92 protein-coding genes, 1 tRNA gene and 1 pseudogene are annotated in these 108,488 nt (G+C 45.8%); 18 read left to right on the plus strand and 76 right to left on the minus strand.

What is annotated here, in order from left to right; genetic code table 11:
• A pseudogene (locus V7M78_RS12805) lies at positions 1-521 on the plus strand (hypothetical protein); the annotation flags it as partial.
• A 152-nt stretch (positions 522-673) separates the two neighbouring features.
• On the opposite strand, the gene V7M78_RS12810 reads toward V7M78_RS12805, so the two are convergent.
• Genes V7M78_RS12810 through V7M78_RS12825 form a run of 4 tightly spaced genes read right to left on the minus strand, consistent with a single transcriptional unit; the run spans position 674 to position 5,340 of the window.
• Positions 674-2,158 carry a lactate racemase domain-containing protein gene (locus V7M78_RS12810; RefSeq protein ID WP_333650113.1) on the minus strand — a complete coding sequence of 495 codons (1,485 nt, stop codon included), beginning with the start codon at positions 2,156-2,158 and terminating at the stop codon, positions 674-676.
• The gene (locus V7M78_RS12815) at positions 2,155-3,000 is read right to left on the minus strand and encodes a triose-phosphate isomerase family protein (RefSeq protein ID WP_333650115.1); all 846 of its coding nucleotides are present in this window, start codon (positions 2,998-3,000) and stop codon (positions 2,155-2,157) included. The genes V7M78_RS12810 and V7M78_RS12815 overlap by 4 nt, the downstream gene beginning before the upstream one ends.
• Entirely contained in the window at positions 2,997-4,193 is a 1,197-nt protein-coding gene (locus tag V7M78_RS12820; RefSeq protein WP_333650117.1) for a diphosphate--fructose-6-phosphate 1-phosphotransferase, read from the minus strand. The genes V7M78_RS12815 and V7M78_RS12820 overlap by 4 nt, the downstream gene beginning before the upstream one ends.
• A gap of 1 nt (position 4,194) precedes the next feature.
• Positions 4,195-5,340, minus strand: coding sequence for a class II fructose-bisphosphate aldolase (locus tag V7M78_RS12825; protein ID WP_333650119.1), 1,146 nt, complete (start codon positions 5,338-5,340; stop codon positions 4,195-4,197).
• Between the two features lie 224 nt (positions 5,341-5,564).
• Between V7M78_RS12825 and V7M78_RS12830 the strand changes: the two genes are divergently transcribed.
• Positions 5,565-6,581, plus strand: coding sequence for a LacI family DNA-binding transcriptional regulator (locus V7M78_RS12830; RefSeq protein ID WP_333650121.1), 1,017 nt, complete (start codon positions 5,565-5,567; stop codon positions 6,579-6,581).
• A 158-nt stretch (positions 6,582-6,739) separates the two neighbouring features.
• On the opposite strand, the gene V7M78_RS12835 is transcribed toward V7M78_RS12830, so the two are convergent.
• The 13 genes from V7M78_RS12835 to V7M78_RS12895 all read right to left on the minus strand — a co-directional run bounded on the left by V7M78_RS12835 (position 6,740) and on the right by V7M78_RS12895 (position 20,234).
• A complete protein-coding gene (locus V7M78_RS12835) occupies positions 6,740-7,423 on the minus strand; it encodes a response regulator transcription factor (RefSeq protein ID WP_333650123.1) in 684 nt (227 codons plus the stop codon).
• A gap of 58 nt (positions 7,424-7,481) precedes the next feature.
• Positions 7,482-8,975 (minus strand): sensor histidine kinase, encoded by a 1,494-nt coding sequence (locus tag V7M78_RS12840; RefSeq protein ID WP_333650125.1) that lies wholly within the window; start codon positions 8,973-8,975, stop codon positions 7,482-7,484.
• A gap of 67 nt (positions 8,976-9,042) precedes the next feature.
• On the minus strand, positions 9,043-10,191 hold the full coding sequence (gene nagA, locus V7M78_RS12845; RefSeq protein WP_333650126.1) for an N-acetylglucosamine-6-phosphate deacetylase: 1,149 nt from the start codon (positions 10,189-10,191) through the stop codon (positions 9,043-9,045).
• A gap of 10 nt (positions 10,192-10,201) precedes the next feature.
• A complete protein-coding gene (locus V7M78_RS12850; protein ID WP_333650128.1) occupies positions 10,202-11,023 on the minus strand; it encodes a glucosamine-6-phosphate isomerase in 822 nt (273 codons plus the stop codon).
• A gap of 123 nt (positions 11,024-11,146) precedes the next feature.
• On the minus strand, positions 11,147-12,226 hold the full coding sequence (locus V7M78_RS12855; RefSeq protein ID WP_333650130.1) for an ABC transporter substrate-binding protein: 1,080 nt from the start codon (positions 12,224-12,226) through the stop codon (positions 11,147-11,149).
• A 103-nt stretch (positions 12,227-12,329) separates the two neighbouring features.
• Complete coding sequence (locus tag V7M78_RS12860; RefSeq protein WP_333650132.1) at positions 12,330-13,121, minus strand: ABC transporter ATP-binding protein; 792 nt, start codon at positions 13,119-13,121, stop codon at positions 12,330-12,332.
• Positions 13,097-13,876 carry an ABC transporter permease gene (locus V7M78_RS12865; RefSeq protein ID WP_333650133.1) on the minus strand — a complete coding sequence of 260 codons (780 nt, stop codon included), beginning with the start codon at positions 13,874-13,876 and terminating at the stop codon, positions 13,097-13,099. The genes V7M78_RS12860 and V7M78_RS12865 overlap by 25 nt, the downstream gene beginning before the upstream one ends.
• Before the next feature lie 220 nt (positions 13,877-14,096).
• Positions 14,097-14,894: a sulfite exporter TauE/SafE family protein gene (locus V7M78_RS12870; RefSeq protein WP_333650135.1), complete on the minus strand. Its 798-nt coding sequence runs from the start codon at positions 14,892-14,894 to the stop codon at positions 14,097-14,099.
• A gap of 214 nt (positions 14,895-15,108) precedes the next feature.
• Complete coding sequence (locus V7M78_RS12875) at positions 15,109-15,567, minus strand: substrate-binding domain-containing protein (RefSeq protein ID WP_333650137.1); 459 nt, start codon at positions 15,565-15,567, stop codon at positions 15,109-15,111.
• A 168-nt stretch (positions 15,568-15,735) separates the two neighbouring features.
• Entirely contained in the window at positions 15,736-16,269 is a 534-nt protein-coding gene (locus V7M78_RS12880; protein WP_333650139.1) for a VanZ family protein, read from the minus strand.
• A gap of 600 nt (positions 16,270-16,869) precedes the next feature.
• A complete protein-coding gene (locus V7M78_RS12885) occupies positions 16,870-18,477 on the minus strand; it encodes a sulfatase-like hydrolase/transferase (RefSeq protein ID WP_333650141.1) in 1,608 nt (535 codons plus the stop codon).
• 20 nt (positions 18,478-18,497) lie between these two features.
• Entirely contained in the window at positions 18,498-18,986 is a 489-nt protein-coding gene (locus V7M78_RS12890) for a hypothetical protein (protein ID WP_333650143.1), read from the minus strand.
• 15 nt (positions 18,987-19,001) lie between these two features.
• Entirely contained in the window at positions 19,002-20,234 is a 1,233-nt protein-coding gene (locus V7M78_RS12895) for an ROK family transcriptional regulator (RefSeq protein WP_333650145.1), read from the minus strand.
• 235 nt (positions 20,235-20,469) lie between these two features.
• Between V7M78_RS12895 and V7M78_RS12900 the strand changes: the two genes are divergently transcribed.
• The 4 genes from V7M78_RS12900 (at position 20,470) to V7M78_RS12915 (ending at position 24,536) form a co-directional block, all read left to right on the plus strand.
• Entirely contained in the window at positions 20,470-21,384 is a 915-nt protein-coding gene (locus tag V7M78_RS12900) for a sugar phosphate isomerase/epimerase family protein (RefSeq protein WP_333650147.1), read from the plus strand.
• A gap of 113 nt (positions 21,385-21,497) precedes the next feature.
• Positions 21,498-22,601 carry a Gfo/Idh/MocA family protein gene (locus V7M78_RS12905; RefSeq protein WP_333650149.1) on the plus strand — a complete coding sequence of 368 codons (1,104 nt, stop codon included), beginning with the start codon at positions 21,498-21,500 and terminating at the stop codon, positions 22,599-22,601.
• Positions 22,602-22,615: 14 nt separating this feature from the next.
• Positions 22,616-23,491 carry a sugar phosphate isomerase/epimerase family protein gene (locus V7M78_RS12910; protein ID WP_333650151.1) on the plus strand — a complete coding sequence of 292 codons (876 nt, stop codon included), beginning with the start codon at positions 22,616-22,618 and terminating at the stop codon, positions 23,489-23,491.
• Positions 23,492-23,495: 4 nt separating this feature from the next.
• Positions 23,496-24,536, plus strand: coding sequence for a Gfo/Idh/MocA family protein (locus V7M78_RS12915; protein WP_333650153.1), 1,041 nt, complete (start codon positions 23,496-23,498; stop codon positions 24,534-24,536).
• Positions 24,537-24,599: 63 nt separating this feature from the next.
• On the opposite strand, the gene V7M78_RS12920 is transcribed toward V7M78_RS12915, so the two are convergent.
• The 12 genes from V7M78_RS12920 to V7M78_RS12975 form a co-directional block, all read right to left on the minus strand.
• Positions 24,600-26,078 (minus strand): sulfatase-like hydrolase/transferase, encoded by a 1,479-nt coding sequence (locus V7M78_RS12920; RefSeq protein ID WP_333650155.1) that lies wholly within the window; start codon positions 26,076-26,078, stop codon positions 24,600-24,602.
• Positions 26,079-26,101: 23 nt separating this feature from the next.
• On the minus strand, positions 26,102-27,376 hold the full coding sequence (locus tag V7M78_RS12925; RefSeq protein WP_333650157.1) for a glucose-6-phosphate isomerase: 1,275 nt from the start codon (positions 27,374-27,376) through the stop codon (positions 26,102-26,104).
• A gap of 59 nt (positions 27,377-27,435) precedes the next feature.
• Entirely contained in the window at positions 27,436-28,386 is a 951-nt protein-coding gene (locus tag V7M78_RS12930; RefSeq protein WP_333650159.1) for an ABC transporter ATP-binding protein, read from the minus strand.
• 1 nt (position 28,387) lies between these two features.
• Positions 28,388-29,374, minus strand: a complete 987-nt coding sequence (locus V7M78_RS12935) for an ABC transporter ATP-binding protein (protein WP_333650161.1) — start codon at positions 29,372-29,374, stop codon at positions 28,388-28,390.
• Positions 29,375-29,387: 13 nt separating this feature from the next.
• Positions 29,388-30,260, minus strand: coding sequence for an ABC transporter permease (locus tag V7M78_RS12940; RefSeq protein WP_333650163.1), 873 nt, complete (start codon positions 30,258-30,260; stop codon positions 29,388-29,390).
• Complete coding sequence (locus V7M78_RS12945) at positions 30,253-31,233, minus strand: ABC transporter permease (protein ID WP_333650165.1); 981 nt, start codon at positions 31,231-31,233, stop codon at positions 30,253-30,255. Before V7M78_RS12945 ends, V7M78_RS12940 begins: the two co-directional genes overlap by 8 nt.
• Positions 31,234-31,255: 22 nt before the next feature.
• Positions 31,256-32,872 (minus strand): ABC transporter substrate-binding protein, encoded by a 1,617-nt coding sequence (locus V7M78_RS12950; protein WP_333650167.1) that lies wholly within the window; start codon positions 32,870-32,872, stop codon positions 31,256-31,258.
• A 387-nt stretch (positions 32,873-33,259) separates the two neighbouring features.
• Positions 33,260-33,883: an undecaprenyl diphosphate synthase family protein gene (locus tag V7M78_RS12955; protein WP_333650169.1), complete on the minus strand. Its 624-nt coding sequence runs from the start codon at positions 33,881-33,883 to the stop codon at positions 33,260-33,262.
• Between the two features lie 166 nt (positions 33,884-34,049).
• On the minus strand, positions 34,050-35,960 hold the full coding sequence (gene cooS / locus V7M78_RS12960) for an anaerobic carbon-monoxide dehydrogenase catalytic subunit (RefSeq protein WP_333650171.1): 1,911 nt from the start codon (positions 35,958-35,960) through the stop codon (positions 34,050-34,052).
• An 83-nt stretch (positions 35,961-36,043) separates the two neighbouring features.
• On the minus strand, positions 36,044-37,756 hold the full coding sequence (locus V7M78_RS12965; protein WP_333650173.1) for a GMC family oxidoreductase: 1,713 nt from the start codon (positions 37,754-37,756) through the stop codon (positions 36,044-36,046).
• Positions 37,757-37,810: 54 nt separating this feature from the next.
• Complete coding sequence (locus V7M78_RS12970) at positions 37,811-38,425, minus strand: hypothetical protein (protein WP_333650175.1); 615 nt, start codon at positions 38,423-38,425, stop codon at positions 37,811-37,813.
• A 190-nt stretch (positions 38,426-38,615) separates the two neighbouring features.
• A complete protein-coding gene (locus V7M78_RS12975; RefSeq protein WP_333650177.1) occupies positions 38,616-40,904 on the minus strand; it encodes a hydratase in 2,289 nt (762 codons plus the stop codon).
• 138 nt (positions 40,905-41,042) lie between these two features.
• Between V7M78_RS12975 and V7M78_RS12980 the strand changes: the two genes are divergently transcribed.
• Positions 41,043-41,966, plus strand: a complete 924-nt coding sequence (locus tag V7M78_RS12980; protein ID WP_333650179.1) for a LysR family transcriptional regulator — start codon at positions 41,043-41,045, stop codon at positions 41,964-41,966.
• A gap of 51 nt (positions 41,967-42,017) precedes the next feature.
• Here the strand turns inward: V7M78_RS12980 and ppdK are convergent, their stop codons facing one another.
• Complete coding sequence (ppdK, locus tag V7M78_RS12985) at positions 42,018-44,645, minus strand: pyruvate, phosphate dikinase (RefSeq protein WP_333650181.1); 2,628 nt, start codon at positions 44,643-44,645, stop codon at positions 42,018-42,020.
• A gap of 491 nt (positions 44,646-45,136) precedes the next feature.
• On the opposite strand from ppdK, the gene V7M78_RS12990 reads away from it, so the two are divergent.
• The 4 genes from V7M78_RS12990 to V7M78_RS13005 all read left to right on the plus strand — a co-directional run bounded on the left by V7M78_RS12990 (position 45,137) and on the right by V7M78_RS13005 (position 49,971).
• Positions 45,137-46,276 (plus strand): BMP family lipoprotein, encoded by a 1,140-nt coding sequence (locus V7M78_RS12990; RefSeq protein WP_442914656.1) that lies wholly within the window; start codon positions 45,137-45,139, stop codon positions 46,274-46,276.
• 136 nt (positions 46,277-46,412) lie between these two features.
• Positions 46,413-47,948, plus strand: coding sequence for an ABC transporter ATP-binding protein (locus V7M78_RS12995; protein WP_333650185.1), 1,536 nt, complete (start codon positions 46,413-46,415; stop codon positions 47,946-47,948).
• Positions 47,945-49,021 (plus strand): ABC transporter permease, encoded by a 1,077-nt coding sequence (locus tag V7M78_RS13000; protein ID WP_333650187.1) that lies wholly within the window; start codon positions 47,945-47,947, stop codon positions 49,019-49,021. The genes V7M78_RS12995 and V7M78_RS13000 overlap by 4 nt, the downstream gene beginning before the upstream one ends.
• The gene (locus V7M78_RS13005) at positions 49,018-49,971 is read left to right on the plus strand and encodes an ABC transporter permease (protein WP_333650189.1); all 954 of its coding nucleotides are present in this window, start codon (positions 49,018-49,020) and stop codon (positions 49,969-49,971) included. The genes V7M78_RS13000 and V7M78_RS13005 overlap by 4 nt, the downstream gene beginning before the upstream one ends.
• A gap of 68 nt (positions 49,972-50,039) precedes the next feature.
• Here the strand turns inward: V7M78_RS13005 and V7M78_RS13010 are convergent, their stop codons facing one another.
• The 15 genes from V7M78_RS13010 to mtaB form a co-directional block, all read right to left on the minus strand.
• Positions 50,040-51,428, minus strand: a complete 1,389-nt coding sequence (locus V7M78_RS13010; protein WP_333650191.1) for a glycine--tRNA ligase — start codon at positions 51,426-51,428, stop codon at positions 50,040-50,042.
• A gap of 15 nt (positions 51,429-51,443) precedes the next feature.
• Positions 51,444-52,073 carry a hypothetical protein gene (locus V7M78_RS13015; protein ID WP_333650193.1) on the minus strand — a complete coding sequence of 210 codons (630 nt, stop codon included), beginning with the start codon at positions 52,071-52,073 and terminating at the stop codon, positions 51,444-51,446.
• 196 nt (positions 52,074-52,269) lie between these two features.
• Positions 52,270-52,932, minus strand: coding sequence for a DNA repair protein RecO (gene recO / locus V7M78_RS13020; protein WP_333650195.1), 663 nt, complete (start codon positions 52,930-52,932; stop codon positions 52,270-52,272).
• 15 nt (positions 52,933-52,947) lie between these two features.
• Positions 52,948-53,853: a GTPase Era gene (gene era / locus V7M78_RS13025; RefSeq protein WP_333650197.1), complete on the minus strand. Its 906-nt coding sequence runs from the start codon at positions 53,851-53,853 to the stop codon at positions 52,948-52,950.
• Between the two features lie 17 nt (positions 53,854-53,870).
• Positions 53,871-56,795, minus strand: a complete 2,925-nt coding sequence (locus tag V7M78_RS13030) for an insulinase family protein (protein ID WP_333650199.1) — start codon at positions 56,793-56,795, stop codon at positions 53,871-53,873.
• Between the two features lie 37 nt (positions 56,796-56,832).
• Positions 56,833-57,657, minus strand: a complete 825-nt coding sequence (locus V7M78_RS13035) for a YdcF family protein (protein ID WP_333650201.1) — start codon at positions 57,655-57,657, stop codon at positions 56,833-56,835.
• Between the two features lie 169 nt (positions 57,658-57,826).
• Positions 57,827-59,890 (minus strand): methyl-accepting chemotaxis protein, encoded by a 2,064-nt coding sequence (locus V7M78_RS13040; RefSeq protein WP_333650203.1) that lies wholly within the window; start codon positions 59,888-59,890, stop codon positions 57,827-57,829.
• Between the two features lie 172 nt (positions 59,891-60,062).
• The gene (locus V7M78_RS13045) at positions 60,063-61,298 is read right to left on the minus strand and encodes a peptidase U32 family protein (RefSeq protein WP_333650205.1); all 1,236 of its coding nucleotides are present in this window, start codon (positions 61,296-61,298) and stop codon (positions 60,063-60,065) included.
• A 21-nt stretch (positions 61,299-61,319) separates the two neighbouring features.
• Positions 61,320-61,970, minus strand: a complete 651-nt coding sequence (locus tag V7M78_RS13050) for an O-methyltransferase (RefSeq protein WP_333650207.1) — start codon at positions 61,968-61,970, stop codon at positions 61,320-61,322.
• Complete coding sequence (locus V7M78_RS13055) at positions 61,967-62,362, minus strand: aminodeoxychorismate lyase (protein ID WP_333650209.1); 396 nt, start codon at positions 62,360-62,362, stop codon at positions 61,967-61,969. The genes V7M78_RS13050 and V7M78_RS13055 overlap by 4 nt, the downstream gene beginning before the upstream one ends.
• Before the next feature lie 24 nt (positions 62,363-62,386).
• Positions 62,387-64,054, minus strand: a complete 1,668-nt coding sequence (locus tag V7M78_RS13060; RefSeq protein WP_333650211.1) for a ribonuclease J — start codon at positions 64,052-64,054, stop codon at positions 62,387-62,389.
• A 96-nt stretch (positions 64,055-64,150) separates the two neighbouring features.
• Positions 64,151-64,432 carry a DUF1292 domain-containing protein gene (locus V7M78_RS13065; protein ID WP_333650213.1) on the minus strand — a complete coding sequence of 94 codons (282 nt, stop codon included), beginning with the start codon at positions 64,430-64,432 and terminating at the stop codon, positions 64,151-64,153.
• A gap of 28 nt (positions 64,433-64,460) precedes the next feature.
• Positions 64,461-64,886, minus strand: coding sequence for a Holliday junction resolvase RuvX (gene ruvX / locus V7M78_RS13070; RefSeq protein ID WP_333650215.1), 426 nt, complete (start codon positions 64,884-64,886; stop codon positions 64,461-64,463).
• 351 nt (positions 64,887-65,237) lie between these two features.
• A complete protein-coding gene (locus V7M78_RS13075; RefSeq protein WP_333650217.1) occupies positions 65,238-65,498 on the minus strand; it encodes an IreB family regulatory phosphoprotein in 261 nt (86 codons plus the stop codon).
• An 80-nt stretch (positions 65,499-65,578) separates the two neighbouring features.
• Positions 65,579-66,901 (minus strand): tRNA (N(6)-L-threonylcarbamoyladenosine(37)-C(2))-methylthiotransferase MtaB, encoded by a 1,323-nt coding sequence (mtaB, locus tag V7M78_RS13080; RefSeq protein WP_333650219.1) that lies wholly within the window; start codon positions 66,899-66,901, stop codon positions 65,579-65,581.
• A 135-nt stretch (positions 66,902-67,036) separates the two neighbouring features.
• Between mtaB and V7M78_RS13085 the strand changes: the two genes are divergently transcribed.
• A complete protein-coding gene (locus V7M78_RS13085; protein ID WP_333650221.1) occupies positions 67,037-67,270 on the plus strand; it encodes an HPr family phosphocarrier protein in 234 nt (77 codons plus the stop codon).
• A 62-nt stretch (positions 67,271-67,332) separates the two neighbouring features.
• On the opposite strand, the gene thiI is transcribed toward V7M78_RS13085, so the two are convergent.
• The 9 genes from thiI to hrcA form a co-directional block, all read right to left on the minus strand.
• Positions 67,333-68,511 carry a tRNA uracil 4-sulfurtransferase ThiI gene (gene thiI / locus V7M78_RS13090; RefSeq protein WP_333650223.1) on the minus strand — a complete coding sequence of 393 codons (1,179 nt, stop codon included), beginning with the start codon at positions 68,509-68,511 and terminating at the stop codon, positions 67,333-67,335.
• Positions 68,512-68,519: 8 nt separating this feature from the next.
• Positions 68,520-69,674, minus strand: a complete 1,155-nt coding sequence (locus tag V7M78_RS13095; protein WP_333650225.1) for a cysteine desulfurase family protein — start codon at positions 69,672-69,674, stop codon at positions 68,520-68,522.
• A gap of 14 nt (positions 69,675-69,688) precedes the next feature.
• Positions 69,689-70,441, minus strand: coding sequence for a 16S rRNA (uracil(1498)-N(3))-methyltransferase (locus tag V7M78_RS13100; protein WP_333650227.1), 753 nt, complete (start codon positions 70,439-70,441; stop codon positions 69,689-69,691).
• 13 nt (positions 70,442-70,454) lie between these two features.
• On the minus strand, positions 70,455-71,417 hold the full coding sequence (prmA, locus tag V7M78_RS13105) for a 50S ribosomal protein L11 methyltransferase (RefSeq protein ID WP_333650229.1): 963 nt from the start codon (positions 71,415-71,417) through the stop codon (positions 70,455-70,457).
• 9 nt (positions 71,418-71,426) lie between these two features.
• Positions 71,427-72,173, minus strand: a complete 747-nt coding sequence (locus tag V7M78_RS13110) for a sulfite exporter TauE/SafE family protein (protein ID WP_333650231.1) — start codon at positions 72,171-72,173, stop codon at positions 71,427-71,429.
• 405 nt (positions 72,174-72,578) lie between these two features.
• Positions 72,579-73,718: a molecular chaperone DnaJ gene (gene dnaJ, locus V7M78_RS13115; protein ID WP_333650233.1), complete on the minus strand. Its 1,140-nt coding sequence runs from the start codon at positions 73,716-73,718 to the stop codon at positions 72,579-72,581.
• Between the two features lie 98 nt (positions 73,719-73,816).
• Complete coding sequence (dnaK, locus tag V7M78_RS13120; RefSeq protein ID WP_333650235.1) at positions 73,817-75,673, minus strand: molecular chaperone DnaK; 1,857 nt, start codon at positions 75,671-75,673, stop codon at positions 73,817-73,819.
• 55 nt (positions 75,674-75,728) lie between these two features.
• Complete coding sequence (gene grpE / locus V7M78_RS13125; RefSeq protein WP_333650237.1) at positions 75,729-76,298, minus strand: nucleotide exchange factor GrpE; 570 nt, start codon at positions 76,296-76,298, stop codon at positions 75,729-75,731.
• Between the two features lie 17 nt (positions 76,299-76,315).
• Complete coding sequence (hrcA, locus tag V7M78_RS13130; protein ID WP_333650239.1) at positions 76,316-77,365, minus strand: heat-inducible transcriptional repressor HrcA; 1,050 nt, start codon at positions 77,363-77,365, stop codon at positions 76,316-76,318.
• 269 nt (positions 77,366-77,634) lie between these two features.
• Between hrcA and V7M78_RS13135 the strand changes: the two genes are divergently transcribed.
• Together V7M78_RS13135 and V7M78_RS13140 are read left to right on the plus strand one after the other, a co-directional pair.
• On the plus strand, positions 77,635-78,177 hold the full coding sequence (locus tag V7M78_RS13135; protein ID WP_333650242.1) for a 3D domain-containing protein: 543 nt from the start codon (positions 77,635-77,637) through the stop codon (positions 78,175-78,177).
• A 202-nt stretch (positions 78,178-78,379) separates the two neighbouring features.
• Positions 78,380-79,087 carry a 3D domain-containing protein gene (locus V7M78_RS13140; RefSeq protein ID WP_333650244.1) on the plus strand — a complete coding sequence of 236 codons (708 nt, stop codon included), beginning with the start codon at positions 78,380-78,382 and terminating at the stop codon, positions 79,085-79,087.
• A 65-nt stretch (positions 79,088-79,152) separates the two neighbouring features.
• On the opposite strand, the gene hemW is transcribed toward V7M78_RS13140, so the two are convergent.
• From hemW to gpr, 4 genes are all read right to left on the minus strand, one after another.
• A complete protein-coding gene (gene hemW, locus V7M78_RS13145; RefSeq protein ID WP_333650245.1) occupies positions 79,153-80,367 on the minus strand; it encodes a radical SAM family heme chaperone HemW in 1,215 nt (404 codons plus the stop codon).
• Positions 80,357-82,171 carry a translation elongation factor 4 gene (lepA, locus tag V7M78_RS13150; protein WP_333650246.1) on the minus strand — a complete coding sequence of 605 codons (1,815 nt, stop codon included), beginning with the start codon at positions 82,169-82,171 and terminating at the stop codon, positions 80,357-80,359. The genes hemW and lepA overlap by 11 nt, the downstream gene beginning before the upstream one ends.
• A 51-nt stretch (positions 82,172-82,222) precedes the next feature.
• Positions 82,223-83,512 (minus strand): stage II sporulation protein P, encoded by a 1,290-nt coding sequence (locus tag V7M78_RS13155; RefSeq protein ID WP_333650247.1) that lies wholly within the window; start codon positions 83,510-83,512, stop codon positions 82,223-82,225.
• 76 nt (positions 83,513-83,588) lie between these two features.
• Complete coding sequence (gene gpr / locus V7M78_RS13160) at positions 83,589-84,566, minus strand: GPR endopeptidase (RefSeq protein ID WP_333650248.1); 978 nt, start codon at positions 84,564-84,566, stop codon at positions 83,589-83,591.
• 198 nt (positions 84,567-84,764) lie between these two features.
• On the opposite strand from gpr, the gene rpsT reads away from it, so the two are divergent.
• The gene (rpsT, locus tag V7M78_RS13165; RefSeq protein ID WP_333650249.1) at positions 84,765-85,028 is read left to right on the plus strand and encodes a 30S ribosomal protein S20; all 264 of its coding nucleotides are present in this window, start codon (positions 84,765-84,767) and stop codon (positions 85,026-85,028) included.
• Between the two features lie 124 nt (positions 85,029-85,152).
• Here rpsT and V7M78_RS13170 read toward each other — a convergent pair whose 3' ends face one another.
• Positions 85,153-87,885 carry an HD domain-containing phosphohydrolase gene (locus V7M78_RS13170; protein ID WP_333650251.1) on the minus strand — a complete coding sequence of 911 codons (2,733 nt, stop codon included), beginning with the start codon at positions 87,883-87,885 and terminating at the stop codon, positions 85,153-85,155.
• Positions 87,886-88,177: 292 nt separating this feature from the next.
• Between V7M78_RS13170 and V7M78_RS13175 the strand changes: the two genes are divergently transcribed.
• Entirely contained in the window at positions 88,178-89,140 is a 963-nt protein-coding gene (locus V7M78_RS13175; RefSeq protein ID WP_333650253.1) for a DUF5688 family protein, read from the plus strand.
• Here V7M78_RS13175 and V7M78_RS13180 read toward each other — a convergent pair.
• From V7M78_RS13180 to uvrB, 5 genes are all read right to left on the minus strand, one after another.
• Complete coding sequence (locus tag V7M78_RS13180) at positions 89,103-89,522, minus strand: threonine/serine exporter family protein (protein ID WP_333650255.1); 420 nt, start codon at positions 89,520-89,522, stop codon at positions 89,103-89,105. The genes V7M78_RS13175 and V7M78_RS13180 overlap by 38 nt on opposite strands.
• Positions 89,516-90,295 carry a threonine/serine ThrE exporter family protein gene (locus V7M78_RS13185; RefSeq protein ID WP_333650257.1) on the minus strand — a complete coding sequence of 260 codons (780 nt, stop codon included), beginning with the start codon at positions 90,293-90,295 and terminating at the stop codon, positions 89,516-89,518. The genes V7M78_RS13180 and V7M78_RS13185 overlap by 7 nt, the downstream gene beginning before the upstream one ends.
• A 21-nt stretch (positions 90,296-90,316) precedes the next feature.
• Positions 90,317-92,314, minus strand: a complete 1,998-nt coding sequence (gene feoB, locus V7M78_RS13190; RefSeq protein WP_333650259.1) for a ferrous iron transport protein B — start codon at positions 92,312-92,314, stop codon at positions 90,317-90,319.
• Positions 92,307-92,540 carry a FeoA family protein gene (locus tag V7M78_RS13195; RefSeq protein ID WP_333650261.1) on the minus strand — a complete coding sequence of 78 codons (234 nt, stop codon included), beginning with the start codon at positions 92,538-92,540 and terminating at the stop codon, positions 92,307-92,309. Before V7M78_RS13195 ends, feoB begins: the two co-directional genes overlap by 8 nt.
• Positions 92,541-92,648: 108 nt before the next feature.
• On the minus strand, positions 92,649-94,637 hold the full coding sequence (uvrB, locus tag V7M78_RS13200) for an excinuclease ABC subunit UvrB (protein WP_333650263.1): 1,989 nt from the start codon (positions 94,635-94,637) through the stop codon (positions 92,649-92,651).
• A 252-nt stretch (positions 94,638-94,889) separates the two neighbouring features.
• Between uvrB and V7M78_RS13205 the strand changes: the two genes are divergently transcribed.
• Entirely contained in the window at positions 94,890-95,912 is a 1,023-nt protein-coding gene (locus tag V7M78_RS13205; protein ID WP_333650265.1) for a threonine aldolase family protein, read from the plus strand.
• Positions 95,913-96,002: 90 nt separating this feature from the next.
• Here the strand turns inward: V7M78_RS13205 and V7M78_RS13210 are convergent, their stop codons facing one another.
• Genes V7M78_RS13210 through V7M78_RS13220 form a run of 3 tightly spaced genes read right to left on the minus strand, consistent with a single transcriptional unit; the run spans position 96,003 to position 98,816 of the window.
• Positions 96,003-96,458, minus strand: coding sequence for a YhcH/YjgK/YiaL family protein (locus tag V7M78_RS13210; protein WP_333650267.1), 456 nt, complete (start codon positions 96,456-96,458; stop codon positions 96,003-96,005).
• 55 nt (positions 96,459-96,513) lie between these two features.
• Positions 96,514-97,494 carry a hydroxyacid dehydrogenase gene (locus tag V7M78_RS13215; RefSeq protein WP_333650269.1) on the minus strand — a complete coding sequence of 327 codons (981 nt, stop codon included), beginning with the start codon at positions 97,492-97,494 and terminating at the stop codon, positions 96,514-96,516.
• Positions 97,491-98,816, minus strand: coding sequence for a lactate racemase domain-containing protein (locus tag V7M78_RS13220; RefSeq protein ID WP_333650271.1), 1,326 nt, complete (start codon positions 98,814-98,816; stop codon positions 97,491-97,493). Before V7M78_RS13220 ends, V7M78_RS13215 begins: the two co-directional genes overlap by 4 nt.
• A gap of 123 nt (positions 98,817-98,939) precedes the next feature.
• Between V7M78_RS13220 and V7M78_RS13225 the strand changes: the two genes are divergently transcribed.
• Complete coding sequence (locus tag V7M78_RS13225) at positions 98,940-99,791, plus strand: helix-turn-helix transcriptional regulator (protein ID WP_333650273.1); 852 nt, start codon at positions 98,940-98,942, stop codon at positions 99,789-99,791.
• 166 nt (positions 99,792-99,957) lie between these two features.
• Here the strand turns inward: V7M78_RS13225 and V7M78_RS13230 are convergent, their stop codons facing one another.
• The 9 genes from V7M78_RS13230 to V7M78_RS13270 form a co-directional block, all read right to left on the minus strand.
• Positions 99,958-101,256 carry a S41 family peptidase gene (locus V7M78_RS13230; protein WP_333650275.1) on the minus strand — a complete coding sequence of 433 codons (1,299 nt, stop codon included), beginning with the start codon at positions 101,254-101,256 and terminating at the stop codon, positions 99,958-99,960.
• Between the two features lie 133 nt (positions 101,257-101,389).
• Positions 101,390-102,298, minus strand: coding sequence for a permease-like cell division protein FtsX (ftsX, locus tag V7M78_RS13235; RefSeq protein ID WP_333650277.1), 909 nt, complete (start codon positions 102,296-102,298; stop codon positions 101,390-101,392).
• Positions 102,288-102,974 (minus strand): cell division ATP-binding protein FtsE, encoded by a 687-nt coding sequence (ftsE, locus tag V7M78_RS13240; protein ID WP_333650279.1) that lies wholly within the window; start codon positions 102,972-102,974, stop codon positions 102,288-102,290. The genes ftsX and ftsE overlap by 11 nt, the downstream gene beginning before the upstream one ends.
• 230 nt (positions 102,975-103,204) lie before the next feature.
• Positions 103,205-104,293, minus strand: coding sequence for a PucR family transcriptional regulator (locus V7M78_RS13245; protein WP_333650281.1), 1,089 nt, complete (start codon positions 104,291-104,293; stop codon positions 103,205-103,207).
• A 194-nt stretch (positions 104,294-104,487) separates the two neighbouring features.
• Positions 104,488-105,600 carry an ABC transporter ATP-binding protein gene (locus V7M78_RS13250; RefSeq protein WP_333650283.1) on the minus strand — a complete coding sequence of 371 codons (1,113 nt, stop codon included), beginning with the start codon at positions 105,598-105,600 and terminating at the stop codon, positions 104,488-104,490.
• Positions 105,601-105,922: 322 nt separating this feature from the next.
• Positions 105,923-106,507 carry a class I SAM-dependent methyltransferase gene (locus tag V7M78_RS13255; protein ID WP_333650285.1) on the minus strand — a complete coding sequence of 195 codons (585 nt, stop codon included), beginning with the start codon at positions 106,505-106,507 and terminating at the stop codon, positions 105,923-105,925.
• 28 nt (positions 106,508-106,535) lie between these two features.
• A complete protein-coding gene (locus tag V7M78_RS13260; protein ID WP_333650287.1) occupies positions 106,536-107,375 on the minus strand; it encodes a CvfB family protein in 840 nt (279 codons plus the stop codon).
• Between the two features lies 1 nt (position 107,376).
• A complete protein-coding gene (locus V7M78_RS13265) occupies positions 107,377-108,102 on the minus strand; it encodes an acyl-[acyl-carrier-protein] thioesterase (protein ID WP_333650289.1) in 726 nt (241 codons plus the stop codon).
• Between the two features lie 143 nt (positions 108,103-108,245).
• Positions 108,246-108,317 (minus strand) — tRNA-Gln (locus V7M78_RS13270).
• Between the last annotated feature and the right edge of the window lie 171 nt (positions 108,318-108,488).

Consider the following 108,488-nt stretch of genomic DNA (forward strand, 5'->3'; position numbering starts at 1 on the left):
ATTCCATGATAGACAGCGAATTCCTGCAAAAGGGGAAAGATTATGATGAACTGCCAGATGTACATATCATCTATATAAGTGAGACAGACCTATGGAAGGCAGGGAGGACAACCTATTCTGTTAAGAAGTTTTTTGAAGGTACGGATACCGTATATGAAGACGGAGTAACTATATTATATGTGAATGCAGCAATCGACGATGGCACAGAGACCGCCCGGATGATGAAGTATTTTAAAGAAACAGATCCTGAAGACACCAGCCAGGGTATGCTGTCAAAACGGGTACATTTTTTGAAGTGCGAGGAAGGAGGCCATGATACTATGTGTGAAGTAATGGAGCAATTTATAGAATTAGGCAGAGAAGAAGGATTGGAAATCGGACGGGAACAAGGAATTCTTAACCTGGTTGATGCGTTCAGGGAAGTCGGAATATCTGATCAGATTATATTGCAAAAAATGCAGGATAAATTCAAACTGACGAGAGAAGAAGCCGAAGCATACCTAAAAAACAAGAAAATTTAATGTGAGAAAGGAAAACTGTATCCCGATTGTATGACGCAGATTTTAAGGAAGCAGAATCTTGAGCTTGTCTTTCAATAAAGCCAGCACCAATAATCCAGTAAGCTGTATCTGGTTTATTGGTGCTGGCCTCTTTATATCAGCTTTCTATTCCATTATCCCATACAGGGATGATGACCATATGCATCCATATTATTTTTAGAAGGATCTTTCATGCACATATGAATGGCTGATTTTTTAAATGTCATAGGAAGGGCAAGGATATTTGGAGTCTCTCCCACAAACTTTTTCTTGGCGTCTTCCAAAGCTTCTTCAAAGGTTTCCCTTGTTTTAAGCCCCATTCCTCTTGCGTATCCCGGCTCCTGTGCACCTACAATGTATATGGCGCTGGTGTTCATTTCTGCAATATGGGCACATGACATCATGGAAAATCCATGGAAGGGATGAAATGCATTGGTAAACCGGTATTTGCGGATATACTCCTCATTAGCGGCAAAATACTCCCCAAGCCGGTTCATATCCGGCAGCGTATTCATATGATCGTGCTGGAATAAATCATACAATTCCCTGAGATAAGGCCACAGTTCATCATGGAAATAGCCGTTGCAGGTAGAAGCACATATAATCACGCATTTATCGCTCAGCACTCTCTTATAACGGAGAACCTGAGCACTTAAAGCCTGCATCATCATAATCGGATTGGTTCCCATTCCATCTCCATAGTGGAACTTCTGAGGCATACCGAACACAACCACATCATATTTCTTCTCCGCCCAATGGACATACGTCCTTTTATCTGCGATCTTCCAGCTCTCCGCCATCATTTCCTTTGCATAACCGGAGAAAATGGCAATCTGCCTGGAATTGGTATCCAGAACCGCATCACAGCAGAAGAAGGGGTGTCCCATAGCCTTTTCCATATGCATGCTGATTTCATCAAATTTATTTCGCATCAGACTTCCTGCATTGACCGGAGTGAAATCCTTTCTGTGCATAACAGAAGGAACATGGTGGCTGGCTATGCTTCTCCAATTGGTAATTCCCGTGGCGCTGTGTTTATAACCGCCGGAGTATCCTCCATAGGGATTGCCCTGCACATGGCCGATGAGGATGGGAATATCACTGTCAAATACAAACTTGTTCATTACAACAGGATCACCTCTGTCTGTAAAGCCCAAATCCATCATATTCTCCTGGTCTTCGCTGTCATGGCTGATGATCTGGCCTGTATGCCAGAACTCATCAAACAATTCCTTTCCAAAAATGGCTTTCGCATCGGACTCTTTGCTTCTGGGATGAAGGCCGTTGGAAATGATGAACATAACATCCTTTTTCTCCACCCCTGCTGCATATAATTCCTTTAACATGCACTTGATGCTGACTTTTCTATGACTCGTCTCCTGCTCTCCGCCTTTTACCCTGTCCGGAATAACAAAAGTCACTGTGCTTCCCTTGCGGGCAAGTTCTGTCAGCGTGGGCATTCCAATCGGATGAGCAAGGCTTTCCTCATAAGCTTTGATCAGCTCGCCTTCCGGAATGTAATCAGGGTCTTTTACCGTCTCTCCAGGGATAAAAACATCCGTGTTATCAGGCAGCTCTGCTGCAAGAGTGCCATGCCCGTATTCAAATTCTAATTTCATGATTTTCCCTCCCCGCCTAAATATAAGTCTACAATTTCCAGATACTCTTCCGGATAAAATCCGATCTCTCCCTGAAATCTGGTCAGGGCAATCAAGCCGCCGTCAATGCTGGAGACAGATGCAAGCATTTCTGCATTTTCTTTCTTAAGTCCGCCTCCGTAAACCACCTGTATGCCGGCAACTTTCTCTTTTACAAAGCTGGCTATTTTTTCAATATATTCTTTTCCGGCAGGTGTCTTCCCCGGTCCAATGGACCAGATGGGCTCATAAGCAATCACAACCTTTGAGGTATCCACATCACAAAGCCCGATGGTAAGCTGTTCCTCCAATACCTCCTGCCAGTTTTCCAACTCACTTTCCTTTTCTCCGATGCAGTATAATACCTTCATGTCCTGTCCGATTGCCGCCTGAACCTCTTTATTTAAAAGTCGGTTCACTGCCGCGGAATCGGTAACACCTGCTTCAGCCAGCACCTGAGAAAGCTGCTGCCTTTCTTCACAATGCCCGATCAGCACTTGGGAACATCCTGCTGCCTTTGCCGCCGCTGCCGGAAGGGAAGTGGTTAAAGCTCCAAAGTTTGCGCCCTTTTTCACATCCGTTCTGCCCACTCCCTGACAGCCTATTTCCGGCTGCTCTTCGCCTGCAGTTTCCTTAAGAGCACTGAGAATGTGCATTTCCGGCATGAAAAAAGTGAATTCTGCCTTATGTCCGTATTTTTTAATGCCGTCTTTTACGTTTTTTAAAATATAACTTCCCCAGTCCTGGATATCCGCAATGCCGTTGACACCGTCAAAGCTTCTGGGAACATCAAATCGTTTTAGGTTAACATAAATCTTTTTCATATCTGCTTCTCCCGTCTGCTGTCTTTGATATTAATAAAGCTTTGCAGCTTCTCTCCCACCAGGGGCCTGCACCACTTTGAAAATGCTTCTGTCACGTCATTGCCTCTCTCATTGATGTATTCAGCCGGAAGGGTCTTTTCATACATCATAACCTGATCAATGGGAATCTCAATGAATCTGGTTTCATAGGACTGATCCGGTGTTTCCACTCTCTCGATTCCAACCATGATCCCGCTTTTCCCCTGAACTGCCAGCCTGAGAGCCATTTCACCGGTTTCCCTGGCTTCCTCACGGTCAACCTCTGACTGCCATGCAATAGAAGACCGGCCTGCCAGTCCCGGCTTCTCGCTCCTGGCTTTAATCCCCAGCTCCTTCACAACCAAATTGGCAAGATGTGTGCTGACATCTCCGTAATACACGGCTCGTTCTGTTTTAAAAATGGGTTCCACAATGGGGTTACCATCTTTCCCTTTTAAGCCTTCACTGGCGACTACCACAACTCCGCCCAATTCATCATACAGCTTTTTCACATCCTCCAGAAATTCTTCCTGGCAGAAAGGCCTCTCCGGCGTGTAAATGAGATGAGGAGCATCGCCTGCCTTTTCTCTTGCCAGAACCGAAGACGCTGCAATCCAGCCTGAATTTCTTCCAAGGGATTCAATGACGCACACATGAATAGGCAGGGATTTTACATCCTCTGCAATTTCCCTCACAGTGCCTGCCATATATCTTGCCGCACTTCCAAAGCCGGGAGTATGGTCTGTAATAGCAATGTCATTGTCAATTGTTTTGGGAATCCCCACCACCTTTACATCTGTATTTCCAAGGGCCACACATGCCCTGTTAATCCGCCCGCAGGTATCCATGGTTCCATTTCCCCCGTTGGGCAGAAGGTAGCTGATTCCGTATTTTCCGATGATCTTAGCCATTTCTTCATACTGTTCCTCTGTCAGCGGAAATCTGGAAGAACCGATAGCAGAGCCGGGAGTGGAAAGCAGTTTTTTCAATTCGTTTTCGTCAATGGTCATAAGGTCAACAAGGTCTTCTTTTAAAATCCCTTCCATGCCTCCCATTGCTCCGTATACTGCACCAATATCGCCATGTCTCTTAGCTTCCTGGACCACACCGTACAGAGATGCATTCATGACCGGAGTAGGCCCTCCGCCATGTACTACCAATACATTCTTTTTCATGTTATTTATATAACTCCTTCATTTCCTCAAGACTTTTGCATTCTACAAGGGACGCTTTTCCGTAAGACCCAAACTGGACAATCAGGGTTCCAACCACTTCCTTCACCCCTTTTTCCATTGCAGTCACGATTTTTTCCACATCCCCGTCAGGAATGTTTCCATACATGACCGTATCCATAATCGGAGTGACAAATACTCTGGGATCAAATGCTTCCTTTTTCTCCTCCAGCAGCCGGTATATGGCTCCCACAGAAGGGCTGGTTTTCAGGCTCTCTTCTCTGTGGAATAATTCTCTGAAATTTCTGGTAACGGCAAGCCGGATATCGGAATCCACATTGATTTTATTAATTCCGCACTGGATAGCCTCTAAAAGCTGTTCAATGGCAATTCCATTAGCATTGCCGATCTGCCCACCTAAACCGTTGATTTCATTGACAATATATTCCGGCACCGTGGAAGAGCCGTGTGATACAAGACCTCCTTCAATGCCTTCGTGCCTCATGCATTCCCGGATTGCCAGGGGAATTTCTTTTCTCAATCTCACATTGGCTCCCTTTGATGCACCATGCATGGTTCCGTATGAGATCGCCAGAGCATCCACCTGTGTTTTCTTGAAAAACTCAACTGCTTTTAAGGGATTGGTATATGTGGATTCTTTGGAAAATACGTGGTCTTCCACACCCGCCAGAACCCCCAGTTCTCCTTCTACGCTCACCCCTCTTGCATGGGCATATTTCACCACTTCCCTTGTAAGCTCCACGTTCCGGTCAAAATCCAGGGAAGAACCGTCGATCATAACAGACGTATATCCTCCGTCAATAGCGGCTTTGCAGGAGTCAAAATCCCTTCCGTGGTCCAGATGCAGTACAATAGGAATCGATGCATGCTCTCCATACTTTCTGACCGCATCACCGATCAGTTTCGCACCTCTTTTTTTGTCTTCCAGGGTTGCCTTGGCAAAATCCGTGCAGCCTCCCATAAATCCATTGGCCAGATCGGCTCCCTGGAGAATTGCCGGGGAACGGAACATCTCATGGACTTCAATCACTGCTTTGGCCTGTGCCACCGCATTGACATTAAAAGCTCCCTGTCCGTAATGATATTTGTCACTTGCGTCTATCAGCGGTTTTAACGGAATTAATGGCATTTTTCATTTCTCCTCCTGATTGGTATATTTCTTGCACTATTTGATAATAAAATCTTAGCATTTTGCCCAACAACATTCAAGGTTTTTTTACTCAAACGTTTGCACAAGCAAAAATGTGTGATATAATTAATTAGTAAAGCATCAAACTTACAAAAAGGAAGCAGTGAAACATCTATATAAAAACTGTTGATTTTAATAATTTCATACGAAAAGGGGGAATTTCAATGACATTAAAAGACATTGCCCAAGAGGCTGGCGTTTCCATATCAACTGTCTCACGGGTTATCAACGATACCAACTCAAAAGCGGCCAGCAAAGAGGTCCGGGAACGGATCTGGAACATTGTAAGGCGGACCGGATACATGCCCAACATGTCCGCTAAAAATTTAAAGCAGGGAACTGATGTAAAAAAAGCAAAGTCCCGTTCACTCTCATGCTTGTTTGCCCGGACTCCCGACCCCAATGATCCCTTTTTTTCCACAATCGCCAGAAGCGTTGAGGTGGAGGCATATAAACACGATTACATCATGAAGCTTTCCTTTACCTCCATCGATATCACAAAGCCGGAAACATGCCGGTTGATTTTAAATAATGACGTGAGCGGGGTCGTTATCCTGGGAAGGTGCGATAAGGCCACATTAAAATTCTTAAGAACCCATTTTAACCATGTGGTATACACCGGATTGAATGAAATTGACGCAAATTTTGACCAAATTTTGTGCAGCGGTTACCAGGCCAGTTTGTGTGCCATGGACCATCTGATCAGCCTGGGACATAAGCATATCGGATATTTAGGAGAAACCGCTTCAGAAAACCGCTATCTGGGATATAAGGCTGCACTGGAGACACACGGGCTGCCTTACGATAAAAACTACGTCTTATCTGCGGAGCTGACTTCCAGCAGCGGCTATAGCGGAGCAAAAAAACTTTTGGAGCAGCAGCCCGGTTTAACTGCCATATTCTGCGGCAATGATATGACTGCCATCGGAGCCATGCGTGCCATCAGGGACTGCGGTTTAAAAATACCAAGAGATATTTCCGTGATAGGAATCGACGATATTGATACAGCTCAGTATTTATCCCCCATGCTGACCACTGTTCATATTCCAATAGAAGAAATGGGCCAGTATGCTGCGAAAACTATCATAGACCGGATCAACGGCGGGCATACGATTCCCATTAAAATAAATTTCCCATGCTATTTGGCAAAGCGGGATAGCTGCGCGACGCCTTCAAGGTAATGTCTCATGTAAAAGGGGCTTAATTCCTGCTGGTCAGCGCCTCAGAGGACAAGAAACTTTCTTGTGAAAAGAAATCCTCAGCCTGAATTTCAATGGGATGACTTAGGGGAAAAGCAGGTGTTTGACACTGCACAATATAAATTCAGAATCCATGGTTATCATTCAGATAAAAACAAATATTCTATGTTCAGCTCATGTATTATCTGAATGACTTCTTTGGTACGGGTGCAGCCAAACTTATTTAAAAGCCCCTTCACCTGTGTCTTTATTGTGCTGTCCTCCACATTTCGAATTCCAGCAATTTGATTCACCTTACACCCCTGTAACAACAGCCTTATCAACTCCCTCTCCGTTGGAGTCAATTTCGAAACACTGTTAATGAAAAACAGGAGACTTCTTTCGCTTTTTTGAAGCCTTACAAACTCCTGCAGGATAGTTTCATGAATGTTTTCCTGCATAACCGGACGGCCTTCATATGAACGGCGTATATGATAAAGCATTTCCTGATTTTCACATCCCTTTATCAGATAATCCGATGCCCCCGTCCCCATTGCGGCCACTATGACTTCCTTTGTTTCATGTGCTGTTAGAAAAATAATATTTGCTTCCGGATTCTTTTTTCTGATTTTTTGTGTGGCAATGATGCCCGCGTTCATTGCTTCCATTTCAATATCCATCAAAATAAGATCATAACTGATATTTTCTGCCAGATAGATGATTTCTTTTGCACTGGAGGCTTCTCCCACAACTTCCATATCAGGCTGGCTGTTGATGAGTTCACTCATGTCTTCGCGCAATAACGAAAAGTCCTCAGCAATCAAAATTTTTATTTTCCTGCTCAAAACAATTCCCTCCCCTTTTACATTTTATTTTTGCATTGTACTGTATCAGGCAAATTAATTACTGGTACTTAGGCAATAAGATGTAAAAGCTGCTTCCTTTTCCCTTCCTGCTCTCCACTCTTAAGGAACCAAAATGGCTTTTTACGATCTCTCTTACATAATACAATCCCATTCCCCAGTTATAATTGGAATTTTTACTGGAGTAAAAGGGCTCGAATATTTTTTTTGTATGACTTTTATCCATACCACATCCATTATCCCTTATTTCAATAACCGTATATAATCTCTCATTATGGCATAGCAGTGCTACTTCTCCTTCTTCCTTCCTTTCCGAACTTAATACAGCTTCCTGTGCATTAATCAGTAAATTATATAAAGCCTCACATAAATGAACCTTATCAGCCAGAATTACCGTTTCAGCCCCTGCATCAATATGCACGCAGGCATCCGGATATTTCTTCCGAAAAAGTTCCAGGGTATATTCCATAATTTCTTTCACGCTGACAGGTACCATATAAATTGCATTTGACTTTGCACACCGGTACAATTCTTCCATCCTGCCCAGCATCAGGTTATTGACCTCTTCCAATGTGGTTATATATTCTCTTAACTTCTGTACATCTACCTCTGGCTGTCCATATAACTGGTCGATACGTTTATATACCACCTTGTTGGATAACAACTGATTCTTCATACTGTGTACAAACACAGATACTCCGACTTTTACAGAATCAAATTTACGCTCCATCACCACATCTTCTTTATTATCCATGTAAGTTCTTCTGGTGAAACGAAACAAACTGTAAAAGCCAAGAATGCAGCAGATTACACTGATAATCACCAAGGTCAAATAGCTAAGCAGAGATGGATTTACCTGCATGTACCCGATTCCCTTACTCCAGGAATATGTATACCAGTAAAAACGATACACTTGTCCCGGGTCCTGTCTATAGTACAGATAATATATTCCGGACAGGGCAAACAGACATATCATAATTTGGCTGAATTGCTTTTTACAGAACTTCATTGTAATTGATTTGAATTCATAAAGCAGAAGAAAGGCAGCTATGAGTAGATATGATGTCATCCAGAACAATGTCCCATTCACAAGGATGATCTGAACCGTGGGGCTGTCCGATGTAATAAACCGATATATCCCGGGATAATAAAGGATCAGAGTTATGACAGGCAATACAGAAACGCCCCTGGTTATCCACTGCTTTCTTCTAATAACAGGAATCATGGAATAATTCATGGCAAGCTTTATTAAAAAATAAGGAAACAGGGTTCTCCCCAATGCAATCAGGTATCCCATCTGGTTTAATGTTATTAGGAAATATTGTATTTCGTTTTTTATTCTCCTGGAGAAGTAAAACAGGCTTATTATTTCCGGCGAAATACCGCCTTTCTTTGCTATGAATAACATAACTCCGCAAATTTCCAGCATCAGACTTAAACACAATCCGAAAAGATACATGGATTCCTTACTTTTCTTCAAAAACAAAATTAACATGGAGGCTATCACAAGACCGACCGCAAGTATAATTAACACTTCCAGATTCCTCACTTTCCATGATTTATGATTTCTTCATTTTACCACACCGGCAGAAGAATATATATTACCTTTGGATTTTTCTTCCCTGAACAAACACTTCAAATATGTCATTCTTTTCATCCAGAACAACAATATCTGCATCTTTGCCATCTTCCAAAGATCCTTTTTTATCGTATACATCTACCAGTTTTGCCGGATTTTCAGTCAAAAGAGGAAGTACCTCCTCCAGCGGCCTTCCGGTAAAAGCAAGTAAATTTTTTAAAGCAACATTCTGTGTTAATGTACTTCCAGCACGGGTTCCGTCTTCCAGCCTGGCATCCCCATCTTTAACAATGACATGATTTACCCCTAACCGGTACTGTCCGTCAGGCAGCCCTGCTGCCATAATGGAATCCGTAACTGCAATAACCTTATCCAGCCCCTTAGTCTTAATCAATAAACGCACAACTCCCGGATGTAAATGTCTTCCATCACAAATTGCTTCGCAATAAATATCTGATTCCAATACAGCTCCCATAATGGCTGGAAAATGCTGGTGCATCAATTTCATCGCATTAAAGGTGTGGGTACATGCAGACACACCATTGTGAATGGCCCTCCAGCTGGTGTCATAATCTGCACCGGAATGCCCTATAGCCACTGCCATTCCAAGCTTTATCATCTCAGGAATATCATCCACAATGCCTTTTACTTCCGGTGATATGGTAATGTATTTAATATCTCCCCCGGCTCGTCTCTGATATTCTCTCAACAGAGGCATATTGGGCATCTGCAGCAAATGTTCCGGCATGGCCCCCTTATACATGCTGCACAAAAATGGTCCTTCCAAATGGATTCCTAATAAGTCAGCTCCTTTATGTTCCATATTTTTATGCTTTTTAAATTCATCAATGAATCGTTTCGTTTGTTCCTCCGTATCCGTAAGTACAGAAGCCAGCCAGGAAGTTGTTCCGCACCGCGCCACAGCTTTGCATATTGTTTCCAACCCTTCTGCCGCCGCCCCATTGACATCCACCCCTGCCGCTCCATGAGAGTGTATGTCAATAAAACCCGGTACCACCTTTTTACCCGAAACATCAATTATTCCGGCCCCTTCGGGAAGCTTTTTATCTGCCGGAAACAATCTTATCTTCCCATTATAGACTCCGACTGTCATTTCTACAAAGGTATGATTGATATAAACTTTTCCGTTTTTTAAATAGTAATCAAACATAAGCTTCTCCTTATTCCGGAAGGTCTGCTACAAATTCCGTAAGCTGGATATTAATATTCTTATGGTCCTGTAACAGACTTACCGGAAAATGCGCACTTTTTTCCCCATAAGCAGCATGTCTTACAACAGCCCTATGCCAGTCTCTAAAACATCCCAGCCGGATTTTTCTTGCCTGTGAAATTTCGCTGAACCCAACCGTAATGCAGTATTGAGGCATGTCATCCAGAGCTCCATTTAAAGCACCAATTGAATTGACTGCTCTTGTTTCTTTTGCAATTTTAAGTACTCTCGTTTTCAGTTTTAAAAATTCTTCAGGACTTAATTCATCCGAAGCTTCATTAAATGCCACATGACCATTAATACCTATTCCTCCAAAGCATATATCCACGCCGCCCAGAGCCTCAATTAATTCCGGTATACGGGCAATATTATCCGGATCCGGAAAAACACGCTGAGCTTCCGGCATCACCAATTCCCCGCTTATTTTAGAATACACCATACGGTCCATAAAACCACGAAAACTAAGCCGATGTTCCTTGGGAATCCACTGTCTGTCATCAGTTAAATATTCATCCATATTAATAAACCAAACGTTCTTTAAACTGACTTTTTCCTTATTAACCAGTTCTATAAAATACGTATACTGTCCCACTGGTCCTACAGGGCATATAAATACGGTCTTCTCTCCCCTCATATTTTTTTCTTTGATCTCTGCCAGCATTTCTTCGGCCATTGCCTTGAATACAGCTTCATTATTTTCTCTGACAATAAGAGGAATCTTTGGACTTTTCAACAGCTCTTCCTTGTTATAATAATAGTAATTATGATACATATTCTCTCCTTTGCTTCATAGCTTTCATGGTTTCATCAACTGTTTTTATAGTAGGAATAGAGCTGCCTTTCAGCAACCCTATCCCCCGCATAACTGCCGTTTTTTATCAAAAACTTCCAGACTTTAATATTCTCCGGCTTCGGTCATAACATCTAACATAACATAATCTGAAACAGCCGGATTTTTTCCTACAGCTCCTGATTCAACAAAATTGGCTTTCTGTAATTCATAGTATTTTTCCACTTCACCATTGGCTGCTCCCCCGGCAACCACTTTTCCGGTTAACCATTCCGCATCACCGCGCTGCTCATACACTGTTTTTACATCCTGCGCTGTCTGCTTTGCAATTAATTCAGAAGTTTCCTCATAGTGATCATTTGCCGCATAATCCATTGCTTTGAATAGTGCACGTGTAAACCTTACTAATACATCTCTGTTTTCTTTTGCATAACCAGGCATTGCAATCCAGCTTGCCAGTGATACTGTCTTGTCGGAAAATGTAAGGTTATCTGTTAACTTTGTTGCCTTAGGCATTTCTTCCAAAATCTTCAGACTGTTAGGTGACCAGGTGGCACATGCGTCAACACCTCCGGATAACATTGCCGTAACAATTGCAGAAGCATCCATATCCACCGCTTCAATGTCATCCATAGTCATGCCCGCCTTTTTCAATGAATTGAGAAGAATATCCTCACTGGAGCTTCCGGATGAATATGCCACCTTTTTTCCTTTCAGGTCTTCAACAGAAAGAATGCCTTCTCCGCCGATCAGGGCATCGCCATTAGAAATATGGGATAAAGCAAAAATGGTTGCCTGTCCTTCAATACAAAGCCTATGGGCTCCCTGTCCAATATAACCAATATCAATGCTTCCCGATTCCATAGCCGCTATAATTGTTGGTCCATCCTGGAATTCCGTTAACTTAACTGTAATTCCCTCTTCTTCCATATAGCCCTGTGCTATAGCATTTTCAATTGCCCAAAGACTCCCATAATTAGGCATATACGCAACAGAGACCGTGACCGGCTTCTGAACTTCTGCTGATTCCTGGGCTTCTTTTTCTGCTGCCGTTCCTTCATTCTTTGTCTGTGAAATCTCTGCTGAAGTCACTTCAGGGGCAGCCTCCTTCTTACCTCCGCAGCCAATCAATGCGCCTGCTGCCAATGATGTTACCAATAACAACCCCAATACCTTTTTCCTCATACCAATCCTTCCTCCTTCATATTATTTTGCAGTATTTTGTTTCCCCAGGCCTTTTACAGCCCAGTGTTCCATGCCTTATTTTAATATTCCTTCAGGTGTATCCTTACTTTCTTACCTCCAGATATTCCTGATACACCTGACTCCAGATATAATTTTTTAACTCCAGAAACTTTGGTGCCATTTTTACTTCCTGATTACGCGGATAGGGAATATCAACATCCACAATTTCCTTAATACAGCCGGGTCTTGCACTCATGATGATCACCTTTCCTCCCAGGATGATGGCCTCATCTACATCATGTGTAATAAAGAAACATGTCTTTTTTTCCTTTTCCCAGGTCTCGAGAAGTTCCTGTTGAAGCTGTGTTCTTGTCTGGGCATCCAATGCCCCGAAAGGTTCATCCATTAAAAGGATGGAGGGATTCACCGCATATGCTCTTGCTATGGCAACTCTTTGTTTCATGCCGCCGGACAGTTCCTTGGGATAGTGGTTCGCAAAATCCTCCAACTGTACCATCTTGATATACTTCATGGCAATATCTTCTGCTTCTTTCCCTTTGATTCCCTTTATTTTCAGTCCAAACATAACATTCTTCTTGACAGTCAGCCACGGAAATAAGGCGTACTGCTGGAATACAACTCCCCGTTCCGTTCCTGTTCCGTGTATCTCTTTTCCATCGCACAGAACGCGGCCAGAGGTTGGTTCTGATAGCCCTGCAATAATGTTCAGCAGCGTCGATTTACCGCATCCGGAAGGTCCCACCACAGAAATAAATTCATTTTCTTTAATATCGAGGCTCACACCGTTTAAGGCAATCATTTCCCCGTTTCTGGTATTAAAAACCTTCCTGACATTGTCAATTCTGACTTTTACACTTCCCTCTTCTCCTGCCATCCGGTAAACCTCCTCTCCAGAAACTTAACTAATTTTTCTATTAACATTCCAATGATGCCAATGGTTATAATATATAAAAGCATGGGAGCAGATTCAAAACTGTTATTCAGCGAACGGATCCTCATCCCCAGGCCCGCTACAGCGCCCGTAGATTCCGCTGCAATCAGTGTGGTCAGTGCAGTGGAGCTTCCCAGCCTGATGGCTGTTATAATAAACGGCAGTGTGGCCGGTGCAATTACCTTAAAGAAAATATGTCTGTCACTGGCCCCCAGTACCCTGGCTGCTTTTATTAATGTTTCATCCACATTGACAACACCCTGGTAAATTGTAATTGCCATAATAAGAAATGTGGCAATTGTAATAACAATAATCTGAGGTTTCCGTCCTACACCCGCCGATATTACAACCAGCGGCACATATGCCAGAGGCGGAATATTACGGACAAACTGGATCCATGGTTCGATTATATTTCTGACAGGCGCATACCAGGCCATTAAAACGGCAACAGGCAGGGACAATACAAATCCAATTCCAAAGCCGGCCATTACTGAAATCAGACTGCTTCCCATATCTGCCCAAAATACCCCTCGTGAAATCATGGTTTCCAGGGACTGAAACGTAAGAATTATATTAGGAAAACTTCGTGCGGTCTTTGGATTCAATGACAAGAGATACCATAAAATCATCGCCGTCATAAATGATATCAACAGCCAGGCTATTTTAGGAATTTTGTCGGTCTTTTTCCTATTATTCATAATTCTCTCCTTATCTTTTCATTCTCTTTGTGATAAGGCTATTTTAACATGTTAATCAGAATTAATAAGGTTGATCTTTTTTCATACTTTTTCTTAGATATAAATAAAAGGAATTTAACAGAAAATAAAAAAGGCACTTTAATATGTGCCTTTTGGATATACAAGGAATAAGCAGAATAAGGAAGGGGATCATCTTTATAAACAGGCAATAATCCCTGGGTCAAATTGCCGAGAATTTAACAATATTATAAATATTAATTCCTATAATTACCACCAACAACCCAATAAATAATTTAGTTACTGCTTTTTCATCGATTCTCTTATTGATAATACTTCCAATATTTCCACCTAATATACCGCCTCCTACCATTAGCAGGGCATATATCATGTTCACTTCCGGCATGGTTCCTGTAAGAGAAACCTGAATTAAGCTGGCAATCTGTGAAAACATAATGATGTAAAGGGAATTAAATGCAGCTTCTTTTGTCCTCATGGAAAAGAAGTATTCCAGAGCGATCAGGTTCATAGGACCTCCGCCTATACCCAGAAAGCTGGACATAATACCCAGGATCAATCCTACGGAAACCAGCACTCCTCTGCTCTTATACTGCTTTGTCTTAATTCTTGATTTCAGCAGAGTATAAATCAGGGTTGATGCTGTAATGACCAGCAAAACAGCTGCCTGTACCATCCCGATCAGTGTCTCATTGCCTGCATAATCCTTCAGCATCTGAAAGCCGATCTTCCCTGTCACTCCTCCGGCTACCGCACCAAGAGCCAGCAAAGAAGACATTTTAATATCCAGTCTGGTATTTCCTGACTTAATATTTTTAAATACCGAAACCACTGCCATGGAAAGAACTGTGCAGCCTGAAAGGAAACTGATGGCCGACACACTCATAATTCCCGTTGCATCTAAAACCGGTTTTATAATCACACCTCCTCCAATGCCGCAAATGGCTCCAACAGCGGAAGAAAGCAGACTGACTGCAAATACGATAATCATTAATCCATACATGAAAAATCCCTCCATTTGGTATTATACCTTATATGGAGGAATAAGGCATTAACTTTTTGCTCAAACGTTTTCTAAGATTATTGGCGGCAGTGAAAACTACATAAAATATCTATTTTAAAAATCATAAACATTTACGAGCGTTCGGAGAATAAAACTACTACCTTCATTAATTTTTTTATGATAGATCAGTAGTCAAAAAAGTATCAAAATACGATTATTTTGGTGCCGATAAAGTGTCGACGGTCAGCAGGGTGATGTTCAGCGGGTCAAGTATTTTATTTTTCGGGTCGTCAAACTTAATCTCGGCACCGTTAGCCAAATCGACACAGGTGTCCAGCATCTTCTTAATGAAGAGGGTGTTGTTCTGAGCGGTAGTCGCTTTCATTTTTCCGTTTTGTATGTTCTTCCGTCCGATCATTTTGCCGTCAACACCCAGCACAATCATATCCGGGTAATCGTCACCCAGCGCCGTGATTGCCGCGTCAGCCAGTGCGTCGTTCATACACGCGATTACGTTCATGTCGTTAATCAATCCGCTGGAAATCCAGTTTTCGACAATATTTTGAGCTTCGGTGGCAGACCAGTTGTCAGCTAAGGCATAGCCTTCCTCGCTGTCGGCAACAAACTTAGCGGAGGGGCAAGTCTCCGAATGGCGTTTAATTAGAATATACATTCAGTTTCCTCCCAATGAATAGGTATTTGTGTTCACTATGGTTCTCATTATGGCAAACCAATCTGTAGTTTCCCTGCAGCCAACCTGAAGTTTGTCTGTAGCGGCGAAACAAAAAAGACCGGCAGGGATACCCCTGTCGATCAAAGCGATTAAGTAAGGTTACTAATATCAACCGGGCGGATGCCCCATAACAAAATGACTAAGGTAAAACAGATAGGCAAAACGCAATACTACGCAAACAGTTAATACTAATGCAAGCATATTTACAATCTTAACAGTGTGGTTTTTGAAAATCTTGAATATTACGGCGCTCATACCAATGCCGATTATCCCTCCAAGTGTGTTATCAAGCAAATCAGTTACATCGGTTCTTCCTATTGCAAAAATGAATTGTATGAGTTCAAATGATAAGGATAAACCCATAATCGGAAGCACTTTTTTCATAAAAGACCATTCGTATTTTATCATATAGATATAGATGCCCAAAGGGATAAAAATGAGTATGTTCTGGATGATTTCGCGCAAGAGTATAACTCCGTTTTCGTCGAAAGACCCCTGAAATGGAATCAAGTTAATTACTCGTATCCCGTCTGATATCTTCTCAGAATAAAATGGCAGCTTGAAAAGAATTACTCCTGTCAGCAGCAGTATATATACTATGAACAATACGATTGTAAGGGTATTTCGCTCTTTGCTTTTCATTGTTAATTTTCTCCTTGTGGTTGCTTACGCTTTCGGCTCCGCGAGGCGCATGATTGGTTTGGTCATCTGCCGCGCAAAGACAAAAGCGCAGACGGGGCAGGCAGGCATCCTATATCCTGCCTCTGATAGAAAGGCTTTGACTGTATTACAGATATGCTCATCGTCCTCAAATATCCCTCCGTAAAAAGGATAACACAGCAATCTGTATTTTTCCTGTAGTTCTAAGACTTTTTCGTTAGGATTTCAGCAGCCTGTCAACCTGTTCAATGATTTCTACGCCAAGGACACCAGCCAGATCGCCAAACAGTTGAAAGCGGAACAAATTCTTACGCCCACCCAAACAGATGGACACGCCTGTGGAGCAATCCTGTGAAACAGAAGCAGTACCTGAGGAATACGAGCTTATGGATTTCTCAGAAACGCACCTGGCAGCATAGGCAAAAAAGCAGGGCGGACAGCCAAAACTGTCCGCCCCATCACAGGAATTTATACTCGGTTCACTTTTTGTCCCTATGATACCCCGCCTAATAGCAGCGCTCCTTTTTTTGCACTAAATACCGAAACGTTTTCTATCCGTTATGACGGTGACCTTCATCCATATTAAGCATATTCTTTCAATGCCGCCTGTATCATGGCCGGGCCTGCACCATCTTGTATCATGGCCTTTATGGATTCCTCTGCCTCTGGCGGACACTTCTTTTTAAAACGTTTCCACATAGCTTCCGCCGACATCCTCCTATCATAGGACCTGGGAACCACATCGCAGGTCTCCTGGTACCAGTCTAACATTCGCAGCCGCATCTGCATAATAATATCCCGGTAATCCGGATCTTCATATTGGTTCATTTCTTCCCTGGGGTCTTTTTCCAGATCATAAAATTCATGTTTTCCCCCAAAGCGGTGTACATACTTATAATCCCCCATCCGGATCATGGTCCCCTTTGCATGTGCCAGATCATCCTTCTGGGCGGTCTGACGGGGCCAGTACATGCTTCCTTCCGGAATCTCTCCATTGAGTCCTGATGCCGCATGGTACTCATCACACTGGTATTCATAGGGCATACGGCCTCCTTCGCAGAAAACCGCTGTTCTTATCACTGCACTTCTGTCAGCAAGAACCTGAGCCAGACTTTTGCCAAACTGATCCCGCCCGGGAACAACACCGGCAAAATCCATGGCTGTAGCATAAAAATCAACCAGCTCGGCAAAAGAATCTGTAATTCCAGGATCTGTTTTAAAACCTTTGGGAGGCTTAATGAGAAACGGAACCCTTGTCAGACAGTCTTCAAAGGTATTCTGTGCCTTCTCCACAAGATCATAGTCTCCTGTATAATCCCCGTGGTCACTGAAGAAAAAGATGGCAGAATTATCATATTCCCCAATCTCCTTTAGAGCCTCACAGAGCCGTCGGAACTGATCATCTACCTTTCTGCACATACCAAGGTAGCAGGTCCGTACCCGATCGTAGTCCTCTTCTGTGTAATCCTGCATTCCCATAAGTTCTCTCAGCCGTTCCTGCATCAGTGCCTTCCCCTGTCCCTTTGATGCCCTTGGGGGCAGTTTATGGGAATCGATCATGGAAAAGTAGGGTTCTTCCACCCCATAAGGAGTATGGGGATACATCAATCCGAGAAACATGCAGATGGGCCTGTCATCTACCGGATTTTTCAGTCTCTCAATGGCTGCATTTACCGAAAGGTCATCATCAGAAATATACCTGCCGTCCCTATCTGTTTCCAGCCGGCCTTCATAATGGGAATAATAATTTTTATCCCCAGGCTTTCCCCGGAAGTCCTTATTAACAGGTCCGGCGCCCTCAGACTGACCGGTGGCAAAAAAGATTTCGTCACTGTGCTGATGTTCCAGTCCGGAGGCCTGTCCGGCAAGCAGATCATTTCTGTCATTCATCCACACATAATACCCTGCCTCCTTTAATTCAGAAAACAGCGTTGAATCCTCTTCATGAAGCAGATACTGCATGGTCCGGTGTCCGGATACGTGAGGGTAGAGTCCGGTAAAAAAGCTGCATCTGCTGGGTACACAGACCGGATTCTGACAGTAAGCATTTCGAAATGATACTGCATCAGTATTGGAAAACTCATCCAGAAACGTTGTTGAAGAAGCAGGGTTTCCCAGGTGTGCCAGTGCATCTGCACGCATCTGATCCGGGTTAAAGATAATTATATTGGGTCTTTTTTCATTACGCATCTCTTTATGTATCCTCCTGACTAAAAAAATATATCTCCCGCATGATAAGAAGATATCTCATTGTCCCAAATGGCCTGGATCCGGTCCACCCTCTCTCTGGTGTAAAGCAGATATATCATTTTTCCGGGCGGCCACTTCATAGCCAGCCGGAACCGCTCATTCTCATCCATTGGTTCCGTGGAAAAATAAATGTAACGGCTGCCGGTGTACTTTCCCTTTTCTGCCCTGAAAATATTTGTTCCTACCACCCCAACCTCTTTGATTTCATTCCAGGTGTTCTTTCTTATGGGTATTCCCCAAAAACTCATTCGGATTTCATCTCTGTCAATGGTGATCACAGCCCCATACAGTACCGCTATCCAGGCAAACAGACAGGCCACCAACAGGAACATGACCACTCCGCGCCACTCGTGAAGATAAAACATCAGAACCGCCATTCCCAGAGATACCGCTGATGTCCCGGCTGCTATCAGATATTTAAACGTGTGGATCCGAAATTTACTCGTCATAACACCTTACCTCATTTACCCTTTGATAAAAAACCGTTCAATGCATTTTGCCGCTGCCCCCACTGCTCCGCCATACTCTCCCAGGTCTATAAAGGAAACTTCCAGCTTCTCATCACTGGCCCGGAATGCATGGTTCATAAGGGAAGACTGGGCCACCTCAAAGTTCTGATAGTTCCGGAAAACACCTCCCCCAAGGAAAATCCGATGGGGATTGATGACTCCGACCATATTAGCCAGTGCAATTCCGAGGAATTTCATTGCATTGTCCATAATTTTGCAGACTGCCCTGTCTCCCCTGTTCTGAGCCGCCAGAATATCCTCAAGCTCCAGTTTTTCCGGATCCTGACAGATTTTAAGCAGTTCTTCACACGTTCCTTCTGCCATGGCCTGTCTGCACAGCTCTAAAATGCCCCGGAGACTGGAGGTTGACTCTAAGCTTCCTGGCTTTCCGCAATGAGGAACTTTCACACCGTTAGGATCTAAAATCATCTTTCCAATCTCACCTGTTGCAAAATCATTGCCCATCAGGGAGTGATTCCGCAGGATAATGGGGCATGCAATCCCCCATGCAACATGGCAAAGCGCAAAGGTGGTATCACCGTCTAAAAGCTCCGGCCGGAACAGGGATATAATGGATGCCCTGGCCTGAACATTATTTTCCAGCATAGCGGGCAGCCCTGCCATCTGACTGATCTCATCTGCCAGAAAACGTCCGTTCCAGCTTACTCGTTCTGTCTCCAGATTGTTCAGGATACCTCTTTCTGAATCCACAATTCCCGGAGTCGAAACTCCGATTCCAAGCAGCTTTTCCCATTCCGCAGGATATCTGCTCCTGACCGTATGCAGAAGGTTCTTCATCTGTTCCAGCATGGTCTCATAATCATCAGATACCACATCCGTCTTTTCAAGAATATGGGCTTCTCCTCTGAGATTTGTAATACAGTAATGAGTCACATCTCTTCCCAGGGAAATTCCCAGAGCCAGCCTTGATTCTGCAACCAGATCAATGTTAATGGGCTTCCGGCCAACTCCCTTTACTGTCTGCTTTTTCTGATCTCCCTTCAGCTCCTGTACGACTCCCTGCTGAATCAGCTCCAGCACAATATTGGTGATCGTAGGCGGAGTCAGTTCCAGCCGTTCCGCTATCTCAGCCCTGGAAATAGGTGCACTCTGATAAAGCACCCTTTTAATGGACTCCATATTCTGCTGCTTTATTTTCATTAGATTTTTTCCCTGTAATACAGGCATACTGTTTCCCCCTTGAATTTTCATCTTCTATTTATTAATTATATAAATTATATTTTATAAATCCATCATATCACACTTTTTTGAATTTGTAAAAAAAATATTAAAAATACTAATATATGTTGATTTTATGCCTGTTCTTCTATATAATGACTATAGGTATTTCTTAATCAATTTAATTTATTAAATATATTTTTTACATGTTTCACACTATATCATATCAGGAGATTAACATAATATGAAAATCGGATTCATAACAAATGCACTTGTGGAACAGGCAGGGCGGAGTTTCGGGAATCAGTTTCAAACTCTGGAGGAAGTGGCCGACTGGGGGGCAGCACACGGATTTACTGACTTGGAATGCGGCCCCATGCTCCCCCTGGATCGGAATTCCTATGAAAAAGTCCTGTCTGACGGCAGAATATCCATTTCAACACTGATCTACTGCCGCAATTATCTAAGCACAGATAAGGAAGAAGCCGGAACACATCTGGCCGAATTAAAGAAACGGATTGAATTTGCCGGTGCCCTTGGAATTCCAAAGGTGGTGACTTCTACGGGAATTAACAAGAGTATTGAGGAAGGCATTTATGACCGTGACCCTTCCGTAAAAGACAGGGGAAACATGATCCGGCGCATCCCTGTCCGGAGTCTTGATCAGGTGGTGGATGTATTGGGTCCCATGGTAGAACTGGCAGAAAAAAACAATGTGAAACTCTGCTTTGAAAATTGTCCTCTCATGGGCAATATTGCCATCTCCCCTGTAATGTGGACCCAGATTTTTGACCGTCTGGGAAGTGATCTGGCAGGACTTGCCTATGACCCCAGTCACCTTGTCTGGGAGATGATAGACCCTTATGCACCGGTCAGCGAATTTAAGGACCGGATTTTTCACGTTCATGCAAAAGACGCTGCCATTGACCGGGAACAACTGGCGCGCACCGGTATCTTAACAGATTTCAGCTGGTGGAGCTACCGCATTCCCGGAAGAGGCGAACTGGACTGGAAAAAACTCATCGGTCTGCTGAAAGAAAACGGCTACGACGGGACCATCAGCTTAGAGCATGAGGATGCAGCTTACGAAGGAAGTCTTGATGCTGTAGAAAACGGATTAATTGAGGGGAAAGCGTATCTGGAAAACCTCATTCTATAATATAAATTTAACAGTCCAGTACGGAGGAATAATGGGGTTAAAATCAGTGTCATGCAAGAAAATCCCCGTCCTGAACAGTTACATATAAACAATAAAAAGGCGGAGGTATTAACATGGTTAGAATCGGTATTATCGGAAGCGGAAACACCATCGGCATCGCGCAGAATCACATTAAGGCATATCAGTGCTGTGAGGATGCAGTCATTACGGCAGTCTATGATATTGCAAAAGGACGTGCCCAGGGTTACATCGAAAAGCTGGAAATGAAGGATGCAAAAGCATGCAGCAGTCTTGAAGAGCTCTTTTCCCTCTGCGATGCGGTCAGCATATGTACACCAAATTCAACCCACGTGGAATTGTCTGTGACTGCTTTAAAAGCAGGAAAACACGTTCTGTGTGAAAAACCGTTTGCTCCTGTTCCAGAAGATTGCGACGAGGCATTAAAGTATGCAAAGGAAACCGGAAAGGTTGCCATGATCGGCCTGTGCTACCGGGATATTCCAGGGTTTGTATACATGAAGCAGCTTCTCGATGAGGGAGTCATGGGACGAATTTTCTTTGTCCGGGAAGAACAAGGTGGTGACCGCATTGCCGACCCGGAAGTCAAATTGGAATGGCGCATGCAGAAGGAGCTTTCCGGTCCAGGTGCTTTAGCCGACTTTGGCAGCCATATGATGGACATCTGCGACTATCTCCTCCGCGATATCTGTGGCCCCATCTGCGACATCACCGCAATGCAGGACACATGCATTAAGGAAAGAGAGATCATAGAAAAGCCCGGCGAAATGGGAACTGTGACCAATGATGATGTGGCCTGCTGGATCTGCCGCACTACCGGAGGAACCCTTTATAATTTTACAGCAAGCCGGGTAGGTGCAACCTTTATGCTGGAAATTGTGGGAGAAGGCGGAAAAATGACCTTCCACGGAAACCGGCCATTTGAACTGACACTCCAGTTAAAGGATAAAAACGGCGGCTATTCCAAACAGCCGGAAGTGGTTCCTGTTCCGGAGTCATGCTACGGCGGAGACAAAAACGCTCCCCGGGTTCCCTTTGCCATTAACTTCTACTACGAAATCCGCCAGTTCCTGGATGCCATTCAAAAAGGAAGTGACACACTTCTCACCTTTGAACGGGGAAAATATATCCAGACTCTCATCCAGTATGCCCAGGATTCCGCTGACCGTCAGGAAATTGTACACATAAACGAAAATTAAGGGGGAAATCAATTATGAAATTAGGTGCTCATTGTGTCCTTTACGGAGCTGAAATTGCATCGGATACAGAAGCCGTAATCAAACGGCTGGCAGATTCCGGCGCCGAAGGCTGTGAACTGGGGGAGCGTTTTTTCGGAGTCGAGGACCGGGAAAAGCTGACCGCTGTATTGGATAAATACCATGTAGCTCTGGCCGGAATGCACGCCAACAATGTAAAGCTTTTAGATCTTCTCCATGATCCTGGCACAGCCCGGACTGCCATGGAAAAAGTTGCCCGGTTTGTTTCTGTGCTTCCCGATAAAAATATCATTGTCACCGGCGGAGTTCCGGACATGGAGCAGCTTAAAACCTGTACCCTGGCCAAAGGTGTTCCCCACAAGGACCTTCACGATCCTGAAAATGTCCGGATCATGGCTGAAAACTTCAATGCCATTGCCGGGGATATCTACAAAGAATACGGTGTCCGTGTCAATTACCACAACCACAGTTGGGAATTTGCCGATGACGGCCTGATCTGGTTTGCCCTTGCGGACTACGCTCCCGAAGTTCATTTTGCCCTGGATACCGGCTGGGCTGCCGTATCCGGCTTTGATCCGGCAGAACTTTTAAAACAGTATCCCGGCAGATTCCATTATGTTCATTTAAGAGACTACAAGAAATCAGATAACCCCATGGCCTTAAATTTCAATGAGGTTCATGCCGGATACGTTGACCTTGGCACCGGAGATATGGACTATCCCCGTCTCATGAGACAGTTGAACCAGAATCTTGATGAAAATGATTGGGCAATTGTGGAGTACGAACTTGGAAACTTTGATCAGTCCAGCTACCAAAAGGCTCTCAGCTATCTTCATGGAATCCGTGACATGCTCCAGACAGAAGGGAGATGATCGTATGTCTAAACTTCGTGCAGCCGTTATTGGCTGCGGAAGAATCACCTCTGCCTATGTTCCTGCACTGCAAAACATCGGCTCAGAAACTGTGGAAGTGGTGCTGGCTATGGACAAGCACCTTGACCGTGCAGAGAAATTTGCGGAAAACTTCCCCGGCTGCGCTGCCTCTGATACGGTAGACTTAATAAGCTTTAAAAACCTGCTCAGGGAACATCACCCCGATATCCTTCACCTCCTTCTGCCCCACCATCTCCACTGCGAATATGCGGTGGCAGCCCTGGAATCAGGTGTCAACGTGCTGACGGAAAAACCCATCGGAATCTCTTTAAAGGACGCTGATGAGATGATCGACGCCAGTAAAAGAAGCCAAAAACAGTTGGGTGTCATCTTCCAGAACCGCTATATCGACGGTGTGGAACGGGTCCGTTCCCTGATTCAGGATGGAACTCTTGGAGCCGTGAAAGGCGCATTTTCTATACTGGCATGGCACCGTCCTCCCAGTTATTATGAATGTGACTGGAAGGGAAGCTGGCAGACCGAAGGCGGCGGTGTGATTATCGACCAGGCAATCCATTCCATTGACCTGGTCCGGTATATGACCAACATGGACGCTGTCAAGGTTCAGGGTCACATCGCCCGCAGAGTCCTGGAAACAATTGAGGTGGAAGATGTGGCAGATGCAGCCATTACTCTGGAAAACGGTGCCGTATACAGCTTTTTTGCCTGCAACTATTACACCAAAAACAGCCCCATACGCATAGAAATTCATTGTGAAAACGGAACTGCCCTTCTGACCGCAGATCAGATGGACATCTCCTGGGAAAACGGAGAAAGGGAGACCATTCTTCCCAGCCTTGACTCCAGTACAGCAGGCGGCGAAAGTTACTGGGGTGTTTTCCACGAAAAGCAGATAAGAAGCTGCTATGAGGCTCTCATTCATGGAGAGCCCATGGCCTGGAGTCCTGAGGATGCAAAGAAAACCCTGGAAATTGTTTTGGGCATCTATCTCTCCGCCCGGATTTCTGACACAGTAACCATATAAAACAGCAATAAAATAGAGGTGAACGCCAAATCATGGCCACCTCTATTTTTATGTTCTTATATCCTACTGAAGCTTCTTTCTCATGGCTGCTGCCCAAGGAGTCGGTTCGAAAGGTGCCTTTCTTTGAACCGGATTCTCCACCATAGGGATTTCCGGACAGGGCCACCTTTCCTCCTGATCATCATAATTGCATTTTGTAAGGATTCTAAGCTGATTCATCAGCCAGTTTTCATGAATCATAATCGTATCATAATCCTTATATTCCTCAGTTTTTGCCTTCAAACGTCCGGCAATCTCCGGATACTCTCCAATAACGTTACAGCGTTCATGAGGATCGGCTTTACAGTCGAAAAGCTGGTCCTTTCCTTCAAACCCGGAATAGGTGGTGAATTTCCAGTTCTGATACCGCACCATACGCCCCAGGCAGGTATCCCCATTTGGCAGATACATGTATTGTTCACTTACCACCATGCGTTCCTCATCCACTGCTTCACCTGCTATGACAGGCACAAGACTCTTTCCGTCTCCCGGAAGAATTTCTGCTCCCGCCAGTTCACAGATGGTAGGCCCCATGTCCATAATGCTGACCGGAGTATCAATCACCTTTCCCTTGGGAATTCCGTCTCCCTCAATCAGGAAAGGAATGTGTACCGAAGGATCATAAAACACCTGTTTTCCATAATAACCCCGGTCACCGTTCATATCTCCATGGTCTGAAACATAGATAAAGATTCCTTCGTGTCCGTTCCTCTCCACGTATTCCCGGAAGGCCTTGTAAACCGTCTCTATATGATAATCCGTAGTCTCCACCAGTCCGTAGTATGCCGCTCTCGCCGCTCTTACCACATCAGGGTCCGTCTCACAAAGCTTACCGTCCAGTACCGGATGCTCACCCGCAATCTTCTCTGCTCCCTCTAAGGAAACCTTATCATAATAATAATCATACAGCCCCTTCGGTGCCACATAGGGGAAATGGGGCCCATATGCACCTACCGTGATAAACTGCGGTTTTTCATAATTCCCGGCCAGATACTCCAATGCTCTGGCTGTCACATAGCGGTCATAAGCAAGGACCGGTGAATCGCCTCCGCCCATATAATATACAGAGCTGTTTTCATCGAAGCCCCTGATCTGGGTTCCTCCTTTCATTCCCTGATTCGGCACCCCATTATGAAATACCGGAGTTCTGTCGCCCGCAATACGTTTTGCATAGCCATGTCTCTGATCCGGTCCTACAAAATGCATCCGTCCGCAGAGCACCGTATCATAGCCGGATACAGTCAGGCTGTGCAGAAAAGTAGCCTGGTCTGAGCTGATAGAATTAAAATTGAACAGCACTCCATTATTGCTGGGAAGAAGTCCGGAAATCATGGAAGCCCTGGCCGGAACACATAACGGACAGGAAGTCATGGCATTAGTCATGACCGTTGCCTGCTTTGCCAGTTTATCCAGCGTAGGCGTGCGGACAACCGGATTGCCTGCATAGCCCTGCAAATTATATGAGTGCTGATCAGACATATATAACAGAATATCTCTAACCATAGTTCCTCCTTTGGAATCCCAGTCTAATCCTCAACACATTTTCCTAAACTTTTGAACATGTAGTTTTTGTATGCTTCCACTCCCGGCTGATTAAACGGATCCACACCCAGAATCTTTGCAGAAAGATAGCACATGAACTGATAAAAATAATAAAGCTGTCCAAAGGTTTCCTCATCAATGGCCGGTATAGAAAGTATGAGACAGGGAAATTTCTCACTGTGGGCTGCCACAGTAGCCTCAAATGCAACCCGGTTGATCTCATCAAAATCCATTCCATCCAGAACAGAAAACCCATCCTCTACATCATCGCCGTAAATCACATAGGAAGCTCCGGTGTCCTCAACCTTAAGGAAGGTTTCAAACATAATCGTATCTCCATCCTGGATATACTGGCCAATGGAATGAAGGTCTTCCGAAAAGGTTCCAAATACGGGATACAATGCCTTATTGTCCTTTCCTTCACTTTCACCAAACAACTGCATCCACCATTTTGCAAAACGAAACATTCTTGGCTCAAAACAGGAGAGCATCTCCAGCTTCAGTCCTTTTTCATACAGCATATTCCGCACAACTGCATATTCAAGTGCTATGTTCTCAGCCGCATCTTCCTTTTGAAGCCTCCGGCTCATGTGCCTGGCACCTTCCACCATAGCACGGATATCCAGTCCTGCTGCTGCCAGCGGGAAAAGTCCGATGGGTGTCAGGCTGGTATACCGCCCTCCCACATCCTCGGGAAAGGGCAGGAAATAATATCCCTTTTCCCTGGCTATTTCTTCGAACTTTGTACCGCATGTTCCGGTACAGATCACTCTTTTTGAGTATTCAGCCCCATATTGATCCTTCAGAAATGCCCGAAGTGCCCGGAATCCGATGCCCGGTTCCAAGGTTTCAAAATTCTTTGCAATTACATTTATGTATACACTTTTTCCTTTTATCTCTTCCAGTACATTACAAATACTGTCCGCTGAAATACTGTTTCCGGCATATACGATCTTTACATGATTTTTTGAACCAATTGCGTCTACCACAGCTCTTGCCGACTGATTGGATCCGCCGATTCCGATGACAACTAAAACATCGCCATCCTTTTGAACTGCCTTTGCAAGCTCTTCATACTTCAAGATCCAGTCTTCTCCGGCCCAACGGTCCACATCGAGCCAGCCCAGACTATCCTTATACTGCTCTTCTCCTTTTTTTACCGCATCAAGGAGAAGGGCATATTTATCTTTCATCACCTGGATTTCTTCCTGTACAAGCCATCCGGCTTGATCAATGATTTCTAATTTAAGTTCATTCATAGCATCCTCCTTAAAAACAGAGACAAATCCCAATATGAATTTGCCTCTCTTTTTGATATTTAGCCTAATTCCTTAATCCGACAGCAGGACACAAAATGACCTGTAGATACTTCCTCCTGAACCTGAGGCTGGCTGCAGACTTCCTTTGCAAACTTGCAGCGTGCTGCAAAACGGCAGCCAGGCTTCGGATTGATGGGAGATGTAATTTCTCCATGAAGAATTTCTCTTTTCATAGGTTTATGAATATTAGTCGAGGGAATTGCAGAAAGCAGTGCTTTTGTGTAAGGATGCAAGGGGTTGCGAAATAGTTCCTTTGATCCACATTTTTCTACTACCTGGCCAAGATACATAACACAAATATCATCGGAAATATGTTTTACAACTGACATATCATGAGTGACAAACATATAGGTCAATCCCTTACTTTCCTGTAAGAGCTTAAGAAGATTCAGCACCTGTGCCTGAATGGAAACGTCCAGAGCAGATACCGGTTCATCGCAGACAATGAACTTAGGGTCCAAGGCCAGTGCACGGGCTATTCCCACACGCTGGCGGCGTCCTCCGTCCAGCTCATGAGGATAGGCCAATCTCAGCCGCTGGTCAATTCCAACCAGCTCCATGAGATCATCTGCCTTTCTCTCGATCTCTGCCTTTGACATCTTGCCGGACACCTTCAGCGGTTCTGTAATCGTGCTTCGGATTGTCTTTCTTGGGTCCAGAGAGGAATAAGGATCCTGAAAAATAATCTGCATTTTTTCTCTGGCCTCTCTCAGCGTTTTTCCGCTTAATTTGGTGACATCCTGGCCTTCCAGGCTTATCTTCCCATCTGTGGCTTCATGGAGATGGATAATGGTACGTCCAAGAGTTGACTTTCCGCATCCGGACTCCCCTACCACACCAAGGGTTTTTCCTTTTTCAATAGTAAAGCTTACATCATCTACGGCATGCAGCATTCCGCGCGGAGTAGAGAAATATTTTTTTAAATGTTCTACTTGAATTACCGGTTCCATCCTATTCCTCCTCCCTTGCAATTTCATCCAAACGGCAGCAACGGCAATCGTGGCCGTCTGCTGTTTTTGCAATCCCTATGGGCCCCTTTAAACAGACCTCACCGGCATGATTGCAGCGTGGTGCAAAAGCACATCCCGGGGGAAGGTTGGTAGGATCCGGAGGAAGCCCTTCAATGGGATGAAGCCACTCCTCATCCTCGTTCATATCCGGAATTGCACCAAAGAGTCCCTTCGTATAAGGATGGGATGGATGGTCAAAAATCTGTTCCTTTGTTCCGTATTCAATAATATTACCTGCATAGATCACTGCAACACTGTCACACACCTGGGCTACAACACCCAGGTCATGAGTGATCAGCAGCATAGAGGTATTATATTTCTTTCTTAAATCTCCGATCAGATCCAGTACCTGAGCCTGAATCGTAACATCAAGAGCAGTTGTCGGCTCATCTGCCAGGAGAAGATCCGGATTACAGGCCAAAGCTATGGCTATGACCACTCTCTGCTTCATGCCTCCGGAAAACTGATGGGGATATTCATAATATCGTTCAGCCGGGATTCCTACAATCTCCAGCATCTCCTTGGCACGCTTCTCCGGATTGATATGTTCATCATTATGAAGCTTTACAACCTCAGCAATCTGTTCGCCTATGCGCTGTACAGGATTTAAAGCCGTCATAGGATCCTGAAAAATCATGGAAATCTTATTTCCGCGGATCTTTCGCATGTCATTTTCATGCAGCTTCAAAAGATCCTCGCCTTCCAGACAAACCTCTCCTCCCCGGATTTTACATCCTACGTCCGGAAGAATTCTTAAAATCGCTTTTGCAATTGTTGTTTTTCCCGCTCCTGTTTCACCTACAAGACCCAGAGTTTCCCCCCGTTCCAGTTCCATAGAAACGCCGTTTACTGCATGTACAATCTCACCATCAGAAGCGAACTCTACAACCAGGTCTTTCACTGAGAGGAACTTTGTTTCCTTATTCATATTCGCTCCTCCTTTAATTCTTCAATTTGGGGTCCAATGCATCACGAAGTCCGTCACCCATCAGATTCAGGGCAAGTACAGTGATTGCGATTGCAAGACCGGGGAAAAAAATCAAATGGGGGGCCTGACGGATAAACTGGCGTGCACCGGAAAGCATAGCTCCCCACTCCGGAGTCGGAGGCTGAATGCCCAATCCAATAAAGCTTAAGCCGGCTGCCAGCGTGATTGCCTGAGCCACACCCATGGTTGCCTGTACAATAATAGGGGACATACAGTTGGGAATCAAATGGCTCACAATGATCCGGAACTCGCTGCAGTTGATGGAATGGGCTGCTTCTATGTACTCATTTCCCCGTTCCTTCAGCATCTGAGCCCGCAGCATTCTAGCCATGCCAGGAACATAGCCAAAGGCCATGGCAATAATTGTATTGATAAATCCAGGTCCAAGAATAGCAGCAATGACAATATTCATCAAAAGGCCCGGAACCGCCTGTATGATATCCAGAAAACGCATTAACAAATTATCGATCCAGCCTCCGTAGAAGCCTGCGATTGCACCCACAGTACATCCAACCACAGTCGCTATGGCAATAGAAAGAACACCCATGGAAATGGAAAATCTTGCACCGTAAAGGACACGGCTGAAAATATCCCGTCCCATATCATCGCATCCAAATAAATGCTTCAGTGATGGTGTTGCAAAAGCAGAGGCCATATCCATAGTTGTATAATCATATGGAATGATGTAGGGTGCAAGAATGGCAACAATGACTTCAATCACAATGATGATCAATCCTACTACTGCCAGTCGGTTTTTAGACAGCTGACGCAGGATGCGCATCAGCTCGCTGTTTTTTTTGGCTCTGACTGCCTGCGCATTATCCATTCTGCCCGTCCTCCTTAGCTGCTTTTTTCTTCTTTTTATTTGATGCATACTGTGCTTTAATCCGCGGATCTACAGCTGCATAGAGGAGATCCACTGCCAGCATACAAAGACTGAAAGAGATTGCCAGGAAAATAGTACCGCCCTGAACAATCGGATAATCCCTGTTATTTACTGCACCAATGATATAAGTTCCCATTCCCGGAATAGAAAAAACGGTTTCAATAATCATCATACCGCCCAGAAGGGCTCCAAAGGTTGTTCCAAACATGGTAATAATAGGAATCAACGCATTTTTCAGTGCATGCTTCAATATAACCATGCGTTCCGTTACCCCCTTGGAGCGGGCCGTTGTTATGTAGTCTGCCCGGATCACATCCAGCATGGAAGATCTTGTCTGCCGGGCACAGGTAGCCAATGCTCCCATACACCCGGAAATTGCCGGAAGAATATAGGATTTCAGACCTTGGTCAATCCCCATAGGAGGAAGCCAGCCCAAGTTCACCGAAAATGCCAGCACCAGCATCAGAGCCAGCCAGAAATTAGGGATTGCCACACCGCACAGGGCAAGAAACATCGATGCAGAATCCTGCCAGCGGTTTTGATGGGTAGCCGCCATAATGCCAAGAGGAATCCCGATACCAAAAGAAATCAAAAGTGTAATCAGTGTTAAAACCAGGGTTCGCGGAAGTCTCTCCATAATGGTTGATACAATATCAATTTTTGTAATCCAGGACGCACCCAGATCATGGCGGACAAACACATCTGCCATATAAGTGCCCAGGCGAACCAGGAATGGGCTGTTTAAGCCCAATTCCTCTGTCTTCGCCATAAGATCTGCCTCTGTGGCAGTGGAACCCAATATAATTTCTGCCGGATTTCCTGGACAGAACGTCATCATTGTAAAAATCAGGATTGTAACTCCCAGTACAATAGGCACCATCCAAATGATTCTGTTGATAACATACTTAAGCATTTATCTCCTCCTGTGTCGCCTGTTACTTCATAGGGAATGCCTCATAGGTTGAGGAAGCCGGTGCAATATATCCATTTTTTTCCTTCACTTCATTCTGAAGGCCAATGTCATTTCTCCAGATTATCATATTCTGAGGATTTACCATACCGTAAGCAATGGCATTGTCCCTTAAATAAACATGAACCTCATCAATATTTTCCTCTGTCCAGCCATCTGGTGTCCATGTCTTATAAAGAAGCTCTGCCAGATCATAATCGTGGCGGCTGGTTCCGTCTCCTGTTGAATAGGCTGCCGGATCATAGCGGATTGCCCACGCATCGGAAAGATATACTCCGCCTATGGTATTTATGAACATATCATATTTTGTTCCATCCAAACGGATTGCTGTCATTTGAGCCGGGTCCACCAGATTCAGTTCCACTTTTAAACCGGCGGCCAAAAGATAATTCTGTACCATCTGTGCCAATCGGGATGAAAAGCTTGCGGTACCACAGAGAATTGTAAGAGTACGTCCATCATATCCTGACTCTGCCACTAACTGTTTTGCTTTTTCCACATCATAGGTGTAATATTCTTCACTTTTCCATTTTTCATTGGCTCCGATGTGAAGCGGACTGTGGGCATCGTACATGGGGGTACCATAGCCTGCACAAAGGCCGGTGACCAGCCCCTGGGCATCAATTGCATAGCTGACAGCCTGACGAAGTTTTACGTTTTCAGCCATAGGGCTTGTATCTGCTCCGGAGAAGAATATGGTCCAGCCCTGAGGGCCATCAGCCAGTTCCATGGTGTATGACGGATTATCCTTGAATTGAGCGCCTGTTGAGTTATCAATCCGGATTGCCATATCTATGGTGCCTGTTTCCACCGCAATGCCAAGCTGGGAAGCTTCTGGAATGGCGTGCCAGCAAACCACCGGAACATTTGGCCGAACTGATTCCGGCATATTGGAATAATCCTGCCAGTAATCATCTCTCAGTTCCATCTTCATAATGGAGTTTGCTGTAAATTCTGTAATTTTGTAAGGTGAGGTGCTGACCAGGCTTGTACCAAACTCATCAGAGCTTGCTTCAAATGCCTTCTGGCTCACTACATATGTATCTGTCAGAAAAGTCTCAAAGGTTCCGACAATATTGCTTACAAGCTTTACCTTAAATGTGTAATCTCCAGTCTGTTCTACACTTTCAAGCTTTCCCCAAATAGGCTTTAATGCCATCTCTTTTGACTTATTCATAAACCATACAATATCAGCCGCAGTAATTTGATTTCCCTCGGAATCCGTCACACCCTGGTTAATCTCCACTTCATAGGTAAAACCGTTATCCCCGGTAGACCAGCTTTTGGCTACCCATGGCTCTAACTTATTATCAACACTAAAAATTGCCAACTGCTCGGTAACCGATGGCCAGTATGGTGCATCACGATTGGTATTGGCACGGAAAACAGTTAAGGTATCCGGTGTCTGTGAATATCCTACATCCAGAATTCCATCGCTGGCCAGTTTGGCAGAGGCTGTCGTTTCCTTTGCGCTCTCTGCTGTGCCGGCAGAAGAACCTCCGCCGCATCCTGACAAAGAAAGGGCCATAACTAATCCCAGACTCACAACTTTAGCTACACTTTTGTGAAGTAACTTTCTCATAATAATCCTCCTAAATACATTAGTGTTAATCAAAATTCATACCTTCGATATTCATCGATGCATTCATTTAATTATTTAATTAATTATATCTGTTTTTAAAAACAATGGGAAGTGGTAATAGTTCTATATTTTTATTACTTTTTTGTGCATTTTAAACAATTTTAGTTATAAATTTATCAGCAATAGTTGATAATAATTGCTTTTTTATAAAAGCATTAATTTTTCTTTTAATTCAATAAATATTTAATTTATTTATCTAATTAATTAAGCATTTCTAAATAAATGATCTGTATTCCATTATCAGATGCCGCCAGCTTAAACCTCACTCCCAGGGAGTACAGGGAGCATCACATATTTAGAGCAGAGGGATCATAAAATCCCCTCTGCTCACCCTCCCAAAGTCACATCCTGCCTGGAATACCATTCAATCGCATCATACACATGCTGGGGCTTAAAATCAGGCCAGTAATCCTCAACCACATACATATCGGAATAAACGGACTGCACCGGCAAAAAACCGGAAAGCCTTCTGCGGCCTCCCCACCGGATCACCAGATCGATTCTGGAGACATCGGCAGTCTTTAATGCAGGCCCTATAGCCCCGTCGTGAAGCCCCAGATCCCATTCCCAGCTGTAATTCACCAGAAAGTTGATCTTCATCCCTCCTGCTCCGAACCTGCTCCTGCTGGTATAAGGCTTTAACGCTTCCGGAAACATGGCTGAGGTTGTCTTTCCCAGCACCAGCAGCTCTGCATCCTCTTTTGCCAGCTCATCCACCGCCTTAACGCAGGCATTTGAAAAGGCTTCTCTCTGGACAGAAGGGCGTTTCGTATTGTCCACGGTAAAGCCATAAAATGTCATTTCATTGATCCCCATTTCCCTGCAAAGATGGTAAAGGGTCATGCCGGGGGATATACCGCTGTCATACCCCTCCTCTTTTCCCATACCCTTTCCCACTGCCCAGCGCCGGTTTCCATCGGGTATGATTCCTATATGTTTCGGTATTCTCATATACTGCCTCCATGCTTCATAATATAATTGGAAATATATGAAAAGTATGTCCACTTTTTTCGATTCCATAATTTTCCTCATGCCATCTGATGAAAAAATGCAGAAAGGGCATGATTCCCTGTATTTCTGCACGGAATCATGCCCTTAAATTCATATAAAATGATTATTAAAGTCCCATTTTCTTTCTCTTCTTCATAATGTGGTCTTCAATGTCCTTAGCTACCTGCACCGGATCATCTCCCAGGGCCACCTTGCCTCCGGTTAAGCCCTCTACATCCTCTGTGAGCAGCTTCACAAGCCTTGGGGCTCCTGTAACAAAGGGAGTGGGGGAAAGATGAGTATAGGCTCCGTAAGCAATTGCAAACAGACCGTCTATGGTCGCCTTCTGCTCCATCCATTCCGGCGCTGTGACTGCAATGGGAAGATCAGAAACATCCGCATCCAGATGGTCGGCCAAAGCCGTCACAAGCATGGAGACCCGCCCCGTATCCGTACATGTTCCGAAGCTTAATACCGGAGGAATTCCTAAGGCCCTGCACACTCCCTGTAAGCCTTCTCCTGCCTGATCAATGGCATCTAAGTTACACATTCCTGCAACTTCCAGACCGTGGTTTCCGCATCCTCCTGCAACCACAAGAATATCTCTCTTAATCAGCTCTTTTGTCAGATTGACCGTATTCCAGTCCTGAGGACCGTTTCTTAAAGTGGAACAGTTAGCCAGGGCCACAATTCCCTTTAACTGGCCTTTTGCAATTACATCCACCAGATTATTTAAATCATTTCCAATGGCACCCAGAACGGCTTCCGTAGAAAATCCGGCAATGGCTTTCTGTTTGTATTTAGGAACCATTGGTTTGATCTGCTTATGTCTCTTCTTAAAGTTCTCAATGGCAACGTTGATGCATGTCTCAGCCATCTCATCTGCCTTTTTGGGATAATAAGGCATCTTGTGTTCTGTTCCGGGAACGCCGATAATGGTACTGACACTGACCAGGGCAACCTGATATTTTTCCGCATATACATCAATATCCGGCGGAGAACAGTTCTCCTCCATAACAAATGCATCCACGGTTCCTGTCGCTAAAAATGGTTCAATAGACAACCAGTTTCCCATAAGTCCCACAAACACATCATCCACTTCAAAACGCTGCAGCATTTCCTGTCCTGTCTCAATGGAACCTACGATGTGGATTCCCTTTGCTCCTGCTGCCCTTGCCATTTCCTGATATTCTTCCAGCTTCGCCTTTTGTAAGGTAGCCACTCCAATCCATGGCTGGTGTCCGTTAAATGCAATATTCACATAATCAGGATCCATAATTCCCAAGTCCACATCCACCTCATGAGGCATGGGAGTTCCAAATAAAATGTCCTGGACCATTTCCAGGCCGATCTGGGCCGTATAAATGGTGGACAGACCTAAACGCAATGCTTTTGTTGCCAGGGAAACGTAATCGCCATCCACATTGGTAAGACAGCTTGCAATGCAGTTTTGCACCTCATGCTCCACACCGGTAGGATAAATATTAAAATCCTTCCAGATTTTTTTCCGCTTCTTCGGTGAAAAGGCCTCTACCATCACACTTTCTTCATCGGGATTCACTTTCATTTCCTTATCCAGAAATTCCGCCAGACAGACAGCCATCTGGTTCACATCCTGATTGGTATCGATTCCAGTCTTTTCACACATCCATTTTAACTTTTCAACATCCGTAATCTTAAAAACCGTATTTCCTTTTCCCGTTTCCTTTAAGGTGCGGAAAGCTTCATATGCATGATGAGCATAAGTAGCAGCTCCCATAATATTCTGCATAAGAAGGTTTCTCATTGCCATAGCATCAGGGCCGATTCCACAGACTCCCTTGTCCGGTCCCTTCTGTTCGTTGATTCTGCAGGGGCCGTTGGTGCACAACTGGCAGCTCAGCCCCTGCAGGCAAAATTTACACCGTATCTTCTCCTGTTCATCCCATCTGGAAAACACGCTTGATAAGCCGTCATCTCTAATTCTAACCAGCATTTCTTCTACAGAATCATGGTAGCTTACGCGCCCCTCTGTCTTTTCTAAAACCGCTTCTGACATAGTTACCTCCAAAATAAAGTATGATTTTATGGGTAGTATGCCAGATTTTAGGAATCATATTCTATGAATTGTCAGATCACAGTTTAGCTGAAATATTTTTCTATAATCTTTTCCGATGTCCTTGTTGCAAGAGCCTGTGTTGTCATAGTGGGATTGGGACCTCCTATGCCATTGGATAAAACGCTGTTATCTGCAATAAACAGACGTTTTACATCATAAGCCTCACAATTGGCATCAGTCACATATCCCATGCGCATAGTGCTCATGATATGCAGATAAATATCGGAGGGCCAGTTTGCACGGGTAATGATTTCTGCTCCTGCCAGTCTCATGGACTGAGCTGCGATCCGGGCCAGACTGTCTCTTCTTTCTTTGTCTTTCTCACTCATGTTGTATGTAACAATTGGAAGAAATCCATTTTCATCCCTTAAAACCGGGTCAAGAGTAATGGAGTTTTGCTCATTTACGTCATCATCTGTAAATATGGCAATGCAAAGGGTTCTTTGATAATTTCTCATAAACTCCTTTAGCAGTTCTCCCACAACCATCCCCTCTAAGTCCCAAGGTTCTGTCTCGTCTGGATCGTTTTGAAAATAATAGCCCTTCTGGCTAAGTCCATAATTGATAATAGAATATATTCCGGGACTCATTCCAAAAGGTTCCATTACACCCAATCCCGGATAGTCAAACCTGGCCGCAGATGTCTGACCTACATATGGCTTTATGTCGGACATTCCTATGGCATTCATCAGGCTTTCTTCTGAAAAGATGCCGGATATGCAATCAAAGGCATGGTTCGTCAAGCCTCTCCCCACCCATTCATTTGCGGGAAGTTCAGAATTGAGCCAAAGCCGCGGAGTTTCTATAGAACCTCCTGCCATGACAATGACCTTTGCCCTCAGCTCTCCTGTCTCTCCTGTCCAGGTATTTCTCCATGTAATACCTGCCGCATACACCCCCTCTGTCTGATTTTCCTCCGTATGAATCCGGGTCACAAAGGAATTTGGACGTACCTCTACATTTCCAGTTGCAAGGGCTAAAGGGATGTAGCTTACCAAAGTGGACCGCTTGGCAACACTATCCACAGTTGGGCCGGTCTTACATCCGTTTATACAGTGCCCTCTTAAGGTGCAGCCGACAGAATTGTTGTTTTGCAGGTCAAAATCAGGATCATTTAAAAGCGGGTTAATGCGAAGTATGGCATTTGGCTGAGGCCGGTATCCCGGCTCCGTCAAATCCTTAGCATCGGTATAATTCCAGCCTGCCTTTTTCAGTCCATAATAAAATATGTCTTCCTTGGAGGTTCCTGTCGCCGGATGAACGGGCAGGGTACTTTCCACCTTTTCATAATAGGGAATCAGTTCTTCATAGGAAATGGGCCAATCCTGTTCAAAGGCCCTGGGATAAGCCCTGGGAGAATTGGCAAAGTAGGAAAGGGTTGTTCCTCCCACCCCTGCATTTTGCCACGTATAACCTCCCTCCGGATGAACTCTCACCCAGGGGCTCTGGTTCCTGTCAGCCGGACCCCAGCGAAATTTTCCCGTAACGGTATCATTCATGTCATCTTCAAGATCCGTAAAACTTTTCTTTAACAAATCAATATCCAGATCCTCATAGCTGGAGCTTCCTGTCCCTCCCGGTTCCCGGTTGGGCTCCGGCCACTGCTTATTGCCATACCAGGGACCGGCCTCCAGCACCAGCACCTTAAGACCCTTTTCTCCCAGCTCCTTGGCCGCAACAGCGCCGCCTCCGCCTGCACCTATGATAATTACATCTGCATCATATCCGTTGCTCATGCTTTTCTCCAATCCTCATTCTATTTTCCTTTCCGTCAGGCAAATGAAACCTTCTTATGTGTAGTTGTATGCTCCTGCCAGACGGTAACCCGGGGAAGGGCCGGGATATCCCACCTGCTCCCAGCTTTCAGGGTAATACTCCAGTGTTCTCTGTTCAGGCGGGTTCTGGCGGGTGGTGCCATACCCTGCCCATTCAGAATAATATCCCATCATGGATAATCTGATCAGGAAAGGGAGGACGAGAAACACCTCTTCCTGGCTGGTCTGGTCCAGGGCCGGAAAGTAGGCGATACCCTCCGGCTGAAACAGCATACCGGTGACCTGAAGCCGTTCTATTGGAGAAAGGCTTAAAAAAGCAGAGGAGCCCGGAAATTCCTCTCCCGCTTTTCTCTCCTCACTCTCTCTGTAGAGAAACTGCTCCGCAGCCGTATTTAAAGTATCTGCTACAGGCAATGCCATAGGAACCGCCAGGCTGTTAAGAGATAAAATAATAAAATCACCTGTATACTGATCCAGTGCACCGTAATACTGTATTCTGCCGTACTGCTGCGCCAACTCCGGAGAGCGGGGGATGATGGCATCAGCAAAAGCCTTAAAGGTATCTGCCAGATATTCATAGGTTTCTTCATACAATTCTCTGTCATTTGAATTATAATATGTCCATTCCATTTATCTACCTGCCTTTTACTGTCACTGGTCACGTGTCCCTGAACTGTATTGATTACAGGAACATGCTTTCTGTTCTTATATTATGATAACTCTGGGAAATCTATCACGTATATTGAAATTATTTCTCACTGAACTTTCTTCTCATCAAAAAAATCCCCCAACACCTGATTCATGGTATTGGGGGAACCGCTTATCTGTTTCGATTGTAGTTAATCAGGCATCCTGCCTTGACAATTTCCTTTTCTTCCGGGGTCATATCAGCAATAAAAAGACTGATTTCTTTCACCTGGCCACCGATGACATAAGCTTTGATTGCTTTCATATCGCCGTTAAAAACGCTCCTGATTCCCGGCACATAAATATAATCGCCAACCTCAAACTCTGCATCTTCTTTCATCTGGAATGGAATCATACCCCAGTTCATAACATTGGAACGGTAACGCTTGGTGGCATACTCCTTGCAGATATTGGCAAGGCCGCCCAGCACCCGCTGACAGCTGGCTGCCTGTTCTCTGGCTGAACCATCGCCTGGTTTTACAGCATAAATCATGCTGCCGATTTCTGTCTCTAGTGGCTGAACATCTTCATTTCCTGGAATGGTCCTGATTTTATCAAATATCTGCTTCAATTCCGGCTCGGCCTGGGCCGGAGAGGTTCCGGCTATTCTGGCCTTTTCAAGCTTATCTGCCACCTTACTTCTGCCAACGTACTGGGGATCTCTCCGGGAAAGAGTAAACTCAGCCAGTCCCAATGGGTTGGAACGGTAAGAAGAGGTCTCACCGGAAGGAATCAGCTCATCAGTGGTGGTCACAGGGTCCAGAATCTTGGAACAAACCTTTAAGAGAATGTTATCCGTCAAAGGACTCATCTCCGGCCAGTCTTTAATATTGGGGCCATAAACCAGCTCAGCCTGGTCATCTCCTGCCTGATATCCCTGGTAAATACGGTTTTGGTATACGGAATTATCGAACTCATATGAAGGAACAAGATAATCGTCTGCAAAGGCTTCTGCTGACGTGAGAATTCCGCCATTTGCTGCAGTTGCCGCAATAGAACGTGCATCCATGAGAGCTACTGCCGACATCTGTCCGACTCCTGGTTTTGAGCCTTCCCGGTTGGGGAAGTTTCTGGTGGTATGGCGGATACTGAAGCCATTATTAGCCGGTGTGTCTCCAGCGCCAAAACAAGGTCCGCAAAAAGCTGTTTTTAAAACTGCACCCGCTGCCATCAGTTCCGATACAGCACCTTTCTTAACCAAGTCCATATAAACCGGCTGGGAAGAGGGATATACAGAAAGAGAAAATTCCTCCACACCGCAGGACTTTCCTTTTAAAATATGGGCAGCTTCCATTACATTGGTATAATTACCGCCTGCACATCCGGCAATGATTCCCTGAGTGACTTTAAGACCGCCATTTACAATCTTATCCGTTAACAAAAATGGAGTCTCCAGGCTGCCTGTAATCTTTTCCGCTTCCACCTCCACGGTCCTCAGTATGTCGCTGAGATTTGCATTTAATTCATCAATCTCGTATACATTGCTTGGATGGAAAGGCAATGCGATCATTGGCTTCACTGTGCTTAAATCCACATATACAACTCCGTCATAATAAGCCACGTCAGCCGGATTCAATTCTTTATAGTCGCCTGCCCGGCCATGGAGGGCCAGATACTCTCTGGTATCCTCATCGGTTCTCCATATGGAGGAGAGACAGGTAGTTTCCGTTGTCATAACATCAATGCCATTCCGGTAATCCGTAGTCATGGAGGAAATACCGGGGCCTACAAATTCCATAACTTTATTTTTTACATAGCCGCACTGGAATACTGCACCGATAATTGCCAGGGCAATATCCTGGGGTCCCACACCCGGTCCCGGCTTGCCGTCTAAGTACACTGCCACTACGCCCGGATATTGAACATCATATGTATCACGAAGAAGCTGCTTTACCAATTCTCCTCCGCCTTCGCCAATGGCCATGGTTCCCAAGGCGCCATAGCGGGTGTGGCTGTCAGAACCGAGAATCATCTTACCGCCGCCGGCCATCATCTCTCTCATATACTGGTGAATGACTGCAATATGAGGAGGAACGAAAATTCCGCCATATTTCTTACATGCTGACAATCCAAATACGTGATCGTCTTCGTTAATTGTTCCGCCTACCGCACACAGGGAATTGTGGCAGTTTGTCAGGACATAGGGTACCGGAAAGTGATCCATTCCGGAAGCCTTGGCCGTCTGAACAATCCCCACAAAGGTGATATCGTGGGAAGTCATGGCATCAAAACGAAGCTTTAAAGCCTTCATATCTTCTGATGTATTGTGAGCCTCTAAAATAGAATAAGCAATTGTTCCTTTCTTTGCGTCTTCCTGATGCACTTCTTTTCCTGCCATTGCAGTAACCTGGGCTGCATCCTTCTCCGGAATCAGGTGCGTACCATTGACCAGATAAGCGCCGCCATCATACAATGTGACCATGTGAATTCCTCCTCAAAAAATCCTTTATCTTTATTTGTTTTTATTGTACAATGAGATTATGCAATAGGCAAATACTATGATTCTAATAACATATATAGGGTTATACCTATACCCCGACAATAGCAGAAAGGAGTTCTTATGACACAAAGGGAATTGCTTTATGTAAAAACAGTTTCCGATACAAAAAGCATATCAAAAGCCGCCCGCCTTCTTTTTATCTCCCAGCCCTCCCTGAGCCAGTCCATTCAGCGGATTGAAGACGGTTTGGGAACCCCCCTGTTTAACCGTACCACCGGAGGCTTGACCTTGACCTTTGCCGGAGAACGTTATTACCATATGGCTTCACAGATCTTAAAGATGTATGAGGATTTTGAAATTGAGATCAGCGATATTAATAATTTGAAAACAGGACGCATTCATCTGGGCATCACAAATCATCTGGGCACCCTGACCCTGCCTTCCATCCTTCCTAAATTCCGGGAGATATGCCCTTATATAGAGCTTACCATAACGGAAGAAAACTCGGCAGAACTGGAACAGAGCCTCCTTGACGGACGCCTGGATTTTTCGATTATGCACGCCCCAAAGGACAATTACCATCCCCAGCTCAGCTATGACATCCTGACCCGGGACCCGTTTGTGATCGCACTGTCTCCCGACCATCCGCTGTTAAAGTGTGCAATTAAAAAAACCGGATACGAATTCCCGGTTTTAGATGTTGCTTTATTAAAAGACGAACCCCTTCTTATGCTTCACAGCAAACAGAGAATCCGGCAGGTGACAGACAGTATTTTAGCCAAAGCGGGTATTCTCCGCCCAAATATTCTGATGACATTAAGAAGCTTTGAAACAGTACAGTTATTGGCTGCCCAAAACCTTGGCATCACCTTGGTTCCAAGACAATATACCAGACTTCCTACTAATAAAAAATCGCCGGCTTTTTGTTCTATTGACGAAAAATACGATGCTTGCTGGGATATGTGCATTGCTTCCTTAAAGGACAGCTTTCTTTCCAAAGCAGATCTGCTGTTTATGCGAATGGCTAAAGAATTATTTTCATAAAAAGAAACTCTTATATCAGTATTTTTCACCGATATAAGAGTTTCTGACGTTTTATTTATCGTTCAGTGCTGCCTGTGCTGCTGCCAGTTTTGCAATCGGCACACGGAATGGAGAACAGGACACGTAATCCAGACCGATCTTATGGCAGAACTCTACGGAAGAAGGATCTCCGCCGTGCTCGCCGCAGATGCCTACATGCATGTCCGGACGAACGCTCTTGCCTAACTGAATAGCTGTTTCCATAAGCTTGCCCACACCAACCTGATCCAGTTTTGCAAATGGGTCATTCTCAAAGATCTTGGTGTCATAGTAAGCGTTTAAGAACTTACCGGCATCGTCACGGGAGAAGCCATAAGTCATCTGAGTTAAATCGTTGGTTCCGAAGCAGAAGAATTCTGCATCTTTTGCAATCACGTCAGCGGTGATACAAGCTCTCGGAATCTCAATCATAGTACCTACTTCGTACTTTAAGTCAATTCCTGCTGCTGCGATCTCTGCGTCAGCGGTTTCAACAACGATTTTCTTTACAAATTTCAATTCCTTATCATCACTGATCAGAGGGATCATGATTTCCGGGCAAACCTTCCAGTCTGCGTGTGCCTTCTGTACATTGATAGCAGCACGGATAACTGCCCTTGTCTGCATTCTTGCAATCTCTGGGTAAGTAACCGCCAGACGGCAGCCTCTATGTCCCATCATTGGGTTGAATTCATGTAAGGACGCAATAATGTTCTTGATCTGCTCAACAGTTTTGCCCTGTGTGTCAGCCAGTTTCTTAATATCATCTTCGTCAGTAGGAACGAACTCATGAAGAGGCGGATCTAAGAAGCGAATGGTAACTGGGTTTCCTTCCAGAGCTTCGTAAAGCTTCTCGAAGTCTCCCTGCTGTACCGGAAGAATCTTCTCCAGAGCAGCTTCTCTCTCTTCTACTGTATCAGAGCAGATCATCTCGCGGAATGCATCAATTCTGTCGCCTTCAAAGAACATATGCTCAGTACGGCAAAGGCCGATTCCTTCTGCACCCAGTTCTCTTGCTTTTCTTGCATCTTCCGGAGTATCCGCATTGGTTCTTACTTTCAGTCTTCTATATTTGTCAGTCCATGCCATGATTCTTCCGAATTCTCCTACAATGGCAGCGTCCACAGTCGGGATAATGCCGTCATAGATCTTTCCGGTAGATCCATCTAAGGATAACCAGTCACCTTCATGGTATTCTTTTCCTGACAGAACAAACTTCTTGTTCTCTTCGTCCATGGCAATTTCAGCGCAGCCGGATACACAGCAGGTTCCCATACCGCGGGCAACTACTGCTGCATGAGAGGTCATACCGCCTCTTACAGTCAGGATACCCTGTGCAGCCTTCATTCCCTCGATATCTTCCGGAGAAGTCTCAAGACGAACCAGAACTACCTTCTCGCCTCTTTCATGCCATTCCTTTGCATCGTCAGCTGTAAATACGATCTTACCGCATGCAGCGCCCGGAGAAGCTGCCAGAGCTTTTCCAACCGGCTCTGTGTTCTTTAAAGCTTCTGCATCAAACTGAGGATGAAGTAAGGTGTCCAAGTTTCTCGGATCAATCATCCGGACTGCCTTTTCCTCTGTGATCATACCTTCGTCAACTAAATCGCAGGCAATGGTTAAAGCAGCCTTAGCGGTTCTCTTTCCGTTACGGGTCTGAAGCATGTAAAGCTTTTTATCCTGAATGGTAAACTCCATGTCCTGCATGTCTCTGTAGTGATTTTCCAGAGTGTTGCAAACGCCTAAGAACTGCTCGTATACTTCAGGCATAACTTCTTTTAACTGTTCGATCTTCTGAGGTGTACGGATACCTGCAACTACGTCCTCGCCCTGAGCATTGATCAGGAACTCACCCATAAGGTGCTTCTCGCCGGTTGCCGGATCACGGGTAAACGCAACGCCTGTACCGGAGGTATCGCCCAGGTTTCCAAATGCCATCATCTGTACGTTAACAGCAGTTCCCCAGGAATATGGGATATCGTTGTCGCGGCGGTATACATTGGCTCTTGGGTTGTCCCAGGAACGGAAAACAGCTTTGACAGATTCCATTAACTGAACCTTGGGATCAGATGGGAAATCCTCGCCCAGCTTTGCCTTGTACGCAGCCTTAAACTGGTTTGCAAGCTCCTTTAAATCCTCTGCAGTTAAATCAACATCCTCTGTAATGCCTTTTTCTTCTTTTATCTTGTCAATGAGCTCTTCAAAATACTTCTTGCCCACTTCCATAACTACATCGGAGAACATCTGGATAAATCTTCTGTAACAATCCCAAGCCCAGCGGGGATTGCCTGACTTGGCAGCCAATACTTCCACAACGTCTTCATTCAGACCCAGGTTTAAGATGGTATCCATCATACCAGGCATGGACGCTCTGGAACCGGAACGAACGGAAACCAGAAGAGGATTTTCCTTATCACCGAACTTCATTCCGGTAATTTCTTCCATCTTAGTGATATATTCCATGATCTGTTCCATGATCTCATCGTTAATTACCTTGCCGTCCTCGTAATACTGGGTACAAGCCTCGGTCGTTATAGTAAAGCCCTGGGGAACCGGGAGACCTAAATTAGTCATTTCTGCCAGATTTGCGCCTTTGCCACCTAACAGGTTTTTCATTTCTGCACTGCCTTCAGTAAATAGATAAACCCATTTTTTTGCCATAAGTCAATTTCCTCCTAAAATGTGTTAATTATTCTGCTTTTCCTCCGTTCTGTCTGATGGAAAAGCCCTGCGAATATTATAGCATAATTCAAGTTCTAGTAAAGACCTTTTTTACAATTATTTGTATAAACCTCCTCTTTTTTCCTTACAATTATTTTGAAAGTACTTCCATATTCAGTTATTTTCTCATATGCGATTTTTAATCGTATATACGAATACGATCAGAATTTTTTTTATATCTTTTTAATATAGAAGGAATTCAGAAAATACACTTTTTTTCTTATTTTCTCTGCAAAATTCCTCTGATTATGACAAAATCAGCCATTGACTATTTATTATAATTTGTTCTAAAATTTTATAATATTTTTGTAATATATCACCAGATTTAGATTGTCTATTATCTGAAAATGTGGTACATTAGAGGTATCCAAATAATCAATTCATAACAGGAGGACACGAAAATTATGAAAAAAAGAGCATTGGCACTAGCTATGGCAGTTCTTATGGCCGCATCCTTAAGCGCATGCGGTTCTTCAGGCTCCGGAACCGGAGGCACAGGAACTTCTGCAGCGGAAACTACAGCTTCCTCAGGAGCGGCAGCAGAATCCACTGAAGCCAAATCTGATTCCGCAGGCGGCTATGAGCTGGCCCTTGTTACCGACTTAGGAACCATTGATGACAAATCCTTTAACCAGGGTGCATGGGAAGGCTTGAAAAAGTATGCCGAGGAAAATGGCGTTTCCTACAAGTATTACCAGCCTCAGGAAGGCACCACTGACTCCTACTTAGAGACTATCGGCCTTGCAGTAGAGGGCGGGGCAAAATTAGTGGTATGCCCCGGATTTTTATTTGAAGAGCCCATATTCCTTGCCCAGGATGAGTATAAGGATATTCATTTCATCCTTTTGGATGGAGTTCCCCACAGCGGCGATTACTCTGAACAGAGAACAGAAGCCAATGTTATGCCAATCCTTTTCCAGGAAGATGAACCCGGCTTTTTAGCAGGCTATGCAGCTGTTAAAGACGGAAACACAAAGCTTGGCTTCTTAGGCGGCATGGCTGTTCCGGCTGTTATCCGTTTCGGATACGGATTTGCAGAAGGCGCTGACTACGCAGCAAAAGAGTTGGGCATTGACGGCATTGAAATCATGTATAATTACACCGGCGCATTTGCCGCCACACCAGAGGCACAGTCCATGGCAGCTTCCTGGTATCAGAACGGAACCGAAGTAATCTTCGGCTGCGGCGGAGCCGTAGGAAACTCAGTTATGGCAGCAGCAGAGGAAAAAGGCAAAAAGTTCATCGGCGTTGACGTTGACCAGAGCTTTGAATCTGAAACTGTTATGACCTCCGCTATGAAACAGCTTTCTGTTTCCGTATACGACGGAGTAAAGGCATTCTACGACGGCAATTTCCCAGGCGGCGAGACCAGCATTTTCTCTGCCAAGAACAACGGAATCGGCCTTCCTATGGAAACCTCCAGATTCACTACCTTTACCCAGGAAGACTATGACAAGATTTACGCAGAGTTAAAGGAAGGCAAGATCGAGCTTGTACAGCCTTCCGAGGATAACAACAATCCTACAGTGGACTTAAAACTTGAAAAGACAAAAATTAACTTCGTAGAATAAGAAGAATAAGCAGGAGGGAGATGCCGTTTGATTCACCAGTCAGATCTGGTCTCTTACGGCATCTCCTCTTTTTTTATAAAAACCAGAAAAATGCCAAGGCACATTTAATAAACCGGGCAAAAGTAAGGGGGATTTTATGGACTATATTATTGAGATGCTTCATATCACAAAAGAATTTCCCGGTATCATCGCTAATGACGACATCACTCTCCAGTTAAAAAAGGGGGAAATCCATGCCCTGCTGGGAGAGAACGGCGCCGGAAAATCCACTCTCATGAGCGTCTTATTCGGCCTATATCAGCCGGAAAAAGGTGTTATTAAGGTCAGAAACAAAGAACAAAAGATCACTGGTCCTTTGGATGCCAATGGTCTGGGTATTGGTATGGTTCATCAGCATTTTAAGCTGGTGGAAAATTTCACGGTGCTCCAGAACATCGTTTTGGGCATGGAAACCACAAAGCGGGGATTTTTACAGATGAAAGAAGCCCGCAAAAAGGTGATGGAATTAAGCGAAAAGTATAAATTACTGGTGGACCCCGATGCTCTCATTTCAGACATCACCGTGGGAATGCAGCAAAGGGCCGAGATTTTAAAAATGCTTTACCGTGATAACGAAATCATGATTTTCGATGAACCGACTGCGGTTTTAACTCCCCAGGAAATCGAGGAACTGATGCAGATTATGAAAGACCTTGTTAAAGAAGGAAAATCCATTCTGTTCATCACCCACAAGCTCAATGAAATCAAGGCGGTAGCGGACCGCTGCTCTGTCCTGCGCCGCGGGAAATATATAGGAACCGTTGAAGTGGCAGAGACCACACCTCAGGAAATGTCGGAAATGATGGTAGGACGCAAAGTGAACCTGACCATCGAAAAGAAGCCCTCTGAGCCCAAAGAAGTAGTTCTGGAGGTGAAAGACCTGACTGTGGAAGCCAAAAAGGAAGGCCACACCAAGAAGCTGGTTCAAAACGCTTCCTTCCAGGTGAGGCGGGGAGAAATCGTCTGTATCGCCGGAATCGATGGAAACGGCCAGACCGAGCTGGTACATGCCATCACCGGACTTTCCGATATGAGTGCAGGCACTGTCACCATAAACGGGGAAGATATGACGAAAAGGCCCATCCGTTACCGCAACACCCACGGGCTGTCCCACATCCCGGAGGACCGCCATAAGCACGGCCTTGTGCTGGAATACAACCTGGCCTATAATCTGGTTCTTCAGCAGTATTTTGAAGAAGACTTCCAAAGCAGCCGCTTTTTAAAGAATGACAAGATCTACGAATACGCCGAAAAGCTGATTCAGGACTATGACATCAGAAGCAGTGAAGGGCCCTTTACCATCACCCGCAGCATGTCGGGAGGCAACCAGCAAAAGGCCATCGTGGCAAGGGAAATTTCAAAATCCCCGGACATACTGTTAGCCGTTCAGCCCACCAGAGGCTTGGATGTGGGGGCCATTGAATACATTCACAGACAGCTTGTAAAACAGAGGGATGCAGGGGCCGCCATTCTTTTGGTTTCACTGGAGCTTGACGAGGTTATGAATTTAAGTGACCGGATACTGGTCATGTTTGAAGGAGAAATCGTGGCTGACTTAGATCCAAAAGCCATTACAGTCCAGGAGCTTGGCCTTTATATGGCAGGAGCAAAGAAAGGAGGGAATCAATCATGAAAAAGACAAGAGATTACACAGGCATTCTCTCTTCCGTCTTTGCCATTGTTCTGGGTCTGATCGTAGGTTTGATCATCCTGTTTCTCTCTAATTCCAGACAGGCTATTCCCGGATTTATCACTATTTTAACAGGAGCCTTTACCCATGGAGCCAAGGGCGTGGGACAGGTGTTTTACTATGCCACTCCCATTATTTTAACCGGACTTTCAGTGGGCTTTGCCTTTAAAACAGGGCTTTTTAACATCGGAACTCCGGGACAGTTTATTATGGGCGGCTTCGGCGCCGTTTACGTAGGCATTCTCTGGACCTCTTTGGGCCCGGCCCACTGGGTTACGGCTCTGGTTGCCAGCGCAGTCATGGGTGCAATGTGGGGACTGGTTCCCGGAATTTTAAAGGCTTTCTTTAATGTAAATGAGGTTATTGCCTCCATTATGATGAATTATATCGGCATGTATCTGGTAAACTGGGTGGTAAAAAGCTATAAGCCCCTGTTTAACAACCTGCGCAATGAGTCCCGTAATGTGGCTGCAACGGCTAATATTCCCAAAATGGGTCTGGATAAAATATTTCCCGGCTCCAGTGTCAACGGCGGAATCCTCATTGCAATCTTAGTTGTCCTGGTAATCTGGGTGCTGCTTAATAAGACCACCTTCGGATATGAGCTGAGAGCTGTGGGCTTTAACCGGGATGCCAGCAAATACGCAGGTATCAATGAGAAAAAGAGTATCATCCTGTCCATGATGATCGCAGGAGCCATTGCAGGCCTGGCAGGAGGGCTTTTGTACCTGGCCGGAACCGGAAAGCACATAGAAGTCAAGGATGTTCTGGCATCAGAAGGATTTACCGGAATTTCCGTTGCCCTGTTAGGCTTAAGCAACCCCATTGGCATTCTGTTTTCCGGAATCTTTATCGCATATTTGACAGCCGGAGGCTTTTACTTGCAGTTGTTTGAATTTTCAACGGAAATCATTGATATCATCGTTGCAGTTATCATCTATTTCAGCGCTTTTGCCCTTATGGTCAAGACCTTTATCGCCAAGGTTCAAAAACAGAAAGGAGGAAACAAGTCATGAGTGTCGTTTACTTCATTTTCCAGCAGACCATGTATTTCATGATTCCTCTTATGATTGTGGCCTTAGGTGCCATGTTCTCTGAACGAAGCGGCATTGTCAACATCGCCCTGGAGGGCATTATGACTATGGGCGCTTTTACGGGAATCCTGTTTATTTATTTTACAGGCTCTTCTATGAGAGGACAGACCCAGCTCCTTCTTGCCGTACTGATTTCCATGGGAACAGGAATGGTGTTTTCCTTATTCCATGCTTATGCTTCCATTAACATGAAGTCCAACCAGGTCATCAGCGGTACGGCATTAAATATGTTTGCTCCTGCATTTGCCATTTTTATCGCCAGGGTCATTCAGGGCGTACAGCAGGTGCCTTTCAGCAATACATTCCGTATTGTTTCCGTTCCTGTGCTGGGAAGGATTCCTTTTTTCGGGCCTCTCCTGTTTCAGAACGCTTATATTACCACCTACATCGGCATTGCCATCTTCCTCATTTCAGCCGTGGTTCTTTATAAAACCCGGTTCGGATTGAGACTCCGCTCCTGCGGGGAGCATCCCCAGGCCGCTGATGCAGCGGGAATCAACGTATACCACATGCAGTATGCCGGTGTTATGATTTCAGGGGCTTTAGGCGGGCTTGGAGGGCTGGTTTTTGTAGTTCCCACCTCCACCAACTTTAATGCGGATGTGGCCGGATACGGATTCCTGGCTCTTGCAGTTCTGATCTTCGGCCAGTGGAAGCCGGTAAACATCATGCTGGCCTCTCTGTTCTTCGGACTGATGAAGGCTGTGGCATCGGCCTATTCCGGAATCCCGTTCTTAAGCGCAATCGGCATTCCAAGCTATTTTTACAAGATGGTGCCCTATATCATCACATTGATCGTATTAATCTTCACCTCCAAAAACTCCCAAGCTCCAAAGGCAGAGGGAATCCCTTACGATAAAGGGCAGAGGTAGATGCAAAAAAGCGGTAAAGGCAGAATTTACTTTCTGTCCTTACCGCTTTTTCATATGCTTTTTATGCTTTAGAAACGGAACTTATCCTCAAAATATCTTCTCAGCTCTGCAATGGGAACTCTCACCTGCTCCATGGTGTCACGGTCACGTACGGTCACGGCCAGATCTTCCTCTGAATCAAAGTCATAGGTGATACAGAACGGAGTTCCGATCTCATCCTGTCTTCTGTAACGCTTTCCGATATTGCCTCTGTCATCAAATTCGCAGTTATAGTATTTGCAAAGCTCCTGGTATACCTTTTCTGCCCCTTCATTCAGCTTCTTGGAAAGAGGAAGAACACCGATCTTGACAGGCGCAATGGCAGGATGGAAACGAAGCACAGTACGTACATCTCCTTCTGCAATCTCTTCTTCATCGTATGCGGCGCAGAGGAATGCAAGGGTCACACGGTCTGCTCCCAGAGATGGCTCCACAACATAAGGGATATAACGCTCTTTCTTTTCATCGTCAAAATAGGTCAGATCCTGTCCTGATGTATTCTGGTGCTGGGTTAAGTCATAGTCGGTTCTGTCCGCAATTCCCCACAATTCTCCCCAGCCGAATGGGAAGAGGAATTCAATATCCGTGGTTGCCTTGCTGTAGAAGGAAAGCTCCTCTGCCTCATGGTCTCTGACACGCATTTCTTCTTCCTTGATACCCAGGGTCTTTAACCAGTTGATGCAGAATTCCTTCCAGTATGCAAACCACTCCAGATCAGTATCAGGCTCACAGAAAAATTCCAGCTCCATCTGCTCAAATTCTCTGGTACGGAAAGTAAAGTTTCCGGGAGTGATCTCGTTACGGAAGGATTTTCCTACCTGGCCGATTCCAAACGGAATTTTTTTGCGGGAGGTTCTCTGAACGTTCTTGAAGTTTACAAAAATACCCTGAGCTGTTTCAGGTCTTAAGTATACGGTATTTTTTGCATCCTCAGTAACGCCCTGGAAGGTCTTGAACATCAGGTTAAACTGGCGGATGTCTGTAAAGTCATGCTTTCCGCAGCTTGGGCAGCATATGTTTTTCTCGTCAATGAAGGTTTTCATATCTTCCTGGGACCAGGCGTCTACGGAGCCTTCTATGGCGATCTTATTCTCAGATAAATAGTCTTCAATCAGCTTATCTGCACGGAAACGCTCCTTGCAGGCCTTACAGTCCATCAGAGGATCAGAAAAGCCGCCTAAATGGCCGGAAGCCACCCAGGTCTGGGAATTCATCAGAATAGCGCAGTCCACGCCTACATTGTAAGGACTTTCCTGAATAAATTTCTGCCACCATGCTTTTTTTACGTTATTCTTTAACTCCACACCCAGATTGCCGTAATCCCAGGTATTTGCAAGGCCGCCGTAAATTTCAGAGCCAGGATATACAAATCCTCTTGACTTTGCGAGTCCTACAATCTTTTCCATTGTCTTTTCCATGATCTTAACCTCTCTTTATTTAAATATGATGTAATTTTTTCCCTGCGCTGTCTGAACTGTGTGGCTGTCCTTCACAACTGCCTGATCAGAAACGAATAAAATCCTTTTCTGGGTCTGTATGGTCACAGGCTCCGGACTTTCTACCACAATGGCATAAGCTTCTTTTCTTTTTGACAGGGCTTTTTCATCTGCCGCTTTGTTGTCAGATGCTTTTACTAAAACAACCCCTTCCGACTGGATATCCCCTAAAACAAGACCAAGGGTGGTCACGTCAATGGAATCCACCTGGTTTTCCTTGTCTTCATATTCTGAGGTAAAGCCAACCAGATCCCTTCCTGAGCCATAGGTGAAAACCATCTGGGCCTTTCCTTTTTCCAGAGTGCAGGAATCCAGGGTAACTGCGCCCGGGCTTGCCTCCTCATTGTAAGATGCCGCTGCCTCTTCTAAGTAAAGTTTCAACTCTTCCGGGTTGTAATAGTCCTGGTCATCATAGGCTTCTACGGTTGAGGTCTGAAAGATTCCTTCCGACGTTACAAAGATTCTGCTGCTTTCGCCATTTAAGGCACTGTTTCCGCCTCTTCCCAGACATCCGGTCAGCAATCCGGCAGCAATGAGGGCTGTGAGAACCATTCTTTTCTTTTTCATTCATTTCCCTCCTGAACAACTTGATGAAGCCGCAGTGTGGAGCCAGTGAACCCTTTGGATTCACTGGCTCGCGGGCATTCGCCCTATAAAACAGAATACAAAAAAATTTTCTTACGTGCGAGCACGACGAAAACTTTTTCGTATCCTGTTTTGCACTGCTCATGGCTATCGCGAATATTATACCAAATCCCCACCCTCATTTCAATAGTTTCCCTGTCATGGCTTCTAAAATCTCAAGGGAGTGGAATTGACGGTCAACGAAACGTTTTTTATTGATTTCCACACACCTTCCGAATTCCTCCAATACCGGTTCTGTCAGGGTAAAGGTATAAAGGTGCTCCACTGGGGAGGCAATCACATATTCCCATGTATAGTTGGCGGAATCACTGACAGGGCGGGGAGGCATTTCCGTATATTCCCCTCCAAGCACCATGGCCTTCAGCTCAAAGATTCTCTGAACCAGCTCCTTTTTCAAAGCCGGCTTTAAGAGGGCCCGCATGGATTGGTAGAGGAGCTTTAAAAACTCTGTACTCTCCATGTTTTCCCTGGCATAATAATCAGCCAGCTCCAGGAAATAGGAACCATAGCAGGTACCCTCCATGTCCAAAGCCAGCTCCTCAAAGTAATTGGTGATCTCCGCCGACTTAAGGGTGTAGGCATCCCTTCCTTCGTATAAGGAAAACTGACCGAATACAAAGGGGCGGCTGGCTCCCATCAGAAGACTTCCGGGCCTTCTGGCACCTCTTGCAAAGGCAGTGATCTTGCCCCTCTCCCTGGTGAGAATCACAAGCCGCTTATCTGTTTCCCCCACCGGGGAGACTTTCAAGACCATTCCTGTCAGCTTTTCAACTTCCCTCAATTTCTATCACCGCTTTTAGATATCTTTTTTATTATATCCATAATTTTTCATATACAGCTCACTGTCACGCCATTCCTTGCGTACCTTGACCCAAAGCTGTAAGTTTACTTTTGCATCCATCAGAGCCTCAATTTCTCTCCGGGCCGAGGTTCCGATCTTCTTTAACATGGCTCCGCCTTTTCCAATAACAATTCCCTTATGGGATTCCCGTTCGCAGACAATGTTTGCTTCTATATCTATCATCCCATTGTCCCGTTCTTTCATCTTTTCTACAGTCACCGCTATTCCATGGGGAATTTCATCATTTAAAAGACGAAGGGCCTTTTCCCGGATCAGCTCTGCAGAAATCTGGCGCATGGGCTGGTCTGTTACTGTGTCTTCATCATAATACTGGGGACCCTGAGGAAGATACTTATAAATCAACTCCAGCATCAAATCTGTATTTTTAGCCTTTAAAGCAGAAACCGGCACGATTTCTGCAAACTGGCAGATGTCCTTATAGGTATCGATAAATGTTAATATCTCATCCTGGTTCTTTACTGTGTCAATTTTGTTGATGACCAGAATAATCGGCGTCTTCACTTTGCTTAACTGCTCTGCAATATACTGCTCCCCTGCTCCGATATAAGTGGTAGGTTCCACCAGCCACAAGACCACATCCACTTCTTTTAAGGTGTGCTCCGCCACGCTGACCATATATTCGCCCAGCTTGTTCTTCGCCTTGTGGATTCCGGGGGTATCCAGAAATATGATCTGCCCTCTTTCATCGGTATACACAGTCTGAATCCGGTTTCTGGTGGTCTGAGGCTTATCAGAGGTTATGGCAATCTTCTGGCCGATCAGACAGTTCATCAAGGTAGACTTTCCCACATTGGGGCGTCCGATCAGGGTAACAAAGCCTGATTTATAATTGTTTTCCATATAGGTTCTCCTTCGTGTTATAAATGGAACAGATTCTTGGTCTCTCCAAACAGTTCCTTTTCTGCTCCTATCTTATCTTCATTGCCCACCACGCAGAAGCTTCCTGTACCCAGAACTGCTTTCACCAGTGGAGCCAGTTTCCGGATGTCCTCCTGAGAGGCATTTAACACCTCTTCCCGCTCTTTTATCATCATATCCCGGTCAACGCCTGACAGATAAGCGGAAAGGCCCCTGCTGCCCTTTGTGGACGGCGGGTAGGGCACATCCATATCGCTGATGGCGCCGATGACATATTTGGTCATATCCCGGTCCTCCACCTGGAAGCTTTCCAGATAATCCACCACCTGATCGTAAACCCGGTTGGTCTCTTTCAAATTAGGATCGCGGTAAGAGGCAAAATACCCTTCTCCGGAACGTCCGAAGCCGCTCATACAGCCGTAAGCACCGCCCTTGACCCTTAAATTGAGCCACAGATAATCGTAGCTTAATATTACCTTTAAGATTTTAAGAGCTCCTGTATATTCAAAGCCGCTCTTTGTAAAACTGCCGCATCTTGCCACATAGTTGACCTGGGAAGCGGTACAGAAACCTTCATTCCGGTTTTCCGGGGAAAATTCAAAGGGATGCTTCTTTCCGTCTCCTTCAGGAAGTTCAGCCGTCAGCTTCTTTACTGCATCAGGAAGAAGCTCATATCCCGCCTCATCAGACGTATAGCTGACCATCATGTTTTTGGTGGTAAACAGCTTTTCCACAACAGCTTTCAGCCTGGCAATGATCTTCTGTTTGTTTTCCGGATACTCTGTTTCCAGCTTTTCTAAAAATTCATAATATCCGATTCCTCCGGTCATATCGTTAAAATAAGAGTTAGGAGAAAAATAGGAAACTGCCCTGGTCACTGCCGCTGAATGACTGGAGCCCTCAAGCCTCATTCTGGCTCTGGACCGGGTCTCGCTGATCACCTCTGCCACACGTTTTTCATCGTCCAGAATGGATCTGGTCAAAATTTCAGACAGGATGGAAAAGCCGAAGTCCACCTTGTCATACAGCACTCTGACACTTGCCAGGAAAAATCCCTTAAACTCGCCCTCATTCCTTAAATCAGGATAAGAGGTGACGCTGAAGCTGACGCCTCCGCTGTTTAAATGAATTTCACTGGTCAGGTCACTATAAGTGAAATGCTCCGTATTGACATAGCCAAGCAGAGATTTTAAAAATCCTGCATAGGGGATATCTTCCATGGGCAGGACGGAAATATCAAATAAAACCTTCAGATATCCGATCCCCGAGGTAAACATATTGTGATGGAGAACAGGAATGCCGTGAGCTTCCTTTTTCTCCCATATAATTTCCTCAGGCTCCCTGCTGATATCTTCTCTTTTAAGCATAGGAATCTTTTCCATATCTGCCTGCGGAGACGGAGTTTCCTGGTATTCCTTTAAGGCTTTGGTCTGCTCTGCCAAAGTTTTGATCTCTTCTTCGGAAAGGGATTTCTTATAAGCTGCCAGTTTCTTTGCAACCTCTTCCTCTACCTTTGCTGTCAGGTTCTTCTTCGGGCTGACGGTGATAACGGCCTCAAAAGGATTATCCAGAAGATAATCCCGGATCAACTGTTCAAAATACCCTTCATCCACCACTTTTTTCAAATAGTCAAAGGTTTCCTGGTATTCCAGATGCATCATAGGATCTCCGCCGTAAAGCCAGCTGTCCATACACTGAAGTCCGTACATCAGCCCCTTTGGCGCAGAGCCGTAATCCGCCTCTCTGTAACGGAATTCATAATAGTTCATTCCTGCTTTCAGGCTTTTCTTGTTGATTCCCTCGTCTGCCAGTTTTCTTAAAACTCCCTTTACAACCGCAAGGAACTCGCCCTTCTGGTCCTTTTCTGCATTTTTTGCAATGACGGAAAAGTAAGGCTGTAAAATACCGCTTTCATATCCGCCCAGCACATCCTGGCCGATTCCCGCATCAATGAGAGCCTGCTTCAAAGGCGCTCCCGGCGCATCCAAAAGGGTGTATTCCAGAATCTGGAATGCCACGTATAGCCTTGGGTCCAAATCCGAATCCACCACCGTATGAATGGATAGGTAGGTGGCGTGGTCTTCTGACTGTCCCTCTGTAATAGAATAGGAGGTTTCCTCTGTAACGGGATTTTCAAAAGGCTTCTGCCTGCCAATGGCGGAAGTCAACGCAATTTCCTCATAATGGCTCAAATACTCTTTATCAAGCCATGTCAGTTTTTCCTCCATATCCATATCCCCGTAGAGATAAATATAACTGTTGGAAGGATGGTAATACTTCTTATGGAAATTCAGAAAATCCTCGTAGGTCAAATCCGGAATAAAGGCAGGATCTCCTCCTGATTCATGTCCATAGCAGTTATCCGGGAATAAAACCTTTCTGGTACAGCGGTCTAATACCTCTTCCGGAGAGGAAAAAGCCCCCTTCATCTCATTATATACCACACCATTGTAAATCAGATCAGATTCAGGAGTTTCCAGCTCATAATGCCAGCCCTCCTGCATAAAAATCTTAGGCTCCCGGTAAATATTGGGATGAAGCACCGCATCCATATACACATTCATTAAATTCTGAAAATCTTTTTCATTGCAGCTTGCCACCGGATAAACGGTTTTATCGGGATAGGTCATTGCATTTAAAAAAGTATTTAAAGACCCCTTTACCAACTCCACAAACGGATCCTTGATGGGAAACTTCTCCGAGCCGCACAAAACGCTGTGCTCCAGAATATGAGCCACACCTGTGCTGTCTGCCGGAGGGGTGCGAAACCCAATGGAAAATACTTTGTTTTCATCTTCACAGGATATGATAAAAATCCTGGCTCCGCTCTTTTTGTGGCGGAGCACACATCCGTCTCCGTTGATTTCTTTGATTCTTTTTTCTTCCACAACCTCATAGGCTGCAAGATTTTTTAATTGATTCATCCTATATGATTTCCTCCTGCTGATTGTTAGGTATTATTTACATATTACCCACTAATTTGTCTTTTAATATAGCCGCGCACTCTCTTATGCAAAAGTGAACGAAAAGAATGGGGTCTGAGCTGCAGGCAATGCCGGAAGCATCTGGAATTCCCCATTTTTTTGCAATCTGCTGTGCACGGAACACATGAAAATCGCTGGTCAGAATGCCAATCCTCACCGGCTTATCAGGCACCTCGGCAAAGGTCCCCGGTTCCATGAAAATAGGATTTCTCCTGCGGTGCTCTTTCCGCTTCTCCAAGTCCTCTTCAATGGCCACCCTGCTGTAAGCAATATTTTCAACCGTACTGGTGGAACGGGTCTCTAAAACCAACTGTTCCTCCCTGATTCCGTTATATACCAGATAATCCCTCATAGCTGATGCTTCGCTGACAGGCTCATCAGCTCCCTGGCCTCCTGAAAGAACCAGAATCACATCAGGATTTTCTTCCACATACTCAATGGCCTTATCCAGGCGGTTTTTTAAGGATTTGCTCAGTCCTGTTTCCTTCACCCTGGCTCCCAGCACAATAACATAGTCCAGATTGGCGGCATCCCGGGCCGTCACTCCCGTAAAGATCAGAACTTCCACCGTCACAAATACCAGAATCCCGGTACAGCACATGGTAATAACCGATACCGGAAGCCATAGAGGAACCCTGTCCTTATGCCTCATATAGGCTTCCCAGCCCACTGCCAAAGCCATGCTAAGAGCCGCAAATACAAGCCATATGAAGGACATGGTGGTGGTCAGGCCCGAATATGCTGTGATCACAGCATAATAAATAACGCAGATGACAGCAGCCAGCCATAATATCCATGTCATATTCCATCCTCCGTTTTGCACGTTCTAAACCCGGAAAGCTTCCGGGTATAACCTTTTATAGCATACCACAATATGGCAATTTCTACAACATGGAGTAACATAAGAGAAAAAAGGGCTGCTGCAAAAAGAAAATCAGTATCTGATCTGCTTTTTACAACAGCCTTTTGCCTTAACGATTTTTAAGCCTGAATCTTCTCACTTCCTCCTTCAGAATCTGGGACTGTGCGGCCAGTTCCTCACCGGCAGCCGAGCTTTCCTCGGCAGTGGCTGCATTAGTCTGCACCACGGAGGACACTTGTGACAGCCCCATATTGATCTGGTCTATGGCCTCTGCCTGCTGGAAGGAAGCCTGCCTGATCTCGCCGATCATCTGATCCGCCAGTCTGGATTTTTCTGAAACATCAGCTAAAATCTTTGATGTTTCATCCGCCAGCCGTTCCCCTTCAGACACGGAGGCTGTGGATTTTTGGATTAAATCAGCGGTCTGCTTGGCAGCTTCCGCAGACTTTGCTGCAAGAGATCTCACTTCATCTGCCACCACTGCAAAGCCCTTTCCTGCCTCTCCTGCCCGGGCTGCCTCTACAGCCGCATTTAAAGCCAGAATATTGGTCTGGAAGGCAATGTCCTCCACAAGCTTTGTGATTTTTGATATCTCCTGAGAGGATTCTCCGATTTCCTTCATGGCCTGGTTAAGACGCTCCATGAATTCATTGCCCGCCGATACACCTTTTCCGGCCTCTTCCACATATTCCATAGCCTTGGTAACGCTCCCGGCATTCTCCTCTGACTGCCGGGATATGTTGGCAACAGAGGCGCTTAATTCTTCCATGGTTGCCGCCTGCTCTGAGGCACCTGCTGCAAGGGCCTGGGCTCCGTCGGAAACCTGGGCAGCCCCGGTATTCACCTGATCGGAAGATACCCGGATGGCAGATAAGGTGGCTGTCATGGACTCCCGGATATGCTCCAGGGAGGTCTTTAGCTTTTCAAATTCTCCCACATAATGAAGGTGGAGCTCATAATCCAGATTTCCAACTGAAATCTGATTCAAAACACCGGAAAGCTCATCGATGTAATCCACGTAATCGTGAAGCCGCTCCGTGGTCCTTTTGACGGAGTCAAAGACTACCCCGATTTCATTTTTCAGCCTGTGCTCGATGTTGACGGAAAGATCGCCGTCTGCAATGCTCCTCGTCACATCTGCAAGGTGTTTTAAGGGCCTGACAACCCGTTTATGTATGGAGTAAGTAAGGATTATGCTGACCAACAGGGCCAGGACAATACAGAGAATGACCAGGGCCTCAGCCAGCGCATCCACGCTTCCGAATAAATGGTCTTCCGTTCCAGCAAATGCCAGAATCCAGCCGGATTCCGGAACCTGGGTATACCACACCAGATATTTCTGTCCGTTTTCTTCAAAGGTTCCTCTTCCGCTTTTATTGGCAAGGATGGTATTTCCAAGGGCAGCCAGGGACCCGTTGCCCTCCTGGGTGATGTTTACTTTAAGAAGCTTGGAGCTGTCGTCATCTGCGATATACGTTCCGCTGGTATCCAGAAGAAAAACCTGTTCCTCTTCTTGGGACTGCAGACCGAGAATCATCTTCTGCATATCTGTCAAATCAATGTCAGCCGTGGCAACTCCCTTAAACTTTCCGGAATTATCATAAAAGGGGGAGGAGGCCGTTACCATGGAAATCTTGGCAAATTCATCGTAGTAGGGAGCGCTCCAGACGGTTTTCTCAGCGGTGTTTACCACATTGGTGTACCAGTCCTGGTCCGTATAATAAACTCCGTCTCCCAGAGAATAGTTGTCCACGTAGCTGATACTTCCGTTTTCCCGCATACAGTAGGGAGAAAAATACTGCTCCCTGGGATTGTGGGCATAGGGCTCAAACCACACGCCGCCTCCAAAGGTTTCATCATTTGATCCTACCATGGAAGGAAGAAGCTTGCGGTAGTTTGCTGCATCCATGTCCTCATTGGCCTCCACTGCCCGCGCCAGCCCTTCTGCAACCATACGGTTCTGGGAAAGAGATTTTTCAATGACTGCCACAGCGGAAGAAAGATTCAGTTCCATCTCTCTGTCGGTTTTGTCCTGGATGACCTGTCTGGCGGTATTGTAGCCTAAAAATGACAGAAGAACCATTCCGGCCAGCACAATGGGAAGCAGAACCCGCAAAACCTGGTAACGAATTGACTTCACTCCTGAAACACGATCCTTTTCGATTCTCTTCATATGTATTCCCCTTTTTCATGATGTTTTTTCACAATATAGCAGGAACTCTTTTCTTCATTATACCCCAGAGGTATAAAATGTCAAACCGATTTTCCCCTTTATAATCAAAGGAAATTTATTAAAAAAAATGCCTGAATCCAGGTTACTTACCGGAATTCAGGCATTGCTGTTTTTAATTTTCTTCCACTTCACTGCGGCGCAGAATATCATACTGCTCCATCTCCGCCTCTAAATCCACGTAAAGAATCTGTCTGGAATGGGGTGCGCTTTCCTGAAGCGCTCCTTCCTCATTGTAAATGGCCTTTACAACAGCCGCCAGATTCCGTCCGTCAGGCTTCATGACTTCAATGGTCTCACCGATGGAAAACTTATTTTTCTGCTCAATCAGGGCAAAGCCTCTTTCATCGATCCGCTCCACAGTTCCCAGATAAGTATAGTTTTTTACATAAGTATTGTTGTCATAAATCTGGGCAGAGGAATCGGCCTTACCAAAATAAAAGCCTGTGGTAAATTCCCGGTAGGTACACTTGCCGATTTCTGACCGGTACCACTCCATGTTGGCCTTATAGATTTCCGGATCCTTATTGTAGTCATCAATTGCTTTCCGATAGGTTCTGGCTACGGTAGCCACATACAAGGCAGTTTTCATCCGCCCCTCTATCTTAAAGCTGTCGATTCCGGCATCCATCATTTCCGGGATATATTCAATCATGCATAAATCCTTGGAATTAAAGATATAAGTTCCCCGCTCATTTTCATAAACAGGCATGTATTCGCCGGGCCTCTTTTCCTCCACAATGGAGTATTTCCAGCGGCAGGGATGGGTGCAGGCCCCCTGGTTGGCATCCTTTCCTGTCATAAAGTTACTCAGCAGACAGCGGCCTGAATAAGACATGCACATGGCTCCGTGAATAAAGCTTTCAATTTCCATATCCTCAGGAATTTGGCTGCGGATTTCCTTGATTTCCGCCAGGGAAAGCTCTCTGGCAGAAACCACCCGTCTGGCCCCAAGCTGGTGCCAGAACAGATAAGTTCCGTAGTTGGTGTTGTTGGCCTGGGTGCTGATGTGAAGCTCCATATCAGGAAGAATCCGCTTTGCAATGGCAAAAACGCCTGGATCGGAAATGATCAGGGCATCAGGATTTATTTCTTTTAATTCTTTAAAATATTCCTCAACTCCGGGCAGGTCGTCATTATGAGCCAGAATGTTGGCCGTAATATAGACCTTCACCCCTCTTTCATGGGCAAAATCAATACCTTCCCGGATCTCTTCATTTGTAAAATTCTTGGCCTTGGCCCGGAGGCCAAAGGCTTCTCCTCCGATGTAGACAGCGTCAGCACCGTAAATCACTGCTGTTTTTAATACCTCTAAGCTGCCTGCTGGAATCAAAAGTTCGGTCTTTCTCATGTAAATCCTTTCTTGCTTTTATCAATCAGATGGTATCAGAATGCTGACTGCAATGCCGTCTCCGATGGGAACGATGGAGGTCATAAGACGTTCTGAGTGTTTCAGCTCATATAAGTACTCCCTCATCCTGGTGTGAATGGTCCTGTTTCGGCGTTCCACCCCATACCGGGACTCAATAATATCCCCATCCTGAAGCACATTGTCAGAAATCAGCATTCCTCCCGGCCTCATAAGCTCCAAAAGCCGGGGAAGCCAGATCAGATACTGCCCCTTAGCCGCGTCTAAAAAGACAAGGTCAAAGGGGCCGGTAAGCCCCTCCAGGATTTCCTGGGCATCGCCCTCTAGCAAGGTGATCCGGTCTGTCTCCCCGGCCTTTTCAAAGTTTCTTCTGGCTTCGGGAATCCTTTTTTCATATTTTTCTATGGTGGTGATGTGACAGTCACAAGGCATTACCTCTGCCATCAAAAGGGCCGAATAGCCCACTGCCGTCCCCACTTCTAAAATGGCTTTCGGCCTGACTGAGACTGTCATGGTCTGTAAAAAAGCCGCTGTTTCCTCTCTTATGACCGGAACTTTGTTCTGTCTGGCTGCCTTTCCGATTTCTCCCAGAAGGGGACTCCTGTCCCTTTCCAAAGACCGGATATAATCCGTAATCCTGTCATTTACAATCATTTCTTCTCTTCCTCTTCCCCTTTGTTTTCATTCATTTCCTGAAGGATCTCCTTGGGAGTCATGGAAGTGTTCAAGGTGTAATTTCCTGGATTTACCTTATATCCGAAAAACTCAGCCTGTATGACAAAGGAATATTCGTTGTCAATGAGGCCGTTTTCTTTTAATATCTTTGCAGCCTGAAATGCGGAAATGCCGCCGTTTACGGTCACGTTCTTATCCCGTCCCGGCGCCGCCTCCGCAGAAGAGGCGTAAAATATATCATGTCCAAAAGCATATCCCCTGACAGCGCCTTCATACAGCAGAACCGCCACCAGGGCCAGGAGAATGAGCCGGCTTGAAATGGCGATAACCACTCCCACTATTTTGTTGATCTCTTTCGTTCTCCGGCTCATATCCTTTTCCCCCATTGCTGGTCTTTATACTTCCATAATTATCGGCAGAATCATAGGATTGCGCTTCATGCGCTTCCATAAAAAGTCGCTTAAGCTGTCTCTGATGATGTTCTTGATCTTGCCCCAGTCATTGACGTGGCGTTCCAGGCAGTCATTGACAGCGTCATTGACCACATTTCTGGCCTCCTCCATCAGATCCTCTGACTCACGGACATAGACAAATCCTCTGGATACAATATCCGGTCCTGCCAAAAGCTGGTTGGAGTATTTTTCCAGAGTCAGAACCACCACGATAATTCCGTTCTGTGCTAAATTCTGTCTGTCTCTTAAAACGATATTTCCTACATCTCCGACACCCAGGCCATCCACCAGAATTCCGCCTGACTGAACGTGGTCCACGGTCTTCCAGGACTCCTGTCCCAGCTCTACCACGTCTCCTGAGGACATGACGATCACATTTTCCTTGGCAAATCCCATGGCCTGAACCAAATTTTTCTGAGCCATGATGTGACGGTACTCTCCGTGAACAGGAATGGCGTATTTCGGACGAACCAGAGCATACATCAGCTTGATTTCTTCCTGACAGGCATGTCCTGATACGTGGGTGTCCTCACAGATCACCTCTGCACCCTTCCTGGAAAGCTCGTTGATAACCTTGGAAACGGCTTTTTCATTTCCGGGAATGGGGTGAGAGCTTAAAATAATCACGTCGGTTGGCTTAATGGAAACCTTTTTGTGGGTGCTTCCCGCCATACGGGAAAGGGCTGCCATGGATTCTCCCTGGCTTCCGGTTGTGATGAGCACAGTCTGCTCATCGGGATAATTTTTCAACTGGTCGATTTCAATTAAGGTTCCATCGGGAATATTGATGTAGCCCAGTTCACTTGCCGTACCGATGACATTGACCATGCTTCGGCCTTCCACTACCACCTTGCGGCCGTACTTGGCGGCTGAGTTAATAACCTGCTGCACCCGGTCCACGTTGGAAGCAAAGGTAGCCACAATAATCCGGTTGTTCTTATGCTCTGCAAAAATGTTGTCAAAGGTCTTTCCCACCGTCTTTTCCGAAGGTGTAAATCCGGCTCTGGTGGCATTGGTACTGTCACACATCATAGCCAGAACGCCTTTTTTACCCAGTTCTGCAAACCGCTCCAAATCAGCCGGCTCTCCGAATACAGGAGTATAGTCGATCTTAAAGTCGCCTGTATGAAGGATTACGCCTGCCGGTGAGAAGATGGCAAGGGCGGAAGCATCGGCAATACTGTGGTTTGTTTTGATGAACTCAATGCGGAAGCAGCCTAAGTTAATGGACTGTCCGTGCTTGATCACCTTTCTCTTTGTATTTTTCAGTAAGCCGTGCTCTTTTAATTTATTTTCAATCAGGGCAATGGTCAGTTTTGTTCCGTATACCGGCACATTGATTTCCTTTAAAATATAAGGAAGAGCGCCGATGTGATCCTCGTGCCCATGGGTGATGACAAAGCCCTTTACCTTGTGGATGTTCTGTTTTAAGTAAGATACGTCCGGTATGACTAAGTCAATTCCAAGCATGTCATCGGTGGGGAATGCCAGTCCGCAGTCCACCACGATTATGCTGTCTTCCGATTCAAAAGCAGTGATATTCATACCAATCTGCTCCATTCCTCCTAAAGGAATGATTTTAACTTTTGCGTTACTGTCTTGTTTTTTCAATATTTTACCTCCATGTTGTAATTTTCCGTCCTGCTCCTCTCCATTGTTTCATGGTATTTCCTGTTCCATTTAACAGTCTCTTGTCACTTACCATAATCACTTTTCAATTCCCACGTCCGCACCGTCAAGCAGTTCAGAAAATATCTTAAATAAATAATCTATCTCGTTATCATCCTCTACAAATTCATACAAAGCTTCAGAATCCTCCTGCTTTGACAAATCTTTCAAGATGTAACATTCTCCATCTTCGTCTTCATCTGCCGCATCTGTTACCAGCAGATAGTTCATGTTGCTGATTCTGGTCTCTTCCAGAACGTAAAAATCCACAGCTTCCCCGTCTTCTGTTGTCAGGGTGATTTTCTTCTCTTCACTGCTCATTTGATTTCTCCTGTTATGGGCAAGCCTTCTAGCTCCGCCCTAAGCTGTCTAAGTAGCCCTGCAGAATCAAACCTGCTGCCACTTTGTCAATGACTGCCTTCCTGTTTTCGCGCCTCACACCGCTTTCCTGCAGAATTCGTTCTGAGGCTATGGTGGTCAGTCTTTCATCCCAAAGTACTACCGGAAGCTTTGTGCGCCGCTCCAGCATTTCCTTAAACTGTTCCGTTTTTTCTGCCCGGTCACCTGCCGAGTTATTCATATTCTTAGGATAACCCAAAACAATGGTTTCAATCTCATATTCCTGAATCAGTTCTTCGATTCTGGCGCAGGTTTTTCTCAGTTTGTTTTCATCTTCTCGTGTAATGGTTTCCACTCCCTGGGCCGTTATTCCCAATAGGTCGGAAACTGCAACTCCCACAGTTTTAGAACCGAAATCCAGTCCCATGATTCTCATAAATGTCCTCCGGTTGTGCGTGTTTGTTCATGTTTGTCCGTGTTTTTCCGTGTTTGCGCAGCAAAATAAAGTTGGTTTGGAACCAACTAGTTAGAACACGGCATTTCAGTGTAATGGATGGAGCCAGCTTTTTGTTGTTGGCATCCGTCCGACATGCCATTGATAATTTGGCGTAGCCAAATTATCAATGACGGGCATTCGCCCTATAGAAATATTTGTATGATTTCAGCTTTGTGAGCAAGCTCACACACTGAAATCCCACAAACATTTCTGCATGTCTAATTAAAGACAAACTGCCAGACTCCGTCTCTTCACTTTGTCTGACAGCTAGACCTAAGATTATCCACAATCTTACTTTAACATCGTATCGATATATACCCCCATAAGCTCCTCTAAAATCTCATCCCGTTCTACTTTCATGATAAGACTTCTGGCATTCTTATGGCTGGTAATATAAGTAGGATCTCCTGACATAATATAACCCACGATCTGATTAACAGGATTATACCCCTTCTCCGTGAGGGCAATATATACCTGCTCCAGAACCTGGCTTACGTCCATCTTATTTTCCTGTACTGCTTTGAAAAATTGTGTATTATGAATATCACTCATGTTTCTCACGTCCTTTAACTGTTCTCCTATATTCTAAACCAAAATTGCAAATTCGGCAAGACTAAAATAAATTTTGTCCATTAAGGTTTTAAAAACAGGACTTCATCATTAAGCATTTCCGTCACAATTCCCTTTACCATCCGGCCCTTTAAGCCCTCTTCAAAAGGAACTGCCGCCTTTACATATTCCATGGTGTGACCGATCATATAACTCTTTCCAGCCCACTGGAATTCCTCTTCCATAAGCACCTCGGCTTCTGTACCTAAAAAGGATTTCCTATATTCTAAGGACATTTCCTTTTCCAGTCCCAGAAGTATATTGCTGCGTTCTGCCTTGACAGACTCCTCAACCTGATCCGGCATATCTGCCGCCTTGGTTCCATTTCTTCTGGAATATTTAAAAACATGCATTTCGTAAAAACAGATGCTCTCCAAGTATTTTCTGGTTTCTTCAAATTCTTCTTTTGTCTCTCCCGGAAATCCCACGATCACATCTGTGGTAATGGCCGGGTTGTGAAATGCCCTGCGCAGTACGCGGCAGCATTCCAAATACTCCTCTGTATTATAACGGCGGTTCATCCGCTTTAAAGTGGCATCACATCCGCTCTGAAGGGATAGATGAAAGTGAGGGCACATCTTTGGAAGCTGTGCAAGAGCCTGGGCGAATTCCTCAGTCACGATTCTGGGCTCCAAAGACCCTAAACGAATCCTCTTTAACCCTTCCACCTCATGAATGGCCTGAATCAAGTCCAAAAGGGAAAGCCTTTCTCCCTCCGGAAAATCCTTTCCATAGGAGCTTAAGTGGATTCCCGTAAGAACCACCTCTTGAAAACCGGATGCAGTAAGACGCTTAATTTCCTCCACTACCTCACCGGGCTTCCGGCTTCTCACCCGGCCTCTTGTATAAGGAATGATGCAGTAACTGCAAAACTGGTTACAGCCGTCCTGAACCTTGATAAATGCCCTGGTATGGTCTGCAATCCGGTCAATGGAAAGATTTTCATACTCTCTCGTATCATTGATATCAATGACGGTTTCCAGTTCCTCCATTTCCCCTGTGCAGGCAAAATACTCCTCTAAAATAGAAACCAGCTCCGTCTTTTTGTTGTTGCCTACTACCAGATCCACTGCCTCATCTTTTTTCAGTTCTTCCCCTGCTGCCTGGACATAGCACCCTGCTGCAACCACTACTGCATTGGGGTTCATTTTCTTTGCCCTGTGAAGCATCTGTCTGGACTTCCGGTCCGCAATATTGGTTACGGAACAGGTGTTGATGATATAAACATCAGCCCCTTCTGTAAAGGGAACAATTTCATATCCGGCATTTTCCAGAAGCTGCTGCATGGCCTCTGTCTCGTATGAATTCACCTTGCATCCAAGATTATGCAGAGCTGCCTTTCTCATTGTATATCTCCTATCTGAATAATTGTTTATTTTCATGTAAAATTACCATTGACTTTTGCCCAATATCTCAGTAGTATAGAGGAAATAAGGGGCGGTTCCCTGACTAAAATAAGTTCACCTAAGGAGGGTTTTTACATGAAAACAATTCGTATCTCTTTAAATTCCATCGACAAAGTTAAATCCTTTGTTAATGACTTGACAAAATTCGACGCTGACTTTGATCTGGTTTCCGGAAGATATGTGATTGATGCAAAGTCCATTATGGGCATCTTCAGCTTAGATTTATCCAAGCCCATTGATTTAAACATTCACTCTGAGAACAATGCTGATGAGATCATCAGTGTATTGTCTCCATACATCGTAGACTAAAGCTTCCTTACGTGTTTTCCGGGGCCCGGCGTTTGAAAGCGCCGAGCCCCTTTTTTTATTTCTTAACACCAGACCTTTTCTACAGTAGCTATGGCTGTCTCCACCAATTCGTCGATCTTTTCCTGTAAACTTTCCTCAGAACGCTCAATCATCTTAATATTCGGCTTTGTAACCGGATGCTTTGCCACGAAGATGGTACAGCAGTCCTCAAAAGGTAGAACAGAGGTTTCATAAGTGCCGATCTTTTCCGACAAATCCACAATCTCCTGCTTATCAAATCCAATAACCGGACGGAATACAGGCATGGTGCAGGCTGCATCGGTAGCTGCCAGAGACTGCATGGTCTGGGAAGCCACCTGTCCGATGCTCTCTCCCGTAATCAGAGCCATGGCTCCGCTGTCCTGAGAAAGACGCTCTGCAATCCGCATCATGTATCTTCTCATAATGATAGTGAGCTCCTCATGAGGGCATTTATCGTAAATATACAACTGAATATCCGTAAAGTTAACAATATGAAGATGAATGGGGCCGGAATACCTGGAAACCAGCTTTGCTAAGTCCACTACCTTCTGCTTTGCCCTGTCACTGGTATAAGGCGGTGCATGGAAGTAAACAGCGTCAATCTTAACGCCTCTCTTTGCAATCATATATCCTGCCACCGGGCTGTCAATTCCGCCGGACAGCAAAAGCATGGCCTTTCCGTTAGTTCCCACCGGCATACCGCCCGGACCTGGGATAATGCGGGAATAAATATTGATTTTGTTTCTGACTTCCACGTGAAGCATTACCTCTGGCTTATGAACATCTACCTTTGTCTCAGGAAAACGGTTTAAAATCACCTCTCCCAAGTCCCGGTTGATCTGTTCTGAATTCACCGGATACCTTTTATTTCCCCTTCTGGCGTTGACCTTAAAGGTAAAGTTCTTATCCTCATAAACTTCATCAACATAAGCTAAAACCTGTTCCTTTAAATCCTCATATCCATTATCCTCCACCTGAACCATGGGACAGATGGCGGCAATGCCGAACACACACTGCAGGGCTTCAATAACCTCGTCGAAATCATAATCTGACTCTGCCGAAGCATAAATACGTCCTGACTCCTTGGAAACCACAAAGTCCCCATCCACCTTCTTTAAAGAATGGCGGATCTGGGCCACCAAAGCATCCTCAAACAGATACCGGTTCTTTCCCTTGACACCGATCTCCGCATACTTAATTAAAAATGATTTATATTGCATGAGTAATCCTATCCTCTCTGATACCTCCGTAAAACCGGAAGAAGTTCTTTTAACATATCAATACAGTAATCAATCTCTTCTTTTGTATTACTAATTCCAAAACTAAACCGCAGGGTAGAGTCCAAAAGTTCCGGTTTGACCCCGATTCCCTTTAAGGTTCCGCTGACAGCCGGGTGATTGGAGGAGCAGGCAGAGCCTGAAGACACATAAACTCCCTTGTCTTCCAGAGCATGCAAAAGCACCTCGCTTCTGGCCCCCGCAAAGCTGGCACTGACGATCTGAGGCGCCGACTGATGGCCGGGAAGGCTGTTCACCGTCACCCCGTCAATTTCCGAAAGCCTGTCAATCATATAATCTTTTAAGGAAGCAAGAGCCTTTATCTTTTGCCCGTGATCCGTATATATGATTTTAGCCGCTTCTCCCATAGCTGCAATGCCGGGAACATTTTCCGTACCGGAACGCAGTCCTCTTTGCTGGCCTCCTCCGTAAATCAAAGGCTTGATTTTCACCCTCTGGTCAATGTATAAAAAGCCCACCCCTTTGGGTCCATGAAACTTATGGGCACTGGCAGACAAAAGGTCGATTCCCTGGCGCTTTGGCCGGATGGCCAGCTTTCCATAAGCCTGAATGGCATCCACATGAAACAGGATGGCCGGATTCTTCTTTTTTATTACTTTTGCAATGGCCTCTACCGGTTCTATGGCTCCGATCTCGTTATTTACATACATGATGGAAACCAGAATAGTCTCAGGCCTTATGGCCGCCTCCAGCTCTTCCAGACTGATATGGCCTTTTTCATCCACGGTCAGATAGGTAACGGAAAAGCCCTGTTCTTCTAAAAATGCCAGCGGATTATAAACGGAAGCGTGTTCAATCCCTGTGCTGATGATGTGATTTCCGGCTCTTTTATTAGCCATGGCCGTTTCAATCAGGGCCATATTGTTGGATTCCGAACCTCCTGAGGTAAAAAGGATTTCCTTTGGAGCCACCTTTAAGGTTCCGGCTATGATCTCCGCCGCTTCCTTTATATACTGCTCCGCCTCCATGCCCTTTTTATGCTTGGCCGAAGGATTGCCGTAATCCTCCATCATCACCTTTACCATCAAGTCCCTGACCGGCTCCAGCACTCTGGTAGTGGCCGAATTATCAAAATAAACTTCCATATCTGACCTCTCTTTTATTCCGTCTCAGACGGCTCCAGCTGAAAAGACAGAACAGACAGCAGGGCAAGTCCCGCTGTTTCCGTCCTCAATATCCGTTTTCCTAATGTAATGGGCTTTGCACCATGAGCCTTTGCAAGCTCCACCTCAGAATCCTCAAACCCGCCTTCCGGCCCAATGAAGATTCCGGCGCTCATTCCCGGTTCAATTTCCTTTAAAATCTCCCTGGTTGCCCTCATGTTGCCCGCATGTTCAAATGGAATCACAGTCCTGTCCAGTTCCTTCTCAGAAAACTCCAGAGCCTGACGGAAAGTCATGACGCCTGATACCTTTGGAATGATCAGCCGTTTCGACTGCTTGGCAGCACTTTCCGAAACAGCCTGCCACCGCTTAAGCTTTGACTCTTCCTTCTTTTTATCCAGCTTCACCACAGTCCGCTTTGTCTCCACGGGAATGATCTCATATACTCCAAGCTCCACTGCCTTCTGGATGATCAGTTCCATTTTATCGCTTTTAGGAAGTCCCTGGAATAAATAAAGCCTGGCGGGAAGTTCTGTGCCTCCCTCTGTAACCGAAAGAATCTTTGCCAGCACCTCTTCTGAAGAAACGGACACGGTTTCACATAAATAATCCTTGTCCACCCCATTGCTGACTAAAATTTCTTCCCCTGCGCCCATGCGCAGTACATTTTTCATGTGGTTCACATCCGGTCCGGTGATGGATATGGTTTCCTCTCCCACCTGATCCTGGTTCACAAAAAAGTGGTACATGTTCTGCCTCTTCCTATTTTTTTCTTACAGTGACTGAGACCCATTCCCCCTGATAGGTGACTTCTACCAGTTCAAAGGCTTCATTTTCCGCAAAAGCCTTTCTCACCGCCTCTTCCTTCATATTGATAATGCCGGAGGTGATGAAAATAGCTCCCTTTTTCATATGAACTGGGATCTCCTTTTGAAGCATGATGATGATATCAGCAAGAATATTGGCAACCACCACATCGTATGCCTCAAATCCCACTTCCTCCTGAACAGCCTGATCATCAATGATATTGCCCTGGAGAACTTTGAATTTATCAGAAGAAATCCCATTTGCCTCCAGATTCTCTCCTACGGCAGTAATGGCATTTTCATCAAGGTCTGTTCCAAATACGCTCTTTGCCCCCAGCTTCAGTGCAGTAATGCCCAGAATTCCGCTTCCGGTTCCTACATCCAGAAGAACAGTATCCGGCATCACATACTTCTTTAACTGGCGGATACAAAGCTGGGTCGTCTCATGCTGTCCTGTTCCAAATGCAGTTCCCGGATCAATTTCAATTAAAAGCTTATCCTCATGTCCCTTGGGAATCTCCTCCCAGGTAGGCTTTATGAGAATATCATCCACAGTAAAGGGCTTAAAATACTGCTTCCAGTTGTTAATCCAGTCCTTATCCTCTGTTTCACCGGATTCAATGGTTCTCTCCCCCAGGTCCACAAACATGGAAAGCTCCTCTAAGCCTTCCTCCACCTTTTTTAACATACCTTCTATATCAGTATCAGAATCAGGGTCTAAATAAAAACTGACCTTTGCAACGCCCTCATCAGGAGGAAGCTCCGGCAGGATGTCGATAAACATGCCCTTTGTCTCCGCTTCCGTAAGAGGGATATTATCCTCAATCTCAATTCCTTCAATTCCGATTTCATCAAACATGCTGCTGATCAAGTCCACCGCTTCTGTGGTGGTAGTCAGCGTAAATTTTTTCCATTTCATAGCAATCCCTTATCCTTTAATAATCTTTACAAACAAACAGAGCAACACCACCATGATCACAGGGCGGACCACCTTCAAGCCGTTTTTCACTACCATGCCTGATCCAATATAATGACCTGCAATGCAGAAAATCCCGGAGGCAATCCCCAACGGAAGTAAAACCTTTCCATTGATTAAAAACGTGACCAGTGCTGCAATGTTGGAAGATAAATTAATTACCTTAGTGGTTCCGGAAGCAGACCTGACATCCATCTTTACCAGTCCGGTCAAGATCAAAAGCAAAAAAGTGCCGGTACCCGGCCCATAAAAACCGTCATAGCAGCCGATAAGAAATGCGGCTGTCATAGTGATTAAATACATTTTTTTCTTTGGAAGGGTGTTGACCTCTTCATTATCCCCCAAATTCTTATTTTTAAGAACATAGAAGGCAACTACCGGAAGAGCGGCAAGCATCATTCCCTTTAAGATTCGTTCATCGGCAAGCATGGATAAATGGGCTCCGATGGTGGAGCCTATGATGGCAAAACCGGCTGCAATTAAAGACAGAAAGCCTTTGATATACCCGCTTTTTGCAAACCGGGCCGTAGAAACCACTGTTCCCATAGTGGAACTCATTTTATTGGTGCCTATGGCGAGATGAGGGGGAATTCCTGCTGCGAGAAATGCAGGCAAAGAAATCAGCCCTCCTCCTCCGGCAATGGAATCGACAAAGCCCGCCAGAAAAACCAAAGGGCATACAATCAGATATTGATACATGTGACTTCCCTTTCTTCGGTATGAACGTCTGTATTTTTAAACATATGATATCATAACATACAATGAAACCCCTTGCAAGCGTATAAAATCAACGAATATTCAAGGCTGATTCCCTTTTTTATAAAAAAAATAATTTTTTTTGAAAAACAATGCAATAAAAAAGATGGCTGGTGCATTAACTTAATGAACGGATGAAAAGGAACTTTGTTTTGATCCGGCAGCAGAGGCAAAAAACATATCAAGTAAACGAAATTCCTTGATGCATTACACCCCATCACACCCGCCTTGGCCGCTGGAATCAGAACAGGAACCTTTTTACAATTAAAAACAGGAAATGCGCCTCATGACTAAACCATTCAGTCACATGGCGCATTTCCTGTTTTTCTTATGAAATCATTTCAGGTTCTATTTAAAGAGCCCTTTTTTTTTATGTTTTTCCCCTTCCGGTGCGATCCCGTTCATGGCATCGTCAAACTTCCGGAGAGCGTCCTTCTGGGCCTCTGTCAGCCGTTCAGGCACTGAAACCACCAAAGTCACGTAATGATCTCCCCTGACAGCCTTGTTGCGCAGGGAGGGGACACCCTTGCCCTTTAACCGCACCTTGGTGTCAGTCTGGGTTCCGGACTTTACCTCATACTCCACTTCTCCATCCACAGTCTTGATGCGGATTGGACCGCCTAATGCTGCCTTTACAAAGGAAATGGGAACAGTGGAATAAATGCTGGTATCCTGGCGCTTGAAAATCGGATGGTTGGAAACAACTGCCTCAACCAGAAGATCTCCTCTTTCACCGCCGTTGGTTCCCGGCTCTCCGGCTCCTCCAAGGCGGACGGACTGACCGTTGTCAATTCCTCCCGGAATGGTAACCTTGAATTTCTTCCTTTTGGTGTTGTACCCGGTTCCATAACAGTCCGGACATTTGTCCTTTATAATGGTGCCGGTGCCGCCGCAGTCCGGACAAGTCTGGACATTCTGTACCTGACCGAAAAAGGACTGCTGGGTATACATGATCTTTCCTTTTCCGTTACATTTGGGACAGGTAGTGGGAGAGGTTCCCGCCTTTGCCCCGCTTCCGTGACAGGTGGCGCACTCTTCCTTATAATTGATCTCAATTTCTTTTTCGCAGCCGAAAATAGCCTCCTCAAAGGTGATCCGGATGCTGGTTCTGACATTGGCGCCTCTGGAGGGGCCGTTATAACGGGCGCTGCTTCTCCTTCCGCCGCCAAAGATATCCCCGAAAATGTCTCCGAAAATATCCCCCATATCTGCTCCGCTGAAATCGAATCCGCCAAATCCGCCGGCTCCTCCGCTTCCGTCAAAGGCTGCGGAACCAAACTGGTCGTACTGGCGTCTCTTATCGGGGTCGCTTAACACACTGTAGGCCTCGGAAGCCTGTTTAAACTTCTCGGCAGCCGCAGCATCTCCGGGGTTGGTGTCAGGATGGTATTTCTTTGCTAATGCCCTGTAGGCCTTCTTAATGGCTGCGTCATCCGCATCCTTGGCCACACCCAGGGTCTCATAATAATCTTTTTTACTCTCTGCCATCTTAGGTCTTACCTTTCACTCCATGCTTAAAAACCACGGAAAAAGTGTTGTATCACTACAACACTCTTTCCAATGTTTCGTCAACCGACCAGATTAGTTTACACCTCTTTGTAATCGCCGTCAACTACATCGCTGTCCTGATAGGAAGCCTCCGGGCCGCCCATGTCAGGTCCTGCACCCTGAGCGCCTGCCTGAGCCTGCTCATAAACCTTGGCAAACAGAGCCTGAGCGCTGTTCATCAGCTTTTCTCTTCCAGCCTTGATATCCTCTACCTGGGCATCGGTCATATCTTCAATGGGTGCTCTGTTGATCGCTTCTTTTAAAGCATTTAAGTCTGCTTCTACTGATGCCTTGTCGTTTGCATCGATCTTATCTCCAACCTCTTCCAGAGCCTTTTCTGTCTGGAATACCATGGAGTCTGCATCGTTTCTGGCGTCAATGGCATCTTTGCGCTTCTTATCCTGTGTCTCGTACTCAGCCGCTTCCTTAACAGCCTTTTCAATGTCAGAGTCAGACATGTTGGAACCGGAAGTAATGGTGATGTGCTGTTCCTTGCCTGTTCCCAGATCCTTTGCAGAAACATTTACAATACCGTTTGCATCGATATCAAAGGTAACTTCGATCTGAGGAACGCCTCTTCTTGCTGGCGGAATTCCGTCCAGACGGAACTGTCCAAGGGTCTTGTTATCTCTTGCAAACTGTCTTTCACCCTGTACCACGTGGATGTCAACCGCTGTCTGGTTGTCAGCAGCTGTGGAGAAGATCTGGCTCTTCTTTGTTGGGATAGTCGTATTTCTTTCAATCAGTCTTGTGGCAACTCCGCCCATAGTCTCGATGGACAGAGAAAGAGGAGTTACGTCCAGAAGCAGGATATCGCCTGCACCTTCGTCGCCTGCCAGCTTTCCGCCCTGGATGCTTGCACCGATAGCAACACACTCATCAGGGTTTAAGGTCTTGGAAGGTTCTTTGCCTGTTAACTGTTTTACTTTTTCCTGTGCAGCCAGCATACGGGTGGAACCGCCTACTAACAGCACCTTTCCTAATTCTGCTGCTGAAATTCCTGCATCTTTTAATGCGTTCTGTACGGGAATTGCAGTGCGCTCAATAAGGTCTAAAGTCAGCTCGTCGAATTTCGCTCTGCTTAAGTTCATATCCAGATGCTTGGGACCTTCTGAAGTTGCAGTGATAAACGGAAGGTTGATGTTGGTTGTTGTGGCAGAAGAAATTTCCTTCTTAGCCTTCTCAGCAGCCTCTCTCAGTCTCTGCATAGCCATCTTGTCACCAGATAAGTCAACGCCTTCTGCTTTCTTGAATTCGTCAACCATCCACTGGGTAACACGGTTGTCAAAGTCATCGCCGCCCAGACGTGTATCGCCGTTGGTAGAAAGTACTTCGATAACGCCGTCACCGATCTCGATGATGGAAACGTCGAAGGTACCGCCGCCTAAGTCGTATACCATGATCTTCTGCTCTTTTTCATTGTCAAGTCCGTAAGCCAGAGCTGCTGCTGTAGGCTCGTTGATGATACGCTTTACATCAAGACCTGCAATCTTTCCTGCGTCCTTGGTAGCCTGACGCTGAGCATCGTTAAAGTATGCAGGAACAGTAATAACTGCTTCTGTTACCTTCTCGCCTAAGTAAGCCTCTGCATCTGCCTTTAACTTCTGAAGAATCATGGCAGAAATTTCCTGAGGACTGTAATTCTTTCCGTCAATGGATACTTTGTAATCTGTACCGATGTGTCTCTTAATGGAAGAGATGGTCCGGTCTGCGTTAGTTACAGCCTGACGCTTTGCAGGCTCGCCTACAAGTCTTTCTCCATTCTTAGTAAATGCAACAACAGACGGTGTGGTTCTTACGCCTTCGCTGTTGGGGATTACAACCGGCTTTCCGCCTTCCATAACAGCAACGCAGCTGTTTGTAGTACCTAAGTCAATACCAATGATCTTGCCCATAGTTTTTTTCCTCCTATTATTAAACAAAGTGTGAATGTAATCGTTTCTATTCTAATTAATTAGCTACCTGCACCATGGAATGTCTCACCACAGTGTCCCGGTAGGTATAACCTTTTTGAAGTTCCTGGGAAATCACATTTTCTCCCAGAGACTCATCTTCCACGTGAAGCACCGCATTATGGAAATTGGGGTCAAAGGGTTTTCCCACCGCTTCGATCGGCTTTACGCCTGCTTCCTCCAGGGTTTTCATAAGCTGTTTGTATATCATTTCCATTCCTTCTGCAAAAGGAGAGCCTTTTTCCTCCTCAGGAACGGCTGCAAGGCCTCTTTCAAAATTGTCCACAACCGGAAGGATACGTTCCACAATATCCCTTGCCCCAATTTCAAACATGGCGGATTTTTCTTTTTCCGTTCTCTTGCGGAAGTTGTCGAATTCAGCCATATTTCTCTGGAGCCGGTCTGTCAGCTCCTCGATCTTTTCATCCTTGGGGTCTTTCTTTTTCCGGGTTCCTGTTTCTTCTTCAGAACAGGTTTCCCCATCTTCTATTTCATGTTCAGGGTCAAGGACATCCTCTGTATCCAAAGCCTCGTCTGCCGGCTTCCCGTCTGTTTTCTTGTCTTCCATGCTCAATGTTCTTCCCTTCACCTTTCATCTTTTTTTAATATGATATCAAGCTGCGTCATAAGATTGCGCAATGTGCTGAGCACCTTTTGATAATCCATGCGCTTGGGACCGATGATTCCAATGGTTCCCCGCAAGCCTTCACCAAGCTCATAATTGGCTGTTACAATACTGCAGTCCTTCATGTTCTGGACAGGAGCCTCGTCACCGATGTAAACCTGGATACCTGATCCGCTCTCTGAGCTGTTCACATCATCCACCAGTCCCTGCAAAAGCTCTTTCTGCTCCAGGGTGCCGATCAGCTTGCTGGCCCGTTCCCCGTCGCTTAATTCCGGGTACTTGAAAATGTTGGTGGCTCCGCTGGTATAAATCTGAAGATCCTCGTCATCTCCCCGGATAGCTGCCGCCACCTCGGTGAGCACCCGGTCCACCACCTCACTGTGGGGACCTGCCTGGATCTTTAAGCTGCTGATCACTTCGAGATTGATTTCCTCTATGGTCAGCCCGTTGAGGGCATTGTTAAGAAGAATATTAAGATTCAGAAGTCCTTCCTCATTTAATTCTGTCCGGAGGGGAATCATAGTATTCTTAATGATGTTGCCCTCCACCACGATGACCACAAGAAGTCTTTCCTCATCAACCTTTGACATCTGGATAAATTTCAATTTGTTCCTGTGGTACTGAGGAGCACTGATCATTGCCGCATAATTGGTGTTCTGAGCCAAAAGCTTTGCCATCTGCTTTAGCAGAAGCTCCACCCGATCCACACGCTTTAGCATCATATCCTTGATCTCAGTGAACTCTTCTTCCTTTTCCTGCATGATCTGGTCCACATAAAAGCGGTATCCCCTGTCAGAAGGAATTCTTCCTGCAGAGGTATGGGGCTGCATAATGTATCCAAGCTCCTCCAGATCAGACATCTCATTCCGGATAGTGGCGGAGCTTAAGTGTAAATCCGTGTACTTTGAAATGGTACGGGACCCTACTGGCTCTCCTGTTTCCAGATAAGTTTTGATGATGGCTTTTAATATGGTAACCTTCCGCTCATCCAACTGATCCTTTTGATTCAAACTGCCCCACTTCCTTTCTGAGTTATTTTTGTTAGCACTCGACGTTTAGGAGTGCTAACATCTTCTGTTCATAATATATTCTTTTTTTTGGTTTTTGTCAATACATTACCGAAAAAATTTTTAGTGAACTTTTTGTAACACTTTTCTTTACTGTTTGTCATTTTTCTTTCAAATGTTACAAGGTGTTGACATTATTTTCTTGACATTTAACATATTTGTAATATAATAATAATTGAGAACACCAAAACAACATCATTGCGAGGTAAATCATGAAAAGCTTTCCAAGACAGAAACGAATTACCGGATTTTTGACAATCCTTTGTGTACTGCTGTTGTCCATGACTTCCATGGCAGCCACCGAGAACAGCCAGGCCGGATCAGTACAGTCCGCCAGTCTTGAAACCGCTGAGTCCATCAAAGAGAACAATACGGAGACCCCTTCTGAAGAAATCGGACCGGGCATTAAGAAAAAAGAAGAACCAGTTCAGGAAACACCGGCAGCACCTGTTTATGAAAAAGGCGAGTCCTTAGGAAACTTCTCTGCCACTGCCTACTGCCCAAGCTGTACCGGAGGCGGAAAAACTTATTCAGGAACCACTCCCCAGGCCGGACACACCTTATCAGCGGATTTAACCCTCCTTCCCTTAGGAACAAAGGTGATGATCGGAGAAACTGTTTACACAGTGGAAGACACCGGAAGCAGTATCAAAGGGAAAAAAGTGGATGTTTTCGTTGGCAGCCGTGCAGAAGCGCTGCAGTTCGGAAGACAGACCATTGAAATCTTTGCTGTTAAAGAAATTACAAAAAGTTAATATACTCACCTATAAAACGCTGCAGAAAAGCGGACTTCCCCTCTTTTCTGCAGCGTTTTTTATTTCCTTTCCATATCAGCCCTTGACAAATCTGGAAAAATGTGTAAAATAATTACTTGTACCTCATTTATTACAATTCTGTTACAAATATTTATATTATATTAAATAATATTACAGATTGTAAAAAGAAAGGATGTAATTTATGAAACAAACAGCAAAGCGAATTCACTTGCTCTCAGGAGCATTACTAATGACGGCGTTCTTATGGATCAGCGCCCTTAATATCTTTGCCGCCCAGACATCAGGCATCGTCGATTACGCAGACGAAAACGGAGTAAGAGGCTGGGCATTTAACAGCTCCCAGGCTGACCAGCCATTGGAGGTAAAAGTAGTCATCACCAATCAGGCAAACGGACAGGTGGCTGCCGAGCTGACCACAGAGGCGTCCATTTACCGGGAGGACTTAGCTGCCCAGGGCCTTGGAACAGGAAACTGCGGCTTTGACATCTCCGTACCATGGGAATCTTACGGAGAAGGCACCTTCCTGGTGGAAACCTATGCAGGCGGACAGAGATTTTCCTCCAAGCTCTATGGCAAGGGAATTCCTGCTTCCTCTCAGCTCCGCTCTCTGGGAGTGTTCCGCACTACAGCCTACTGTCCCTGCAGACAGTGCTCCGGCGGCTGGGGCGGACGAACCAGTACCGGAACCATAGCAAAGGCAAACCACACCATTTCCGTTGACCCCAGAGTTATTCCCTACGGAACACGCATCATGGTCAATGGGATCATCTACACGGCAGAGGACCGGGGCGGCGGTGTCAAAGGAAATCACATCGATATTTTCTTCAACACCCACGGAGAAACCAGAGCCTACGGCATGCGGAATGTAGAAGCATTTCTGGTTCAATAAGAAAAATGCCCTGAAAGAGCTTTACAGCTCCATCAGGGCATTTTTTTGCAAGTATCAGCGACATTCTACAACAGGAAACGGCTCATCACGTAATTGCTGATATCAATTCCCCGGGAGGTCAAACGGTAATATCCGTCCTTCCACTCCATAAGGCCGTTTTCCTCCATCTCCGACAGAATCATCCCATAGACATTTTTTATATTATGGCCAAAACGGCTGACAAATTCCTGGGCCGAGACTCCTTCTATCATCCTCAGTCCCAGAAACATGTACTCTTCCATCTTCTGCTCTATGGTCAGCTTCTCAAAATCCTGTCTTAAAACCTTCCGGAACTCTTCCTCCTGGTCAAATGCGGCATCGCAGTATTCCTTAAAATCAGGGGTATTATGAAAGCGGCAGCCTTCAAAATAAGAAGAAGCACCCAGTCCAAATCCCAGATACTCTGTTCCCATCCAGTATCCCATATTATGCCTGCATTCATATCCTTTTTTGGAATAATTGGAGATCTCATACCTCTCATATCCCTGTTCCCTTAAAAATTCCTGAGTCATATAATACATTTCCCGCTCCGTATCCTCGTCAGGAAGCTCCGGCAGGGACATAAGACATTCGTGCTCTCTCTGACGCCCGCAACGGCCCTCTGCAGGCTCATAGCCGCCGTACCGGTCATAATAGGGAGTTCCCTTCTCCACAATCAGGCTGTAAGCGGATATGTGCTCCGGCTTCAGCATAGCAGTCTTTTTTAAAGTGTTTTTCCAGGACTCCAAAGTCTGCCCCGGAATGGCGGAAATCAAGTCCACATTCACATTGTCAAAGCCCGCCATACGGACTCTCTGATAGCTTTTTAAAAATTCATCATAAGTATGAATTCGTCCCAGCCAGCGCAGTTCCTGATCATCGGCAGACTGAAGCCCCATGCTGATCCGGTTGACCCCTGCTTCTTTGTAACAGGCAAGGCCCTCAGCAGTAACAGTGCCGGGATTTACCTCCATGGAAATCTCCGCGTCAGGAAGGATATGAAAACTCTCCTTTAAGCAACAAAGGATTTCCGCCATATATTCTGCCTTTAATATAGAAGGAGTGCCTCCCCCTATAAATACGCTGATTACCTGGTATTCCTCGGCGCGGGCACCCTGACATCGGATCTCTTCTATTAATTTAAAACTGTATTCCCTCTGGGCCTGCTGATCTCCCGGGAAGGAGAGAAAATCGCAGTATGCGCATTTGCGGGCACAGAAGGGAATGTGTATATAAAGCTCTAAATCTTTTTTATTCATCATCCAATTTTAATACGCTCATAAACGCCTTTTGCGGTATTTCTACGTTACCCACCTGGCGCATACGCTTTTTACCTTCTTTCTGCTTTTCAAGAAGCTTTTTCTTACGGGAAATATCGCCGCCGTAACACTTGGCAAGAACGTCCTTTCTCATGGCTTTTACCGTCTCACGGGCAATGATCTTTCCTCCGATGGCCGCCTGAATGGGGATTTCAAAAAGCTGTCTCGGAATCTCATCCTTCAGCTTTTCGCACATCCTCCGTCCTCTGTCATAGGCAGATTCCGCATGGACAATAAAGGACAAGGCATCCACTTCCTCCTTGTTCACCAGGATGTCCAGCTTTACCAGCTCAGACCGCTCATAGCCCTTCAGCTCGTAATCAAAGGAAGCATAGCCTTTGGAACGTGATTTCAGTGCGTCAAAGAAATCGTAAATGATCTCATTCAAAGGAAGCTCATACTTTAACAATGCCCTGGTGGCCTCCATGTATTCCATGCCCAGATATACACCCCGCCGTTCCTGGCAAAGGGTCATGATAGCACCTACAAATTCCGTGGTCACCATGATTTCCGCGCTGACAATCGGCTCCTCCATGTATTCGATCTCCGTAGGGTCCGGAAGATTGGAAGGATTGGTCAGCTCCAGCATATCGCCGTTTTTCTTATAGACCCTGTAAACAACGCTGGGGGCCGTGGTGACTAAGTCTAAGTTGTATTCTCTCTCCAAACGTTCCTGAATGACTTCCAGATGGAGAAGACCTAAAAATCCGCTCCGGAATCCAAAGCCAAGGGCCAGGGAGGTTTCCGGTTCGAAAAACAGGGAAGCGTCATTGAGCTGCAGCTTTTCAAGGGCATCACGAAGATCATTGTAACGGGCTCCGTCGGCAGGATATAATCCGCAGTAAACCATGGAGGTCACTTTCTTGTATCCTGAAAGAGGCTCTTTACAAGGCCTGTTTGCATGGGTAATGGTATCACCCACTGCCGTATCTTTTACGTTTTTTATGCTGGCTGTCAGATAGCCTACCATGCCTGCACTCAGCTCTTCACAGGGAATGAACTGACCCGCGCCGAAATAGCCTACCTCTACCACTTCTTCCAAAGCTCCGGTAGCCATCATCCGGACCTTATCGCCTTTTTTCACTCTTCCTTCCTTGACCCGGAAGAATACGATTACTCCCTTATACTGGTCATATAGAGAGTCAAAGATCAGGGCCTGCAGAGGGTTCTCCGGATCTCCTTCCGGAGCCGGTATCTTCTCCACAATGGCCTCCAGTACATCTTCCACATTTAACCCTGTCTTAGCGGAAATCCTGGGAGCGTCATGGGCCTCAATTCCGATGACATCTTCAATCTCACTCACCACCCGCTCCGGGTCCGCACTGGGCAGATCGATCTTATTGAGCACCGGAAACACATCTAAGTTGTGATCCAGTGCCATATAAACGTTTGCAAGGGTCTGGGCTTCGATTCCCTGGGAAGCGTCCACTACCAGGACCGCTCCGTCACAGGCTGCAAGGCTTCTGGAAACCTCATAATTAAAGTCCACATGACCAGGGGTATCGATCATGTTAAAAATATATTCCTGGCCATCCTTGGCCTTGTAAACGGTGCGGACGGTCTGGGCCTTGATGGTAATCCCTCTCTCCCGTTCCAGATCCATATTATCCAGGACCTGGGACTGCATTTCTCTGCTGGTCAAAAGTCCTGTCTTTTCTATAATCCTGTCCGCAAGGGTGGATTTTCCGTGATCAATATGTGCAATAATGCAAAAATTCCGTATTTTATTCTGCTGGGCGCCTGCCATATGGTAAATTCCTCTTTTCTGATGTTCTCCGAATTAAAATATACCATTTTTTTAATTCCCTTGCAACACCATATCCAAAACTTCTGCCAGGGGCTCCATGGCATTTAAGGCTTCCTGATAGGTATTGGTCTGGGCCCCCACTTCAATGAGAGCAGACCTGGCCCGGAGATGCTGGTTATAGCGAAGTCCCTTTATGTATATTTTCCGGGTCAGGCCCGGGAAATAAGCTGCTGCATCAAGCTGCATCTGAAAGCTGAAAGCCAGATTTTTCTCCCTGTAGGGATTGGGCAGATATTCGATCTGACCCTTTGGAGTCTGGCTGATTCCGTTAAAAAACATGATAGGGGCTGTGGGCTTTCCGTTTACCTCATTGACCATGTGAAGGCTTTCATTGACCCCATCCCGGTGAACGTCCAGCATCACTTCAATGGAAGGATTCTCCTGAAGAATACCCGAAATCCCCTCTAAAGCCAGAGTATACGCCTTGTTCCTGTCCAGCTTTCCACCTTGCAGGTCATAAACCGATGTATCATGAATCACGTTATAACCCTTGGCTGTTAAAAGCTCTGTCAGATAAGTTCCGACTCCCACTATAGTGGCCCCCGGGTTATCCGGGCCATGGTCCGCAAACTCCTCCTGGGAGTGGGTGTGGTAAATGAGAATCTGGGGCTTATCACTTCCTCCTGCCAGGGTGAAATCCTCGGAAAGAAAGTCATCCGCCTTCATTAAATCCCTTCCTGCGGTGGTAGAAGCATGAACGCTGTAAAAATGCTTCATCATGTAGTCGTAATCAGCAAGCTGCTCCCTTCGGTAGGTAGTTCCCACAATGGGCCATATACTGCTTGAGGAGCAGGTCATAGCCGGGTCCTTTTCCACGGGAATCTCTGTCTTTACAGGCGCCTGCTCCTCCGGAGCCTTGTGAACCTCTGCATTGACGCTTCCATCCTCCCCGCTTTCCTCTCCTCCGTCATATAAAAGAAAGCTGTGTTCCTCATAAAACCTTCCGCTTTCCAAATACCCCTCATAGGCAGGGTCCGCCTCGTTATAGCCGGCTTTTGGCACCTCCCGTTTCCCCTTATACCGGTAGAGGGGGGAGCTGCCGAAGAGAATGCTGCCAAAAAAGCCGCCCGGAAGATCTCCAGTTTCTCCCTCCTCCCAGACTGCGCCGGGGTACTGGCTGCGCCAGATATAGGAGACTCCAAGGCCTGCCCCGCCCTTTAACCATCCGGCCGCCATTTGGAAGCCTCCTGTCTTTCCTGCCAGAAGCACGGCCAGAACGAGGCTTACTGCAATCATCATATTTTTTATAAACCAGTTGATTCCTCTGTCTCTCTGTCTCATAGCCTCTTCCTGCACAATGATTTACTGGAAAGCATTTTGCTCCCTTTCCCATCCTATGCAAAAAGCCTGTCATTTACTACGAATCTTCCTGTCCCAAAAATGCCAGATGAATTCCTTCAGAAATGGTAAAGCTCAGTTCCTTCACCGTTTCATCAATATCAGGGGGTGTGACGTACATAGGACCAAATTCCGGCTCTAAAAGTTCTCTGATCAGATCATACTGCTCATCAGAGCTGATGCTTCCCATAAAATCCCCCATGCCCTTTGTTTCCATGCTCTTTGACAAGGCTCCAATCATGGCGGAAACCGTATCATGGACAATGGCCGCAGCCCCTACCACCGTGGGAACGCCGATAGCCATAACCGGAACTCCCAGACTTTCCCTGGTCAGGCTGTGCCTGTGATTGCCCACCCCGGAGCCTGGGTGAATTCCCGTATCCGTAAGCTGGATAGTAGTTCCCAGACGCCTTACGCTTCTGGCCGCCAAAGCATCAATGGCAATGATCAGATCAGGCTTTGTCTCCCTTATGATCCCCTTTAATATTTCCGCGCTTTCCATACCGGTCTGGGCCATGACGCCGGGTATGATTCCGCTGATTATCGGCATGCTTCTGCCCTTCCAGAAATCATCTCCGTACTGGACCTTTAAATGCCTTGTAACCTGAAGATTTTTAAGAACTCTGGGTCCCAGGGAATCAGGTGTTACGGAGCTGTTTCCAAGGCCTACCACCAATAAATGAAAATCAGGCTTTCTGTAGTTCTTCCCTGACAAAAGCTTCTGGATCTGGCTTGACAGCTCTTCAGAAACCTCCCGGTGATAATCCTCATCTTTTACAGACAGTTCTCCCGCCTCCAGGGTGATGTAGGTTCCAATGGGTTTTCCCATGGCCTTTTCCCCTTTTTTATCCAAAATCTTCACTTCCGTCATCTTTATGGGGCTGTTGGCTCTGTGCCATTCCCTTAAGGACACCCCTGTAATCTCACCGCCGTCTCCCGGAAAGCTTTCCTTTTCCTCCAGCGCAAGGTCTGTGCGCACTTCAAATGTGTTTTCCATTTCTTCCTCCTTTTTCACTTCTTCGGCCATATATGCCTTACAATTACATTTTCTACAAAAAAGCGGGAATTATGTATTGACAGATACGTTAAAATTCGTTAGAATACTAAGGTATGTTTACATTGAACTGTCCGTGTCCAGACTTTAATGGGAAACAAAAAAATGATTATACTTATTATTTGATTGGAGGTGTACAGATTGGCTAACATTAAATCCGCAAAAAAGAGAATCTTAGTTAACGAAACAAAGGCCGCTAGAAACAAAGCGATCAGATCCAAGGTGAAGACATCAATTAAGAAGGTAGAAGCTGCTATTGCTGCCGGTGACAAGGCTGCTGCACAGGCAAGTTTAATCAGCGCTATCACAGAAATCGATAAGGCTACTACAAAGGGCGTATATCATAAGAATACTGCTTCCAGAAAAGTATCCAGAATCACTAAGGCTGTAAACGCTATAGCTTAATTTTATAGAACAGACTTTTTCCCATTCAGAATAACCCACTGAATGGGATTTTTGTTTTTATATGCAAATTTAAAGAGCCTGCCTGTATTCAGGGGCAGACTCTTTCTATCTCCGGCTTCTCCGGTCATTTTTCCTCATTTATAATTATTTCAATTAAAAGCTCTGCCATCTTGGGATCAAACTGGGTCCCGGCACCGCTCTCCAGTTCCAAAACAGCTTCCCCGGCTGTCATAGCCTGACGGTATATGCGGTCATTGGTCATGGCGTCAAAAGCGTCAACCACAGACAGAATGCGGCAGGCAAGGGGAATCGCTCTTTCTTTTAATCCTCTGGGATAACCTTTTCCATCCCAGCGTTCGTGATGGGAAAGAATCAAGTCCGCCACCGTTGCCAGCTCCGGCGTTGCCTGGGCAATGCGGTAGCCGATTTCCGGATGGCGCTTCATCTCCTCCCATTCCTCCGGCGTGAGAGTGCCCGGCTTTTTTAGGATATTAGGGTCAATATTGACCTTTCCGATATCATGCAGAAGGGAAAACAGGGACAATTCATCCATCTCCTTAGAGGAGAGCTGAAGCCTTCTTCCTATGGCATGGCAGTACTTTTCAATCCGTTTTGAGTGTTCTTCCGTTTCATTGCTCTTTTCATAGAGTGTGATCAGCAGAGTGCTGATCAGGGCACTCCGGTAGCTCTTGCCCTCCAAAAGCTTCTGATGGTACATATATTCCTCTGCCTGCTGAAGAGCAGCATGAATGCTTCCCTCCAACCGATCCTTGCAGGCACATCCAAGGGACAGGCTAAGGCTTAAGCTTCCGTTTTCAATGACAATGGGAGTGTGCTTTATTTCCATGGTCATCTCTTCCGCAGTCTGAAGGCTTGTCCGGGGCATTAGGATGACAAACTCATCTCCTCCCCACCTGGCAATGATGGCATCCTGTCCGCAGCATCTTCTCATCAGTCCGGCTGCACTGAGAAGCAGGGCATCCCCCGCCTTGTGTCCGAATACGTCATTGGTAATTTTTAGGCCGTTGACATCGGCCATAACCACTGAAATAGGCAGATGCTCTGCTCTGTCCAGGCAATTCATGGCTTCTTCTATGTAGCGCCGGTTATAAAGACCGGTCAAACAATCATGATAGCTTAAAAATTCGATCTGCCTGTTGTGCTCCTTTTCATCTCCTACATCACGGAACACCATGACAACGCCAAAGGTCTGCCCATCCGCCGTCTTAATAGGAGCAGCGCTGTCCGCAATAGAAATGCACTTTCCCTGGCGGTTAACCAGTTCCGTATGGTTTGCCATACCAATGATCAGTCCTGTTTCCAGAACCCTTTGGATCGGGTTTTCCACCGGTTCGCCGCTTTCTTCATTTTTCAGGATAAACACATCGGCAAAGGGCCTGCCAACCGCCTGATCACTCCCCCAGCCTGTCAGCTTTTCTGCCACACTGTTTAAACTGGTAATCACGCCTCTGCTGTCTGTTGTCACCACTCCATCACCAATAGACTGCAGGGTTATCCTGAGCCGTTCTTTTTCCTGCACCAGATCCTCCCGGAATTTCTCCCGGTCAGTCACATCAAAGAGAATGGCATATATCAGCTTGTTCTCCCCATCCTGAACCACGGAGGCATGAACATCCATATATCTGATCTCTCCGTTTTTAAGGCGGTAGGGGGAAGCAGAAAAGACTGCCTCTCTGTTCAGCTCTTTCCTCAGCCTTTCGTCATGTATTTCAGGAGATAAAACAGTGAACTCATGAATCTTCTGTCCCAGAACAGCTTCTCTCGTATATCCGAAGTACTCCAGCAGGGAAGGATTGGCATCTACAATTTTGTAAGATTCCGCATCAAAAACCACCTTAAGGGCGCTGTGCTGCTCAAACATGGCCTTAAGCCGCTGTGACAGTGCCGCACCATATTCCTGCTCCTTCTGCAGAAGCTTCCGGCCGGAGAGAAACAAAAAGAGTCCCATACTGCCGATTGCCGTAGTCAGCAGAATGGAAAGCGCACTGGTATATACGACACTGGTAAAAATATTTTCCGAATGTGCCAGAGCCTCAGGCCCCCGGGCAAAGGACACCAGAATCCAGCCGCTCTGCTCCAGCCGGGCCGCAGATATGAAATAAGTTTCTCCCTTAACCGCAAGGATGATACTGTCCACCTCAGGGCTCTCTATGATTGTTCTGACACGACCGATTTCCTCTAAAGGCACACCATAGTTTTCCAGTTCCTTAAATAAATCCCCCTTTTCCTCAGGCCGGAAGGTATTGAAAATGAGAGTTCCATCATCAGTGACAAAACAGCTTTGTACATCCTGATAGACTGCGCTTTCAGAAGTCTCCCGCAACAGTCCCTCTATTGAAACACTGCTGTACAATGCGCCGGGAATTCCCCCTTCCTTCAAAGGCATGATCACCGAAAGATAATAGGCGGACGAAGCTTCATCATAATGTATTCTGCACATCAGCTCCCGGCCATTTGCCAGCTTCCAGACTGCCTTCCCTCTCTCGTCCTCTATCAGGGCAGACAGGCCCCCGCCCTCCATCTGCGCCTTAGTCAGATATTCCACCGCATAAACAGGGTTTTCAGCATTTCTCTGCCGAAAAAAATCCTGAGGAGTCTGATCAACCATGTGAAGCGTTTTCTCTGCCACCTGCATGGCCCGTCCCACATCTATAATGGTCTGGCCGATTTCCTCAGCATTATGCTGAATATGGAGATTCAGGCTGCCGGTAATCATACTCCCGAATTCCCTGTCCAGCTTATCCTTTTCCTGGGTGAAAATCAGGGAAAGGGAAACAGCAAAAACAACAGCGCACAAAGCCAGTATTAAAATCTGCCTTCTTTCCCGCCTTGTCACACAAACGCCCCCTTTACATCACCGGCAGCTTCATTTTTATACAGCCGGAATGTTTTTTATCTTATACAATTATATATCTTTCAGCCCTTAATATCAAGCATTCTTATGCATCCTGCACATCTTATGCGACATAAAAATTTAAAAATATACAAATTATATTGTTATTTTTTCAAAACTCCTTTATAATAAAAAAGATTCAATCCCATCGCATTCCGATTCCGGAAGCATCATTTCTAAATTGTTGTAATCTGCCTTATGCAGTTACATAAATCACATCTAAGGAGGTATACATATGGTATACGAAGCATTTCTGGAAACCGTCAAAAATTCCTTAAAGGAAACACTTGGAGCAGAATTTAACCTGTCCCTGCAATCCGTCCAAAAGAACAACGGCTTGCTGTTAGATGGCCTGTGCATTGGAAAGGCCGGGGAAAGGTCAGCTCCCACCATTTATCTAAACCAGTTTTACCAGGAATTCCGCTATGGCAGGCCCCTGGAAGACATTTTAAGCGACATTCTGTCTCTTTACCACGACAGCCTGCTTCCTGTCCCCTCTCTCTTCGAAGATCTGCTGCTGCCGGACCAAGTCAAAAGCAAAGTCATTTTCCGCCTCATCAACAAAACTGCCAATGAAGAATTGTTAAAAACCATTCCCCACATCCCTTATTCCGATCTGGACCTGGCCCTTGTATTCTGCCTGGCACTTCAAAAGACAGAAGACAGCCTTATGACCGCCCTTATCCACAACAGTCACCTAAACACCTGGGGCTTTTCCACCGAAGACTTATTCCTGGCGGCCAAAACAAATACCCCCCGCCTGTTTCCCGCCCGCATCAGAAGCCTTTCCGAGGTTATTACAGACATTGCCAAAGAAACTTTGGAAAAAGAATTAGAAGGTGCCATGGAGGATTTTTTTGATACCCCTCCTATGTCTCCTCCCATGTTCGTGCTGACCAATTCCACCGGGATGAACGGGGCTTCCTCCATCTTTTACGAAGGCATATTAAAAGACTTCGCAAGCGCCAATGACAGTGATTTAATCATCCTGCCCTCCAGCATTCACGAAGTCCTCATAATTCCCTACAATGATACCATTTCTTTAGAAGATCTGGCGGATACTGTCTTTTCCATTAACCAGGAAGAAGTTCCTGAGGAAGACCGCCTCTCCAATCACATCTATTACTATTCTAAAAGCAAAAGCAGCTTAACCATTGCATTCACTTCTTCTGCCCCAATCGGAACAAAGAATCCATAATAAAAATAGCCACGGCTATGGCACCGGATATTTGAAGTGTCTCCACCAGATAACGGCTGGAAAGCTCCGGTTCATTGGCAATCACATAGGAAACACTGCGGTAGATCGAGGCCCCCGGTACGGAGGGCAGAATACCCGCAATTAAAAACACTGTGACCGGAGCTTTAAAAGCCCTTGCAAAAATATGGCTGAAAAGGGCTACCAGCAGGCTGGACAAAAAAGCTGCTGCTATGACCGACCCTGACCAGGACTCCGCCAAAAGATAGGCCAGCCAGCCTGCTGCACCTGCACCTCCCGCCAAAGCCAGATATTTTCTGGGAACCTCCAGAAGCAGAGAAAAGCTGAGCACTGCCAGGAAGGCACCTATTGTCTGTATTACCATGCAAGCCCACCTCCTGCCAGCCATTGAAACAAGCCCATTCCGGCTCCCACTCCGGCGGCAACCGCCAGAGCAACTACCACCGCTTCCATGATTCTGGATATTCCGGAAGCAAAATCACCATTTAAAGTATCCCTGATAGCGGTCGTAAATATCATGCCGGGAACCAGAGGCATGATGGCACCAATGATGACAATATCACTTTTCATTCCAGGCATAAAAAAACGTTCCATCAAAAGGGCAGTGACGGCGATTAAGCAGGCGCAGACCCCATTGACACAAAAATCGTTGAGACGGATCTTGAAGGCCCCCTCCATAGAAGCGGCCAGCACAATTCCCGTTACAGCAGCGGCAGTGCATTCCCTGACTCCTCCTCCCAGAAGAAGGGTAAAAAACAAGGCCACGCCCACTACTCCGATATCCTTTAACCTTCTCCCATACTGAACCGTATGGCTTATCTCTTTCAGCATGCGGTGAGCTTCCTCTACCGTTATCAAGTCCTGGCAAAGCTTTCTGGATACATCATTGACCAGGTACACCTTATTTAAGTTGGTGGACCGCCCGGACACCCTTCTGGCTATTGTAATGGCTTCAATGGAAGAATCGTTGAGAGATGCAAAAATACCTGTGGAAAACACAATGGCCTCCGCCGTATCCCGGCCCGATTTCCTCAGAATATGATCAATGGTACTCTCCACCCGGTAAATTTCCGCACCGCTTATCAACATGATCTCGCCTGCTAAAACTGCGGTTTCCACAAGCAGTTTATCATTCATATTTTGTCTCCTGCTCTTTTCTTAAAAAATCAGACTTCCCGCCTGAAATACCAGCACCGCAGCGCCCCAGGCAACTGCAATCTGGAAAAGCACCATGCCTGCTGTCCATTTAAAAGAGTGGGTTTCTCTTTTAATCGTAGCAACCGCCGCAATACAGGGAGAATACAAAAGGCAGAAGATCATCAGGGAATAGGCGTTTACGGCCCCAAACCCAACACCTGCCAGAATTCCCGAAAGGCTTTCCATTCCTGCCGCAGAGTTGATGTTGCTGATTCCAAACAGCACGGAAAAACTGGAAACCACCACCTCCTTGGCAGACAGGCCGGAGATTAAGGCTACCGCAATCCTCCAGTCCCCAAGACCGGCAGGACGAAGCACCGGAACCAGAACCTGCCCGGTTATGGCGGCAAGGCTTTCCGACACATCCGAAACAAATCCGGAAGGCCCAATATTCAGCACAAACCACAGAACAATGGAGGCCAGAAAGATGGTTGTTCCGGCTTTTCCCAGATAATCCTTTACCTTATCCCACACATAGATGGCTACCGTCCTCCCATTGGGAGTTTTATACTCGGGAAGCTCAATCAAAAGAGCGTCCTCATCCATTCCCCTTCTCATCCGGTGTGTCACATAAGCGATCACAATAGCTGCCGCCAGGCCCACCAGATACAGGGAATAGGCTGCTGCCATGGCATGACCGGGAAAAAACATCTGAGAAAACAGAACGTATATGGGAAGCCTTGCCGAACAGGACATAAAGGGAGTGATAAAAATAGTCCTCTTTCTATCCTTTTCACTTGGAAGAGCCCTGGTGGCCATAACAGCCGGAACCGTACAGCCAAATCCCAGAAGCATAGGCAGAAACGCCTTTCCCGAAAGTCCTACCCTGCCCATAATTTCATTCATCACATAAGCCACCCTGGCCATATATCCGCTGTCCTCCAAAAATGCAAGGGCGAGAAACAGAATAAAAATATTGGGAAGAAAGGTGAGAATCCCTCCCACACCAGCCACAATTCCATCCACCACCAGGGATATAACCCAGGGAGCAGCCTCAATTCCTTCCATCAGGCCCAGCATCAGCCCGGAAAACCCATCGAGAGCTGTTTCAAAATACCCCTTTAAAAAGTCTCCCACAGTAAAGGTCAAAAAGAACACCAAAGCCATAATTCCAAGGAATATGGGCACTCCCCAGAAGGGATGAGTCAGGTATTGGTCGATTTTATCCGTAAATGCGGCCTTCTGCTCCTTGTTCACCAGGCATTCGCTGATAATCCCCTCTATGTAATCGTATTTCTCGTTAATAATTTCCTTCTCATAATTGCGTTCAATGATATTGGTCAGGTTCACCGGATGGTCCTTACAGACCTCTTCGTCATATTCCAGAAGCTTAATGGCATGCCATCTCAAATTGTCCAGATTGCCATAATGGGCCTTCAATACTGTCTCAATCTTGGAAATCTTGTTCTCAATTTTAGGGCTGTAATTCACCACCACGCCCTGAGGCCCTTCCTCGTAGTGATGAATCACCGCATGAAGGAGCACATCAAGTCCGGTCCGCTTTCTGGCAGACACCGGAACCACCGGAATGGAACCCAGCATTTCAGGAAGGCGGTGCAAGTCAATTTCCATTCCCCGCTCTTCCACTATATCCATCATATTAAGGGCCAGTATAACAGGCTTTTTCAGCTCCAGAAGCTGAAGGGTCAGATACAGATTCCGTTCCAGGGAAGAGGCGTCCACCACATTGACGATCACATCCACTTCCCCATCCTCCAGGCACTTTCTGGTCACCTTTTCTTCTATGGTATAACAGGTCAGACTGTAAATCCCCGGAGTATCGATCATCCGAAGGGAACAGCCCTTATAAGAGGCCATTCCCTCAACTCTCTCCACCGTAACGCCGGGCCAGTTAGCCACCTTCAGCTTGGCACCTGTAAATGCATTGAATAAGGTGGTCTTTCCGCAGTTTGGGTTTCCTACAAACCCGACCCGTATCATCTTATTTTCTTCACTCATGGCTGACGGCCTCCCTTATTTCAATTCCCTCTGAAATCCTTCTTCCAAGGGCAAGGCGGGTGCCTCTGACCTTAATAATAACAGTACCCCTGCCTTTTTTATTCATAAGGACAACAGGTGTCATTTCATTGACCCCCAAAGCCTCCAGTCGTCTGGTAACGGCATCCCTCACCATGACACTGTAAACAATATAAGTTTTTCCTATTTCCCCTTCATAAAGCTTCATCAATAATCTCCTTCGGACAGTACTTTTTACTTTCGTCCGCCATGGCTCTGCCACGGACTGCATCCACAGAGATTTTACCCTTATTGAAAATTATTGTCAACGTTATTATCAATCTTCCATATCCCGCAGCAGCTTCTTCACTTCCACCATCCGGTCGCGGAGCCTTGCCGCTTCCTCAAAGTTCAGTTCTGCCGCAGCCTGGTGCATCTTCTTGGTAAGCTCCTTAGCAAGCTTCTCCAGTTCCTTTCCATCCATGGACTCCGGATCTTTCTTAAAGTCCTTCTCCCCTTCTATAGCTGCCTTTGAAATGGCAATCAAGTCTCGGACAGACTTCTTAATGGTGGTAGGCGTAATCCCATGCTCTTCATTGTACTTCTGCTGAATGGCCCTTCTTCTGTTGGTTTCCTCTATAGCCACCCTCATAGAATCCGTCACTTTATCCGCATACATGATCACATGTCCGTCAGAGTTTCTGGCCGCCCGTCCCACGGTCTGGATCAATGAAGTCTCAGAACGGAGGAAGCCTTCCTTATCTGCATCCAGAATGGCCACCAGTGTAATTTCCGGAATATCCAGTCCCTCACGCAGCAGGTTGATTCCCACCAGCACATCAAACACATCCAGACGCATGTCCCGGATGATCTCAGACCGCTCCAGAGTGTCAATGTCGGAATGAAGGTACTTCACCCGGATTCCCACTTCTCTCATGTAATCCGTCAGATCCTCTGCCATCCTCTTGGTCAGGGTTGTGATCAGTATCTTATTTTTATTAGCCACTTCCTTATTTACCTCGGAAACCAGGTCATCAATCTGGCCCTGAACCGGTCTTACGTCGATTTCAGGGTCCAAAAGCCCTGTAGGCCGGATAATCTGCTCGACTCTTAAAAGCTCGTGCTCCGCCTCATAAACAGAAGGTGTGGCGGACACGAACATCATCTGATTGATCTTCGTCTCAAACTCCCCGAAATTTAAGGGGCGGTTGTCAAGGGCAGAAGGAAGGCGGAAACCGAAATTGACCAGAGTGGTCTTTCTGGACCGGTCCCCTGCATACATGCCCCGCACCTGGGGGAGTGTAATATGGGACTCATCCACAATGATCAGAAAATCATCGGGAAAATAGTCGATCAGGGTAAAAGGCGGCTCTCCTTCCTTTCCTCCGGTCAAATGTCTGGAATAGTTTTCAATTCCTGAACAAAAGCCCGTCTCTTTCATCATCTCCACATCGAAGTTGGTCCGCTCGGAAATTCTCTGGGCCTCCAAAAGCTTATCTTCGCTTTTAAAATAAGCCACCTGCTCCTTTAACTCCTCCAGAATGGTCTGGGTGGCTGCCTCCATCTTCTCCTTGGAAACAACATAATGAGAGGCCGGGAAAACAGCCACGTGACCAAGCTCCGCCCGGATCTCACCTGTCAGAGTGTCAATCTCCGTAATCCTGTCCACTTCATCACCGAAAAACTCCACCCGGTACGCCTCGCTGCCGGAATATGCCGGAAAAATCTCCAACACATCTCCCCTGACCCGGAAGGTGCCCCGCTTAAAATCCATATCATTCCGGTCATACTGAATGTCGATCAGTTTATGGATTACCTCATCCCGGTCCTTGATCATGCCCGGCCTTAAGGAAATGACCATTTCCTGATAATCAATAGGGCTTCCCAAACCGTAAATACAGGATACAGAGGCCACAATGATCACATCCCGCCGCTCAGAAAGGGCAGCCGTAGCAGAATGGCGCAGCTTGTCAATCTCATCATTGATGGCAGAGTCTTTTTCAATATAGGTGTCTGTGGAAGGCACATATGCCTCCGGCTGGTAATAATCGTAATAGGACACAAAATATTCCACCGCATTATTGGGGAAGAATTCTTTAAATTCACTGTAAAGCTGGGCCGCCAAGGTTTTATTATGTGCAATAATAAGGGTCGGCTTATTCAGCGCCTTAATGACATTTGCCATGGTAAAGGTCTTACCCGAACCGGTGACTCCAAGCAATGTCTCAAACTGGTTTCCTTCTTTAAAGCCCTTCACCAGCTCCTTGATGGCCTGGGGCTGATCGCCGGTTGGGGCGTATTCCGATACTAATTCAAAATGATCCATGAAAGCTTCCTCCTTTATGAATCCCACACACGTTATCATTCTACCTTTTCCGCCAATTATACCACAGGAGGGCAAAAATGTATAGCTATTCCATGAACATCTGTTCTGTTTTCATCACCCTGCAGGGGGCTCTCTTTTCCCGTCGGGCAAATTCACCTTACCTTTCCCGGCCCTTTTTTACAAAAATATTGTAATTCCCTTCTATTTGTTATATTATACGTTTTATACAATGAAACAGCAGGAGGAATTACTATGTACAGCTTTAACAACGATTACAGTGAAGGCGCTCATCCAAAGATCCTGGAAGCCATGATGAATGCCAACTTAACACAGAATACCGGATACGGAATGGACAGCCACTGCAGCCACGCAAAAAGACTTATCATGGATGAAATCCGCCGGGAGGATGTGGACATCCATTTCCTAGTAGGCGGCACCCAGGCAAATGCCATCACCATAGGAGCTGCCCTCCGTCCCTGGCAGGCAGTTATTTCCACAGACAAGGGACATATTAACGTTCACGAAACAGGTGCCATCGAAGCTGTGGGACACAAGGTTCTGGCTATGCCAAGCCAGGATGGAAAGCTGACTCCTGCCCTTATTCAGAAAGCTCTGGACCATCACACCGACGAACACATGGTTCAGCCTAAGATGGTCTATATATCTAATTCTACAGAGATCGGAACCCAGTATACCAAGGCAGAGCTGGAAGCCATTCACCGCATCTGCCGCCAAAAAGGCTTGTACCTGTTTATGGATGGAGCCCGCATGGCCTCTGCTCTCACAAGCTCTGCCAATGACTTAACCCTGGAGGATATTGCCCGGCTGACAGACGTATTCTACATCGGAGGCACTAAAAGCGGCGCTCTCTTTGGAGAAGCCCTGATCATCAGCCACCCGGATTTAAAGCCTGATTTCCGCTTTATGATCAAGCAAAGGGGAGCTATGATGGCAAAGGGATGGCTTTTAGGAATCCAGTTTGAAGAGCTGTTCCAGAACAATCTCTTCTACGATATGGCCTCTCACTCCAATGAAATGGCTGCTATTCTCAGAAAGGGAATTGAGGCATGCGGCTATTCCTTTTACTCCGATTCTTCAACCAACCAGCTTTTTCCCATATTCCCTGACCGGGTTATTGCAAAGCTGGAGGAAAGCTATCTTTTTTCTGTCCAGGAACGGATCGACGACAGCCATACGGCAATCCGTCTGGTCACTTCCTGGGCTACCAGAGAAGATGCATGCCGCCAGTTTGTCAAGGACTTGGAAGCATGCTGACAACAATTCATTAAAACAGAAAAAGCCCTTTGGCAGCCGGCAAGCCGGCCCAGAGGGCTTTTTTAATCCAAAGGGCTTTTGTAATAAACTTTAGTATACCGGAACCTTCAGCACAATTTTTTTAACCGTACAAGGTTCACCCGCAATAATCTTGGGCATATGGGCCTCCTCCGGAGAGAGCACAATCAACTCCCCTTGAGAAAGAATAATCTGGCTGGCCATATTTGGTCCGTGGTAAATGGTGATATCCCGCTCAGCATTGTAAGGAATCTTTTCCTCCAGTGCATCCCGAGGTGCCAGATCAAAGACCTCACGTCCTGTAACCATGTAATGAATGTCAAAGTAGCGGTCATGGGTCTCATACTTACCCTCATGTGAAGGGATGGTTGTATACTCCTGCACGCTGGCGGTAACCCCTTGCTCCAGCTTAATACTTCCCACCGGAAGGTCGGCAAGGTCAGGTCTGCTGAGAAATGCGTAACTGATTCTGAATTTTTCTGCCAAATAGTCGTAATGCTCGGCCAAAACAAGACTGGAAATTAACATATATATACTCCTTTACTTTTGTCGCAGGGTACTCGTGCGCATAATTAAATATATCCTAATTAGCTTTGCCGCTCCATTTAGGGTGGCTGTAAACCCCTGGATTTGCTACACCGGGCCACTGTTCACCCCGCAGAACAGCCAAACAGCCGTCGGCACACATAGTGGCTGCACGGATCGTAGCCTCTTTTGTCTGAGCAGCGCTGTGGGGAGAAAAAATGAGATGCTTGGCCGCAAACAGAGAATTCCCGAGTTTTGTGGGTTCTTCTATGGGTGTATCGATACCCGCCCCAGCGATAATGTCATTATTAAGCGCCTCAATTAATGCCGCCTCGTCCACAATGCCGCCACGGGCACAGTTTATCAATATGGCCGAGGGTTTCATATGAGCAAGCTGCTCTTTGCCAATGAGGTCTTTTGTGTCAGGCTTTAAAGGCGTGTGGATGGTTACCACGTCCGCCGCTTTCAGCAGATGCTCCAGCGTTGGATAGAGCTGCGCACCATGCTCTGCAGCCTTTTCCTCAGTAATAAAAGGATCGTAGGCAATCAGCTTCATCCCAAAGGCAGCGCACAGCCGTCCAACCCGCTGACCAATATCACCAAATCCCACAATACCTACAGTTTTATCCAACAGCTCAAACTGGCGGCCGCAATTACGGATTTCAAAATTTCCGCACAGCGCTTCGTTATGGCATTCCACCAGATTAGAGGCCAGCCCCAGTATCAGTGCCAAAGTGTGCTCTGCTACCGAATCTGCGTTGCAATGTGGGGCGATAACCACCGGAATACCCCGTGCAGTGGCGGCCGCCACATCCACGCTGTCAAAACCTATCCCAGAGCGCCCCACCACTTTCAGGTTAGGTGCCTGTTCCAGCTCCTGTGCGTTTAGGTGTCCGATGCGGATAACCAGAGCGTCTGCGGTGGCAAGCTCCTCCAGATACTCTGCGGGATTGCCGGAATTGGCAACCCAGATTTCTCCTGATTGGCTAAATTTATCATATCCCTCTTTACAAAGAGGCTGTGTCATGATGGTTTTCATTTTTCTTCCTCCCATATCAATAAATTTCCCTTTTCGTCAAAGGGCAGTTCTTTTGGTTCTTCAACAATTTCGATACCGGGTGTGTTTTGAGCAACCTCCCAATATGCTTTGGAAAGATACAGCTCGCCCATAGTCAATGTGTTGCGTATCAACACAATTCTGGGATTTTCCAGGTCAATGTGGTTGCAAGTTTTGATAGCCCCTTGAATGGCCATCTTGTCGTCCCGCAGCACCATGGCCAGTTTAATGGGCCAAAAGACCGTGGAGGTTAGGGCATTGGGATAGGTCTCCAGAAAATTGAACTTCTCATAAAAGCGTAGGGTGGTGGTATCAGCCTGACCAATTCCCATTCCGTTTCCGTGAGAAGCATCAGTCAAATCCAATACTGCGGTGCGTTGGTGCTTTAACCCGCCGCCGCCATAGGGAGTGGACCAGGTTCCGGTGATATTGGGGTCCATGCCACTGCCGGAAAAGTCCTTTCCGATTTCTTTCACCACCATGACATCAGTTTCATCCACCAAGATACGGGGCATCAGACTTTTGGCGTACTTCAGCAATTCTGGCTCTTCCACCGGGATTTCCTCGTTGTTTAGCACTGCAATTTTGCAGGTTTGGTCGTAGGCATTTTCAATCACCCCAATACCGAAAAGTACCTTAGCATGGGTGCGGACAAAATTTCCAAAGAGGGGAATGCGGGTTTTAAACACGCCAAAGCCGTCTCGGTGAAGGCTGTCCGCACCTTCCTGATTGCCAATACCAATGCAAAGCATTTTGGTTAATCCTGACTCGTAGGTTCCCCGAAAAGCGCTGTGGGGTTTAATACGATTGACCGCCACGATGCCATCTGCCTCAAAAGCTATCTTGTCAATGTAGACCGGGAAACGCTTTCCCTCCTCTTCCACTTCCCCCAGTTTCACAGTCTCCATGGAGGAATAGATGGGGCAGCCGCAAAATTCTTCTGTAATACCATAGCCAGAAAGGACCAGCCGCTGACCCTCGGCAGTAGCCCCTCCGTGGCTGCCCATGGCAGGGACGATAAAAGGCCGGCAGCCCAGGCGTTTTAAGTAGGAGACTGCCTCTCGCAGCACAACATTCATATTGGGGATACCGCGGCTTGACCCTGTAAGACAGATACGCATTCCCGGGTGAAGTAACTTCTCCAGTGCCTTGTTCTCCAGCTGGCGGTGTACCTCGCCAGCTATGTCGGTCAGGCAGGTGTCATCAAAGTGCTGCCGAATTTTAAACATAGGCGGGATGGGAACCTCTTTCAGCAGCCCCTCAATTACACTATAGTCCTTAAAGCTGTGGTTCGGATTTTCCAAAAACAATACCTCCTCTCTTTTCCATCATTTTACTTCAGAAACGGGGGATTGTCTTTTTAAAAATACAGCTTTTATTTGCACTTTTCTCAGATATATGATAAGTTGAATGTGAGGTGATGCTTTTTGGAAAGCAACGTAATCGTTCACCGGGTGGTTCGTGACAAAAAGAAACCCGGTCAGTACATAGAACCCCACATCCATTCTTTTTTTCACTATCTGTTGGGTCTGGCGGGGCACGTCCGTATCCATACTGCCGAGACAGATTTTGTTGTCCCCCCCGGCGGGCTTGCCATGCTGCCACCGGGAACAGAACATTCTATCCACAGTCTGGATTTTTCCTGTAGCCTGAATATAAAATTTACCTGCGAGGGGCCCTTGGCAAAGCCGGCAGCACAATTTCCTCTTTTTGTACCCTGGATCGGAGATTACCGGCAGATGCTTCTAAAAAATCTGCTGGAGGAGGCAGTTCTGCAGCAGGCTGGCAGTGCTGAACTTGCAAGTCTGCGGATGTACGAGCTGCTGCTTCTTTTAAATCGGACAGAGTCTGCCACGCCGCCTTCTCCACCCGTGGATGTAGGGCGAAACAGCAAGCTGAAAAAAGCTCTGGATCTGATTGCAATACAACCGGATTTGTCAGTGACAGAGTTGGCGGCAGCCTGCGGCTACCACGAAAATTACTTTTCTTCTTTTTTTAAAAAAACCATGGGCTGTACACCCCGTCATTATATTAACCTGCAGAAAATTAACAAGGCCAAAGATATGCTGCTCTTTTCAGACTGCAATGTAACGGAAGCTGCGGAGCAGCTGGGTTTTAGCAGCGTACATTATTTTAGCCGGGTGTTTCATCAATTAACCGGCATAACCCCGTCGGAGTATCTTAGCCGTGGCAGCCAGCCTGTTACTGTCAATGTAGTACATAACAGCAATACGCCCACAGGGATATTCGAATTTCCCCTTCGCGATCCGTCTGCCTGACAAATTTACGGCACATAGAAGAGAATAAACAGATCGGTGATACGGAGGCTTATTTCGTATATCCAAACACAGTATGCGATAGAATTAGCAATCAAAACTGCTCTAAATGCAAGAATGGAGCGGGATTCTGATATGAATCCCGCTCCATCTATTGAAAAAATGTCATTTAATTCAACGCTTTTATAGCTTCCTGAAGCTGATTATCTTCCTCAGGCTCAATTTTAATCTTTGTTTTTAATTCCTCATTAAGCTCCACTTCCACATCCGGTTCCAAACCCTTTCCGTGAAGGTCCAGGCCGCTGGGAGTATAGTAATGAGCTACCGTCATTTTAATGGCAGTTCCCTGATCAAGAGGGAATAAGGTCTGAACAATTCCCTTTCCAAAGGTCTTCGTTCCCACCAGCTCTGCCTTGTCATAGGCTTTTAATGCGCCGGAAAAAACTTCCGATGCACTGGCTGACTGTCCGTTGACCAAAACTGCCATGGGCACATCTACCTTATGGCCGTCGGAAGCGTAATACTGCTCCCCTTCTCCGTTCTTATCCGCCATATAAAGCAAGAGAGTTTTATCTTTCTTTGTTTTCACAAGATTGGGGTCTCCTTCAATGACCAAATCATCGGGAAGGATATAATCCACCATGGAAACGACCGCATCCACAACCCCTCCCGGGTTGTTTCTCAAGTCTACGATCATTTTCTCCATACCCTGCTTTTCCAGATCTGCTATAGCCTCTTTAAACTGGCCTGCTGTAACCGTATCAAACTGGCTGACGGAAATGTATCCCACCTTGTTTTCCAGCATCTTATGCTCTACTGTGGGAACCGTAATCTGACGACGCTGCATTTTCATATCCACATATTCCCCCGTCTCCTGACGCAGAACAGTGACTATGACAGTGGTTCCTTCTTCTCCCTTGATATGGTCCTTTACCACCAGCTCCAAATCCATGCCGGTCACTTCCTCATCGCCCACCTTGTAAATGATATCTCCGGGAAGCATTCCCGCTTCCGCACCCGGGGTGCCTTCAAAGACCTTGGTGACCGTAATGACCCCGGTTTCCGCGCTCTGGCTGACCATGACACCAATTCCGCAGTATTCTCCGGAAGTGTCCTCCATCAGTTTATTATATTCTTCTGCATTGTAGTAAACCGTATAGGGATCTTCCAATCCATAAAGCATCCCTTTGTATATCCAGTCCTCTACCTTTGCCTTATCTTCATCAAAAAGGTAATACTTATCGATGACTCCCTGAATGGTCTGGATCTTTTCTGAAATCCGCTTTAAGTCCAGGCTTCCTTCTTGATTTTGTGCGCGTCCGGATTCAGCGGTCTGTCCGCCTCCATCTATGGCTGTTCTTCCAATCAAAAAAATCCCCAAAGACATGCCCACAATAACAAGACCTGCCAAAGTGGTTAAAAGCGCCCCGACTAGGGCACCCTTCCAAAATTTATTTTTATTTTCCACTGTTACTCTCCTATCTGTCTCTTCATGGGCTGACGTATATCACCGGATAGACAGAACCATATATCATTAATATTCCCCATAGCAGCCGTATTATACGTTTTTACGGCTGCTTCCAGATGTCTGATACGGTCTTTTATACCTTCAAATGCTTTCGGATGGTGAAGAAGCTTACAAAAAAGCCGATTCCAAGGCCGAGAGACAAGGCAGTTGCCGCCATATAGGGATAGATGGCTTCCACCGGAAGGAACTGAAAAAGTCCCGATAAAATGCTGAAACGAGTCACAATATACTCAACCGAAGAGCGGTACAGGAAGTAAATGGCAACAAGAGGGATAGAAGCTCCCACCAGGCCGATGATAACGCCTTCTACCACAAAGGGAGCCCGGATCATATAGTTGGTGGCTCCAATCAGCTTCATAATCTGATTCTCATTTTTCCGGAAGGCCGCAGCCACGGAAATGGTGTTGCTGATCAGGAAAATAGCCACTGCCAGCAGGACGCCGATAATCAGCATGGAAAGAATTCCAATTACCTTATTTAGACTGTTCATTCCTTCTGCTGCTGTTTTTGAATAATTGATTTTTCTGACCCCTTCAAGGTTCTGTATCCACTGGACTAATTGATCCTGCTCTACTAAGTCTTTTAAAAATACAGTATAAGAAGATGAATTGGCAAGAGGGTTATCCTCTTCAAACCCTTCCGCAAGCTCCTGCAAGTCGCCGAAGTATTCCTGCTTTGCCTCTTCCCAGGCATCCTCAGCCGAAGTGAACCTCACTTCCTTTACTTCTTCTCTGGCCTTGATTTTGTTGCCGATTTCCGTGATCGTATTTTGATCCAGCCCTTCGTTGAAAAACACTGTGACTCCAACGGTGCTCTCTGTATTTTTAATTACATACTGAACGTTGATTACAATGGAAAAAAACAAACAGAACAAAAAAATGCAGGCAGCAACTGTCGCAATGGAGGCCAGGGAAAACAGAATGTTCCTGCATATATTATTGACACCTTGCTTCAGACAATACCAAAACGTACTAATTCTCATATGTATAACCGCCTTTTTGTTCGTCGCTTACGATGGTTCCCCGGTCCATCACAATGACCCGTTTCTTCATCCTATCCACAATTTCCTGGCTGTGGGTGACTACAATTACTGTTGTTCCCAGCTTATTAATCTCATTTAAGAGCTTCATAATTTCCATGGAGTTTTGGCCATCTAAGTTTCCCGTGGGCTCGTCAGCCAAAAGAATTTCAGGACGGTTGATCAGGGCTCTTGCAATGGCAACTCTCTGCTGCTCTCCGCCGGAAAGCTGCTGAGGGAAAAATTTGTATTTTGAAGAAAGCCCTACCATCTTCAGCATGGCAGGAACTGATTCTTTGATACTCTTTGTGGAGGCGCCGATTACCCTTTGGGCAAAGGCTACGTTTTCATAAACATTCCTGTCCTTTAAAAGACGGAAGTCCTGGAAAATCATTCCAAGCTTCCGGCGGTATTTAGGAATAAATTTTCTTGGCATCTTGCCGAGATTCATATCATTTACTACGATTTTTCCGGAAGTGGGCTCTACTTCTTTTAACAGCATTTTTAAGAGCGTGGACTTGCCTGAACCGCTTCGGCCGATGATAAATACGAATTCACCGTCCTGAATGGTCATGCTGATGTTGCGCAGGGCTTTGTTTCCGGCTTCATATGTTTTGCTTACATTCCAAAATTCAATCATGTCTTTCCTCTGGTGGGGGTGTAAAACGGGCTTTTGTGTTTGTTTTAGGGGTAAAAGATGAGCTTGATGGGGCGGGCGGTTAGTCCGCAGTGGAACCTCGATTCCGCTTCGCTCCATCTCGGTTTACGGGCTTCGCCCTATGAAAAAAGTCAGCCATACAGCCGCTTTTGTGCAAGCACAACGCGGCTGTATTACTGCCTTTTTTCGCACTGCTCATTGCTACGCTAACGTTAATAGTCCTGGTTCTCCATATATTTCATGTACTTTACTACCATAAGGGCAATCTTAAAGGTAATGGCATCCTCAAATACACGCAGATCCAATCCTGTACTCTTCTGAAGCTTGTCCAGACGGTATACAAGAGTATTTCTGTGGATATAAAGCTGTCTGGAGGTCTCGGATACGTTTAAGCTGTTTTCGAAAAACTTGTTGATCGTGGTCAGAGTCTCCTCATCGAAATCATCCGGTGATTTTCCATCGAAAATTTCCTTGATGAACATACGGCATAAGGGCAATGGAAGCTGATAGATCAGACGTCCAATTCCCAGCTTGCTGTAAGCAACCACATTTTTTCCGGTGTAGAAGATCTTTCCTACATCCATAGCCATCTTGGCTTCCTTATAAGATCTGGAAACCTCTTTGATTTCACTGACAATGGTTCCAAAAGCCACATGAACCTGAGTCATGGCTTCTGTATTGAGCATGTCTAAAATAGTATTGGCTGTCTTCTCCAGATCGTCGTAGGTTTCTCCCTCTCTCACTTCCTTTACCAGGATGATATTCTTCTCATCCACGGCAGTGACAAAGTCTTTGGTTTTGGCAGCAAATAAGTTGCGTACTGTCTCCAGCGCATTGACATCCTTTTCATGCTGGGTTTCAATGATGAATACCACTCTTTTGACATTGGTTTCAATATGAAGTTTCTTGGCCCTGTTGTAGATATCCACCAAAAGCAGATTGTCCAGCAGCAGGTTCTTAATGAAGTTATCCTTGTCAAATCTCTCTTTATATGCAACTAACAGGCTCTGTATCTGGAAAGCGGCCAGTTTGCCTACCATATAAACATCATCGCTTCCTCCTTTGGCAAGAAGGATGTATTCCAACTGGTGTTCATCGAACACCTTAAAAAACTGGTATCCCTGGATCACCTGGCTGTCAGCCGGAGAATCCACAAACGCCAGGATTGAACTTTCGTAATCTTCTGCATCAGAAAACGTGGTTGCCAAAACCTTCCCTTCTGTATCACAAATGCAAAGATCAATTCTTGTAATTCCTTTCAATCCTTCAATAGTAGTCTGAAGTATCTGATTCGAAATCATGGCATATTCTCCTTTATCGTAAATTTACCTTGGCATGATTTTCCGTAATTCTCAAAAACAAGATGGATTAGCACAGAAAACCAGCCGTTCGATGAGCCAATGGGCGAATCGAACTTCTTTGTATAATATATTAAAGCAAAAATTAAAAAAAAGCAAGCGGGTATCATACCCGCCTGCTTAAATTTTCATAAAATTTAGTTTAAAACCACCTGCTCTGTGTCTTTATCAAACACATGAACCTTGCTTAAGTCAAGAGCCAGCTTAATGGTATCGCCTGGTCTTGCAGTTGTACGGGGATTTACTCTAGCTGTAAAGTTTGTATCCTCTACATCAAAGTATAAGTAAACCTCTGCACCCAAAAGCTCGTAAACTCTGATGGTAGCGCTGATCACGCTTGCAGGAGAAGACTCGAGGAAAGCTTCTTCATCATGTAAATCTTCCGGACGGATTCCTAAAACAACAGTCTTTCCAACATATCCGGCGCCTTCTAATTTTTTAGCTTTTTCTTCCGGAAGAGCAATGGTGTTTCCTCCGAAGGTCAAAGTAACGTCATTTCCGCTCTTAGCAACAGTAGCATCAATCAAGTTCATCTGAGGAGCTCCGATAAATCCTGCAACGAACTTGTTGCCTGGCTTATCATATAAGTTCTGAGGAGAATCTACCTGCTGAATAACACCGTCTTTCATAACTACGATTCTGGTACCAAGGGTCATAGCCTCTGTCTGGTCATGAGTTACATAGACAATGGTTGCCTGAAGTCTCTGATGCAGCTTGGAGATCTCAATACGCATCTGTCCTCTCAGCTTGGCATCTAAGTTGGATAAAGGCTCATCCATTAAGAACACCTTGGGATCACGCACGATAGCACGTCCCATGGCAACTCGCTGTCTCTGTCCGCCTGACAAAGCCTTTGGCTTACGGTCTAATAAATGCTCTAAGTCAAGGATTCTTGCTGCCTCGTGAACCAGCTTGTCAATCTCATCCTTTGGGGTCTTTCTAAGCTTCAGACCAAATGCCATGTTGTCAAATACTGTCATATGTGGATACAAAGCATAGTTCTGGAATACCATTGCAATATCTCTGTCCTTTGGTTCTACATCGTTTACTAACTTTCCATCAATATAAAGTTCACCGGAAGAGATATCCTCCAGGCCTGCGATCATACGAAGAGTAGTTGATTTACCGCATCCGGATGGTCCTACGAAGATAACGAACTCTTTATCAGCAATATCCAGATTGAAATCCTTAACTGCTTCAAATCCGTTGGGGTATTTCTTGACGATGTTTTTCAGTGATAAACTAGCCATCTTTACTAATCCTCCTAAAAATTAAGTGTGTGTTCTTCCATCGGTACCGCCGGCAAATCTGCCGGGGTGTCCTGTTTCTGAAATTATCATACATGAATTATTTTTCTTTTACCATATTGCTAATTACCAAAATCCTTTTGGGCCTTTTGGCTAATTTGTATAACCAATTTAAAAAATGACTGAAACGCCAAAATATCAGGAGAAGGGCTCAGATATTTCTGTCTATATTCGATAGGACAGTGATATTTCCTCACTTTTTTGGTCATAAACCACAAGGCAGCCCGGAAATCTTCCGCGCTGCCTTGTATATTTTCATGCTATTTTATATTTTCCTTGCTAAAACGTTCAGCCACTTAACGTCAGAATGACCAGAACGAACATCCTCTGTCTCCCAAAGCTTTACGATTTCAAAACGTCCGCTGTCCTTTAAAATTTCTGAGATGGAATCCGCTGTAAAATCACTGAAATACCGCTTTCCCCGAAATCCCTCAAAATCTCCCAGCTTATAAGACATGTAAAGAATTCCCTTGTCATTTAAGGCCCTTGCTATCTTTTTAAGAATGTCAGACAGTTCCTTCTTCGGAGTGTGAAGCAGTGAAGCACAGGCCCAGATTCCATCAAAGACTTTGTCAAAATCCATCTCTTCGAACGTCATCTGAAGCACATCCAGGCCGGTATGGATTTCCGCCAGCTTGCACATCTCTTCCGATGCATCAAGGGGTGTCACATCATATCCCTGATCATAAAAGGACAAACTGTCCCTTCCAGAGCCGCAGCCTAAATCCAGAATGGTGTCCCCTTCCTCCAGAAGGTCCAGAAATTCCTTCATGATGGCCGACATATCCTGATTCACTGTTTCTTCAAATTCCTTTGCCGCATACTTATTATAATAGTCTATCGAGTCCAAAACAATCCTCCTGTTATCCGCTTACCCGCTATTTGATCTTTTCGATTTTATTTTCTGTTATTTTAATTTTTCCTTCTTTTAAAAGGTGTCCCACAGCCCGCTTAAATGCGTTCTTGCTCATGGCAAATTCCCGTTTGATGATCTCCGGGTCCGCCTTGTCTGTAAAGGGCAGGATGCCGTCAAACTGGTTTTCCATCACATCTAAGACCTGGGCTGAATCCGCATCCATCTGAATGTAGGCCTTCTGCCTGGGACTTAAATCCAGCTTTCCGTCCTCCCTCACCTTGGTGACCCTGGCCGTGATCTCATCGCCTTCCCGGTAATTTTCAAACACCTCTTTTTTCGGAATCAATCCGTAATATTTATTATCCACCGCCACAAAGGCTCCCAGGGTATCGTTAATTTCATAAATGATTCCGCTCACCTGGTCATCCTTTTTATAAGGCGTCTGGTCACTTAAATAGGAATAGATTTTCATGGTTGCCGCCAGGCGCTGGCTCTTATCCACGTAAAGAGCGACCAATACCTTTTCTCCGGTACGCACCTTATGGGTCTGCTCCTTAAAGGGGAGGAGAAGATCTTTTTCCAGTCCCATATCCAGGAATGCACCGATTTTGCCCACATCCTTTACGTTCAGCACAGCGATTTCCCCTACCTGAAGCAGAGGGGCTGCTGAGGTGGCAATCAGCCGGTCCTCGGAATCCCTGTAAATGAACACAGTGACTTCATCTCCTGGCTTTGCACCCTCCGGCACCTGCTTCTTCGGCAAAAGCACAGACGCCTCACTGCCGGCCTCCTCGCCCACATACACGCCGAACTCCTTGACCCTCTGCACAAGCAGGGTCTGCATCTTTCCTAATTCTATCATCTTACATCCTCTCTGCTGTTCCCCCCAGCCAAACGACTGCATAAGCCTTTTCCTGATCATCACACAAGGAAACTATGTATCCTTCCTCTGTACGGCTTACGCGGGGATAAACAATATCGCCAAAAACTGCTGCCTTCTTATATTCAACCCTCAGTTCAGCCACATCCATTTCGCTGGGAAGCACCTCTCTGGCTATTTCCACATATTTGGAGTTGTTGACATGATGGTTGGTATCAATATGGTGGTTTCCAATGATAACCGGCTCTGCCTCCTGGTAATCCTTTGGCACTTCAATCTTACGGGGAGCATAATTCATATCCAGCCGTTCCTCGCTTCCGGCTCCGTATCCACGGATATCTTCAGGACGAACCTTAATGGGGCGCCCCTTTTCCGTATCAAACAAAAACCACACCGAATCAGCCTTGATTAAATATTCCCCGGTCCGGCTCTGTATGGTAAAGTTCCGGTAGCCGTAAAAACCTTTAAAATCGTAGGGCCAGGTGCCGATTACAATTTCTTCTCCGTAAACTGGATAGCGGTTCACCGATATCTGCCAGGAAGAAAGCCACCAAGCCTCATTGCGATTCTTTAAATAAGATATTCCCAGTCCCACATCCTCAGACTGGAAGGTAGAACAATCCTGAAGGTAATTCATGACACCTGTTAAGGTCAGTTTTCCATACTCATCTATTTCACTGTACCGGACCCTGCTGTCAAACGTATACATGCCTCACCTCTCATCAAAATTAAATAACATTATAAAACATTTTCCTGTTCTTGTCCAGACAAACCGGAGAAATCCCCTTAAAACCAAGGTGATACATTTTTTTCCGCACAAAAAACGGAACCCATAAAGGTTCCGCTTTCAACCTGGGCTACAAGGATTCGAACCTTGAGATGACGGAGTCAGAGTCCGTTGCCTTACCGTTTGGCGATAGCCCATCACTACAACGAGATTAATTATATATGACGCTTAAAAAATTGTCAAGCACTTTTTCCAGTGCCTGGAAATGAAAAAAGTTTCCGTTTTCCTTCCCGGAAAACCAAAACTTTTGCAACTGGGCTACAAGGATTCGAACCTTGAGATGACGGAGTCAGAGTCCGTTGCCTTAC

Source organism: Lacrimispora sp., from assembly GCF_036758025.1.
Classification (GTDB): Bacteria; Bacillota; Clostridia; order Lachnospirales; family Lachnospiraceae; genus Lacrimispora.

Excerpts from the sequence above, each read along its gene's own strand:
- V7M78_RS12870 (WP_333650135.1), bottom strand. The coding sequence starts at position 14,894 with ATGTATGGATTAATGATTATCGTATTTGCAGTCAGTCTGCTTTCTTCC.
- V7M78_RS12880 (WP_333650139.1), bottom strand. The coding sequence starts at position 16,269 with ATGAAAAGCAAAGAGCGAAATACCCTTACAATCGTATTGTTCATAGTA.
- V7M78_RS13245 (WP_333650281.1), bottom strand. The coding sequence starts at position 104,293 with ATGATTTCGAATCAGATACTTCAGACTACTATTGAAGGATTGAAAGGA.
- ruvX (WP_333650215.1), bottom strand. The coding sequence starts at position 64,886 with ATGAGAATCATGGGACTGGATTTCGGTTCTAAAACTGTGGGAGTTGCA.
- V7M78_RS12920 (WP_333650155.1), bottom strand. The coding sequence starts at position 26,078 with ATGGTTAGAGATATTCTGTTATATATGTCTGATCAGCACTCATATAAT.
- V7M78_RS12910 (WP_333650151.1), top strand. The coding sequence starts at position 22,616 with ATGAAATTAGGTGCTCATTGTGTCCTTTACGGAGCTGAAATTGCATCG.
- V7M78_RS12885 (WP_333650141.1), bottom strand. The coding sequence starts at position 18,477 with ATGCGTAATGAAAAAAGACCCAATATAATTATCTTTAACCCGGATCAG.
- V7M78_RS13065 (WP_333650213.1), bottom strand. The coding sequence starts at position 64,432 with ATGAGCAGTGAAGAGAAGAAAATCACCCTGACAACAGAAGACGGGGAA.
- lepA (WP_333650246.1), bottom strand. The coding sequence starts at position 82,171 with ATGGCAGGCGCCCAGCAGAATAAAATACGGAATTTTTGCATTATTGCA.
- V7M78_RS13260 (WP_333650287.1), bottom strand. The coding sequence starts at position 107,375 with ATGATAGAATTAGGAAAGATGCAGACCCTGCTTGTGCAGAGGGTCAAG.
- V7M78_RS12940 (WP_333650163.1), bottom strand. The coding sequence starts at position 30,260 with ATGGATAATGCGCAGGCAGTCAGAGCCAAAAAAAACAGCGAGCTGATG.
- gpr (WP_333650248.1), bottom strand. The coding sequence starts at position 84,566 with ATGGAAAACACATTTGAAGTGCGCACAGACCTTGCGCTGGAGGAAAAG.
- V7M78_RS13135 (WP_333650242.1), top strand. The coding sequence starts at position 77,635 with ATGAAAAGCTTTCCAAGACAGAAACGAATTACCGGATTTTTGACAATC.
- V7M78_RS13215 (WP_333650269.1), bottom strand. The coding sequence starts at position 97,494 with ATGAAAACCATCATGACACAGCCTCTTTGTAAAGAGGGATATGATAAA.
- V7M78_RS12855 (WP_333650130.1), bottom strand. The coding sequence starts at position 12,226 with ATGAGGAAAAAGGTATTGGGGTTGTTATTGGTAACATCATTGGCAGCA.
- V7M78_RS12975 (WP_333650177.1), bottom strand. The coding sequence starts at position 40,904 with ATGGTCACATTGTATGATGGCGGCGCTTATCTGGTCAATGGTACGCAC.
- V7M78_RS13055 (WP_333650209.1), bottom strand. The coding sequence starts at position 62,362 with ATGAGCCGGAGAACGAAAGAGATCAACAAAATAGTGGGAGTGGTTATC.
- grpE (WP_333650237.1), bottom strand. The coding sequence starts at position 76,298 with ATGGAAGACAAGAAAACAGACGGGAAGCCGGCAGACGAGGCTTTGGAT.
- V7M78_RS13095 (WP_333650225.1), bottom strand. The coding sequence starts at position 69,674 with ATGGAAGTTTATTTTGATAATTCGGCCACTACCAGAGTGCTGGAGCCG.
- V7M78_RS13030 (WP_333650199.1), bottom strand. The coding sequence starts at position 56,795 with ATGAATCAATTAAAAAATCTTGCAGCCTATGAGGTTGTGGAAGAAAAA.
- V7M78_RS13110 (WP_333650231.1), bottom strand. The coding sequence starts at position 72,173 with ATGTATCAATATCTGATTGTATGCCCTTTGGTTTTTCTGGCGGGCTTT.
- V7M78_RS13100 (WP_333650227.1), bottom strand. The coding sequence starts at position 70,441 with ATGTACCACTTTTTTGTGAACCAGGATCAGGTGGGAGAGGAAACCATA.
- V7M78_RS12995 (WP_333650185.1), top strand. The coding sequence starts at position 46,413 with ATGGACTATATTATTGAGATGCTTCATATCACAAAAGAATTTCCCGGT.
- V7M78_RS12820 (WP_333650117.1), bottom strand. The coding sequence starts at position 4,193 with ATGAAAAAGAATGTATTGGTAGTACATGGCGGAGGGCCTACTCCGGTC.
- V7M78_RS12825 (WP_333650119.1), bottom strand. The coding sequence starts at position 5,340 with ATGCCATTAATTCCGTTAAAACCGCTGATAGACGCAAGTGACAAATAT.
- V7M78_RS13010 (WP_333650191.1), bottom strand. The coding sequence starts at position 51,428 with ATGGAAAAGACAATGGAAAAGATTGTAGGACTCGCAAAGTCAAGAGGA.
- V7M78_RS12905 (WP_333650149.1), top strand. The coding sequence starts at position 21,498 with ATGGTTAGAATCGGTATTATCGGAAGCGGAAACACCATCGGCATCGCG.
- mtaB (WP_333650219.1), bottom strand. The coding sequence starts at position 66,901 with ATGAGAAAGGCAGCTCTGCATAATCTTGGATGCAAGGTGAATTCATAC.
- V7M78_RS13075 (WP_333650217.1), bottom strand. The coding sequence starts at position 65,498 with ATGAGTGATATTCATAATACACAATTTTTCAAAGCAGTACAGGAAAAT.
- ftsX (WP_333650277.1), bottom strand. The coding sequence starts at position 102,298 with ATGAGAATTAGTACGTTTTGGTATTGTCTGAAGCAAGGTGTCAATAAT.
- nagA (WP_333650126.1), bottom strand. The coding sequence starts at position 10,191 with ATGTTTGATTACTATTTAAAAAACGGAAAAGTTTATATCAATCATACC.
- V7M78_RS12850 (WP_333650128.1), bottom strand. The coding sequence starts at position 11,023 with ATGTATCATAATTACTATTATTATAACAAGGAAGAGCTGTTGAAAAGT.
- V7M78_RS12925 (WP_333650157.1), bottom strand. The coding sequence starts at position 27,376 with ATGAATGAACTTAAATTAGAAATCATTGATCAAGCCGGATGGCTTGTA.
- V7M78_RS12935 (WP_333650161.1), bottom strand. The coding sequence starts at position 29,374 with ATGAATAAGGAAACAAAGTTCCTCTCAGTGAAAGACCTGGTTGTAGAG.
- V7M78_RS12895 (WP_333650145.1), bottom strand. The coding sequence starts at position 20,234 with ATGCCTGTATTACAGGGAAAAAATCTAATGAAAATAAAGCAGCAGAAT.
- prmA (WP_333650229.1), bottom strand. The coding sequence starts at position 71,417 with ATGAAATGGAAAAAATTTACGCTGACTACCACCACAGAAGCGGTGGAC.
- V7M78_RS13205 (WP_333650265.1), top strand. The coding sequence starts at position 94,890 with ATGTACAGCTTTAACAACGATTACAGTGAAGGCGCTCATCCAAAGATC.
- V7M78_RS12875 (WP_333650137.1), bottom strand. The coding sequence starts at position 15,567 with ATGTATATTCTAATTAAACGCCATTCGGAGACTTGCCCCTCCGCTAAG.
- V7M78_RS12950 (WP_333650167.1), bottom strand. The coding sequence starts at position 32,872 with ATGAGAAAGTTACTTCACAAAAGTGTAGCTAAAGTTGTGAGTCTGGGA.
- V7M78_RS13035 (WP_333650201.1), bottom strand. The coding sequence starts at position 57,657 with ATGACATGGATATTATGGCTGGCTGCTGTCATCTGCGTTATTTATTAT.
- V7M78_RS13085 (WP_333650221.1), top strand. The coding sequence starts at position 67,037 with ATGAAAACAATTCGTATCTCTTTAAATTCCATCGACAAAGTTAAATCC.
- V7M78_RS12915 (WP_333650153.1), top strand. The coding sequence starts at position 23,496 with ATGTCTAAACTTCGTGCAGCCGTTATTGGCTGCGGAAGAATCACCTCT.
- dnaK (WP_333650235.1), bottom strand. The coding sequence starts at position 75,673 with ATGGGCAAGATCATTGGTATTGACTTAGGTACTACAAACAGCTGCGTT.
- V7M78_RS13140 (WP_333650244.1), top strand. The coding sequence starts at position 78,380 with ATGAAACAAACAGCAAAGCGAATTCACTTGCTCTCAGGAGCATTACTA.
- V7M78_RS12970 (WP_333650175.1), bottom strand. The coding sequence starts at position 38,425 with ATGGAATGGACATATTATAATTCAAATGACAGAGAATTGTATGAAGAA.
- V7M78_RS12815 (WP_333650115.1), bottom strand. The coding sequence starts at position 3,000 with ATGAAAAAGATTTATGTTAACCTAAAACGATTTGATGTTCCCAGAAGC.
- V7M78_RS13050 (WP_333650207.1), bottom strand. The coding sequence starts at position 61,970 with ATGATTGTAAATGACAGGATTACGGATTATATCCGGTCTTTGGAAAGG.
- V7M78_RS12860 (WP_333650132.1), bottom strand. The coding sequence starts at position 13,121 with ATGGCAGGAGAAGAGGGAAGTGTAAAAGTCAGAATTGACAATGTCAGG.
- V7M78_RS13175 (WP_333650253.1), top strand. The coding sequence starts at position 88,178 with ATGGTATACGAAGCATTTCTGGAAACCGTCAAAAATTCCTTAAAGGAA.
- V7M78_RS12945 (WP_333650165.1), bottom strand. The coding sequence starts at position 31,233 with ATGCTTAAGTATGTTATCAACAGAATCATTTGGATGGTGCCTATTGTA.
- V7M78_RS12930 (WP_333650159.1), bottom strand. The coding sequence starts at position 28,386 with ATGGAACCGGTAATTCAAGTAGAACATTTAAAAAAATATTTCTCTACT.
- cooS (WP_333650171.1), bottom strand. The coding sequence starts at position 35,960 with ATGTCAGAAGCGGTTTTAGAAAAGACAGAGGGGCGCGTAAGCTACCAT.
- V7M78_RS12810 (WP_333650113.1), bottom strand. The coding sequence starts at position 2,158 with ATGAAATTAGAATTTGAATACGGGCATGGCACTCTTGCAGCAGAGCTG.
- ftsE (WP_333650279.1), bottom strand. The coding sequence starts at position 102,974 with ATGATTGAATTTTGGAATGTAAGCAAAACATATGAAGCCGGAAACAAA.
- hemW (WP_333650245.1), bottom strand. The coding sequence starts at position 80,367 with ATGATGAATAAAAAAGATTTAGAGCTTTATATACACATTCCCTTCTGT.
- V7M78_RS12990 (WP_442914656.1), top strand. The coding sequence starts at position 45,137 with ATGGCAGTTCTTATGGCCGCATCCTTAAGCGCATGCGGTTCTTCAGGC.
- V7M78_RS12865 (WP_333650133.1), bottom strand. The coding sequence starts at position 13,876 with ATGAATAATAGGAAAAAGACCGACAAAATTCCTAAAATAGCCTGGCTG.
- uvrB (WP_333650263.1), bottom strand. The coding sequence starts at position 94,637 with ATGGATCATTTTGAATTAGTATCGGAATACGCCCCAACCGGCGATCAG.
- V7M78_RS12980 (WP_333650179.1), top strand. The coding sequence starts at position 41,043 with ATGACACAAAGGGAATTGCTTTATGTAAAAACAGTTTCCGATACAAAA.
- dnaJ (WP_333650233.1), bottom strand. The coding sequence starts at position 73,718 with ATGGCAGAGAGTAAAAAAGATTATTATGAGACCCTGGGTGTGGCCAAG.
- V7M78_RS13045 (WP_333650205.1), bottom strand. The coding sequence starts at position 61,298 with ATGAGAAAGACCGAACTTTTGATTCCAGCAGGCAGCTTAGAGGTATTA.
- V7M78_RS13250 (WP_333650283.1), bottom strand. The coding sequence starts at position 105,600 with ATGGCTAGTTTATCACTGAAAAACATCGTCAAGAAATACCCCAACGGA.
- era (WP_333650197.1), bottom strand. The coding sequence starts at position 53,853 with ATGGAAAACAATTATAAATCAGGCTTTGTTACCCTGATCGGACGCCCC.
- V7M78_RS13015 (WP_333650193.1), bottom strand. The coding sequence starts at position 52,073 with ATGAAAAAGAAAAGAATGGTTCTCACAGCCCTCATTGCTGCCGGATTG.
- V7M78_RS13005 (WP_333650189.1), top strand. The coding sequence starts at position 49,018 with ATGAGTGTCGTTTACTTCATTTTCCAGCAGACCATGTATTTCATGATT.
- V7M78_RS13195 (WP_333650261.1), bottom strand. The coding sequence starts at position 92,540 with ATGAAGCTTTATGAAGGGGAAATAGGAAAAACTTATATTGTTTACAGT.
- V7M78_RS13155 (WP_333650247.1), bottom strand. The coding sequence starts at position 83,512 with ATGAGACAGAGAGACAGAGGAATCAACTGGTTTATAAAAAATATGATG.
- V7M78_RS12955 (WP_333650169.1), bottom strand. The coding sequence starts at position 33,883 with ATGAGAATACCGAAACATATAGGAATCATACCCGATGGAAACCGGCGC.
- V7M78_RS13185 (WP_333650257.1), bottom strand. The coding sequence starts at position 90,295 with ATGAATGATAAACTGCTTGTGGAAACCGCAGTTTTAGCAGGCGAGATC.
- V7M78_RS12890 (WP_333650143.1), bottom strand. The coding sequence starts at position 18,986 with ATGACGAGTAAATTTCGGATCCACACGTTTAAATATCTGATAGCAGCC.
- V7M78_RS12965 (WP_333650173.1), bottom strand. The coding sequence starts at position 37,756 with ATGAGCAACGGATATGATGCAGATGTAATTATCATAGGTGCAGGCGGA.
- V7M78_RS12830 (WP_333650121.1), top strand. The coding sequence starts at position 5,565 with ATGACATTAAAAGACATTGCCCAAGAGGCTGGCGTTTCCATATCAACT.
- V7M78_RS13000 (WP_333650187.1), top strand. The coding sequence starts at position 47,945 with ATGAAAAAGACAAGAGATTACACAGGCATTCTCTCTTCCGTCTTTGCC.
- ppdK (WP_333650181.1), bottom strand. The coding sequence starts at position 44,645 with ATGGCAAAAAAATGGGTTTATCTATTTACTGAAGGCAGTGCAGAAATG.
- V7M78_RS13265 (WP_333650289.1), bottom strand. The coding sequence starts at position 108,102 with ATGTATACGTTTGACAGCAGGGTCCGGTACAGTGAAATAGATGAGTAT.
- thiI (WP_333650223.1), bottom strand. The coding sequence starts at position 68,511 with ATGCAATATAAATCATTTTTAATTAAGTATGCGGAGATCGGTGTCAAG.
- feoB (WP_333650259.1), bottom strand. The coding sequence starts at position 92,314 with ATGAGTGAAGAAAATAAGATGATACGGGTCGGGTTTGTAGGAAACCCA.
- V7M78_RS12900 (WP_333650147.1), top strand. The coding sequence starts at position 20,470 with ATGAAAATCGGATTCATAACAAATGCACTTGTGGAACAGGCAGGGCGG.
- V7M78_RS13210 (WP_333650267.1), bottom strand. The coding sequence starts at position 96,458 with ATGTTAATTTCCAGTCTTGTTTTGGCCGAGCATTACGACTATTTGGCA.
- V7M78_RS13180 (WP_333650255.1), bottom strand. The coding sequence starts at position 89,522 with ATGGTAATACAGACAATAGGTGCCTTCCTGGCAGTGCTCAGCTTTTCT.
- V7M78_RS13040 (WP_333650203.1), bottom strand. The coding sequence starts at position 59,890 with ATGAAGAGAATCGAAAAGGATCGTGTTTCAGGAGTGAAGTCAATTCGT.